At 71.8% G+C, this 111496-nt stretch carries 111 protein-coding genes (1 of these 111 cut by a window edge); 29 read left to right on the top strand and 82 right to left on the bottom strand.

Annotated features, from left to right (window positions below):
- Positions 1-10 precede the first annotated feature (10 nt).
- Positions 11-1600 carry a glutamine-hydrolyzing GMP synthase gene (gene guaA, locus ACFYMU_RS17840; protein WP_388373787.1) on the bottom strand — a complete coding sequence of 530 codons (1590 nt, stop codon included), beginning with the start codon at positions 1598-1600 and terminating at the stop codon, positions 11-13.
- A 374-nt stretch (positions 1601-1974) separates the two neighbouring features.
- Here guaA and ACFYMU_RS17835 point away from each other — a divergent pair, with 374 nt between their 5' ends.
- Both ACFYMU_RS17835 and ACFYMU_RS17830 read left to right on the top strand, forming a co-directional pair.
- Positions 1975-2292, top strand: a complete 318-nt coding sequence (locus ACFYMU_RS17835) for a chorismate mutase (protein WP_388373785.1) — start codon at positions 1975-1977, stop codon at positions 2290-2292.
- Positions 2293-3084: 792 nt separating this feature from the next.
- Entirely contained in the window at positions 3085-4077 is a 993-nt protein-coding gene (locus ACFYMU_RS17830; RefSeq protein WP_388373783.1) for an LAETG motif-containing sortase-dependent surface protein, read from the top strand.
- Positions 4078-4291: 214 nt separating this feature from the next.
- Here the strand turns inward: ACFYMU_RS17830 and ACFYMU_RS17825 are convergent, their stop codons facing one another.
- Positions 4292-4876 carry an ATP-binding protein gene (locus ACFYMU_RS17825; protein WP_388373781.1) on the bottom strand — a complete coding sequence of 195 codons (585 nt, stop codon included), beginning with the start codon at positions 4874-4876 and terminating at the stop codon, positions 4292-4294.
- Positions 4877-5120: 244 nt separating this feature from the next.
- Between ACFYMU_RS17825 and ACFYMU_RS17820 the strand changes: the two genes are divergently transcribed.
- Together ACFYMU_RS17820 and ACFYMU_RS17815 are read left to right on the top strand one after the other, a co-directional pair.
- The gene (locus ACFYMU_RS17820; RefSeq protein ID WP_388373779.1) at positions 5121-5993 is read left to right on the top strand and encodes a helix-turn-helix domain-containing protein; all 873 of its coding nucleotides are present in this window, start codon (positions 5121-5123) and stop codon (positions 5991-5993) included.
- Positions 5990-6193, top strand: coding sequence for a DUF397 domain-containing protein (locus ACFYMU_RS17815; RefSeq protein WP_388373777.1), 204 nt, complete (start codon positions 5990-5992; stop codon positions 6191-6193). The genes ACFYMU_RS17820 and ACFYMU_RS17815 overlap by 4 nt, the downstream gene beginning before the upstream one ends.
- 40 nt (positions 6194-6233) lie before the next feature.
- Here ACFYMU_RS17815 and ACFYMU_RS17810 read toward each other — a convergent pair whose 3' ends face one another.
- From ACFYMU_RS17810 to ACFYMU_RS17795, 4 genes are all read right to left on the bottom strand, one after another.
- Positions 6234-8096: a GMC family oxidoreductase N-terminal domain-containing protein gene (locus ACFYMU_RS17810; protein WP_388373775.1), complete on the bottom strand. Its 1863-nt coding sequence runs from the start codon at positions 8094-8096 to the stop codon at positions 6234-6236.
- 37 nt (positions 8097-8133) lie between these two features.
- Entirely contained in the window at positions 8134-9774 is a 1641-nt protein-coding gene (locus tag ACFYMU_RS17805) for a succinic semialdehyde dehydrogenase (protein ID WP_388373773.1), read from the bottom strand.
- A 137-nt stretch (positions 9775-9911) separates the two neighbouring features.
- Entirely contained in the window at positions 9912-11705 is a 1794-nt protein-coding gene (locus ACFYMU_RS17800; RefSeq protein WP_388373771.1) for a protein kinase, read from the bottom strand.
- On the bottom strand, positions 11702-12652 hold the full coding sequence (locus tag ACFYMU_RS17795) for an MBL fold metallo-hydrolase (protein ID WP_388373769.1): 951 nt from the start codon (positions 12650-12652) through the stop codon (positions 11702-11704). Before ACFYMU_RS17795 ends, ACFYMU_RS17800 begins: the two co-directional genes overlap by 4 nt.
- Before the next feature lie 95 nt (positions 12653-12747).
- Between ACFYMU_RS17795 and ACFYMU_RS17790 the strand changes: the two genes are divergently transcribed.
- Entirely contained in the window at positions 12748-13680 is a 933-nt protein-coding gene (locus ACFYMU_RS17790; RefSeq protein ID WP_388373767.1) for an AraC family transcriptional regulator, read from the top strand.
- A gap of 44 nt (positions 13681-13724) precedes the next feature.
- Here the strand turns inward: ACFYMU_RS17790 and ACFYMU_RS17785 are convergent, their stop codons facing one another.
- The 5 genes from ACFYMU_RS17785 to ACFYMU_RS17765 form a co-directional block, all read right to left on the bottom strand.
- Positions 13725-15467 carry a serine/threonine-protein kinase gene (locus tag ACFYMU_RS17785; protein WP_388373765.1) on the bottom strand — a complete coding sequence of 581 codons (1743 nt, stop codon included), beginning with the start codon at positions 15465-15467 and terminating at the stop codon, positions 13725-13727.
- Positions 15468-15581: 114 nt separating this feature from the next.
- Positions 15582-17177 carry a serine/threonine-protein kinase gene (locus ACFYMU_RS17780; protein WP_388373764.1) on the bottom strand — a complete coding sequence of 532 codons (1596 nt, stop codon included), beginning with the start codon at positions 17175-17177 and terminating at the stop codon, positions 15582-15584.
- A 151-nt stretch (positions 17178-17328) separates the two neighbouring features.
- Entirely contained in the window at positions 17329-18954 is a 1626-nt protein-coding gene (locus ACFYMU_RS17775; RefSeq protein ID WP_388374046.1) for a serine/threonine-protein kinase, read from the bottom strand.
- A gap of 173 nt (positions 18955-19127) precedes the next feature.
- Positions 19128-21713 carry a protein kinase gene (locus ACFYMU_RS17770; protein ID WP_388373762.1) on the bottom strand — a complete coding sequence of 862 codons (2586 nt, stop codon included), beginning with the start codon at positions 21711-21713 and terminating at the stop codon, positions 19128-19130.
- 171 nt (positions 21714-21884) lie between these two features.
- Positions 21885-23951 (bottom strand): protein kinase, encoded by a 2067-nt coding sequence (locus ACFYMU_RS17765; RefSeq protein ID WP_388373760.1) that lies wholly within the window; start codon positions 23949-23951, stop codon positions 21885-21887.
- A gap of 275 nt (positions 23952-24226) precedes the next feature.
- Between ACFYMU_RS17765 and ACFYMU_RS17760 the strand changes: the two genes are divergently transcribed.
- Complete coding sequence (locus tag ACFYMU_RS17760) at positions 24227-25279, top strand: serine hydrolase domain-containing protein (protein WP_388373758.1); 1053 nt, start codon at positions 24227-24229, stop codon at positions 25277-25279.
- A gap of 118 nt (positions 25280-25397) precedes the next feature.
- On the opposite strand, the gene ACFYMU_RS17755 is transcribed toward ACFYMU_RS17760, so the two are convergent.
- Positions 25398-27104 (bottom strand): glycerol-3-phosphate dehydrogenase/oxidase, encoded by a 1707-nt coding sequence (locus ACFYMU_RS17755; RefSeq protein ID WP_388373756.1) that lies wholly within the window; start codon positions 27102-27104, stop codon positions 25398-25400.
- Between the two features lie 258 nt (positions 27105-27362).
- On the opposite strand from ACFYMU_RS17755, the gene ACFYMU_RS17750 reads away from it, so the two are divergent.
- Entirely contained in the window at positions 27363-28571 is a 1209-nt protein-coding gene (locus tag ACFYMU_RS17750; protein ID WP_388373755.1) for a nucleotide sugar dehydrogenase, read from the top strand.
- Positions 28572-29299: 728 nt separating this feature from the next.
- Here the strand turns inward: ACFYMU_RS17750 and ACFYMU_RS17745 are convergent.
- The 4 genes from ACFYMU_RS17745 to ACFYMU_RS17730 form a co-directional block, all read right to left on the bottom strand.
- Entirely contained in the window at positions 29300-30424 is a 1125-nt protein-coding gene (locus ACFYMU_RS17745; protein ID WP_388373754.1) for a GuaB3 family IMP dehydrogenase-related protein, read from the bottom strand.
- A gap of 136 nt (positions 30425-30560) precedes the next feature.
- Complete coding sequence (guaB, locus tag ACFYMU_RS17740; protein ID WP_388373752.1) at positions 30561-32066, bottom strand: IMP dehydrogenase; 1506 nt, start codon at positions 32064-32066, stop codon at positions 30561-30563.
- 203 nt (positions 32067-32269) lie between these two features.
- Positions 32270-32845, bottom strand: a complete 576-nt coding sequence (locus ACFYMU_RS17735) for a sigma-70 family RNA polymerase sigma factor (protein WP_388373750.1) — start codon at positions 32843-32845, stop codon at positions 32270-32272.
- A gap of 256 nt (positions 32846-33101) precedes the next feature.
- Entirely contained in the window at positions 33102-33713 is a 612-nt protein-coding gene (locus tag ACFYMU_RS17730) for a response regulator transcription factor (RefSeq protein WP_003948568.1), read from the bottom strand.
- 379 nt (positions 33714-34092) lie between these two features.
- Between ACFYMU_RS17730 and ACFYMU_RS17725 the strand changes: the two genes are divergently transcribed.
- Entirely contained in the window at positions 34093-34425 is a 333-nt protein-coding gene (locus tag ACFYMU_RS17725) for a WhiB family transcriptional regulator (protein WP_388373748.1), read from the top strand.
- Between the two features lie 95 nt (positions 34426-34520).
- On the opposite strand, the gene ACFYMU_RS17720 is transcribed toward ACFYMU_RS17725, so the two are convergent.
- Entirely contained in the window at positions 34521-35417 is an 897-nt protein-coding gene (locus ACFYMU_RS17720) for a LysR family transcriptional regulator (protein WP_388373746.1), read from the bottom strand.
- 80 nt (positions 35418-35497) lie between these two features.
- On the opposite strand from ACFYMU_RS17720, the gene ACFYMU_RS17715 reads away from it, so the two are divergent.
- The 3 genes from ACFYMU_RS17715 to ACFYMU_RS17705 all read left to right on the top strand — a co-directional run bounded on the left by ACFYMU_RS17715 (position 35498) and on the right by ACFYMU_RS17705 (position 37944).
- Complete coding sequence (locus ACFYMU_RS17715; protein WP_388373745.1) at positions 35498-36172, top strand: MOSC domain-containing protein; 675 nt, start codon at positions 35498-35500, stop codon at positions 36170-36172.
- Between the two features lie 174 nt (positions 36173-36346).
- Positions 36347-37120 carry an SDR family NAD(P)-dependent oxidoreductase gene (locus ACFYMU_RS17710; protein WP_388373743.1) on the top strand — a complete coding sequence of 258 codons (774 nt, stop codon included), beginning with the start codon at positions 36347-36349 and terminating at the stop codon, positions 37118-37120.
- A 116-nt stretch (positions 37121-37236) separates the two neighbouring features.
- Positions 37237-37944 carry an ester cyclase gene (locus ACFYMU_RS17705; protein WP_388373741.1) on the top strand — a complete coding sequence of 236 codons (708 nt, stop codon included), beginning with the start codon at positions 37237-37239 and terminating at the stop codon, positions 37942-37944.
- Positions 37945-38082: 138 nt separating this feature from the next.
- On the opposite strand, the gene groL is transcribed toward ACFYMU_RS17705, so the two are convergent.
- The 3 genes from groL to ACFYMU_RS17690 form a co-directional block, all read right to left on the bottom strand.
- Positions 38083-39708 (bottom strand): chaperonin GroEL, encoded by a 1626-nt coding sequence (groL, locus tag ACFYMU_RS17700; protein ID WP_388373739.1) that lies wholly within the window; start codon positions 39706-39708, stop codon positions 38083-38085.
- Positions 39709-39860: 152 nt separating this feature from the next.
- The gene (groES, locus tag ACFYMU_RS17695) at positions 39861-40169 is read right to left on the bottom strand and encodes a co-chaperone GroES (protein ID WP_014178834.1); all 309 of its coding nucleotides are present in this window, start codon (positions 40167-40169) and stop codon (positions 39861-39863) included.
- A gap of 408 nt (positions 40170-40577) precedes the next feature.
- On the bottom strand, positions 40578-41567 hold the full coding sequence (locus ACFYMU_RS17690; protein WP_388373737.1) for a polysaccharide deacetylase family protein: 990 nt from the start codon (positions 41565-41567) through the stop codon (positions 40578-40580).
- Positions 41568-41657: 90 nt separating this feature from the next.
- On the opposite strand from ACFYMU_RS17690, the gene ACFYMU_RS17685 reads away from it, so the two are divergent.
- Positions 41658-42830 carry a methyltransferase domain-containing protein gene (locus tag ACFYMU_RS17685; protein ID WP_388373735.1) on the top strand — a complete coding sequence of 391 codons (1173 nt, stop codon included), beginning with the start codon at positions 41658-41660 and terminating at the stop codon, positions 42828-42830.
- Positions 42831-42845: 15 nt separating this feature from the next.
- Here ACFYMU_RS17685 and ACFYMU_RS17680 read toward each other — a convergent pair whose 3' ends face one another.
- Positions 42846-44147 (bottom strand): RNA polymerase sigma factor, encoded by a 1302-nt coding sequence (locus ACFYMU_RS17680; RefSeq protein ID WP_388373734.1) that lies wholly within the window; start codon positions 44145-44147, stop codon positions 42846-42848.
- A gap of 533 nt (positions 44148-44680) precedes the next feature.
- Here ACFYMU_RS17680 and ACFYMU_RS17675 point away from each other — a divergent pair.
- Together ACFYMU_RS17675 and ACFYMU_RS17670 are read left to right on the top strand one after the other, a co-directional pair.
- Positions 44681-46036, top strand: coding sequence for a PP2C family protein-serine/threonine phosphatase (locus ACFYMU_RS17675; RefSeq protein ID WP_388373732.1), 1356 nt, complete (start codon positions 44681-44683; stop codon positions 46034-46036).
- Positions 46037-46119: 83 nt separating this feature from the next.
- Positions 46120-47139 (top strand): MASE1 domain-containing protein, encoded by a 1020-nt coding sequence (locus tag ACFYMU_RS17670; RefSeq protein ID WP_388373730.1) that lies wholly within the window; start codon positions 46120-46122, stop codon positions 47137-47139.
- On the opposite strand, the gene ACFYMU_RS17665 is transcribed toward ACFYMU_RS17670, so the two are convergent.
- The 5 genes from ACFYMU_RS17665 to tsaB form a co-directional block, all read right to left on the bottom strand.
- Entirely contained in the window at positions 47140-47496 is a 357-nt protein-coding gene (locus ACFYMU_RS17665) for a YciI family protein (RefSeq protein ID WP_388373728.1), read from the bottom strand. It lies immediately after the preceding gene.
- A gap of 232 nt (positions 47497-47728) precedes the next feature.
- Entirely contained in the window at positions 47729-47971 is a 243-nt protein-coding gene (locus ACFYMU_RS17660; RefSeq protein ID WP_388374045.1) for a hypothetical protein, read from the bottom strand.
- 11 nt (positions 47972-47982) lie between these two features.
- The gene (tsaD, locus tag ACFYMU_RS17655) at positions 47983-49080 is read right to left on the bottom strand and encodes a tRNA (adenosine(37)-N6)-threonylcarbamoyltransferase complex transferase subunit TsaD (protein ID WP_388373726.1); all 1098 of its coding nucleotides are present in this window, start codon (positions 49078-49080) and stop codon (positions 47983-47985) included.
- Positions 49073-49570 (bottom strand): ribosomal protein S18-alanine N-acetyltransferase, encoded by a 498-nt coding sequence (rimI, locus tag ACFYMU_RS17650; RefSeq protein WP_388374043.1) that lies wholly within the window; start codon positions 49568-49570, stop codon positions 49073-49075. Before rimI ends, tsaD begins: the two co-directional genes overlap by 8 nt.
- Positions 49571-49617: 47 nt before the next feature.
- Positions 49618-50271, bottom strand: a complete 654-nt coding sequence (tsaB, locus tag ACFYMU_RS17645; protein WP_388373725.1) for a tRNA (adenosine(37)-N6)-threonylcarbamoyltransferase complex dimerization subunit type 1 TsaB — start codon at positions 50269-50271, stop codon at positions 49618-49620.
- 178 nt (positions 50272-50449) lie between these two features.
- Here tsaB and ACFYMU_RS17640 point away from each other — a divergent pair, with 178 nt between their 5' ends.
- The gene (locus ACFYMU_RS17640; RefSeq protein ID WP_388373723.1) at positions 50450-51001 is read left to right on the top strand and encodes a hypothetical protein; all 552 of its coding nucleotides are present in this window, start codon (positions 50450-50452) and stop codon (positions 50999-51001) included.
- Between the two features lie 66 nt (positions 51002-51067).
- Here ACFYMU_RS17640 and ACFYMU_RS17635 read toward each other — a convergent pair whose 3' ends face one another.
- The 6 genes from ACFYMU_RS17635 to ACFYMU_RS17610 all read right to left on the bottom strand — a co-directional run bounded on the left by ACFYMU_RS17635 (position 51068) and on the right by ACFYMU_RS17610 (position 56608).
- On the bottom strand, positions 51068-51259 hold the full coding sequence (locus tag ACFYMU_RS17635) for a hypothetical protein (RefSeq protein WP_388373721.1): 192 nt from the start codon (positions 51257-51259) through the stop codon (positions 51068-51070).
- Positions 51260-51636: 377 nt separating this feature from the next.
- Complete coding sequence (tsaE, locus tag ACFYMU_RS17630; RefSeq protein ID WP_388373719.1) at positions 51637-52167, bottom strand: tRNA (adenosine(37)-N6)-threonylcarbamoyltransferase complex ATPase subunit type 1 TsaE; 531 nt, start codon at positions 52165-52167, stop codon at positions 51637-51639.
- Positions 52136-53365 (bottom strand): alpha/beta fold hydrolase, encoded by a 1230-nt coding sequence (locus tag ACFYMU_RS17625; protein WP_388373717.1) that lies wholly within the window; start codon positions 53363-53365, stop codon positions 52136-52138. Before ACFYMU_RS17625 ends, tsaE begins: the two co-directional genes overlap by 32 nt.
- 70 nt (positions 53366-53435) lie before the next feature.
- Entirely contained in the window at positions 53436-54599 is a 1164-nt protein-coding gene (alr, locus tag ACFYMU_RS17620) for an alanine racemase (RefSeq protein WP_388373715.1), read from the bottom strand.
- A gap of 109 nt (positions 54600-54708) precedes the next feature.
- Entirely contained in the window at positions 54709-56196 is a 1488-nt protein-coding gene (locus ACFYMU_RS17615) for an NAD(P)H-hydrate dehydratase (protein ID WP_388373713.1), read from the bottom strand.
- 40 nt (positions 56197-56236) lie between these two features.
- Positions 56237-56608, bottom strand: coding sequence for a holo-ACP synthase (locus ACFYMU_RS17610; protein ID WP_388373711.1), 372 nt, complete (start codon positions 56606-56608; stop codon positions 56237-56239).
- A 126-nt stretch (positions 56609-56734) separates the two neighbouring features.
- Between ACFYMU_RS17610 and ACFYMU_RS17605 the strand changes: the two genes are divergently transcribed.
- Positions 56735-58432 (top strand): serine/threonine-protein kinase, encoded by a 1698-nt coding sequence (locus tag ACFYMU_RS17605; RefSeq protein ID WP_388373710.1) that lies wholly within the window; start codon positions 56735-56737, stop codon positions 58430-58432.
- A 169-nt stretch (positions 58433-58601) separates the two neighbouring features.
- Here the strand turns inward: ACFYMU_RS17605 and ACFYMU_RS17600 are convergent, their stop codons facing one another.
- The 3 genes from ACFYMU_RS17600 to ACFYMU_RS17590 form a co-directional block, all read right to left on the bottom strand.
- Positions 58602-59162, bottom strand: a complete 561-nt coding sequence (locus tag ACFYMU_RS17600) for a hypothetical protein (RefSeq protein ID WP_388373708.1) — start codon at positions 59160-59162, stop codon at positions 58602-58604.
- 132 nt (positions 59163-59294) lie between these two features.
- Positions 59295-60233, bottom strand: a complete 939-nt coding sequence (locus tag ACFYMU_RS17595; RefSeq protein WP_388373707.1) for a hypothetical protein — start codon at positions 60231-60233, stop codon at positions 59295-59297.
- A gap of 79 nt (positions 60234-60312) precedes the next feature.
- Positions 60313-60729, bottom strand: a complete 417-nt coding sequence (locus ACFYMU_RS17590) for an ATP-binding protein (RefSeq protein ID WP_388373705.1) — start codon at positions 60727-60729, stop codon at positions 60313-60315.
- Positions 60730-60926: 197 nt separating this feature from the next.
- Between ACFYMU_RS17590 and ACFYMU_RS17585 the strand changes: the two genes are divergently transcribed.
- Positions 60927-61778: a helix-turn-helix domain-containing protein gene (locus tag ACFYMU_RS17585; RefSeq protein WP_388373703.1), complete on the top strand. Its 852-nt coding sequence runs from the start codon at positions 60927-60929 to the stop codon at positions 61776-61778.
- A gap of 8 nt (positions 61779-61786) precedes the next feature.
- On the top strand, positions 61787-62011 hold the full coding sequence (locus ACFYMU_RS17580; RefSeq protein WP_388373701.1) for a DUF397 domain-containing protein: 225 nt from the start codon (positions 61787-61789) through the stop codon (positions 62009-62011).
- A gap of 101 nt (positions 62012-62112) precedes the next feature.
- On the opposite strand, the gene glmS is transcribed toward ACFYMU_RS17580, so the two are convergent.
- Positions 62113-63960 (bottom strand): glutamine--fructose-6-phosphate transaminase (isomerizing), encoded by a 1848-nt coding sequence (gene glmS, locus ACFYMU_RS17575; protein WP_388373699.1) that lies wholly within the window; start codon positions 63958-63960, stop codon positions 62113-62115.
- Positions 63961-64522: 562 nt separating this feature from the next.
- The gene (locus ACFYMU_RS17570) at positions 64523-65317 is read right to left on the bottom strand and encodes a hypothetical protein (RefSeq protein ID WP_388373697.1); all 795 of its coding nucleotides are present in this window, start codon (positions 65315-65317) and stop codon (positions 64523-64525) included.
- Positions 65318-65540: 223 nt separating this feature from the next.
- Between ACFYMU_RS17570 and coaA the strand changes: the two genes are divergently transcribed.
- Both coaA and ACFYMU_RS17560 read left to right on the top strand, forming a co-directional pair.
- On the top strand, positions 65541-66509 hold the full coding sequence (gene coaA, locus ACFYMU_RS17565) for a type I pantothenate kinase (RefSeq protein ID WP_388373695.1): 969 nt from the start codon (positions 65541-65543) through the stop codon (positions 66507-66509).
- A 44-nt stretch (positions 66510-66553) separates the two neighbouring features.
- Positions 66554-67534: a DUF389 domain-containing protein gene (locus tag ACFYMU_RS17560; RefSeq protein ID WP_388373693.1), complete on the top strand. Its 981-nt coding sequence runs from the start codon at positions 66554-66556 to the stop codon at positions 67532-67534.
- Positions 67535-67719: 185 nt separating this feature from the next.
- Here the strand turns inward: ACFYMU_RS17560 and glmM are convergent, their stop codons facing one another.
- From glmM to rplM, 3 genes are all read right to left on the bottom strand, one after another.
- Complete coding sequence (gene glmM / locus ACFYMU_RS17555) at positions 67720-69078, bottom strand: phosphoglucosamine mutase (RefSeq protein WP_388373691.1); 1359 nt, start codon at positions 69076-69078, stop codon at positions 67720-67722.
- Positions 69079-69337: 259 nt separating this feature from the next.
- Complete coding sequence (gene rpsI, locus ACFYMU_RS17550; protein WP_234513423.1) at positions 69338-69850, bottom strand: 30S ribosomal protein S9; 513 nt, start codon at positions 69848-69850, stop codon at positions 69338-69340.
- 42 nt (positions 69851-69892) lie between these two features.
- Positions 69893-70336 carry a 50S ribosomal protein L13 gene (rplM, locus tag ACFYMU_RS17545; RefSeq protein ID WP_388373688.1) on the bottom strand — a complete coding sequence of 148 codons (444 nt, stop codon included), beginning with the start codon at positions 70334-70336 and terminating at the stop codon, positions 69893-69895.
- A gap of 425 nt (positions 70337-70761) precedes the next feature.
- Between rplM and ACFYMU_RS17540 the strand changes: the two genes are divergently transcribed.
- On the top strand, positions 70762-71637 hold the full coding sequence (locus ACFYMU_RS17540; RefSeq protein ID WP_388373686.1) for a hypothetical protein: 876 nt from the start codon (positions 70762-70764) through the stop codon (positions 71635-71637).
- Between the two features lie 150 nt (positions 71638-71787).
- On the opposite strand, the gene ACFYMU_RS17535 is transcribed toward ACFYMU_RS17540, so the two are convergent.
- From ACFYMU_RS17535 to ACFYMU_RS17515, 5 genes are all read right to left on the bottom strand, one after another.
- The gene (locus tag ACFYMU_RS17535; protein ID WP_388373684.1) at positions 71788-72864 is read right to left on the bottom strand and encodes a C40 family peptidase; all 1077 of its coding nucleotides are present in this window, start codon (positions 72862-72864) and stop codon (positions 71788-71790) included.
- Positions 72865-72881: 17 nt separating this feature from the next.
- The gene (locus ACFYMU_RS17530; protein WP_388373682.1) at positions 72882-73364 is read right to left on the bottom strand and encodes a poly-gamma-glutamate biosynthesis protein PgsC/CapC; all 483 of its coding nucleotides are present in this window, start codon (positions 73362-73364) and stop codon (positions 72882-72884) included.
- A gap of 74 nt (positions 73365-73438) precedes the next feature.
- Positions 73439-74884 (bottom strand): poly-gamma-glutamate synthase PgsB, encoded by a 1446-nt coding sequence (gene pgsB / locus ACFYMU_RS17525; protein WP_388373680.1) that lies wholly within the window; start codon positions 74882-74884, stop codon positions 73439-73441.
- 6 nt (positions 74885-74890) lie between these two features.
- Positions 74891-77140: a HAMP domain-containing protein gene (locus tag ACFYMU_RS17520; RefSeq protein WP_388373678.1), complete on the bottom strand. Its 2250-nt coding sequence runs from the start codon at positions 77138-77140 to the stop codon at positions 74891-74893.
- A 209-nt stretch (positions 77141-77349) separates the two neighbouring features.
- Positions 77350-78528, bottom strand: a complete 1179-nt coding sequence (locus ACFYMU_RS17515; protein WP_388373676.1) for a CapA family protein — start codon at positions 78526-78528, stop codon at positions 77350-77352.
- Positions 78529-78545: 17 nt separating this feature from the next.
- Between ACFYMU_RS17515 and ACFYMU_RS17510 the strand changes: the two genes are divergently transcribed.
- The gene (locus ACFYMU_RS17510; RefSeq protein WP_388373674.1) at positions 78546-79529 is read left to right on the top strand and encodes a hypothetical protein; all 984 of its coding nucleotides are present in this window, start codon (positions 78546-78548) and stop codon (positions 79527-79529) included.
- Between the two features lie 107 nt (positions 79530-79636).
- Here the strand turns inward: ACFYMU_RS17510 and truA are convergent, their stop codons facing one another.
- From truA to rpsJ, 31 genes are all read right to left on the bottom strand, one after another.
- Positions 79637-80500: a tRNA pseudouridine(38-40) synthase TruA gene (gene truA, locus ACFYMU_RS17505; RefSeq protein WP_388373672.1), complete on the bottom strand. Its 864-nt coding sequence runs from the start codon at positions 80498-80500 to the stop codon at positions 79637-79639.
- An 88-nt stretch (positions 80501-80588) separates the two neighbouring features.
- Entirely contained in the window at positions 80589-81080 is a 492-nt protein-coding gene (gene rplQ / locus ACFYMU_RS17500; protein WP_388373670.1) for a 50S ribosomal protein L17, read from the bottom strand.
- A gap of 140 nt (positions 81081-81220) precedes the next feature.
- Positions 81221-82243 (bottom strand): DNA-directed RNA polymerase subunit alpha, encoded by a 1023-nt coding sequence (locus ACFYMU_RS17495; RefSeq protein WP_062640332.1) that lies wholly within the window; start codon positions 82241-82243, stop codon positions 81221-81223.
- Between the two features lie 144 nt (positions 82244-82387).
- A complete protein-coding gene (gene rpsK / locus ACFYMU_RS17490; protein WP_003956432.1) occupies positions 82388-82792 on the bottom strand; it encodes a 30S ribosomal protein S11 in 405 nt (134 codons plus the stop codon).
- 64 nt (positions 82793-82856) lie between these two features.
- Positions 82857-83237: a 30S ribosomal protein S13 gene (rpsM, locus tag ACFYMU_RS17485; RefSeq protein ID WP_388373668.1), complete on the bottom strand. Its 381-nt coding sequence runs from the start codon at positions 83235-83237 to the stop codon at positions 82857-82859.
- Between the two features lie 190 nt (positions 83238-83427).
- A complete protein-coding gene (rpmJ, locus tag ACFYMU_RS17480) occupies positions 83428-83541 on the bottom strand; it encodes a 50S ribosomal protein L36 (protein ID WP_003998809.1) in 114 nt (37 codons plus the stop codon).
- 59 nt (positions 83542-83600) lie between these two features.
- Entirely contained in the window at positions 83601-83822 is a 222-nt protein-coding gene (infA, locus tag ACFYMU_RS17475) for a translation initiation factor IF-1 (RefSeq protein ID WP_003948620.1), read from the bottom strand.
- A 140-nt stretch (positions 83823-83962) separates the two neighbouring features.
- Positions 83963-84799, bottom strand: a complete 837-nt coding sequence (gene map / locus ACFYMU_RS17470; RefSeq protein ID WP_388373666.1) for a type I methionyl aminopeptidase — start codon at positions 84797-84799, stop codon at positions 83963-83965.
- Positions 84800-84942: 143 nt separating this feature from the next.
- The gene (locus ACFYMU_RS17465) at positions 84943-85605 is read right to left on the bottom strand and encodes an adenylate kinase (protein WP_388373664.1); all 663 of its coding nucleotides are present in this window, start codon (positions 85603-85605) and stop codon (positions 84943-84945) included.
- Complete coding sequence (secY, locus tag ACFYMU_RS17460) at positions 85605-86918, bottom strand: preprotein translocase subunit SecY (RefSeq protein ID WP_388373663.1); 1314 nt, start codon at positions 86916-86918, stop codon at positions 85605-85607. Before secY ends, ACFYMU_RS17465 begins: the two co-directional genes overlap by 1 nt.
- A gap of 242 nt (positions 86919-87160) precedes the next feature.
- Complete coding sequence (rplO, locus tag ACFYMU_RS17455) at positions 87161-87616, bottom strand: 50S ribosomal protein L15 (RefSeq protein WP_388373661.1); 456 nt, start codon at positions 87614-87616, stop codon at positions 87161-87163.
- Between the two features lie 2 nt (positions 87617-87618).
- On the bottom strand, positions 87619-87801 hold the full coding sequence (gene rpmD / locus ACFYMU_RS17450; RefSeq protein WP_381081514.1) for a 50S ribosomal protein L30: 183 nt from the start codon (positions 87799-87801) through the stop codon (positions 87619-87621).
- Positions 87801-88406, bottom strand: coding sequence for a 30S ribosomal protein S5 (gene rpsE, locus ACFYMU_RS17445; RefSeq protein ID WP_003992370.1), 606 nt, complete (start codon positions 88404-88406; stop codon positions 87801-87803). Before rpsE ends, rpmD begins: the two co-directional genes overlap by 1 nt.
- 37 nt (positions 88407-88443) lie before the next feature.
- Positions 88444-88827 carry a 50S ribosomal protein L18 gene (gene rplR, locus ACFYMU_RS17440; RefSeq protein WP_388373658.1) on the bottom strand — a complete coding sequence of 128 codons (384 nt, stop codon included), beginning with the start codon at positions 88825-88827 and terminating at the stop codon, positions 88444-88446.
- A gap of 3 nt (positions 88828-88830) precedes the next feature.
- Positions 88831-89370 (bottom strand): 50S ribosomal protein L6, encoded by a 540-nt coding sequence (gene rplF / locus ACFYMU_RS17435; protein ID WP_388373656.1) that lies wholly within the window; start codon positions 89368-89370, stop codon positions 88831-88833.
- Positions 89371-89394: 24 nt separating this feature from the next.
- Positions 89395-89793, bottom strand: coding sequence for a 30S ribosomal protein S8 (gene rpsH / locus ACFYMU_RS17430; RefSeq protein WP_388373654.1), 399 nt, complete (start codon positions 89791-89793; stop codon positions 89395-89397).
- A gap of 208 nt (positions 89794-90001) precedes the next feature.
- Complete coding sequence (locus tag ACFYMU_RS17425) at positions 90002-90187, bottom strand: type Z 30S ribosomal protein S14 (RefSeq protein WP_003948630.1); 186 nt, start codon at positions 90185-90187, stop codon at positions 90002-90004.
- A gap of 5 nt (positions 90188-90192) precedes the next feature.
- Complete coding sequence (gene rplE, locus ACFYMU_RS17420) at positions 90193-90750, bottom strand: 50S ribosomal protein L5 (protein WP_388373652.1); 558 nt, start codon at positions 90748-90750, stop codon at positions 90193-90195.
- Positions 90750-91073 (bottom strand): 50S ribosomal protein L24, encoded by a 324-nt coding sequence (gene rplX / locus ACFYMU_RS17415; RefSeq protein ID WP_388373650.1) that lies wholly within the window; start codon positions 91071-91073, stop codon positions 90750-90752. Before rplX ends, rplE begins: the two co-directional genes overlap by 1 nt.
- Before the next feature lie 2 nt (positions 91074-91075).
- Positions 91076-91444, bottom strand: a complete 369-nt coding sequence (rplN, locus tag ACFYMU_RS17410; protein ID WP_003998823.1) for a 50S ribosomal protein L14 — start codon at positions 91442-91444, stop codon at positions 91076-91078.
- 369 nt (positions 91445-91813) lie between these two features.
- Complete coding sequence (gene rpsQ / locus ACFYMU_RS17405; RefSeq protein ID WP_388373648.1) at positions 91814-92095, bottom strand: 30S ribosomal protein S17; 282 nt, start codon at positions 92093-92095, stop codon at positions 91814-91816.
- Positions 92095-92319, bottom strand: coding sequence for a 50S ribosomal protein L29 (gene rpmC / locus ACFYMU_RS17400; RefSeq protein WP_003974259.1), 225 nt, complete (start codon positions 92317-92319; stop codon positions 92095-92097). Before rpmC ends, rpsQ begins: the two co-directional genes overlap by 1 nt.
- Positions 92319-92738 carry a 50S ribosomal protein L16 gene (gene rplP / locus ACFYMU_RS17395; RefSeq protein WP_046732372.1) on the bottom strand — a complete coding sequence of 140 codons (420 nt, stop codon included), beginning with the start codon at positions 92736-92738 and terminating at the stop codon, positions 92319-92321. The genes rpmC and rplP overlap by 1 nt, the downstream gene beginning before the upstream one ends.
- A 5-nt stretch (positions 92739-92743) precedes the next feature.
- Positions 92744-93565, bottom strand: coding sequence for a 30S ribosomal protein S3 (gene rpsC / locus ACFYMU_RS17390; RefSeq protein ID WP_388373645.1), 822 nt, complete (start codon positions 93563-93565; stop codon positions 92744-92746).
- Positions 93565-93912, bottom strand: coding sequence for a 50S ribosomal protein L22 (rplV, locus tag ACFYMU_RS17385; protein WP_388373643.1), 348 nt, complete (start codon positions 93910-93912; stop codon positions 93565-93567). Before rplV ends, rpsC begins: the two co-directional genes overlap by 1 nt.
- 42 nt (positions 93913-93954) lie before the next feature.
- Entirely contained in the window at positions 93955-94236 is a 282-nt protein-coding gene (gene rpsS, locus ACFYMU_RS17380; RefSeq protein ID WP_086726223.1) for a 30S ribosomal protein S19, read from the bottom strand.
- 12 nt (positions 94237-94248) lie between these two features.
- Positions 94249-95085 (bottom strand): 50S ribosomal protein L2, encoded by an 837-nt coding sequence (rplB, locus tag ACFYMU_RS17375; RefSeq protein ID WP_388373641.1) that lies wholly within the window; start codon positions 95083-95085, stop codon positions 94249-94251.
- A gap of 40 nt (positions 95086-95125) precedes the next feature.
- Positions 95126-95545 carry a 50S ribosomal protein L23 gene (gene rplW, locus ACFYMU_RS17370; RefSeq protein WP_388373640.1) on the bottom strand — a complete coding sequence of 140 codons (420 nt, stop codon included), beginning with the start codon at positions 95543-95545 and terminating at the stop codon, positions 95126-95128.
- Positions 95545-96198: a 50S ribosomal protein L4 gene (rplD, locus tag ACFYMU_RS17365; protein ID WP_388373638.1), complete on the bottom strand. Its 654-nt coding sequence runs from the start codon at positions 96196-96198 to the stop codon at positions 95545-95547. The genes rplW and rplD overlap by 1 nt, the downstream gene beginning before the upstream one ends.
- A gap of 8 nt (positions 96199-96206) precedes the next feature.
- Positions 96207-96851: a 50S ribosomal protein L3 gene (gene rplC / locus ACFYMU_RS17360; RefSeq protein WP_388373636.1), complete on the bottom strand. Its 645-nt coding sequence runs from the start codon at positions 96849-96851 to the stop codon at positions 96207-96209.
- Positions 96852-96869: 18 nt separating this feature from the next.
- Positions 96870-97178 (bottom strand): 30S ribosomal protein S10, encoded by a 309-nt coding sequence (gene rpsJ, locus ACFYMU_RS17355; protein ID WP_003948644.1) that lies wholly within the window; start codon positions 97176-97178, stop codon positions 96870-96872.
- Between the two features lie 497 nt (positions 97179-97675).
- On the opposite strand from rpsJ, the gene ACFYMU_RS17350 reads away from it, so the two are divergent.
- The gene (locus ACFYMU_RS17350) at positions 97676-99082 is read left to right on the top strand and encodes a hypothetical protein (protein ID WP_388373634.1); all 1407 of its coding nucleotides are present in this window, start codon (positions 97676-97678) and stop codon (positions 99080-99082) included.
- 81 nt (positions 99083-99163) lie between these two features.
- Here the strand turns inward: ACFYMU_RS17350 and gdhA are convergent, their stop codons facing one another.
- From gdhA to ACFYMU_RS17335, 3 genes are all read right to left on the bottom strand, one after another.
- A complete protein-coding gene (gdhA, locus tag ACFYMU_RS17345; RefSeq protein WP_388374041.1) occupies positions 99164-100513 on the bottom strand; it encodes an NADP-specific glutamate dehydrogenase in 1350 nt (449 codons plus the stop codon).
- A 466-nt stretch (positions 100514-100979) separates the two neighbouring features.
- On the bottom strand, positions 100980-101189 hold the full coding sequence (locus ACFYMU_RS17340; protein ID WP_388373632.1) for a DUF397 domain-containing protein: 210 nt from the start codon (positions 101187-101189) through the stop codon (positions 100980-100982).
- Positions 101186-102064 (bottom strand): helix-turn-helix domain-containing protein, encoded by an 879-nt coding sequence (locus ACFYMU_RS17335; RefSeq protein ID WP_388373630.1) that lies wholly within the window; start codon positions 102062-102064, stop codon positions 101186-101188. The genes ACFYMU_RS17340 and ACFYMU_RS17335 overlap by 4 nt, the downstream gene beginning before the upstream one ends.
- Positions 102065-102218: 154 nt before the next feature.
- Between ACFYMU_RS17335 and ACFYMU_RS17330 the strand changes: the two genes are divergently transcribed.
- From ACFYMU_RS17330 to ACFYMU_RS17305, 6 genes are all read left to right on the top strand, one after another.
- Positions 102219-102704: an ATP-binding protein gene (locus ACFYMU_RS17330; RefSeq protein ID WP_388373628.1), complete on the top strand. Its 486-nt coding sequence runs from the start codon at positions 102219-102221 to the stop codon at positions 102702-102704.
- A gap of 202 nt (positions 102705-102906) precedes the next feature.
- The gene (locus ACFYMU_RS17325) at positions 102907-103935 is read left to right on the top strand and encodes a helix-turn-helix domain-containing protein (protein WP_388373627.1); all 1029 of its coding nucleotides are present in this window, start codon (positions 102907-102909) and stop codon (positions 103933-103935) included.
- A 23-nt stretch (positions 103936-103958) separates the two neighbouring features.
- Positions 103959-104207 (top strand): type II toxin-antitoxin system VapB family antitoxin, encoded by a 249-nt coding sequence (locus ACFYMU_RS17320; protein ID WP_381081470.1) that lies wholly within the window; start codon positions 103959-103961, stop codon positions 104205-104207.
- A 2-nt stretch (positions 104208-104209) separates the two neighbouring features.
- On the top strand, positions 104210-104626 hold the full coding sequence (locus tag ACFYMU_RS17315; protein ID WP_388373624.1) for a PIN domain-containing protein: 417 nt from the start codon (positions 104210-104212) through the stop codon (positions 104624-104626).
- A gap of 169 nt (positions 104627-104795) precedes the next feature.
- Positions 104796-106457: an RNA ligase family protein gene (locus tag ACFYMU_RS17310; RefSeq protein ID WP_388373622.1), complete on the top strand. Its 1662-nt coding sequence runs from the start codon at positions 104796-104798 to the stop codon at positions 106455-106457.
- Between the two features lie 3 nt (positions 106458-106460).
- Positions 106461-109397 (top strand): RNA repair domain-containing protein, encoded by a 2937-nt coding sequence (locus ACFYMU_RS17305; RefSeq protein WP_388373620.1) that lies wholly within the window; start codon positions 106461-106463, stop codon positions 109395-109397.
- A 37-nt stretch (positions 109398-109434) separates the two neighbouring features.
- Here ACFYMU_RS17305 and ACFYMU_RS17300 read toward each other — a convergent pair whose 3' ends face one another.
- The 3 genes in view from ACFYMU_RS17300 to ACFYMU_RS17290 are tightly spaced (at most 31 nt apart) and all read right to left on the bottom strand, a layout consistent with a single transcriptional unit that may run on beyond the window.
- On the bottom strand, positions 109435-110220 hold the full coding sequence (locus ACFYMU_RS17300) for an ABC transporter permease (RefSeq protein WP_388373618.1): 786 nt from the start codon (positions 110218-110220) through the stop codon (positions 109435-109437).
- The gene (locus ACFYMU_RS17295) at positions 110217-111197 is read right to left on the bottom strand and encodes an ATP-binding cassette domain-containing protein (protein ID WP_388373616.1); all 981 of its coding nucleotides are present in this window, start codon (positions 111195-111197) and stop codon (positions 110217-110219) included. The genes ACFYMU_RS17300 and ACFYMU_RS17295 overlap by 4 nt, the downstream gene beginning before the upstream one ends.
- A 31-nt stretch (positions 111198-111228) precedes the next feature.
- Positions 111229-111496: the 3' portion of a DUF4097 family beta strand repeat-containing protein gene (locus tag ACFYMU_RS17290; RefSeq protein WP_388374040.1), read on the bottom strand. The gene runs 401 nt beyond the window's last position; 268 of the gene's 669 nt are visible here — the last part of the coding sequence; its start codon lies beyond the right edge, outside the window — the gene reads right to left on this strand; it ends in the stop codon at positions 111229-111231.

The following is a 111496-nucleotide window of genomic DNA, read 5'->3' as shown; positions in this document are numbered from 1 at the left end:
GCCCCCGGGGTCACTCCCACTCGATGGTGCCCGGCGGCTTCGAGGTCACGTCGAGGACGACGCGGTTGACGTCACGGACCTCGTTGGTGATCCGGGTCGAGATCTTCGCGAGCACGTCGTACGGCAGCCGGGACCAGTCGGCGGTCATGGCGTCCTCGGACGAGACGGGACGCAGCACGATCGGGTGGCCGTACGTCCGGCCGTCGCCCTGGACGCCGACGCTGCGCACGTCGGCGAGCAGGACCACGGGGCACTGCCAGATCTCGCGGTCGAGGCCGGCCGCCGTCAGCTCCTCGCGGGCGATGGCGTCGGCCTCGCGCAGCAGGTCGAGCCGCTCCCTGGTGACCTCGCCGACGATGCGGATGCCGAGGCCCGGGCCCGGGAAGGGCTGGCGCTGGACGATCTCCTCCGGCAGGCCGAGCTCGTGGCCGACCATGCGGACCTCGTCCTTGAAGAGCTTGCGCAGCGGCTCGACGAGCTGGAACTCGAGGTCCTCGGGCAGGCCACCCACGTTGTGGTGGGACTTGATGTTGGCCGTGCCGGTGCCGCCGCCGGACTCGACCACGTCCGGGTAGAGGGTGCCCTGGACGAGGAACTCCACCGGCTCGCCGCTCTCGCCGGCCTCGGCGACGATCTCCGCCTGGGCCTGCTCGAAGACGCGGATGAACTCGCGGCCGATGATCTTCCGCTTCTGCTCGGGGTCGGAGACCCCCGCCAGCGCGGTGAGGAACCGCTCCTGGGCGTCGACGACCTTCAGCTGGACGCCGGTGGCGGCCACGAAGTCCTTCTCGACCTGCTCGGTCTCACCCTTGCGCATCAGACCGTGGTCGACGTAGACGCAGGTCAGCTGGGAACCGATGGCCTTCTGCACGAGGGCGGCGGCGACCGCGGAGTCCACGCCGCCGGACAGCCCGCAGATGGCGCGCCTGGAGCCGACCTGCCGGCGGATCGTCTCGACCTGCTCCTCGATCACATTGCCGGTGGTCCAGGTCGGAGCCAGCCCCGCGCCGCGGTACAGGAAGTGCTCCAGCACCTGCTGGCCGTGCGTGGAGTGCATGACCTCGGGGTGGTACTGGACGCCGTACAGCTTCTTCTCGTCGTCCTCGAAGGCGGCGACCGGGACGACGTCCGTGGACGCCGTGACGGTGAAGCCCTCGGGGGCGGCGGAGCAGGCGTCGCCGTGGGACATCCACACGGACTGCTCGGCGGGGGTGCCCTCGAAGAGGGTGGAGGACGGCCGGCAGACGCTCAGCGCCGTACGGCCGTACTCACGCGCCCCGGTGTTGTCCACGGTGCCGCCGAGGGCCCGGGCCATCAGCTGGAAGCCGTAGCACATGCCGAAGACGGGGACGCCGGCCTCGAAGAGGGCGCGGTCGACGGTCGGGGCGCCCTCCTCGTAGACGGACGAGGGGCCGCCGGAGAGGATGATCGCCGCCGGGTTCCTGGCGAGCATCTCCGCGACCGGCATGGTGCTCGGCACGATCTCGCTGTAGACCCGGGCCTCGCGGACGCGACGGGCGATGAGCTGGGCGTACTGCGCGCCGAAGTCGACGACCAGGACGGTGTCGGGGGCGGTGGCAGCGGGGGTCGCTGATGACACGGGTTGCCTTCCGGCGGCTTGACAGGGGGCTGTGGTACCCGATTCTAACGGGGCGGGCGGTGGGACCCTCCGTCTCACCGGGGACGGGCCCGCACGCCGGTTTCCCGGTCGGGAGGTCCACCGGCCCCCGTCTCACCATCCGAACCCGCTTGGTACGCACCCCGGGCCCTCGGCATACTGGAGACATGCTGACGCACACGACCTTCGTCTTTACCTATGGCAGCCGGCCCGCCGGATGCCATGGTCGTGCTGCTTGAGCCACTGACAAGCACCTCCCAGGCGCCCCGGGCCGACATGGTCCGGGGCGCCTGGCGTTTGCGGACCGCGCCGGTCCCGGGCACCTCGCCGCGACACCGACCCCAGAGGAGCCCCACATGACCGCCCCCACCACCGAGCAGACGACCGCCGGGAAGACGACCACCGAGAAGACCGGCGCCCGTACGTCCGAGGCCGCCGACCTGATCAGCGGCGCCCGTGAACGCATCGACGCCCTGGACGACCGTCTCATCGGCCTCATCCAGGAGCGCATGGCGGTCTCCGCCGTCATCCAGGACGCCCGTATCGCCTCCGGCGGCCGCCGGGTGAGCCTCTCCCGCGAGATGGAGATCCTGGGCCGCTACCGGGAGGCCCTCGGCAAGCCGGGCACGGCCCTCGCGATGACCCTGCTGGAGCTGTGCCGGGGCCGCGTCTGAGGCGGCCGCCGCGGAACCCCGTCCTGCGACGGGCGTCCGGCGCACCCACGTTCCCATTGTCTCTCACCCGTACGGCACGTGACCGGGAGCGCGCGGGGTTCGTTGGTCCCGGTGTCCGTGCCAGCCAGGGGCGGGCCCGAAAGAACCACGCGTGGCTCCGCTGGGGCGATGAGGCGTACGGACGGATCGTGCCGTGCGTCGTGGGACCTCGCCCCAGGGATGTGACCGGACGGCAGGGGACAGCAGCCCGGTCACCAGTAAACGGCCGGCTCCGGGGACGCCCGGAGCCGGCCGGCGGAAATCCGTTCAGGTGCGGTCGAAACGGTTGCGGAGGCCGGGGTCGTCCAGCACGATGCGAAGGACGGCGGGCTCCGCGGACAGAGGACACCTCCGGATCTCCGCCCTACAACCGCCAAAGGTCCATACCAGACGCGCTCCCCGAGTGCGCCGGGCGCACGACCGGGCGGCCACATTGGACCAGCGGCGCAATCCCCCGGCGCCGCTCCGGGCACCGGCGCCGCCCTGACGCCGGTGCTGACGCAAGAGGGGCCCCGCGACCTTCCCCCCGGCCGCGGGGCCCTTTGCGTGCACGGCGGGGCCGGGCCGGGACCGCAGCACACCCGCCGTCGAGTGGCCTACGTCACATAAGAATTCCGTGAGGCGCGGGACAACCCTTCCCGGTGGTCACGGGTCTCCTCTACGCAACCAACGGTCACACCCGCGCCCCACACGCGGAGACCTCCCCCAACCGTGTGCTGCCGCGCCGCAGCACGTCAGACTTCCGAGGTCTTCATGAAGCTTCGCCGCGCCATGGTCACCGCAGCCGCGACGGCCGCCATAGCCCCGCTGGCCCTGCTCTCGGCTCCGGTCGCGTTCGCGTCGGACTCTTCTCCGAGCGCGCCGGTGAGCAGCCCGGCGGCCGACGAGAGCAGCCCCGCAACCTCCGTCTCGCCGACCGACACCGCGTCGGTCTCGTCCTCGCCGACCGACACCGCGTCGACCTCGTCCTCGCCGACCGACACCGCGTCTGCGTCGAACACGCCGACCGACCAGCCCACCGACAGCGCGGAGCCGACCGACGAGCCGACCGAGCCGTCCGGCATCTGCGAGGACAATCCGGACTACAAGTCCAAGCTGGACGCCCAGCTCACCGGCCTGCCGGGCAAGATCGCGGTCGGCAGCGGCTGGCATCCCTTCACGCTCACCGTCAAGAACCCCACGAAGACCAGCGCGAAGGACGTCGTCTTCTACGCGGGCGTCGGCCCCAACGACGAGACCGCCCAGGACGCGTTCAAGTCCAGCCAGGTCCAGCTCCAGGTGAAGTACGAAGGCGCCTGGGAGGACGTCACGGACGGCGCGGGCCACTCCGTGGGCTATCTCGACCTCTCCGACATCGAGGGCGGCCAGACGCTCAACTACCAGCTCCGGCTGAACGTCAAGGCCAGCGCTCCGGTCGGTGAAGGTCTGACGATCGGCGGCGGAGTCTACTTCGACGAGGAGGAGAGCTGCCTCAGCGCGGGCGAGGCCCACTACGTGATCCAGATCGTCAAGGCCGGGAGCGACACGGGTGGCACCAAGCCGCAGGAAGGCGGCAAGGCCCCCGTTCCCACTGAGAAGCCGAACAAGAACAACACGCAGGAAGTCACCGGCAACCTGGCCGAGACCGGCTCCAGCTCCGCGCTGCCGACCATCGGCCTCGTCGGCGGCCTCGCCGTCGCCGTGGGTGCCGGTGCGCTGTTCGTGGTCCGTCGACGCAAGGGCGCCGGCCCGGACGCCGCCGCGTAACACGCGCGGTAGGCGTCAGGACGTGGCGCATACGGCACGGGGGCGGTGACACACCGCTACCGCCCCGCCCGAAGGGCCTGCACACGGAGGGGGGTGCAGGCCCTTCGGCACGCCGTCAGGCCGTCAGGCCGTCAGGCCGTCAGGCCGTCAGGCCGTCAGGCCGTACCCGAACGACGGTCGCGGTAGCCGCACCCACGTCCGGACAGCACCTTTCCTACTTGTCGTGCCCGCTCCCGCCCTCACCCTGTCGCACGGCCAGCGGTTCCGTCGCGCGCACGCGCAGCGCCGGGCCCTCGTCCAGCTCCAGCTCCACCGCGGGCGCGCCCGCCGGGTCCCGCTCGTCGCGAGCCCCGACGACGGTCCGCCACTCGCCCCACACCCGTACCTGCTCCCCTCGCCGGACCATGACCGCCGCCACCTCCCTCACGACCGGCTCGACAACGATGTCCGGGGCCTTCAGTTCGGCGTACACCGTCTTCCCGATCCCGGCCGCGCGCTCCTCGAAACCCCACCGATGGGCCAGCGCCGCCACCAGCAGCAGCCCGCGGCCACCCGTCTCGTGGTCGGCGGGCTCCCGCACCTCGGGCCTGCCTCCACCGGCATCGCTCACCTCCAGACGCAGCAGCCCCTCGCCGACCGAGCGGGTGATGCGGACGCCCACCTGGCGATCGCCGGGCACGGGCACACGCAGCGCGTTGGTCACCAACTCCGACAGCACCAACTCCGCCGACTCCAGGACCTCCCGGCCGACACCCCAGTCGCCCAGCACTGCGTGCAGCAGCGCACGCGCTCTGGGCACGCTGCGGCGGCTGCGGGGCAGCCGGAAGGCGATTTCGTTCGGACAGGGGTGCTCCACCATGGCGTCCTCGATGGTCGATCGCTGTGAGTCAAGTGCCCGTCTTCCCGCAGGTCTTGAACGCCGACGTGCGGGCAGGCGCAGCATACAAATATCTATGCAACGTTGCGCCACACTATGTAGCTCGATTCACCTTTTCAGGTAATGCCGCACGTTATGGAGACCTGCTTCTGGTAGGGAGTTGCGCATGCCTACTGTCAAACCGTCCACCGTGCTGGGGCGCCAACTCGGCGACGAACTAAGGAGATTCCGCGAGGCCGCAGGAGTGTCCATGGCGCAAGCCGCCCAGGCGCTCGACTGCACCAAGGGCAAGATCAGCCGCATCGAGAACGGGCACGTCCCCGTTCGCAGCCCTGACCTGATCGCCCTCATGCACGCCTACCGGGTGGTGGATCCGGCGTCGCGAGAGCGCCTCGCGTCCCTTGCCCGGACGGCCAACCGGCGGCGGCGCGAGGGCTGGTGGCACCAGTACGCATCCGTGCTCAGCGACACGTACGTCGATCAGATCGAGATGGAGGCCATCTGCGAGAGCATCCGGACCTACCAGGTGCAACTGGTTCCCGGGCTCTTGCAGACGGAGGGGTACGGGCGTGCGGTGACGGTCGCCTCGCGCGCCTGGCGGACACCCGAGGAGATCGACCGTTTCGTTCAGGTGCGCATTACCCGGCAGAAACGCCTCACCGACGAGTCGCCGATCGCGTACTGGGCCGTGCTCGCGGAAGCAGTGCTGCGGCAGCAGGTCGGTGGGCCCAGAGTGATGAGCGCACAGCTGGAACACCTGGTGGCCATGGCGGAGCAGCCCAACATCACCATCCAGGTGCTCCCTTTCTCACGCGGCGCGCACTCGGGCATGTTCGGCCCGTACCTGCTGCTCGGCTTTCCGCAGATGGCGGCGCTCGACCTCGTGCTCACCGAGGCTCCGACCGGCAACATCTGGATGGAGGGTGAGGCTGAAGTGGCCTGCTACCGCGCACTCTTCGACGACGCGCGGATGGCAGCATTGCCACCGACGGAATCACTCGGGCTGATCCAGCGCACTGCCAGGGAGTACAGATCATGAGCCATGAAGCCCCCGCCTCGGAGGGCGCCGACGCAGCGATATGGCGCAGGAGCAGTTACAGCGGCGGCCAGGGTGATTGCCTCGAAGTCGCCGACGGCTGCCCGGCCCTCGTCCCCGTCCGCGACAGCAAGCGTCCCGCCGGTCCGGTGATCCGCTTCGGCCCGGACGCCTGGCGGGCCTTCGTCGCGTACCTGGGGTGAGCCGGGCGCCCGCCGCGGCCCACCCCCGACCCGGACGCCGTCAGCCGACGGCGTCCTTCTTCGGCGGCACCGTCGGCACCCCCAGGAGCGGCAGGCGCAGGGCGCCGAACGCCTCCGCCGGCACCGCGGGGCGCTGGGGCTCGACCGGCTTGAGGCGCGCGTAGGACGCCCCCTGTTCCGGGCGCGGGTCCGCCTCCCCCTTGTTGGGCCAGTACGACATGGCGCGCTCGGCCTGCGCGGTGATCGTCAGGGAGGGGTTGACGCCCAGGTTCGCCGAGACCGCCGCGCCGTCGACCACCGAGATGCCGGGGTGGCCGTACAGCCGGTGGTACGGGTCGATGACGCCCGTCTCCCGTGAGGCACCGATCGGGCAGCCGCCGAGGAAGTGCGCGGTCAGCGGCGTGCCCATCAGTTCGCCCACGTTGCTGCCCGCGAAGCCGTTGATCTCCTCGGCGATCGCCGACGCCGCCTCGGAGGCCGCCTTGATCTGCTTGGGGTTGGGGGCGCCGTGGCCCTGCCGGGCCGTCAGCAGGCCCTTCCCGGCACCCTTCGGCTTCAGGTACGTCGTCAGGGAGTTGTCCAGCGACTGCATGACCAGACCGATGATGGTCCGCTCCGACCAGCGGCGGTTGGAGAGGGACCGGGCCGTCAGCCACGGGTGCCGCACCACGTTCCCGAGCCAGGCCAGGGCCCGGGAGGAGCCCTCCGCGTACGGGACCTGGAGGACCGACAGGCCGCCCATCGCGTTGGAGCCCTTGCCGTAGCGGACCGGTTCGATGTGCGTGCTCCCGTCCGGGTGGACCGAGGACGTGATCGCGACGCCGCGGGTGAAGTCGACCTCGGTGCCGTGCGCCTTGCGGTAGCGGCGTTGGTCGGTCTGCGCGCCCACCAGCGCCTCGGAGTTGGTGCGCGTCAGGTCGCCCAGGCGCTCCGACAGGTGCGGGAGCTGCCCGTTCGCCTTCATGCGGTGCAGCAGCGTCTGCGTACCGTACGTGCCCGCCGCCAGCACGACCCGGCGTGCCGTGAAGGTCCGCTCCTTCCCCTTGCGCTTCTTGTCCGTGGGGAGGGTCGTGACGGCGTACCCGCCTCGCGCGTCGTCCGTGACCGACACGACCGTCGTCATCGGGTGGACGGCGGCCCCCGCCTTCTCGGCGAGGTAGAGGTAGTTCTCGTTGAGGGTGTTCTTCGCGCCGTGGCGGCAGCCCGTCATGCACTCCCCGCACTCGGTGCACGCCCGGCGGGCCGGCCCGGCGCCCCCGAAGTACGGGTCGGGGACCTCGTCGCCGGGCGTGACCCGGACGTCTCCGTCGGCGTCGTCGCCGTCGCCGAAGAAGACGCCGACCGGTGCCATGTGGAACGTGTCACCGAAGCCCATCCGCTCGGCGGCGGCCTTGAGGTGGACGTCCGACGGGGTCATGGTCGGGTTGAGCCGCACGCCCAGCATGCGCCGCGCCTGGTCGTAGTACGGCTTCAACTCCTCCTGCCAGTCGGTGATGTCCCGCCACTGCGGGTCGTCGAAGAACGCCTTCGGCGGCACGTAGAGGGTGTTGGCGTAGTTGAGGGAGCCACCGCCCACCCCGGCGCCCGCCAGCACCATCACGTTGCCCAGCAGATGGATGCGCTGGATGCCGTACAGGCCGAGGGCCGGTGCCCACAGGTAGTTCCTGAGGTCCCAGGAGTTCTTCGGCAGGGAGTCGCGGGTGAAGCGGCGCCCCGCCTCCAGGACGCCCACCCGGTAGCCCTTCTCGGTCAGCCGGAGGGCGGTGACGGAGCCGCCGAAGCCGGAGCCGACGACGATGACGTCGTAGTCGTAGTCGTAGGACGGATCGTCGGACCGCTCGTCCGGTTCGGCCCGTTCGTTCCGCTGTTCGCCCTGGTTCCGGGCAGGGTTCTCCTGTGACACGTGCTCTCCTCGTTGAGAACGTTCGAGGCTGGTGCGGTCAGCGCAGCCGCAGCGCCTTCATGACTCTCAGGCTGCGGCTCATGAACGCCGCGTACTTCTCGTCGTCCATGCCGAGGGACGGTGCCATCGGCAGCAGCCGCTGGTGGGCGACGGTCTGGGCCTCGGTGTACTTGAGGATGCCCTCGGAGCCGTGGCGTCGGCCGAGCCCGGAGTCCTTCATGCCGCCCATGGGCGACCGGACGCTGCCGTAGGCGGGCGCGTAGCCCTCGTTGACGTTGACCGTGCCGGTGCGCAGCCGGGCGGCGACCGCACGGCCGCGTCGGCCGTCCTTCGTCCACACGGAGGCGTTCAGGCCGTACGGGGTGGAGTTGGCGCGCTCGATCGCCTCGTCCTCGGTCGTGAAGCGGTAGATCGACACGACCGGGCCGAAGGTCTCCTCCGTGCACACCGCCATCGGCGCCTCGACACCGTCGAGGACAGTGGGCTCGTAGAAGTACGGGCCGAGGTCCGGGCGGGCGACCCCGCCGGCCAGGAGCTTCGCCCCCTTGGCGACGGCATCGTCGACATGCCGGGTGACGGCCGCCAGCTGGCGCTCGCCGACCAGCGACCCCATGTCCGCGCCGTACGCGAGGGACGCGCCGAGCCGCATCGCCTTGGTGCGGGCGACGAACCGCTCCAGGAAGGCGTCCGCGATCGACTCGTGGACGTACAACCGCTCGATGGAGATGCACAGTTGGCCCGCAGACGAGAAGCACGCCCGCACGGCGCCCGCGGCCGCCTTGTCGACGTCGGCGTCCTGGAGGACCAACATCGCGTTCTTGCCGCCGAGTTCCAGCGAGACGCCGACCAGGCGGGCGGCGGCGCCCTGCGCGACCTGGCGGCCCGTGCGGGTGGAGCCGGTGAAGGAGACGTAGTCGGCGTGCTTGACCACCTCGGGGCCGACGACCGGTCCGTCGCCGATCACGACCTGGAAGACGTCCGCGGGCAGCCCGGCCTCGATCAGCAGGTCGCGCGCCCACAGCGCGGTCAGGCACGTCTCGGTGTCGGGCTTCATCACGACGGCGTTGCCCGCGGCGAAGGCCGGCAGCGCGTCCCCGACCGACAGTTCCAGGGGGTAGTTCCAGGGGGCGATCTGGCCCACGACGCCGCGCGGGTGGCGCAGTTCGGTGACCCGGGTGAGCGTCGGGATGGCGCCGACGTGCCGCTTGGGCCCCAGGTACGAGGGGGCCTTGCGGCCGTAGTGCCGGGCCGCGACGGCGACGGCCTGCACCTCCTCGTGTGCGTGCAGCCGGGCCTTGCCGGTCTCCAGCTGGATCAGGTCGAGGATCTCGGCCTGGCGGGCGAGCACCAGGTCGTGGAAGCGGAGCAGGACGGCGGCGCGCTGCCGCACGGGGGTGGCGGCCCACACGGGCTGGGCCGCGCGGGCCCGCTCGAACGCCTCCGCCACGTCCTCGGGCGTGGACTCGGGCAGGTCGGCCAGCTTGTCGCCGGTGAACGGCGTGTGGTTGGCGGTGCGGCCGGAGCCGACCACACCCTTGGTGAGCTGGGCGACCAACTCCGGTGTGACCACGTCGACGGCGGTGCGGACACCGGCGGGGGCGGGTGCGAGGGGGTTCGTGCCGGCCGTGCCCGTACCGGTCGCGTCTGTGGCCTTCTCCGGGGCCTGGGAGTCCGTCATGAGGCGCAGGGTATGCCCGGCCGGAGCGTTTGTGTACCCGTCGGTAATGGGGATTCACCGAGTGCTCACATGACGCCAGTGATCACTGGCAAGAAACGCGCTGATCAGGGCATTGCCCGGTGGCGGCCGGGCGCTGTTCAGTCTTTTCCGATCTCAAGACGGTCACGGGCGTCCTTGAACACCGCCGTTCCCTTCTTCTCGTCCGCCGTCCCCTTGGGCATGTCCACCCGCAGCTCGTACATGCGGCCGTCGCCGGTCAGCACGAACAGCTGCATGATGCGGGTCGGGGAGTCGGCCGGGCCGAAGGTGGTGTCGGCGAGGGCGGCCTCGTCACCGTGGAAACTGGTGCGGGTGTACTGCGTCCGCGCATCGCCCTCGTAACCGTCCCAGGTGCGGTGCGCCACGTGTGCCCGGCTCATCGGGGAGCCCGGTGCCTTGTCCCACTGGGTGAGACGCACGGTGATCCCGCCGGCTTCGTACACCACGAGCCGGGGCTGGGCTTCGGCGCCGCCCTGCCTGGCGGACTCCTGGTAGGCGCTCGGCAGGGAGAGGACGGCCCTCATGGCCTTCTCCCGGTGGGCGACCCATGTGACGCCTGTGGGGCTCGACACGGCGCCGGGAGCCGAGCTGTAGGTCGCCGTGTGCTCCGTGGCCGCCCCGCTGTCGGGGCCGCCGAGGAGGAAGGTGACGAGCCAGGTACCGCCCGCGACGAGGGCGCCGAGCAGGGCGAGGGGAGCGGCGCCTCGCGGGGTGCGGCGCCCCGGCCGCGCGACGGGGACGGTTTCCGTCACGGCGGGGACGGCCTCCGTCACGGGGCCGGAGAGCAGCGCGGGCGGCGGCTCCGCGGACGGTTCGGCCTGCGTTTCGGCGGGTGTTTCGGTGTGCGTTTCGGCTCGGGGTTCGGCTCGGGATTCGGCGTGCGACGGGGTTTGCGATGCGGGGTGCGGCTCCGCTTTCCCTTCCGCTAGCGGTTCCGATGCCGACGCCGTTCTCGGTTCCGTTCTCGGTTCCGTTCGGGGTCCCCATCGTGGTCCCGATCGCGGTCCCGTCAGGGGTACGGCGTCGGGGTCGGCGCCGTCCGGCTCAGGTGCGGGCCGACCCGCGGCGACCGCCTCCAGAACCGCGCCGGTCTCCTCCGCTCCGGGCCGTCGCTCCGGTTCCCGCACCAGCAGCCGCACGATGAGCGGCCCGAGCGGCCCGGCCTGCTTCGGCTCGGGCGGATCGTCGGCGAGGATCGCCGCGAGCGTGGACTCCGGCGCCGTACGGCGGAACGGGGACCGTCCCTCGACGGCGGCGTACAGCAGCACGCCCAGCGACCACAGGTCGGAGGCGGGCCCGGCGCTCCGCCCGGACATCCGCTCCGGCGCGATGAACTCCAGCGAGCCGACGAACTCCCCACTCATGGTGAGCGATTCCTCGCCCTGGATGTGGGCGATGCCGAAGTCGGTGAGCACGACGCGGCCGTGCGGGCCGAGCAGGACGTTGGCCGGCTTGACGTCGCGGTGCACGATGCCGACGGCGTGCGCGGCGCGCAGCGCACCGAGGACCGCGAGGCCGATGCGGGCGGATTCGGCGGGCTCCAGCGGGCCGCGCCGCAGCACCTCGTGCAGGGACTCGCCGCGGATCAACTCCATGACGATCCAAGGCATTCCGTCCTCGACGACGACGTCGTGGATGGAGACCGCCGACGGATGGTCGACGCGGGCGGCGGCACGGGCCTCGCGGTACAGGCGGTTGGCGGCCCGCCGGTGGCTCTCGGCCTCCCGGTCACCGGGCAGATGAGGCTGCTTGACGGCGACGTCCCGCTCGACCAGTTCGTCCAGCGCACGCCACACGGTGCCCATCCCGCCGGAGCCGATGCGCTCGATCAGCCGGTAACGACCGCCGATCACACGGCTCTCGGCCTCCGTGCCGCCACCGTCGTTGCTCATCCCCCATGACTATCGTGCGCGACGCCTCCTTGTCGACGCAGGGACCAGCCCGCCCACCGGCCGAGGCGGAACGCCGCGCCCGCGCGCCGCACTTCCACCGCCCCGGCACCGCCGAAGTGGGCGGGTACCACCAACTCCCTCTCGTCAGCGGCACGTTCGAGAATCCGTCGCCTGCTGGCGGCCGCCTGCCGCGGGTCGGCGCAGAAGCAGCTGTTGCAGTCGGGCCGGAGGATCTGCACGGGGTTGTGCAGCACATCTCCGACGAAGACGGCCCGTTCGCCCCCGGAGGCGAGCCGCAGCACGGACGAGCCGGGGGTGTGGCCGGGGGCCGGCTCCAGGGTGAGGTTCTCGTCGATGCGGTGGCCGCCGTCCCACAGCACCACCTGCCCGGCCCGGTGCACGGGGGCCACGCTGTCCTCGTAGAGCAGGCGGTCGTCGGGGCGCGAGCCGTTCGCGTAGCCGTTCGCGGGCCCGAAGTGGGCGTCGTCGGCGGCCGGGACGAGGTAGCGGGCGCGGGGGAAGGTCGGCACCCACTCGCCGTCGGCGTCACGGGTGTTCCAGCCGACGTGATCGCCGTGGATGTGGGTGTTGACGACGATGTCGACGTCCTCGGGGGCGACGCCCGCCCGTGCCAGCCGGCCGAGGTAGTCGTCCTGCCGCCGGTGGAAGAAGGGGTTGCCGGGCCGCTCGCGTCCGTTGCCCACCCCGGTGTCGACGAGCACGGTCCGCCCGCCGCTGCGCAGCACCCAGGTCTGGAGCGCGATCACGGCCCGGTCGGTCACGGGATCCCAGTGAGCGGGTGCGAGCTGCTCCTCGTGCTCCCTCCACAGCTCGGCGGCGGCCCCCGGGACCAGGGTCCGGGCCGGGGGGTAGGGGCCGACCCAGTCGACGACCCGAACGATCTCGACATCGCCCAGCACCATGCGTTGCACGCTCTCATCAACCATGGAGCCACCCTAAGAAGGCCTCCATGAGCCGCTCAATGCCGGATATCCTCAGCCGGATACGTGAGCGTCTCACTCTCGCGGGCTATGGTGGGCACATGGACGTGGTGAGCGACGCGATCGCGGCCGTACGCGTCGGACGGCCCTCCACCAGCCGGCTGCGGGTCGCCGGAAGCTGGTGCGCACGACTCGACCCCTATGAGGGCGCGGGCTTCCACGTCGTCCTGGCGGGCGGCTGCTGGCTGCTGCCCGATGGGGGCGGCGACCCGGTGACGCTGGGCGCGGGCGACGTGGTGCTGCTGCCCCACGGCGCGGGGCACGTGCTGGCCGAGGGACCGGCCGACGCGACGCGTGTGCGGCGGGCGCCCGTGCTCGCCGAGCTGCGCCGGACCGGGGCGGCGGCCGCACGTGCCGACGCCGCGGGCAGGGAGGTGGAGCTGCTGTGCGGCAAGTACCGGCTCGACCGCAGTCGGGTGCACCCGCTGATGGCGGAACTGCCCGAGGTGGTCCATCTGCCGAACCGGGTCGGCCGCCACCCCGAGCTCCGGTCGGCCGTGGACCTGCTGGCCCGCGAGGTCGACGAACGCCGCCCGGGCTCCTGCCTGGCGTTGCCCAGCCTGCTCGACCTGCTCCTCGTCTACATGGTCCGCGCGTGGATGACACAGGCGGCGACGGGCGCGTGGCCGGCGGTGCTGGACGATCCGGTGACCACGGCCGCGCTGCGGGCCCTGCACTCGGACCCGGCCGCGCCCTGGACCAACGATCGCCTCGCCGCCGAGGCGGGGGTGTCCCGTGCGACGCTGGCCCGCCGCTTCACCGAGCTGGTGGGCCGCCCGCCCATGTCCTACCTCACCTGGTGGCGGCTGACGCTTGCCGCCGCGCGGCTCCGCGACACCGAGGACTCCCTGGCGACGATCGCCCGCCACGCCGGGTACGGCACCCCGTACGCCCTCTCGCACGCCTTCAGCAGGGAGTTCGGGACGACGCCGGGAAGGTACCGGGCCGCGGTGCGCACAGGCTCACCGTCCTAGGCCGGGGCCCGGCGCAGTTCACCCGTCGTTCGGGTCATCCCGGTCTAGAGCTTGCGGATGTCCAGGTTCGCGATCGCGGTCTTCGCCACCTCGCGGCCCCGTTCCGTGAAGTCGCCGTTGCCCGGGTAACTGACCGTCAGCTTGTACATGTTGCCCGCGGAGTCCTTGTAGTAGAAGAGCTTCAGCTCCCGGGGGCGCGGGTTCTGGGTGTCGTTGGTCGTGTAGACGACCGTGTTCTCGGCCGCCTGCCTGCCGTGGTACGTGCTCTGCTTCGGGTCCGTCTTCGTCGTCGCGGCCGCCGGCATGGCGAGCGCGTAGGCGCCGTTCTGCTTGAAGTCCCCGTTGTCGGCGTACATCTGGGCCGCCGCCGAGTCCTTGATCTGGTGGTTGGAGTCCTCGGACTTCCTGTCCAGGTGCAGCCCGATCCAGATGCTGCCGCTCCAGTCGGTGTACGTCACCCAGTTCTTGTCCGTGTCGTCCTTGGTGGGCCTGCCCACCTGGTACTTGGCGGGAACGGCCAGCGTCGCGCCCAGCGCCTTCTCCTGGTACTGCTTCCAGCCGTCCGGCAGCGGGCCCGCGAACGGGTCGGCGACGAGCAGGTACGCCGCCAGGGCCGTCGCGACGACACCCGCGCCGATGCCCAGGAGCGCGCGACGGCCGAGGCGGATGCCCTTGGCGCCCGCGACCCCGGGGACCGCGATCTGCATGGGCTGCGTCGGCTGCGGCGGCCGCGCCGCGTCCTCCAGCAGCCGGCGGACCTCGGCCGCGTCCGGGCGGCGCGAGGGGTCCTTGTGCAGCAGGCCGTCGATGGCGTCGGCGAGCGGGCCGCGTGCCGAGGCCGGAGCCGCCGGCGTGGAGTTGAGGACCGACTGGAGGGTGGCGGGGGTGTTGGTGCGGCGGAACGGGGAGACGCCCTCCGTCGCCGCGTACAGCACCACGCCCAGCGACCACAGGTCCGACGCCGGGCCGGGGCGCTGGCCCAGCACCCGCTCCGGCGCGATGTACTCGGGCGAGCCGACGAAGCCGCCCGTGTCCGTCAGGCTGGTCTCGCCCTCGATCTGGGCGATCCCGAAGTCGGTGAGGACGACGCGGTCGTGCCGGCCGAGCAGGACGTTGTCGGGTTTCACGTCGCGGTGCAGGATGCCCGCCGCGTGCGCGGCCTCCAGGGCGCCGAGGACCTCCAGGCCGATCCTCGCCGCCTCGCGCACCCCGAGCGTGCCCTCCTGAAGGGCATCCCCGAGGGAGCGGCCCTGCACCAGCTCCATCACGATCCACGGCCGGTCGTCCACCACCGCCACGTCGTGCACGTTCACGACGGCCGGGTGGTCGAGGCGGGCGGCGGCCCGGGCCTCGCGCCGCATCCGCTCGAAGGCGGTGGCCTGTTCACGTACGGGGAGATGATCGGGGACGCGGGGTTCCTTGACGGCGACCTCGCGGCCGACCGTCTCGTCCTCGGCCCGCCAGACCGTGCCCATACCGCCGTGGCCGAGCTTCGCCAGCAGCCGGTAGCGCCCGGCGATCAGCCGTCCGGCACCCGGCTCCCGCGGCGCCTCGGGCACCACCTGGGTGGGGGCCGGACGGGGCGGAGGAGCCGCCTGCGCCGCACGGGGCTCGGACGAGGTCTGAGGCCCGGACCGCTGCGGCTGCGGCTGCGGCTGCGGCTGCGGCTGCGGCTGCGGCTGCTGGGCGTACGGGTTTCCCGGGTAGGGCGCGCCCGGCTGCGGCGGCTGCAGTCCGAAACTCGTCGGCTCGTCGGACCGGTACGGCCCTCCCCCGTAGTTGCTCATACGGTCATGCTTATCGCGCCGGGTGCGTCGTCAGCCACCCCCGCCCGATTCCGGTCACAGACCCGTGACGCACCTCGCGGCCTATCCCCCTTTTGGGCCGGTACGCGGTACGGACTACCCGGGTGCGAACGTGTCCACCGCCACGTCGAAGTACTCCTTCGCCTCCCGCACCTTCCCGACCGGCGCCGACACCCACACGTCGTACATCCGGCCGCCCTGCTCCCAGCACAGGTCGTAGGTGTGCCGTGGGCCCTCCGCGGTGGTGAAGCCGTTCCAGGTGAACTCCCACAGCGCGGCCGGGTTCCCGCCGTGCGAGGTCTCGGTGACCCGGCCGTCGCGGTACCCCGGGTTCGCGGAGGGTCCGCTCCCGTCCGCGCGCCGCATCACCGCGAGCGGGCCGCCGACCTGCGGGTCCGTCGTCTTGACGCCGATCCGGAAGGTCCGCCCCGACGACAGGTAGAAGATGCGCTCGCCCTGCGGGCTGCGGGTGAAACCGTCGGGCACCGCGAGCGAGAACCCGTTGGGGTCGCGGACCAGCCGGTATCCCGAAGGCGCCGTGCGGGGGGCGGCCGACGCGGACGCCCCGGTCGTGGCCGAGGACGCACGGTGCGGGCCGGAACTCGCCGGTGCGCCCCCGCCGTTGCCGCCGTCGTTGCCGCCGCCGTGCATCAGCAGCGCCGCCGCCGAGACACCCGCACCCACCATGGCCGCGACGAGGGCGGCGGCGGCGAGCACGTTCCGCGCCGGGTACGGCCCGGTCCGCACCGCCGCCGTCGGCGGGGTCGGGGCTCCGGATGCCTCCTGCGGCGGCGCCTGCGCCGCGCGCCGGGGCAGATCCCGCTGCGTCGGCGTGTACGCCACGGTCACCCGCGGCGTGCGTCCGGTCTCCAGGAACTCCCGCAGCAGCCGTTCGGCCTCGGCGGCGTCCAGGCGCCGGTCCGGATCGCGCTCCAGCAGCCCCCGTACGACGGGCAGGATCGGCTGCGCCTGTGCCGGCGGACGGATCTCGTCCATGACGACCGCGTGCAGGATCCCGCCCAGCGAGTCGCGGCGGAACGGCGATTCGCCGCTCAGGACCGCGCACAGCAGCGCGCCCAGCGACCACAGGTCGGACGCGGGCCCGGTCCGGTCGCCGGACATCCGCTCCGGGGCGGTGTATTCGGGCGAGCCGACGAACGAGCCGCTCTCGGTGAGCGTGGTGGCTCCGGCGACCTGCGCGATGCCGAAGTCGGTGAGGACGACACGGTCGGTGCCCGCCTCCAACAGGACGTTCGCGGGCTTGAGATCGCGGTGCAGCACGCCCGCGCCGTGCGCACAGCGCAACGCGCCCAGCAACGCGATGCCGATGCGCGCGGCCTCACGGGCGTCGACGGGGCCGTGCCGGGCGACGCGCTCCGCGAGCGAGCCGCCGTCGATCAGCTCCATGACGAGGCAGGGGCGTTCGTCGTCCTCGACGACATCGTGGACGACGACGATGTGCGGGTGGCGCAACTGAGCGACCGCGCGGGCCTCGCGCAGGGTGCGGTCGCGGTGCAGCCGGGCGTCCTCGGCGGAGAGCGAGGGATCGACGACGAGTTCCTTGACCGCCACCTGCCGGCCGAGCAGCTGGTCGGCTGCCCGCCAGACGACGCCCATGCCGCCCCGGCCGATCCGCTCCTCCAGCCGGTAGCGCCCCGCTATGACACGGACATTCTCCCCCTCGGTCCCCATGCGCCCATCATGCCGCACGGGGGGTCGGCCCTCCGGAACGCCGTCCTCAGGCTGGCCGGCATACGACGTACGCGGGCGCACGAGCGGGGCGTGCAGGGCACACGGCGAACGCCTGCGGGAGACGCCCGCGGGGGACGCGGCGCCGCGTCCGTCAGCCGGACGGCGGCCGCCATCCCCGCAGCACCGCGTCGAACCGGGCGCTCGTGGTCGGCCAGTCCGCGGCGGGGCCGGACATGTAGATGGCGTACTCGACGCCGTCACGGCCGATGTACGTCTCCTCGACGGCGTGGCGCGGCCCTGGGAACTGCGTGTCCTTGGCCAGCGCGGTCCACGTGTACTCCCATCGGGAGCCCCTGCGGTCCCGGTAGACGTCGGGCTCCAACGTGATGCGCTCGTAGTCGACCAGCCGCTGGAGCTGCTGGTCCAGGTCGAGTTGGTGTTCGTGCGGATCGTCGAAGTCCGGGGAGTCGTCGACGGCGATGCGGATGAAGTGCCTGCCGCCGTCGGGCGTGTAGTCGGTCTGGTGGGCGTCGAACACCTTCCGCTTCCAGCGCTCGCTGGGCAGGACGAGGCTGAAGCCCGCGGGGTCCTGCACGCGCACCCAGCCTGCCGGCACGGTGCTCGCGGCCTGGTCCGCGCTGGTCTCGGGTGTGGGCGTGGGCGTGGGCGTCGGGGAGGATGTGGAGGTGGACCCGCCGCCGGCGTCGCTGCGGCCGCCGAAGTGGTCCGTGGCCAGCGCGCCCGCCGCGCCGACGATCGCGGCCGCCGCGAGGACGAGCGCGATCGTGCGGCCGCGGCGGCGTCTGCGGGGCGCGGGCGGCGGCGGAGCGGGCTGGTGCAGGGTGCCGCCGGACGTCCTCGCGTCGTGCGCCTCCCGGGGACCGGGCACGTGCGTGGTGGTGTCACCGTCGCCGTCCAGGCTCATGTGCTGCGTCGCCACGTACTCCTGCGCCGCCCTCGGCCGCCGGCCCTCCGCGGCCTCGGCCAGCATGTGCTCCAGCTCCGCGGCACCGGGCCGGTGCGCCGGGTCCTTGCGCAGCAGCGCGGAGATCACCGGTTCCAGGGCGCCCGCGAACCCCGGCGGCGTGGGGTTCTCGTCGACGACGGCCTGCATCGTGGTCAGCGGCGAGGTGCGCCGGAAGGGCGACCTTCCCTCCACCGCCGTGTAGAGCGTGGCGCCGAGCGCCCACAGATCGGAGGCGGGACCCGGGTCGTGGCCGCGGACGCGCTCGGGGGCCAGGTAGTCGACGGAGCCGACGATCTCCCCGGTGCGCGTGATGGTCGTGTCGCCCTCGACCTGCGCGATCCCGAAGTCGGTGAGCAGCACGCGCCCGTCGGCCGCGAGCAGGACGTTGCCGGGCTTCACATCGCGGTGCAGCACGCCCGCGGTGTGCGCGGCCCGCAGGGCGCGCGCCACCCACAGGCCGATGCGCGCGGCCTCGGCGGGGTCGACGCGTCCGCGTTCCTTGACGGCGTCGGCCAGTGAGGCGCCCTCGACCAGCTCCATGACGATCCACGGCCGGTTGTCGTGCTCCAGGACGTCGTGGACGGTGACCACGGCCGAGTGGTTGATGCGCGCGGCGGCCCGCGCCTCGGCATGGGTACGGGCGAGGAGTACAGGCCGGTCACTCTCCGTGACGTACAGTGCGGCGGTCAGCTCCTTGATGGCGACCGCCCGGTGCAGCACCTCGTCGTGGGCGCGCCACACCCGGCCCATGCCACCGCTGCCGATCGAGTCGACGAGCCGGTAGCGGCCCGCGAGGAGCAGGCCCTGCATCTGATTCACGTTTCCCCGCAATGGTCTTGACGAGGTCAGACTAAAGAGCGGCCCCGGCACAGGGAACCGGCGGGGTCGTTCGGAGACCGCACTGTGACGGTTCTCCCTTTCAGGTACGTGACGGAACCACCGCACACTCAGCGCAATCGGGCCCGCGCCCGGATGACGCGCGGTCAGCCGACCACTCGGTACGTCTGTTCGGCCTGCTCGTACAGCCGGGTCACCTCGTCGCGTTCGGCCTCCGGACCGCGGACCTGCACCACGTGGTAGCGGCCCGAGACGATGACCGCCAGGTTGCGTACGTACAGTTGGCGTCCGTCGCCGTCCGTCCAGGTGAACTGCCCCTCGGCCATGGTCCGTCCGCCCACGTCGATGCGCCGCATCCCGCTGGAGGTGGCCCAGGTCGAGTCGCGGAAGGGCTGCAGTTCGGGCTCCGACTCCCGCTGGTAGGTCAGCGGATCGCCGCCGTACCTGCTGGTGCTGTCGCGTCCGGGCACGACGATCAGCTCGAAGTCGCCCCGGGAGTAGACGATCTGGCCGCGGCCGTTCTTCGGGGCGCGGTCCCAGCCGTTCGCGACGGCGACACTGAAGCCCTCGGGGTCCTTGCGCAGGGCGAAGCCCTGGGCGACCTCCGGGTCGCCGGTCTGCGTCTGGGGCGAACCGGCCGACGGGGAGGGGCTCTTGGCACCGCCCTCGCCGGTCTCCCGGGAGCCGCCCTGACCGGGCTCCCCGGCACCGCCCGACTCGGACTGCCGCGGGGCGGGGCCGACGTCCCCGGCCGCACCGGTGCGCTGCCCCGACGTGCCGTCGGCGCTGCCGGCCTTGGGCATGAACACCACGGCGTAGGCGATCACCGCGGCCAGCGCGAGCAGGATCAGCAGGAGCAGGGTGCGGCCCAGGCGGCGGGGCCCGGGTGCCCGGTCGTCCTTGGCGCGCCGGTGGCGGGCGCGGGTGGCCGCGGGCAGCCCCGCACGGCGCCGGCGGACCAGCTCGCCGCGGCGGCGCACGATCGGCAGCCGGCGCGGGTCGACGGGCGGCGCCGCGACGACATGGGCCCCCGCCTCGGGCTCGGGCGCCGACCGGACGAGGGAGCGCAGCCAGCCGCGCAGCTCCTCGAAGTCGAGGCGGTCGGTGGGGTCCTGACGCAGCAGCGACTCCACGACCGGGCGCAGCGGACCGCACTCCTCGGCGAAGGCGGGCGGTTCGGCGCAGACGAGCTGGACCAGCTCGGCGGTGCTCTCCTCGGGATACGGCGCATGCCCCTGCACGGCCCGGAACAGCAGCGCGCCCAGGGCCCACAGGTCGGTCGCGGGCCCGATCGGAGCGGCCAGCTGCCAGTTCTCGTGCACGGGGCCCGCCTGCTCGGGCGCCCACCGCTCGGTGACGGGCCCGACGACCGCCATCCGCGCCTGGCGCGCGCGTTCGGCGGCGAGGGCGGTGGCCGGGCCGCGGTGGCTCCAGGGGGCCGCGGGGACGCCCGCGCCCGCGGCGGGGCCGGGGGCACCGCCCTCGGCGGCGGGGGTGCCCGGGAGGGCGTTCCCGTGCGGGCCGGCGACGATGCCGTGGGAGGGCGCGGGTGTGCCGCCGGGCGGCGCCGCGCGGTCCCGGCCGCCCGGGGCGGGTGCCGCCGGGCGCGGTACCGCGCCGTGCCAGGAGGCCGTACGGCCCACTCCGTACGGGTCGGCGACCTGTCCCGAGGGCGGGGTGGCGGGCCGGTGCTCCTGCTGCCCGCCGGGGTCCCGTTCCGGCACCGCGGCGCCCGTGCCGGCCGGCGGCCGGGGAGCGGGCAGCGCCGCGCGGTCGGCGCGCTGTTCCTCCTGCACCCGTGCCGCGGCCCGCGCTCCGGCGCGGTAGGCCGCGATCGCTCCGGCCCGTGCCGCCCGCACGTCCTCCGCGGACTCGAGCGCGGGGATCGGGGCGGTGGCCCCGCCGGGCGGGGTCGCGGGCCGGGCCACGCCGCCCGCCCGCGCCTCGATCGCGGCCCGCCGCGCGGCCTCGGGGTCCACGCCCCGCGCGGCCCCGGCCACGGCCCCGAACGAGCCCGTACCGGAGACGTCGACGGTGCCGCCGGGTCCGCCGGCGCCCGGCGGCGGCCCCTCCGGGTCCCGGTCCGGCGAGTCCGTACCGCTCCCGGACTCCTCCGGCGGCACCGGGTCGTATCCGCACAGCGCCTCCTCCGCCGCGCCGGCCGCCAGTCCGGTCAGCATGACGCGGCCGTCGTCGCAGACGAGCACCGTGCGTGCGGTGATGTTGCGGTGCACCCAGCCGTGGGCGTGCAGCACGCGCAGCGCCATGAGGACGTCGGAGGCGACCTCGGCCGCGCGGTAGGGCGTCAGGGTCTGCTCCGCGAGCAGCGCCGCCAGCGGGCGCGCCGCCACCAGTTCGCTCACGATCCACAGCGAGCCGCCCTCGGCGAACACGTCGAAGACCTGGTCGAGCCGGGGGTGGTCGGGTATCCGAGCGGCGGCCTGCGCGGCCTCCATGGCACGTCGTACGGCGGGATCGGTGGGCCGGCGCGTGGCCGCCGTGCGGGCGGAGCCGCCGCGGGCCCGGCCGTCCCGTGCCACGAATCCCTCGGGCAGCCCGTCCGCGTCGAGCACCTCGGCCTCGACGACCTCGGGCAACGGCACCTGGCGCACCAGGACTTCCTGCCCGCTGTAGGTGTCGAAGGCCCGGGTCTCGGCGAGTTCGTACTCGTCGGCGGGTGGCAGCGGCAGGCGGTAGCGGTCGGCCAGTACCCGACCCGCATAGTCGTCCACGATGCCTCCCCCGGCCGCCCGGCTGGTCAATTCCGTTCGCGTTGCCGCCCGTTCCGGATTGCGTACGGTCCGCAATCCCTCACGATACGTGCCGGAGGCAACCTGCAACCTCGGGATGTCATATCTCCCCGCGACACGACCGCGCGGAACGCCGGCCGGACGCGCGGTACGTCATGACTTCGGCTGGAAGGTCTGGGTCAGCGTGTTCCAGGCGCCCTTGCGCGCGGCGCCGTCCCATCCGGCCGCCTTCGCCGTGAACATCAGTCCGTAGCCCTGGTGCGAGTCGACCACGAATCCGCGGTCGACGACCCGGTAGGTGGTGCCGCCGTCGGCGTAGGTGAACTCCCAGTCGGCCGTGTTCCAGCCGCGGTAGTCCACCTTCTCGATGCGGATCCGCTGGTACTGGGAGCGCGTCATGTAGCGCTCCTGGTTCTTCCAGTCCGCCACCGGGTCGTCCTTGGGCGAGGACGTCCAGGCGACGAGCAGCCGCTGTCCGTCGGGGCCCGTGAAGCGGTCCCCCGCGGAGTCCGACGACTGGTACTTCCAGCCGGCCGGCAGCCCGATCGAGTAGCCCTGGCCGCCCTTGTACGTCGTCACCTTGCCGTCGCCGCCCGAGGAGCCGGACGAGGAACCGGACGAGGCGGCGGTGTCCGTCCCGGTGCCCGGCGATCCGCCCGAGGTGTTCGTCCCGCCCGACCCCGTCGTGGCGCTGTCGCCGGTGCTGCCGCTGGTGCTGCCGCTGTCCGTGTGCGAGCCTCCGGTGCCCTTCCCGCCGTTCGCGGCGGTGGGCGTCGCGCCGGTGGACACGGTGGCTTTGGTGGTGCCCTTCTTGTTGTCCTGCGCGTCCTTGCCGTCGTCGCCGAGGTTGAGCGCGAGCACCGTGCCGACCACGGCGAGCACCGCGACGAGGGCGATGATCAGCAGCGTGCGCTTCGACACCACATCGGTCAGGGGCGCCCGGGGTGGTGGCACCGGGCGCGGCGGGCGGTCCGGGTCCGGCACGACGGGCCACCCCGAACGCGGCTTTGTCGCACCGGAGTTCGACGTGACGGCGGCCGGAGTGTCCGCCGCGGACGCCGAGGCACCGTCGGTGCGGGCCGTGCCGGACGTCGCGGCGGCGGGCGCGTCCGTGGACAGGGGCGCCGCGCTCTCGGGCGCCGTCGGGGTGGTGCCGGAGGGCTTGGCCCGGGTGGCCGCCGCGGCCGTGGCCGCGCCCGCGGAGACCGCGGCCTTGCGCACGGACCGCAGCGCGCCGCGCAGCCGCTCGCCGGCCTCCTCGCCCCGCTTGGCCCCGGCGGCGGGGACGCCCTCGTCCCGGCTCTCCTCCGGCGCCGGCGGCAGCGCGACCACCCGGGTGGCGTCCGCCGGCACCCGCTGAGCGGGATCGGGTGCGTGGAGGACCTCGTCGAGCATGGCCCGCGCGCCCTTGTCGTCGAGCCGCTGCTGCGGGTCCTTGGCGAGCAGACCGAAGATGACGTTCTTCAGCGGGCCCGCGTTCTTGGGCTCCTCGACCGGCTCGGTCATCACCGCGGTCAACGTGGCGATCGCCGACCCCTTGTCGTAGGGGGGCACGCCCTCCACCGCCGCGTACAGCAGTCCGCCCAGCGACCACAGGTCCGCCGCCGGGCCGGGCTTGTGGCCGCGCGCCCGCTCCGGGGAGATGTAGGAGGGGGCGCCGACGAGCATGCCGGTGGAGGTGATGGACGGGTCGCCCTCGACCTGCGCGATGCCGAAGTCCGTGAGCACGACCCGGCCGTCCTCGGCGATCAGCACGTTCGACGGCTTCACGTCGCGGTGCAGGATGCCCTCGCGGTGCGCGGCGCGCAGCACGTCGAGGATCGCGAGTCCCACCTCGGCGGCGCGCCTGGGTTCGAGCACGCCGTCCTCGCGGATGACCTCGGCGAGCGACCTGCCCTCGATCAGCTCCATCACGATCCAGGGCCGGTCGTCCTCGTGGACCACGTCGAAGACGGTCACGGCCGCGTTGTTGCGGATCCGGGCGATCGCCTTGGCCTCCCGCAGGGTGCGCGTGATGAGCCGGCGCTTCTCCTCCTCGTCGATGCTCGACGGGAACCGCAGTTCCTTGACGGCGACCGTACGGCCGAGGGTTTCGTCCTCGGCCCGCCACACCGTGCCCATGCCGCCGCGGCCGAGTACACCTCCCAGCCGGTACCGCCCGGCGAGGAGACGTTCGCTCTGGTCCTGACGGGGTGTCCCCGCGCGCTCCGCCTCCGACATGCGTCCCCTCATGCAACCCGCCCTGACAGAGCCTTCATTGTCCCTCACCCACGGACCGCCCGGCGCCCAGGGTGCCCGTGTTGCGGCGGCTCCCCCGCGTCGGAGGACGCCGCGGCGCGGCGGACGCCGCGATCCCGAGGCCCGGCGTGTGCCGCGGCCACCCGGTGCGGCCACCGCCGAGGCGCCCGCTCCGCCACCGGGCGGAACGGCGGGCCCCGGCCTGCCCTCCCGTCGCACCGTCCAGCATGATGGGCCGACCGACGGGAAGGAAGCCGATGCCGCAGCGCCGGACACGCCGAAGCCTACTGGCCGTACCGGTGTCCGTGGCCCTTCTCGGCCTGGCCCCGGGCGGTTCCCAGGCGCCCGGGACCCCGGCGACGGACTCCGTGCTCCCGCTGCTCGTGACCCGGGGCGGGGCTCCCGCCGCCGCGCTGCTGGCCCGTGAGGAGACGGGCTCGCACATCGCGGCCGCCGGTCACGGCATCGCCCCCGCCGACCACTTCCGCGCCGGCAGCATCACCAAGACCTTCCTCGCCACGGTCGTGCTGCAACTGGCCGCCGAGCACCGGCTGTCCCTGTCGGACCCGGTGGAGAAGCATCTGCCGGGGCTGCTGCGCGGCAGGGGCAACGACGGCCGCGCGCTGACCCTGCGCGCCCTGCTCACCCACACCAGCGGTCTGGCCGACTTCACCGCGGTCACCGGGGGCGCCGTGCCCCTGACCCCGCTCCAGGCCGTGCGCGTCGCACTCACCCGCCCTCCGGCCGCCCGGGGCCGCTTCTCGTACTCCAACACCAACTACGTGCTGCTCGGCATGGTCGTCCGGCAGGTCACCGGCCGCTCGTACGCCGTCGAGGCCGAGCGCCGCATCATCACCCCTCTCCGTCTGACGGGCACGTCCTTCCCCGGCGCCCGCACCACGCTTCCCTCGCCGCACGGCCGCGCCTACGCCGCCGACGGCTCCGACGTCACCGAGCTCGACCCGCGCGTGGCCGGCGCGGCGGGCGAGCTGGTGACCACGCTCGCCGATCTGGACCGCTTCTACGCGGCACTCCTGGGCGGCGAGCTGCTGCCCCCGTCCGCGCTGCGGGAGATGCTCGACACCCGTGCCGCACACGGCTCGTACGGCATGGGGCTGTATCCGGCGAGGCTTCCGTGCGGCACGACGGTGTGGGGACACAACGGCCGGATCTCCGGCAGCTACGTGCGCACCGCGGCCACCGCCGACGGCCGTCGTGTCCTCACCTTCCGCGTCAACACGGACGGGTTCGCAGACTCCGGGCTGGAACGGGACCTGCTCACGGCCGAGTTCTGCCCCCGCACCTCGTAGAACGAGCCGGCCTCGCACACAACTCCCGCAATCCGCCACTCGTTCGAGTGATGGCGGCGGGGCTCGCGGATTGCGCCGGGTCCCTCGGCGCAGCCGGGGTCCTCCGACGGCCGGCGGGTCACAGCGGCACGATGTCCGGCGCCCCCAACCGCGCGGCGTCCGCCGTCAGGTCGTCGGGCTGCCGCTGCGACTCCCGCTCCGCCTCCACCCGCTTCCGGTAGTGCTCCACCTCGCGCTCGATCTGGTCCTGGTCCCACCCGAGCACCGGCGCCATCAGCTCGGCTGCCTCCCGGGCGCTGAGTGTGCCGCGGTCGAACGTCTCGATCGAGATCCGGGTGCGCCGGGTCAGCACGTCGTCCAGGTGCCGCGCGCCCTCGTGCGAAGCCGCGTACACGACCTCGGCCCGCAGATAGTCGTCCGCCGCCCGGAGCGGCGCGCCCAGCGAGGGATCGCCCGCTATCAGGTCGAGGACCTCCTCCGCCATCGTCCCGTAGCGGTTGAGCAGGTGCTCCACCCGCACCACGTGCAGCCCGGTGCGTGCCGCGATGCGCGCCCGCGCGTTCCACATCGCCCGGTAGCCCTCGGCGCCCAGGAGCGGGACGTCCTCGGTGACGCAGTCGGCGACCCGCTGGTCGAGGCCGTGCACCGCCTCGTCGACCGCGTCCTTGGCCATCACCCGGTACGTCGTGTACTTGCCGCCGGCCACGACGACCAGGCCGGGCACCGGATGGGCCACCGTGTGCTCCCGGGACAGCTTGCTGGTGGCGTCCGACTCCCCGGCGAGCAGCGGCCTGAGGCCCGCGTACACACCCTCGACGTCGTCGCGCGTGAGCGGCACGGCCAGCACCGAGTTCACATGCTCCAGCAGGTAGTCGATGTCCGCGCTGGAGGCGGCCGGGTGCGCCTTGTCGAGGTCCCAGCCGGTGTCGGTGGTGCCCACGATCCAGTGGCGGCCCCACGGGATCACGAACAGCACCGACTTCTCGGTGCGCAGGATCAGCCCGGTCGTGGAGTTGATCCGGTCACGCGGCACCACCAGATGGATGCCCTTGGACGCCCGTACGTGGAACTGGCCCCGTGAGCCCACCATCGCCTGGGTGTCGTCGGTCCACACCCCCGTCGCGTTGACCACCTGCTGGGCGTGGATCTCGTACTCCCCGCCCCCTTCCACGTCCTGCACCGTGGCACCGACGACCCGCTCGCCCTCGCGCAGGAACCCGGTCACCCGGGCGCGGTTGGCGACCTTCGCCCCGTACCACGCGGCCGTGCGCACCAGCGTGGCCACATAGCGGGCGTCGTCCATCTGCGCGTCGTAGTACTGGAGGGCGCCGACCAGCGCGTCCTTCTTCAAGCACGGTGCGACGCGCAGCGCGTGACGGCGGCTCAGGTGCCGGTGCGCCGGCAGGCCGCGGCCATGGCCGCGGGCCATCGACATGACGTCGTAGAGCGCGACGCCCGTGCCCGCGTACAGCCGCTCCCAGCCCTGGTGCTGGAGCGGGTACAGGAACGGGACCGGCTTCACGAGATGGGGTGCCAGGCGTTCCAGCAGCAGTCCGCGTTCCTTCAGGGCCTCGCGCACCAGCGCGAAGTCGAGCATCTCCAGATAGCGCAGTCCGCCGTGTATCAGCTTGCTGGACCTGCTGGAGGTGCCCGACGCCCAGTCACGCGCCTCGACCAGGCCCGTGGCCAGCCCACGCGTGACGGCGTCCAGCGCGGTGCCCGCCCCGACCACCCCTCCGCCCACCACCAGCACGTCCAGCTCGCGCTCGGCCATCCCCGCCAGCGCCTCGGCGCGCTGCGCCGGCCCCAGTGTCCCTGTCCTCACCGCTGCCTCCCGCTCCGTCGCGCCGGCCGCACCCGTCGGGCGGAACCCGACTCACACCTCCTGCCCAAAGTCTGACCGGGATGCACGGCTTCGGCCACCACGCACTCACGGCCTGTGGACAACACACAAGGAAACACACTCCGTCAATCCCGCAAATCGGTCATATTTACTCCTAGTCTGACATTGCGTCTCGCTCATTGAGTCCACAGCGCTTGCGCACCAGCCCCCCTTCGGTTACTGGGAAGGACCGCCCACGTCATGCCCGCAGATCTCGCCGTCATCGGACTCGGTCCTCTCGGCCTGCCCCTGGCCCAGGCCGCCGTCGCCGCCGGCATCCCCACCCTCGGGTACAGGACGGGGCCCGAGACGGGTTCCCTCACCGCCGCCGAACTGCGCCGGATGCTCGCGCGGGGTTTCCGGCCGACCGGCAACCCCGCCGAACTCGGACGGGTCCGCACCGCCGTCATCTGCGCCCCCACCCCGCAGGGCGCCGACGGCACGCTCGACCTCACCCAGGTGGAGTCGGCCGCCCGGACGCTCGCCCAGCGGCTGCGCCCGCACACCACCGTGATCCTGGAGTCGCCGGTGTCCCCCGGCACCACGGACGGGTTCCTGCGTCCGCTGCTCGAAGAGGGCTCCGGTCTGCGCGCGGGACGCGACTTCCACCTCGCCTACTCACCCAGCCGTGTCGATCCGGGCAACCGCCGCTTCGGGGCCGCCAACACCCCGAAGGTCATCGGCGGCCTCACCCCCGCCTGCACCGAGTCCGCCGCCGCCTTCTACGGGCGCCTCACCGACAAGGTGGTACGCGCGCGTGGAGTGCGGGAGGCGGAGACCGTACAGGTCCTTGAGACGAACTACCGGCAGGTCAACATCGCCCTGGTCAACGAAATGGCGGTCCTCTGCCACGACTTGGGCGTCGACCTGTGGGACGTGATCCGCTGCGCCGAGACCAAGCCGTTCGGCTTCCAGGCGTTCCGCCCCGGACCGGGCGTCGGCGGGCACGCGGTGCCCCAGGACCTGACGGGCCCCGCCGGCCGCACCCTGCGGATGGTGGAACTGGCGCAGCAGGTCAACAGCCGCATGCCCCGGTACGTCGTCCAGCGCGCCGCCGCCCTCCTGAACGAGCACGGCAAGTCGGCCCGCGGCGCCCGCGTCCTGCTGCTCGGCGTCACCTACAAGCCGGACCTCGCCGACCAGCAGGGAGCCCCGGCGCGCGAGGTCGCGCTGCGCCTGATGGAACTGGGCGCGTCGGTCAGCTACCACGACCCGCACGTCCCCGCGTGGAACGTCCTCGACCGGCCGGTCCCGCGTGCGGACTCGCTCTACGAGGCGGCCGCCGACGCCGACCTGACGATCCTGCTCCAGCAGCACCGCACCTACGACCTCCAGGGCCTGTCGGTGAAGGCGCAGCTGCTGCTGGACACACGGGGGGCGACGCCGGCGGGGACGGCGCACCGGTTGTGAAAGGGGGCGCGTGGGTGGCCGGGCCGCGGAGGACGGTGGTCCGGGGGGCGGCGGCGCCGCTACCGTACGGAGAGGTGGAGCTCACCGCAGGGGCTAGCTGCGGCAGGCTCCCGGCGGGTCACGGGTGTCCGCCCCTATTGTCTTTAGGGGCGGCCGCTCACCGTCCGGGAATCCGCAAGGACCACCCGTCCGGCACCCCACCGCCCTACGGCGGATCCGGTACCGTACGAAGAGGTGGAGCCCACCGCAGGGGCTTTCTGCGGCAGGCTCCTGACGGATCACGGGTGTCCGCCCCTATTGTCTTTAGGGGCGGCCGCTCACCGTCCGAAAATCCGCAAGATCCACCTCCTCCGGCACTTCACCATCCACAGACGGCTACGGTCCCAGCGGGTGGGCTTGCGGTGACGGCCCATGGGCGCGCCCCCTTCCACGACGCCGCCCAGTAGCCCGGTGGACGGTCCGTTGGAACTCGGGCCGGGCCCCGAGGGGCCGGGGTCCGGAACCATGTCCTTGGAAGGGGGCGGCCCCAGACAACCGGGTCGCCGGACACGGACGCTACCGCTCCGGCACGCCTCTCCCCCGCGTATTCGCCCCGAAGGCAACCGTGCGCCCCCGCCGCCGCCGATGCGCCCCCCACCTGGGCACGTGTCCGCGCGAACGTCACGCAAAGGGGCCCGGTCCCACCCCGACGGGTGGACCGGGCCCCTGCGCTCAGGGCGAGCGGGGCGTCACCGCCTGTGCTGGGAGTCCGCCACCGTCACCTCGACGCGCTGGAACTCCTTCAGCTCGCTGTAGCCGGTGGTGGCCATGGCGCGGCGCAGGGCGCCGAAGAAGTTCATCGAGCCGTCCGGGGTGTGCGAGGGGCCGGTGAGGACCTCCTCGATCGTGCCGACCGTGCCGAGGCCGACCTTCATGCCGCGCGGCAGCTCCTCGTTGACGGCCTCCATGCCCCAGTGGTGGCCCCTGCCGGGCGCGTCGGTGGCGCGGGCCAGCGGGGAGCCCATCATCACGGCGTCGGCGCCGCAGGCGATCGCCTTGGGGAGGTCGCCGGACCAGCCGACGCCGCCGTCCGCGATCACGTGCACGTACCGGCCACCGGACTCGTCCATGTAGTCGCGGCGGGCCGCCGCGACGTCCGCGACCGCCGTGGCCATGGGAACCTGGATGCCGAGGACGTTGCGCGTGGTGTGGGCGGCGCCGCCGCCGAAACCGACCAGCACCCCGGCCGCGCCCGAGCGCATCAGGTGCAGGGCCGCGGTGTACGTGGCGCAGCCGCCGACGATCACCGGGACGTCCAGTTCGTAGATGAACTGCTTCAGGTTCAGCGGCTCGTGCGAGTGGGAGACGTGCTCCGCCGACACCGTCGTGCCGCGGATGACGAAGATGTCCACGCCGGCGTCGACGACCGCCTTGGAGAACTGGGCCGTGCGCTGCGGGGACAGCGCGGCCGCGGTGACCACGCCCGCGTCGCGCACCTCCTTGATGCGCCGGCCGATCAGCTCCTCCTTGATGGGAGCCGCGTAGACCTCCTGGAGGCGGCGGGTCGCGGACTCGGAGGGCAGCCCGGCGATCTCGTCGAGGAGCGGCTGCGGGTCCTCGTACCGCGTCCACAAACCCTCGAGGTTCAGCACGCCGAGGCCGCCCAGCTCGCCGATGCGGATCGCGGTGGCCGGGGAGACGACGGAATCCATGGGGGCGGCCAGGAACGGCAGCTCGAAGCGGTAGGCGTCGATCTGCCAGGCGATCGAGACCTCCTTCGGGTCCCGCGTACGGCGGCTGGGGACGACGGCGATGTCGTCGAAGGCGTACGCCCGGCGGCCGCGCTTGCCGCGCCCGATCTCGATCTCAGTCACCTCTGTGGCCTTTCCCTCTGCGTTTCAGCGCCTCCAGTATCCCCGACGGGTGCGGCGGGGGCCGTTCCAGAGGTACGGCGAGGGCGGCCCCGGAGCCTCCGGGGCCGCCCTCGGACGTGCGCCACGCCCGCGTGGATCACATCTTGCTGTAGTTCGGCGCCTCGACCGTCATCTGGATGTCGTGCGGGTGGCTCTCCTTGAGGCCCGCGGACGTGATCCGCACGAACCGGCCCCTCGCCTGGAGCTCCGGGACCGTCCTGCCGCCGACGTAGAACATCGACTGGCGCAGGCCGCCGACCAGCTGGCGGACGACCGAGGAGAGCGGGCCGCGGTAGGGCACCTGGCCCTCGATGCCCTCGGGGATCAGCTCCTCGTCGGAGGCGACGCCCTCCTGGAAGTAGCGGTCCTTGGAGAAGGAGCGGCGCTCGCCGCGGGACTGCATGGCGCCCAGGGAGCCCATGCCGCGGTACGACTTGAACTGCTTGCCGTTGATGAACAGCAGTTCACCGGGCGACTCCTCGCAGCCCGCGAGGAGCGAGCCCAGCATCACCGTGTCGGCGCCGGCGACCAGGGCCTTGGCGATGTCGCCGGAGTACTGCAGGCCGCCGTCGCCGATGACCGGGACGCCGGCGTCCTTGGCGGCGAGCGACGCCTCGTAGATGGCGGTCACCTGGGGGACGCCGATGCCGGCGACGACACGGGTCGTGCAGATGGAGCCGGGGCCCACACCGACCTTGATGCCGTCCACGCCGGAGTCGATGAGGGCCTGGGCGCCCTCGCGCGTGGCGACGTTGCCGCCGATGACGTCGATGCCCGACGAGTTCGACTTGATCTTGGCGACCATGTCGCCGACCAGCCGGGAGTGGCCGTGCGCGGTGTCGACGACGATGAAGTCGGCACCCGCCTCGATCAGGGCCTGGGCGCGCTCGAAGGCGTCACCCGCGACGCCCACCGCGGCGCCGACCAGGAGGCGGCCCTCCGCGTCCTTCGCGGCGTTCGGGTACTGCTCCGCCTTCACGAAGTCCTTGACCGTGATCAGGCCCTTGAGAATGCCCTGGTCGTCGACCAGCGGAAGCTTCTCGATCTTGTGGCGGCGCAGCAGCTCCATGGCGTCGCTGCCGGAGATGCCGACCGTGCCGGTGACCAGGGGCATCGGGGTCATGACCTCGCGCACCCGGCGGGAGCGGTCGTTCTCGAAGGCCATGTCGCGGTTGGTGACGATGCCGAGCAGCTTGCCCGCGGGGTCGGTGACCGGGACGCCGCTGATGCGGAACCTGGCGCACAGGGCGTCCGCCTCGGCGAGCGTGGCGTCCGGGTGGATGGTGATCGGGTTGGCCACCATGCCGGACTCGGAGCGCTTCACCAGGTCGACCTGGTTGGCCTGGTCCTCGATGCTGAGGTTGCGGTGGAGCACGCCGACGCCGCCCTGGCGGGCCATCGCGATCGCCATGCGCGACTCGGTGACCTTGTCCATGGCGGCGGACAGGAGCGGAATGTTGACTCGTACGTTCTTGGACACGTGCGAGGCGGTGTCGATGTGGTCGGGCGCCATGTCCGACGCGCCCGGCAGCAGCAGCACGTCGTCGTAGGTCAGCCCGAGTGTCGCGAATTTCTCGGGCACTCCGTCGACGTTGGCAGTCATGACACCTTCCCCAAATGGCCTTGATCGGTGCGGATGTCCATGCTAACGGGAAGCACGGCTTGGTCATTCCACGGCTGGGAGCGACTCCGGGCTTCGTGTGTTCGTACGGAAACGGCGGACGGCCTGCTCATCCGGAGCGTGCCGCATGCCGGGGAGAGGGCCCCGCGGGGCCCTGCCGGGGGGGAAGGGGCCCGGGCGGGGGCCTACTGTTCGGCGAGCGCCCGCAGCCGGCTCAGCGCCCGGTGCTGCGCCACCCGCACCGCCCCCGGTGACATTCCCAACATCTGTCCCGTCTCCTCCGCGGTCAAGCCGACCGCGATGCGCAACAGGAGCAGCTCTCGCTGGTTCTCGGGGAGGTTGGCCAGAAGTTTCTTGGCCCACTCGGCGTCGCTGCTCAGCAACGCCCGCTCCTCCGGGCCGAGCGAATCGTCCGGGCGCTCCGGCATCTCGTCCGAGGGGACCGCCGTCGAGCCCGGGTGGCGCATCGCCGCGCGCTGCAGATCGGCGACCTTGTGCGCGGCGATCGCAAAGACGAACGCCTCGAACGGCCGCCCGGTGTCCTTGTAGCGCGGCAGCGCGAGGAGTACCGCGACGCAGACCTCCTGGGCCAGGTCCTCGACGAAGTGCCGCGCGTCGCCGGGCAGTCGCGACAGGCGTGTACGGCAGTAGCGGAGGGCCAAGGGGTGGACGCGGGCGAGCAGATCATGAGTTGCCTGCTGGTCGCCGTCGACGGCGCGGTGGACGAGCGCACCGATCACCGTCGTCTCGTCGTCGCGCATCGGTCCATGGTGCCTCGGCGTCGTTCGATCCGTGGCACCGCGTCCGTAGTTGTGCACCGAAGCGTTATGAGCAGGTGCGCCGGAACTCATCTCCTGCGCCCTCCCCTCACGCTCGACCGACTCGTCCCCGAGGAACTCCACACCTCAAGGATGCGGCATCCCCGGCGAAACGAGCAGCGGGCACCCGGCGGGCCGCTTTGCCAGCCCCGCCCACCGTGCGGTAGGCGGGGATCCGCACACCCCCGCGGTGACTCACTTAGCGGACCAGGCCCCACCGGAAGCCGAGCGCCACCGCGTGCGCGCGGTCCGAGGCGCCGAGCTTCTTGAACAGCCGCCTGGCGTGCGTCTTCACGGTGTCCTCGGAGAGGAACAGCTCCCGGCCGATCTCCGCGTTGGAGCGGCCGTGGCTCATGCCCTCGAGCACCTGGATCTCGCGCGCCGTGAGCGTCGGCGCGGCCCCCATCTCGGCCGAGCGCAGCCGCCGCGGGGCGAGCCGCCAGGTCGGGTCGGCGAGGGCCTGCGTGACGGTGGCCCGCAGTTCCGCGCGCGAGGCGTCCTTGTGCAGATAGCCGCGCGCACCGGCGGCCACCGCGAGCGCCACCCCGTCCAGGTCCTCGGCGACGGTGAGCATGATGATGCGCGCCCCGGGGTCGGCCGACAGCAGCCGGCGCACGGTCTCGACGCCGCCCAGACCGGGCATGCGTACGTCCATCAGAATCAGGTCCGAGCGGTCGGCACCCCAGCGGCGGAGGACTTCCTCGCCGTTGGCCGCCGTCGTCACACGCTCGACGCCGGGCACGGTCGCCACCGCGCGGCGGAGCGCCTCTCGGGCAAGCGGGGAGTCGTCGCAGACGAGGACGGATGTCATGACCGCCCTCCGCAGCTGATGCGCGTCACCTTGAGCCTCCAGGCTGGTACGAATCGTCACCTGAGCGGTCGACGCCCTCGGACGCCTGCCCGAGCGCTTCTTGTTTCAACCGCCTCCGCACTCTCAACGATGGTCACTCGAAAGAGTTACGGTGCAGCAAGCCATCTTCGGCACTGTACGTGAGGGTGCGGACACGGTGCAGACATGCGCGGCTGACCCTCGAACTTTCATCACAACCTATGCCCCATTTAGACGCTTTTCTTCCCGTTTGCTGGTGTCTGGAGCTAGATTCGCAATGAGTCATATTTTCATCTCCTAAGATCGTCTATGCACGGTCGGGGGCACGTATCCGCACAGAACGGCAAAGAGGGGACATGCAATGGCAGACTTCTCCCGCCTTCCCGGTCCGAACGCGGATCTGTGGGACTGGCAGCTCCATGCGGCCTGCCGCGGGGTCGACAGTTCGCTCTTCTTCCATCCGGAGGGTGAGCGCGGAGCGGCCCGGAGCGCTCGCGAGAACTCGGCCAAGGAGGTCTGCATGAGGTGCCCCGTGCGCGCGGAGTGCGCTGCCCACGCACTGGCAGTGCGCGAGCCGTACGGGGTGTGGGGCGGGCTGACCGAGGACGAGCGCGAAGAACTCATGGGCCGGGCACGGAACCGGCTGGTACCGGCGTCGACCAGCAGTGGGGGCACGACCGCCTCGAACAACTGAAGGAACGTTTCAGCGGAACGGGCGCGCGTGAGCGTGCCCATTTTCTTGCGGCGGGAGCGCCTCCTGGCGCCCGACGGCCCGACCGCCCGGCGGCCCTACCGCCCGGCCGCTCGTTCCAGTTCCCCCAGGGTCGCCGCCACGGCGGGCACCTGGGCCAGGTCCGGCAGCGTGAGAGCGACGATCTCCCGTCGCACCGCCGGTTCCAGCGTGACCGGGCGCGCGCCCCTCGGGCGTACGGACTCGATCGCGAGCTGCGGCAGCACGGCCACCCCGAGGCCGGCGCCGACCAGCCCCGCCACCGCGGGGTAGTCGTCGGTCGCGAAGTCGATGCGGGGCGTGAAGCCGGCGCTCTCGCACACCTCCACCAGCTGCCCGCGGCAGCGCGGACAGCCCGCGATCCACGGCTCCCCGGCCAGCTCGCCGATCGCGACGGACCCGGCGCGGGCGAGGCGGTGCCTCTCGGGAACCAGCCCGACCAGCCGGTCCGTGAGCAGATGGCGCACGACCAGGTCGTCCCACTCCTCGGCGCCCGCCGCCCCCTCGTACCGGAAGGCGAGCGCGATGTCGCAGTCGCCCGCGCGCAGCTTCTGGACGGACTCGGGCGGTTCGGCCTCCTCCAGGGAGACCCGGGTGCCGGGGTGCGCGGCGCGCAGCGCGGCGAGCGCCGCCGGGACGAGCGTGGAGCTGCCGCTCGGGAAGGACACCAGGCGCACCCGGCCGGCCCTGAGGCCGGCGATGGCGGCGACCTCTTCCTCGGCGGCCGTCAGCCCCGCGAGGATACCCGCCGCGTGCCGCACCAGCGCCTCGCCGGCCTGTGTCAGACGCATCTCGCGGCCGCTGCGGATCAGCAGCGGCGTGCCGACGGACGTCTCCAGAGCCTTCATCTGCTGGCTGACGGCGGGCTGGGTGCAGCCCAGCTCGCGGCCCGCCGCCGAGAAGGAGCCGGTCGCGGCCACGGCGCGCAGCACACGGAGATGGCGGGCCTCGATCACCCTGTGAGCATAAGGGAGCCTTGGACAGCGCGGCGCATAATGCGTCGACGCTTTGAGTGGGCATCACCTACCGTGCGCCCATGAAGCTTCTGTCTGTGAACGTGGGCCGGCCCGAGGCCGTCGAGTACACCGACCAGCCGGACGGCCTGACCGGCATCGACAAGCGGCCCGTGCAGGGGCCGGTGCGGGTGACCGCGCCCGGGCCCAAGGGCGTCGGGGCGAGCGGGCTGGCCGGGGACGCCGTGTGCGACCTGCGGCACCACGGCGGAGCGGACCAGGCGGTGTACGCCTTCGCCCGCGAGGACCTGGACGACTGGGAGCGAGAGCTGGGCCGGCCGCTGCCGAGCGGCTCCTTCGGCGAGAACCTCACCACCGAGGGGCTCGACGTGTCCGGCGCGCTGATCGGCGAGCGCTGGCGCATCGGGCCCGAAGTGGTGCTGGAGGTCACGTCCGGGCGGATTCCGTGCCGCACCTTCCAGGAGCACCTGGGCGAGCGCGGCTGGGTCAGGCGGTTCACGCGCAAGGGGGCGCCCGGGGCCTATCTGCGGGTGATCCAGCCGGGTGAGATACGGGCCGGCGATCCCGTCGAGATCGTGCACCGTCCCGGCCACGACATCACGGTCGCCCTCGAGTTCCGTGCGTCCACGACGGAACGGCAGCTGCTGCCCGGTCTGCTGGCGGCCGGCGACACGCTGCACCCCGAGACCGCGGCGGCGGCCCGGGAGTACACGCGCAAGCAGGCGGCGGACAACTGACGAGGCGTGGAGCGACGTCGGCGGCGCAGCCGGCGGACGTGCCCGCGCGGGCGGCGGAGTCGGCCTCGGCGGCCCGCCGCGGCACCGGGCACGTCCCTCCCCTCCCGGGCGACGCGGCGGTGCGAGCCGGAATCCACTCCTCCCCGAAGGCGGAGCAGTCAATATCGTTGGCCCATGACAACGGCTTTGATTACGGGATCCACCGCGGGCATCGGCGCCGCGTTCGCACGCCGGCTGGCCGCCGACGGCCATGACCTCGTCCTGGTGGCCCGCGACACCAAGCGACTGCGGGAACAGGCGACCGAGTTGCACGACCGGCACGGCATCGAGGCGGAGGTCCTGACGGCCGACCTGGCCGGCGACGACGGCATCGAGGCGGTCGTCCGGCGCCTGTCCGACCTCAGGAACCCGGTCGACCTGCTCGTCAACAACGCGGGCTTCGGCAACAAGGGCCGCTTTCTCGACGTGCCGATGGCCGACGAGCTGCGGATGCTCAAGGTGCACTGCGAGGCCGTGCTGCGGCTGACGAGCGCGGCGGCGCAGGCGATGCGCACGCGCGGGCGCGGCGGGATCGTGAACGTGGCCTCGGTGGCGGCCTTCGTGCCGCGCGGCACGTACGGCGCCTCCAAGGCGTGGGTCGTGCAGTTCACGCAGGGCGCGGCCCGGGATCTGGCCGGGTCGGGGGTTCGGCTGATGGCGCTGTGCCCGGGATTCGTCCGCACGGAGTTCCACGAGCGGGCCGGGATGGGCACGGACAACATCCCGAACTGGATGTGGCTGGACGCGGACAAGCTGGTGGCGTCGGCGCTCGCGGACCTGGCCCGGGGCAGGACGCTGTCCGTTCCGGACCCGCGGTACAAGGCGCTGATGGGCGTGGTGAAGCTGACGCCGCGGGCGCTGCTGGGCGGGATCAGCTCGCGGACGGGGCGCAAGTACGGGCCGCAGTAGGACACCGGTGCGGCCTTCGACGGCACGGCCGCGAGCCGCGGCAGGACAGGTGGCGCCGCCCCTCGGGTGGGAAAATGGCCTTACACACCGGACCCAGGGGGGCCGGAGGCGGCGTCATGACATTTGTGCAGCTCATCGACTGCAGGACCAGCCGGTTCGACGAGATGGACCGGCTCTTGGACACATGGGCCGAGCAGACCCGGGGCAGACGGACGGCGACCCACAGCGTGGTCGGCAAGGACCGCTCCGACGCCTCGCACATCGTCGAGATCGTGGAGTTCCCGTCGTACGAGGAGGCGATGCGGAACTCGGACCTGCCGGAGACCGGCCGGATCTTCCGTGAGATCGCTTCCCTGTGCGAGCAGCCGCCCACCTTCACCGACCTGGAGGTGGTGCGGGACGAGCAGGTGAACGCGGCCACCGTCCGGCGGTTCTTCGAGCTGCTTCCCGGTGCGGGCGAGCCGCCGCCGCTCGACGGTCTGCTCACCGAGGACCACCATCACCACGATCCCGCCGACGCGCAGGAGGTCATCGGGATGGACGCCGTGCGCCGCGAGCTCCGTCTGTGGCGGGACGGCTTCGACTTCACGTTCACCGTCGAGGACCAGATCTGCGAGGGCGACCGGGTGTGCGCACGGTGGACCTGGAACGGGCGGCACCGGGGCGAGTTCCTCGGGATCGCGGCCACGGGCCGGAAGGTCGCCATGACCGGCACGACCGTCTTCCGGTGCACCGGGGACGGGAAGCTCGCCGAGGGCTGGTGGCAGTACGACCGGCTCGGGCTGATGGCCCAGTTGGGGGCGCTGGACGCACTGGAGACCTGACGGGGACCGGGCCTGACGGGGACCGGGCCACGGGATCGGCCCGCCGGCCGGTGGGCGGTGGGCGGTGGGCGGAACACGCCGGGGCCCGGCACTCCGGGAGCGGAGTGCCGGGCCCCGGCGCGGATCGGCCGTCCCGGGTCAGTGGGCGTGACCGTGGCCGTGGCCGGCCGCGGCCGACTCCTCCTCTTCCTTCTTCTCGACGACCAGGGTCTCGGTCGTCAGCAGCAGGGAGGCGATGGAGGCGGCGTTCTCCAGGGCGGAGCGGGTGACCTTGACCGGGTCGATGACGCCGGCCTTGATCAGGTCGCCGTACTCGCCGGTGGCGGCGTTGTAGCCGTTGCCCTTCTCCAGGTCGGCGACCTTGGAGGCGATGACGTAGCCCTCCATGCCCGCGTTCTCGGCGATCCAGCGCAGCGGCTCGACGACCGCGCGGCGGACGATGGCGACACCGGTGGCCTCGTCGCCCTGCTTGCCGAGGCCGTCGGCCAGCACCTTGGAGGCGTGGACCAGAGCGGAGCCACCACCGGAGACGATGCCCTCCTCGACCGCGGCGCGGGTCGCGGAGATGGCGTCCTCCAGGCGGTGCTTCTTCTCCTTCAGCTCCACCTCGGTGGCGGCGCCGACCTTGATCACGCACACGCCGCCGGCCAGCTTGGCGAGGCGCTCCTGGAGCTTCTCGCGGTCCCAGTCGGAGTCCGTGGTCTCGATCTCGGCCTTGATCTGGGCGACGCGGCCCGCGACGTCCTCGCTCTTGCCGCCGCCGTCGACGATGGTGGTGTCGTCCTTGGTGACCGTGATGCGGCGGGCGGAGCCCAGCACGTCCAGGCCGACCTGGTCGAGCTTGAGGCCGACCTCCTCGGAGACGACGGTGGCGCCGGTGAGGACCGCCATGTCCTGCAGCATCGCCTTGCGGCGGTCGCCGAAGCCGGGGGCCTTGACGGCGACGGCGTTGAACGTGCCGCGGATCTTGTTCACGACGAGGGTGGACAGGGCCTCGCCCTCGACGTCCTCGGCGATGATCAGCAGCGGCTTGGAGGAGCCCGCCTGGATGACCTTCTCCAGCAGCGGCAGCAGGTCCGCGATGGAGGAGATCTTGCCCTGGTTGATCAGGATGTACGGGTCGTCGAGGACGGCCTCCATACGCTCCTGGTCCGTCACGAAGTACGGCGACAGGTAGCCCTTGTCGAAGGCCATGCCCTCGGTGAAGTCCAGCTCCAGACCGAAGGTGTTGGACTCCTCGACGGTGATGACACCGTCCTTGCCGACCTTGTCCATCGCCTCGGCGATCAGCTCGCCGACCTGCTGGTCCTGGGCGGACAGCGCGGCGACGGCGGCGATGTCGGACTTCTCCTCGATCGGGCGGGCGGTGGCCAGCAGGTCGTCGGAGACGGCCTTGACGGCGGCGTCGATGCCCTTCTTCAGGGAGGCCGGGGAGGCGCCCGCGGCGACGTTCCTCAGGCCCTCGCGCACCAGCGCCTGGGCGAGCACGGTGGCGGTGGTCGTACCGTCACCCGCGATGTCGTTGGTCTTGGTCGCCACCTCCTTCACCAGCTGGGCGCCGAGGTTCTCGTACGGGTCCTCGATCTCGACCTCGCGGGCGATGGTGACGCCGTCGTTGGTGATGGTCGGGGCGCCGAACTTCTTGTCGATGACGACGTTGCGGCCCTTGGGGCCGATCGTCACCTTGACCGTGTCGGCAAGCTTGTTGACGCCGCGCTCGAGGGCGCGACGGGCGTCCTCGTCGAACTTCAGGATCTTCGCCATGGAGCGTTTCAGTCCTCTCGATTGCGATTCCCGGCCACCGCCCTGCCCGAGCGGCCGCCATCGCGGTGAAAAACGAACGGCGCCCCCGGCGCCCGGCTTGTCAACGGTCGCGGGGGCCAGGGGCGCAGCTCACAGCGGTCTGCTTCGGTGAATTACTTCTCGATGATCGCGAGCACGTCGCGAGCCGAGAGGACGAGGTACTCCTCGCCGTTGTACTTCACCTCGGTGCCGCCGTACTTGCTGTAGAGCACGACGTCGCCGACCGAGACGTCGAGCGGAAGACGGTTGCCGTCCTCGAAGCGGCCCGGGCCCACGGCGAGGACGACGCCCTCCTGGGGCTTCTCCTTCGCGGTGTCCGGGATGACCAGGCCAGAGGCCGTGGTCTGCTCGGCGTCGAGCGGCTGGACCACGATGCGGTCCTCGAGCGGCTTGATGGCAACCTTGGAGCTGGCGGTCGTCACGATCCGACCTCCCCCTTCGGAGATCTCACGGGGTTAACTGTCTGAGGTGGCGACCAGGTCGATCCGTCGTCGCGGGTGCCGGACCTGCCCGTCGCTGTGTTGGCACTCTCCAGTGGTGAGTGCCAGAGCCGAGACTATGACCGCGATTAGCACTCGGTCAAGCGGAGTGCCAGTTGCCCTCGGCGCGGCGCCGGTCGCGCGGCACCGGCCCGCGCTTCTCGGGCCCGAACGGCCCGCCCCCGAAGGCCCCGAGAGGCCCCACGGACCCGGGGACCCCCGCCTGACCCCCGGGACCACGCTCCGCACGGGATCGCCCGAACGGCCGCCGCCCGGCCTCCCCCGGCACCGCCCCCGCCACAGCCGGACCACCTGCCGTCGCCGACCTCCCCGCCACCGCCGGCCTGTCCGCTACAGGTAGTCCTCCAAGCGCCCCACCGTGAAACCCCTCGCCTGGACGCGGCGCAGGAGCCGGGCCGTCTCCGCCGCGAGGGACGTGCGGGACCGGCCCGCCTCGTGCGCCAGAACGATGTCGCCGGGGCGCAGGGCCGTGCCGCTGCCGTACGGGCCGGGCCCCCCGTCCGGGTTGGGGCGCCACAGGACCAGGGCCGTGACGCCGCAGTCCGCCGCCGCCCGCAGCGTCGTGCGGTCGTAGGTGCCGTAGGGCGGGCGCAGCAGCCGCGGGTGCAGGCCCAGGCGGCGTCCGATGCGGTCCCGCTGGCCGCAGATCTCGGCGCGCTGCTCGTCGTAGGGACGGCCGCGCAGTCCGGCGTGGCCGAGGGTGCGGTTCTGGATGCCCGCTCCGGCCGCGCGCAGCCGCGCGACGTGCTCGTACCCCCGTCCGACGGCGCCGGCCGTGAGGAACACGCTGACGGGCAGCCGCAGTTCGCGCACCATGTCGACGAACCGGGGGTCCCTTTCGGCACCCTCGTCGTAGGTGAGGAAGACGACCTTGTCGCGGGTGGGAACGCGGTCGAGGACGAGCGGCAGGTCCCGGCCGCCGCGGCCCGCGGCGGAGGCCGGGGAACGGTCCGGCCGGGGTGCGGGCGCGAGCGGGGCGGGCAGTCCCCAGCGACGGTAGGTCCGGTCGCGCGGCCCGTGCGAGGCGTGCATCTCCTGCGCCGCCTTCTTGCCCAGCCGTTCGATGGGGTCCACGGACTGGGCGCAGCCGGACACCAGCGCGACGGCGAGTGCGGCGGCGAGCAGGGCCCGCGCCCACGGCGCCCTCGGGGGCCGCCGGTCGTGCACTCCGGCGTCGGCGCGGCCGGCTGCGCGGGCGGTGACGGCCGGGACGACGGGGAAGGCGCACGCCACGGGCGCGGTCCCGGCGCGCGGCGCGCGGACCACCCGCCCTTTCCGGCGCTCTGCGCACTTCTTGTCGTCTTGTCGCACCAGTCGCATGGCGCCGGATCCTTCCAGCCGCCGGCGGCCCCGCCGGGCCGACACCGCGACCGGACGCACGCCGTCCACCGACTGGCCGACAATGGCCCCGTGACCGACCACTCCTTCGCGTCCCTGCTCACTCCCGAGGGCCGCGCCCTCCTCGACGAGGTGCGCGGCACCGCTCCGGCGCAGGAGCTGGCCGTCGCCACCCGGCTGCGCCGCGAGCACCCCGCCGAACTGGTCTCGGCGGCCCTCGCCCAGGCGCGGCTGCGGGCGCGGGCGGCGGCGAAGTTCGGCGCCGTGGACGCGGAGCGGATGTTCTTCACACCGAACGGCGTCGAACAGTCCACGAGGACCGCGGTCGCCGCCCACCGCGCGCGGCGGCTGCGGGAGCTGGGCGTGTCCTCCGTCGCCGACCTGTGCTGCGGCATCGGCGGCGACGCGATCGCGCTCGCCCGGGCCGGCATCCGGGTCCTGGCCGTGGACCGGGACCCGTGGACGGCGGCGGTGGCCCGCGCCAACGCCGAGGAGCTGGGCCTGTCCGCGCTGATCGAGGTGCGCGAGGCGGACGTCGCGGAAGTGGACACGTCGCCGTACGACGCGGTGTTCGTGGACCCCGCGCGGCGGGGTGGCAGAGGCAGGGTCTTCGACCCGGAGGCGTACTCGCCCCCGCTGTCCTGGGCCGTGGCCACGGCGCTGAAGGCCCCGCGAGCCGCCCTGAAGGTCGCGCCGGGCATCCCCCACGAGGCGGTGCCCGCCGAGGCGGAGGCCGAGTGGATCTCGGACGGCGGCGACGTGAAGGAGGCGGTGCTGTGGTTCGGCACGGAACCCGGGCTCGTACGGGCCACGCTGCTGCCGGGCCCGCGCACGCTGCTCGGCCGGGGCCTGCCCGACCCGCCGGTGCGCCCGCCGGGCCGCTACCTCTACGAGCCCGACGGCGCCGCGATCCGCGCGCACCTGGTGGCCGAGGTGGCCGACGACCTGGGCGGGGGGCTGATCGACGAGACGATCGCGTATGTCACGGCGGACGAGCTCCGCGCCTCGCCGTACGCCACCGCGTACGAGATCACCGACCGGCTCCCCTTCAACGCGAAGCGGCTGAAGGCGCTGCTGCGGGAGCGGGAGGTCGGGGTCCTGACCGTCAAGAAGCGCGGCTCGGCGGTCGAGCCGGAAGAGCTGCGGCGCAAGGTCCTGCCCAGGCCGCAGGGGCCGAACGCGGTGACCGTGTTCCTGACGCGGGTGGCGGGGGCGCCGACGATGCTGCTGGGCCGGCCCGCCTGACGGCAGCCGGCCGCCCTACCGGCACTCCTCCGCACGCGCCCGCAGCAGCTCCCGCTCCCGGTCGTTGCGGGCGAGGGAGGCGGCCCGCAGGAACTCGGCACGGGCCTCGGCGCCGCGCCCCAGCCGGGCCAGCAGGTCGCCGCGGACGCTGGGCAGCAGGTGGTAGTCGCGCAGGGCGGGCTCGGCGGCGAGCCGGTCGACGATCTCCAGGGCCGGGCCCGGGCCCTGCGCCATGGAGACGGCGACCGCGCGGTTCAGCTCGACCACGGGCGACGGCGACCGGGCGGCCAGCAGGCCGTACAGGGTCGCGATGGTCGCCCAGTCCGTGTCCTCGTACGTGTGGGCGTGCGCGTGGCAGGCGGCGATCGCGGCCTGGAGGGCGTACGGCCCCGGGGCCCCGGACGGGGGTCCGCCCTGTTCGAGCAGGGCGGAGGGCCTGGGGGACACCGCGTCGGCGCGGCCGAGGGCGGCGATGCCGCGTGCGACGAGCATCCTGTTCCACCGGGCCCGGTTCTGGTCCTTGAGCAGGACGGGCTCGCCGGAGGGTCCGGTGCGGGCGGCCGAGCGGGACGCCTGGAACTCCAGCAGCGCGGCCAGCCCGTGCACCTCGGGCTCCTTGGGCATCAGCTCGGCCAGCACGCGGGCCAGCCGGAGCGCGTCCTCGCACAGGGCGGGGCGCAGCAGGTCGTCGCCCGCGGTGGCCGCGTACCCCTCGTTGAAGATCAGGTAGATGACCTCCAGCACGGAGTCGAGCCGGGCCTCGCGGTCCGGCCCGTACGGCACCTCGAAGGCGACTCCCTTCGCGGCGAGCGTCCGCTTGGCCCGCACGATGCGCTGGGCGACGGTGGCCTCCGGCACCAGGAACGCGCGGGCGATCTCGGCCGTGGTCAGCCCGCCGAGCAGCCGCAGGGTGAGCGCGATGCGGGACTCGGCGGACAGCACGGGATGGCAGGCGGTGAAGACCAGCCGCAGCAGGTCGTCGTCGATGTCGTCGGGGTGGGACGGCTCGTCGACGTGGTACGGCGCCGCCTCCAGGTCCCGCCCGACCTCCGCCAGCTTGCGCGCGTACCGCTCCCGGCGGCGGACGAGGTCGATCGCGCGCCGCCTGGCGGTGGTCATGAGCCAGGCGCCGGGGTTGTCGGGCACCCCGTCGCGCGGCCACTGCTCCAGGGCGGCGACCAGCGCGTCCTGCGCCAGTTCCTCGGCGATGCCGACGTCCCGGACGATCCGGGCGACGCCGGCGATGACGCGCGGCGACTCCATCCGGAACACGGTCTCGATGGCACCGGCCGCCGCGGCAGTGGGCTTCGGTGTCATGGCTGCCTCCTGGTGCATGCGGCTCTGCGGGCCCGGCACGTCCGGCCCGCGCGTCCCTGCGGCCCGGCACGTCCGGTCCGTGCAGCCCTGCGGGCCGACTCGTCCGGTCCGTGCAGCTCTGCGGGCCCAGCAGGTCCGGTACGTGCGGCCCTCCGGGGCCGGGCCCCGTCCGTACGGCCCCGCGGGCCCGGGAGCCCAGTCTGTCGCGGAACGAGCCGGGGGAGCCACGCCCCGCCCGCCTCCGGGGCGGGCGGCCGGTGCCGGGCGGTGGCGGCCTCGTGCCGCGGCCGGGTCCGTCGGCGCTCGGTGGGGCATGCCGCTTTCGGAGCAATGGCCGGGACGGGCCGTCCGGTCGTGCCACGCTGTGGGCCTGTTTGATCACGGTCGGGTCGGGAGGCCGGGGTGTACCGCTCGGGTGAGTGGCTGGTGGAGCGGATCCGCGGTGACCTCCGGACGGATCCTGCCCTCTTCCCGCCCACGGGGACGGCCGGGCACGGTGCCGGGTCCGTGCATCAGGCCGCCGGGCGTCCGTGATGGCGGGGAGCGGCGAGGGGCGGGACCAGGAGCAGCCGCCGAGCCTTCCCGACCTGCGGCTGCGGCTGCGCGAGGAACTGGGACGGATCGACGAGCAGTTGCGCGCCCTGCTCACGGCCACGGAGCGGCTGCAGGGGCTGCTGGACGCGGTGGTGGCCATCAGCCGGGAGGTGGAGCTGCCCGGGGTGCTGCACCGCATCGTGACCACCGCCATGGACCTGGCGGGCGCCCGCTACGGGGCGCTGGGGGTCCTCAACGAGTCCGGGGACTGTCTGGACGAGTTCATCACCGCCGGGCTGTCGGAGCAGCAGCGTGCCGCCCTGGCCGGGGTCGACCTGCCGCGCGGCCGAGGCGTCCTCGGGTATCTGATCCACCACCCCGGCCCCCTGCGGATCGAGGACATCTCCGGCCACCCGGCCTCCATCGGGTTCCCCCACGGCCATCCGCACATGGGCAGCCTGCTCGGGGTCGCCATCCGGGTCCGCGGCGCGGTCTACGGCGACCTCTACCTCTGCGAGCGACGCGACGGCCGGCCCTTCGACGTCCACGACGAGGACATCGTCGTCGCCCTGGCCAGTGCCGCCGGCATCGCGATCGAGAACGTCCGCCTGTTCGAGCGGGTGCGTGCGGGGTCCGAGCAGTTCCAGCGGCTCCTGCTGCCGACCCTGCCCGATCTGCGGCCGTTCACCGCCGCGGCCATCTACCGGCCCGCCGCCCAGCCCAGCCGGGTGGGCGGGGACTGGTACGACGCCATCCTGCTGCCCGACGGAGTGGTGGCGGTCGTCATCGGCGACGTGGTCGGCCACGATCTGCACGCCGCGGCCGCCATGGCCTCCACCCGCAACATGCTGCGTGCCCTGCTGTTCGACCGCGGCAGTCCGCCCAGTGCGGTCCTCACCCGGCTCGACCGCACCCTCCAGGCCATCACCGACAACCCCGTCACCACCACCAACCTGGCCCGCATCGAACCCGACGGCCCCGCCTGGCGGCTGCACTGGAGCACCGCGGGCCATGTCCCCCCGCTGCTGCTCACCCCCGGCCGGACGGCGGAGTACCTGTTCGCCGAGCCCGGGCCACCGCTCGGGGTGGACCCCGACCTGCCCCGCCCCGACCACACCCGCCCGCTGCCCCCGGACAGCACCGTCGTCTTCTTCACCGACGGGCTCGTCGAACACCCCGGCCACCCCATCGACGAGAGCCTGGACGAGCTCGCCGCTCTCGCCACGGCCCGTGCCGGGCTGCCGCTGCAGGACTTCGTCCGGGCGCTGGCCGACCACCACCCCAGCGACGGTCACGACGACATGGCGATCCTCGCCCTGCGCACCCCGCCGACCGGCCGGGCGGCCGCCTCGTAGCCGGGCATTCGCCGGTGACATGGTGGAACACGCGCGATCGACGGACGATGGACTACGGGACGAAGCCGACAGAGAGACTCCCGATGACTGTCGCGCGGCATGAGAGGCTGCGGCGCGGTGGCGTGGCCGCGCTGAAGATCTGCGCGGTCACCGCGCTGTACTACGGCTCGGCCCGGCTGGGGCTGCTGCAGCAGCTGGTGCGCGGCCAGGTCACCCCGCTGTGGCCGCCGACCGGGATCGCCCTGGCCGGGCTGCTCCTGATCGGCCCCTGGATCTGGCCGGGGATCGCGATCGGCGCGTTCCTGGTCAACATCGCGCTCGGGCCGTCCGTCCCCGCCGTCCTCGCGATCACGCTGGGGAACACACTCGCCCTCCTCTGCTCGTACGCACTGCTGCGCCGCGTCCGGTTCCGTCCGGAGATGGACCGGCTGCGGGACGCGCTCGCGCTCATCCTCCTCGGCGCGTTCACCGGCATGCTGGTCAGCGCCACGGTCGGCAGCACCACCCTGCTCCTCGCCGATGCGCTGCCCCCCGCCGGGTTCTGGCCGACGTGGTCGGTCTGGTGGACCGGTGACGCGATGGGCGTCCTGGTGGTCGCGCCGGTGCTGCTCGTCCTGCGCTCGGCGCACCGGCCGGGGAAGGTCCGGGCGTCACGATGGTGCGAGGGAGCACTGCTGGTGGCGGCCACCCTCGGCGCCGGCGTCCTGGAGACCTCCGAGGTGCCGCTCATGTTCCTCGCCTTCCCGCTGCTGATCTGGGCGGCCTTCCGCTTCCAGCTGGCGGGTGCCGCTCCCTGCGCGCTCGCCGTGTCGGTCTTCGCGGTCGTCGCCGCCGCTCAGCGCTCGGGCCCGTTCGAGGGTCACGACCTGCTCACCACCATGATCACCCTGCAGGCGTTCAACGCCTCCGCCGCCCTCACCGCGCTGGTGCTGGCGGCGTCCGTCACCGAGCGCAACCAGACCCATGCGGAGATCGAGCTGGCCTGCGGCCAGCTGGCCGAGATGGTGACGAGGAGCGCGCCCGACGGCGTCCGCCGCCCCGCGCTCCCCGACGACAGGGGCGGCGCGGAAGAGGGCGGCGGACGGAGCCGGGAACCGCCGTGATCAGCCCTCGGCGATCTCGCGCACCTCGCAGGTGACCGTCCAGTGCTCCTCATGCACCTTCAGGAACCGCTTGGCCCACTCGATCGCCTCGGCACGGTCCTTGCACTGCATGATCGCGTAGCCGCCGATGACCTCCTTGGACTCGGTGAACGGCCCGTCCGTGACGGAGATCCTCCCGCCCTCCCAGCGCACCCGCGTGCCCTGCGCGGTCGGCGTCAGGCCGGCGGTGTCGAGCATCACCCCCGCCTTGGTGATCTCCTCGATGAGCTCCCCCATGCGCTCCATCATCTCGGGGCTGGGGCCCTCCGGGGGCGCGGTGGTCTCGTCGATGCGCACGAGGGACATGTAACGCGGCATGGTGACTCCCGTGGTACGGGACCGGGCTTCTCCCGGTCTCCCACCCCTGCGTCGAACGGTGGCGGTGCGGATCGACACGAGCCGCGGAAGACCTTCAAGGAATTTTCCCGGTCGTCGGCCGCCTCACCTCAGCGACGCCCACAAGTGCGTGCCGGCAGGGCGGTGAGCCGGACCCGGGGGGAGGGCGACCGTGCCGGCCCTCCCTCACCCGGAGAGGCTCCCGGCCGAGGGCTCAGGTGCAGTCCACCGACTCGAACCGCCACCGGTGCACCGGCCGCGCCGCCAACTCCCCGTCCGGGTCGGGCAGGTCGGGAAGGTCGGCGGCGAGGTCCGCGTCCCACCAGGTGATGACGAGAACGCGGTCCTGCGGGGCGCGGAAGGTCTCCCGGCGCAGCGGCGCGGGCGTCAGCTCCTGCTCCCTCGCCCAGGCCAGCAGGTCTTCGGCCCGTCCGGCCGCGGCCCGCGCCTCCCACATCAGCGCGACTCTCACGAGTACAGGTTCCCCTTGCTCACCTCGTGGACGTGGTCGTGCCCGTGCCCGTGCCCCGGGACATGCGGGTCCGTCACCGGCAGCGACGAGTCCGCGGACAGGTCCCAGGCCGACGCCGGGCGGCCCCGGGCGACCATCTCGGCGCCCAGCGCCGCCACCATCGCGCCGTTGTCCGTGCACAGCTTGGGGCGGGGCACCCTCAGCCGGATCCCGGCCGCGGCGCACCGCTCCTGCGCCAGCGCCCGCAGGCGTGAGTTCGCGGCCACGCCACCGCCGATCATCAGATGGTCGACGCCCTCGTCCCTGCAGGCCCGCACGGCCTTCCTGGTCAGCACGTCCACGACCGCCTCCTGGAAGGAGGCCGCCACGTCCCGCACCGGCACCTCCTCCCCCGCCGCCCGCTTCGCCTCGATCCAGCGGGCCACGGCCGTCTTCAGACCGGAGAAGGAGAAGTCGTAGGCCGCGTCGCGCGGCCCCGTCAGACCGCGCGGGAACGCGATGGCCTCCGGGTCGCCCTCCCGTGCGTAGCGGTCGATGACCGGACCGCCGGGGAAGCCGAGGTTCAGCACCCGCGCGATCTTGTCGAACGCCTCCCCCGCCGCGTCGTCGATGGTCGCGCCGAGCGGCCGCACGTCCGACGTGATGTCCGTGGACAGCAGCAGCGAGGAGTGTCCGCCGCTCACCAGCAGCGCCATGGTCGGCTCCGGCAGCGCACCGTGCTCCAGCTGGTCCACACAGACGTGCGAGGCGAGGTGGTTGACCCCGTACAGCGGCTTGCCCAGCGCGTAGGCGTACGCCTTCGCCGCCGAGACGCCGACCAGCAGCGCGCCGGCGAGACCGGGCCCCGCGGTGACCGCGACGCCGTCGAGGTCCCTCGCCGACACGCCCGCGTCCTTCAGCGCGCGCTCGATGGTGGGCACCATCGCCTCGAGGTGTGCCCGGCTCGCGACCTCCGGGACGACGCCGCCGAAGCGCGCGTGCTCGTCGACGCTGGACGCGACCGCGTCCGCGAGGAGGGTGGTGCCGCGGACGATGCCGACTCCGGTCTCGTCGCAGGAGGTCTCGATCCCCAGGACCAGGGGTTCGTCAGCCATTGCTCTCGGTTCCTTGTGCTGAGGGGGAGCCCGCGGCGGTGCCGCCGCCGGGCGCGGTGGTCAGGCGCATCACCAGGGCGTCCACGTTCCCCGGCTGGTAGTAGCCGCGTCTGAACCCGATGGGCTCGAAGCCGAAGCGCTCGTAGAGCTTCTGCGCGCGGACGTTGTCGACCCGGCACTCGAGCATCACCTCGGCGCACTCGAAGGCGGTCGCGGCCCGCAGCAGCTCGGTCAGCAGCCGCCCGCCGAGCCCCGTGCCCCAGTGGCCGCGGGCGACGGCGATGGTCTGGATGTCGCCCAGTTCGCCCTGGGCGGCCAGCCCCGCGTACCCGACGATCCGCTCGTCCGCGACGGCCACGACGTAGCGCCGGGTCGCCTCCGGGCCCCGGGAGTGGGCCAGTTCGGACCAGAACATGCCCCGCGACCAGGCGTCCTCGGGGAAGAGGTCCTTCTCCAGCTCCAGCACGGGATCGATGTCCCACCAGCGCATCTCGCGCAGTACGGGCGTCACCGGTGTCACGGGTGTCACGGGCTTGGTCACTTGGGGGTGACCACCTTGTAGTTCTTGGGTACCTGCGCGTCGGGGCGGCGCAGGTACAGCGGGCGGGGGGCGGCCAGTTCCTCGCCCGCCGCCAGCTTCTCCACCGCCAGGGAGGCGAGCGCGGCCGCCGAGACGTGCTCGGGCTCGCGCGTCTGCGGGAACGTGCCGGGATACAGCAGCGCGCCGCCGCCGACGGCGGGCAGGCCGGCGACACTCTCCGCGATGTCCGCGGGCCGGTCCACGGCGGGCTCGGTGACCCGGGTGCGGGCGTTGTCGTACCGCGCCCAGTAGACCTCCTTGCGGCGGGCGTCCGTGGCCACCACGAAGGGCACGTCGAGGTCGGAGGCGTAGGCCAGGCCGTCGAGCGTGCACACGCCGTGCACGGGGACGCCGAGGGCGAGCCCGAAGGTGTCGGCGGTCATCAGTCCCACGCGCAGACCGGTGTAGGGGCCGGGGCCCACGCCCACGACGACGCCGGTGACGGCGTCCAGCCGCGCGCCCGCCTCGGCGAGGACGCGGTCGACGGTGGGCAGCAGGAGTTCCCCGTGCCGGCGCGCGTCCACCTGCATCGAGGAAGCGACGACGGAGGTGCCGTCGTGGAGGGCGACGGTGACGGCCGGGGTGGCGGTATCCAGAGCGAGCAAGAGCACGCAAACAGCCTACGGCGCCCGGGCCCTGCGCACGGCCGACCCGGTCCGGCCGGTGCCTGCTGCTACCGTCACAGCAACGGCGTACGAAGGATTCGATCAAGGTATCGGTACGTCGTGCGGGTCGGACACGGGTGACGAGTACCTCCGCGCGTCGCGCGGGGTCGAGAGGTGGGCACAGGTGGCTAGGAGCAGCTCGGGATTCGTGGCCGGGCTCACCGTGGCAGCCGTCGTCGCGGTCGGTGTCCTCGCCTATCAGGCGTCGGCGCACGTGCCCGACACGCTGGGCAGGCCGCAGCCGAAGAAGTCGCCGTCCACCACCGCGCCGAAGTCGCCCGCCAAGAGGAATCCCCAGGCGCTGCCCGGGAGTTCCGGCTCCGGCGAACGGGTCGTGTACGCGCTCGGCACCGACCGGGTGTGGCTCGTGGGAGCGGACGGCAAGGTCCAGCGGACGTTCAAGGTCACGCCGGGGACGGTGGATCCCCTGCCGGGCAGGTACGCGGTGACCTCCCGCTCCGCCGTCTCCGTCGGGTCGGACGGCAGGCCGGTCGAGCACATCGTGCGGTTCGCGACCCACCAGGGCGCGGTGATCGGCTTCAGTGCGGCGGTCGACGGTTCGACGCCCAAGCCCGACACCTCGAAGAAGCTGGGCGGCATCCGCGAGTCCCGTGTGGACGGCACCGCCATGTGGGAGTTCGCGACGCTCCGCACCACGGTCGTCGTCACCGAGTAGCGGGCCGCCGGGCACGGGACCGGCGCACCTGGCACCGGCCGCGCCCGACGCGCGGCTCCGCTCCGGCTACGCCGCCCTGCGCCGCTCGTCGGTCGCGGGCGTCGTCCGTGGCGTCCCGGCCGCCGGGGGCCGCGGCGGTGTGGAGACCGCCTTCGCCGCGGCGCACGCCGCCAGCAGGTCCCGCATCGGCACTCCGGCCGCCCCGGCCGCTCCTGTCGCCGCGCGCGGCGGCGCCTCGTCTCGTTCGGAAGCCGGCATGGACGCCTCCTGGTGTCACGGGGGCGGGTGGGGTTAGGCAGACCTAACCACGGGCTGACTCCCATGTGACCACGCCGCGCACCTGCGACGCAACATCTTGCCGACGGCTTGTCGGTATGCGGGGCCGGGGATCGTCGGTGGGCCGGGCCGGGGATGGTCGTATGCCTGGCCGGGTGGTCGTATGCCTGGCCGGGGATCGTCGGTATGCCGGGCCGGGTGGTCGTATGCCTGGCCGGGGATCGTCGGTATGCCGGGCCGGGTGGTCGTACGCCTGGCCGAAGGTGGTCGGTAGGCCGGCTGGGGAGGGCCGGCGTGGACGTGTCGTACGGACACGCGTGGGGAACCGGAGCGGCGACCGCTCCGCGCGGTGACGGCTCTCAGGCGGACAGTACGCCCAGGTCGACGGTCGCCCAGCGCGCGCCGATGCCGGTGAGGCAGACGTGCCGCACCTCGTCGGCCGTGTCCCCGACGGCCCGGTGGACGGCGACGTGCAGCCGGTCCTCCGTCAGCTCCTCGACCTTGCCCTCGCCCCACTCCACGACGACCACGGACTCCGGCAGCGAGACGTCGAGGTCGAGGTCCTCCATCTCCTCCAGGCCCCCGCCCAGGCGGTACGCGTCCACGTGGACCAGCGGCGGACCGCCGCCGAGGGACGGGTGCACGCGCGCGATGACGAAGGTCGGCGAGGTGACCGCGCCCCGCACCCCGAGCCCCTCACCCAGCCCGCGGGTCAGCGTGGTCTTGCCCGCTCCCAACTCGCCGTTCAGCAGCACGAGGTCGCCGGCGCGCAGCAGCTTGGACAGGCGGCGCCCCAGCTCCTTCATCTGTTCGGGGGAGCTGACGGTGAACTCGGTGGTGACGCCCGGATCGGACCCCTCAGCCGGGCCGTGCGGTGCTGGTGCTTCCATAACCAACCACGGTAGCCCCTGCCGGGACCGCGCCCGCGCGCATCAGCAGGTCGGCGAGGCGGTCCGTGACGACCTCGGGGTGCTCCAGCATCACCAGGTGCCCGGCGTCCGGCACGAGCACCAGCTCCGCGTCCGGCAGCAGATCCGCGATCGCCTCGCTGTGCTCGCTCGGGGTGACCAGGTCCTGCAGACCGGCCAGCACGAGCACCGGGAGGTCGGCGAAGCGGGCCAGCGCCGACGTCTTGTCGTGGTCGCTGAACGCCGGGTAGAACTCGGCGACCACGTCGATCGGCGTGCCCTCGATCATCCGCTCGGCGAACCGGGCGATGGCCGGGTCCACGTCCCGGGAGGCGAACGAGTACCGCTTGATGATCCCCGCGAACAGGTCGGCGGTGGCCCTGCGGCCCTTCTCCACCAGCGCGGCCTGCTGGCCGAGCGCCCTCAGCACGCCGGGCAGGACGCGCCGCACGGCGTTGACGCCCGCGACGGGCAGTCCGAAGTTGACCTCGCCGAGCCGCCCGGACGACGTGCCGACGAGGGCGACGCCGACGACCCGGTCACGTATCAGCTCGGGGTACTGGTCGGCGAGTGCCATGACGGTCATGCCGCCCATGGAGTGGCCGACGAGCACGATCGGCCCTTCGGGAACGGCCGCGTCGATCACGGCCCTGAGGTCGCGTCCGAGCTGGTCGATGGTGACGGGGGTGCCGTCGGCCTGGGCCATGCCGCGCCCGGAGCGGCCGTGGCTGCGCTGGTCCCAGTGCACGGTGCGCACGACGCCGCGCAGCGCGGCCCGCTGGAAGTGCCAGGAGTCCTGGTTGAGGCAGTAGCCGTGGCTGAAGACGACGGTGACGGGGGCGGGGGCCTTGCGCCCGAAGAGCCGCCGGCGGCGCGGGGCGGGGCCGCCCTCCGGCTCGACGTCGTCGATCTCGAAGTACAGCTCGGTGCCGTCGTCCGCGTACGCCTTGCCCGGTGTGCCGCGCAGGGTGCCGTACGGGCCCGTCGAGTCGAGGGCGAGCCGGGCCTTCTTGCGCATGCCGCGGCCGACCGTCATCCGCTCTATCGCCACACCGGCGGCGGCGCCCGCCGCCACCACGCCCAGCGCGGCGCCGGCGATGCCGGCGATGCGCCAGTTGCCCGCTGTGGACGCGGCCGTCCCCGCGGCGGCCTCCGCGGCCTCGGCGCCGCTCTCGCTCACGTCCCGTCCCTCCTCGCCCGGGGCTCCGCTCCTGCTGTGCGGTGGGTCTCCCCAGGTTCACCCGTGTGGGTTACCCATTCTGTTCCGGGTTCACATTCACATAGACGCGCGGGACGCGGGTTCCGATCCGGGTCACGATTTCGTACGCGATGGTTCCGGCCGCCTGCGCCCAGTCCTCGGCGGTCGGCTCGCCGCGGTCTCCGGGGCCGAAGAGGATCGCCTCCGTGCCGGGCGGAGGCTCGTCGCCACCGAGGTCGACCACGAACTGGTCCATGGCGATCCGGCCCGCGACCGTGCGGAGCTTGCCGTCCACCAGGACCGGGCCGGTACCGGAGGCGTGGCGCGGGATGCCGTCCGCGTAGCCGACGGGGACCAGGCCCAGGGTGGTGGCGCCGGCCGTGGTGTACAGGTGCCCGTAGCTGACGCCGTGACCGCCGGGGACCTGCTTCACCAGGGCGAGCGACGCCTTCAGCGTCATCACGGGGCGCAGTCCGAAGTCGGCCGCGGTGCCCATCTCCGGACTGGGCGAGATGCCGTAGACCGCGATCCCCGACCGGACGAGGTCGAAACGGGCCTCCGGCAGGGTCAGCGTGGCGGGCGAGTTGGCGATGTGGCGCACCTCGGGCCGTACGCCCTGCCCCTCGGCGTAGGCCACCATCTCGCGGAAGCGGACGAGCTGGGCCCGGACGGAGGGGTGGCCCGGCTCGTCGGCACAGGCGAAGTGCGACCAGAGGCCGACCACGGTGATCAGACCGTCGGCCTGGGCGCGCAGGGCCTCGGCGACCAGTTCGGCCCAGTCCCCGGGCTGGCAGCCGTTGCGCCCGAGACCGGTGTCGGCCTTGAGGTGGACACGGGCGGGCGTGCCCGCGGCGGCCGCCGCCTCACGCAGCTCCTCGACGGCCCACAGGCCGCTCACGGACACGTCGACGTCGGCCTCGATCGCCTGGCGCCAGGGGCCGCCGGGGGTCCACAGCCAGCACATGACCCGTCCGGGAAGCCCGGCCGCGCGCAGCGCGAGCGCCTCCTCCGGGGTGGCCGTGCCGAGCCACTCGGCACCGGCCTCGACGGCGGCGCGGGCGCACGGCACCGCGCCGTGGCCGTACGCGTCCGACTTCACCACGGCCATCAGCGCGGCGCCGGACGCGCGGGCGCGCAGTGCGCGGACGTTCGCCCGCAGGGCGGCAAGGTCGATCTCGGCGCGGGCGCGAAGGGGAGCTGTCTCGAAGGAAGTCATCGCACCCCAGTCTCTCAGAGCGCCGCGAGGCCCCTGTGACTGCGCCCGCGACGTCCTGCCCCACAACCGCCCGCCCCGCAACTGCCCGCTCAACCCCGCAACCGCCCGCTCAGCCCTGGAACGTCCTGCCCCGCCCCGCGACCGCCCGCTCAGCCCGCACGTCCCGCCACGCCTCCGGAAGCGCGTTCGCCACGTCGTGCGCCCCCGCGGGTGCGCCGTCCGCCGCGTAGCGGCCCGCGAGGCCGTGCAGATACGCCGCCGCGCTCCCGGCGTCCCGCGCCGACAGCCCGGCCGCGAGCAGTGAGCCCGCCAGCCCGGACAGCACGTCCCCGCTACCCGCCGTCGCCAGCCACGGCGTACCCGTGGGGTTCACCCGCACCGGGCCGCCCCCCGGATCCGCCACCAGCGTGGTGGAGCCCTTGAGCAGCACGGTCGCCCCGAACCGCGCCGCCAGCTCCCGCACGGCCGCGAGCCGGGCGCCCTCCACCTCGTCGCGCGACACCCCCAGCAGCGCGGCGGCCTCCCCCGCGTGCGGGGTCATCAGCGTGGGCGCCCCACGTCCCCGTACGGCGTCCCGGTCGGCCAGCCGCAGTCCGTCCGCGTCGACGAGCACGGGAACGTCCGCCTCCAGCACCTCCGCAACGGCCGACGCGTCGTCCCCGGCGCCCGGCCCCACGACCCATGCCTGCACCCGCCCGGCCTTCGCGGGCCCCCGGTCGGAGACAAGGGTCTCCGGGAAGCGGGCGATCACCGCGCTCCCGGCGGGGCCCACGTACCGCACGGCCCCGGCCCCGCCCCGCAGCGCCCCCGCCACCGCGAGCACGGCCGCACCGGGGTAGCGCGCGGACCCGGCGGCGATGCCGACCACCCCACGCCGGTACTTGTCGCTCTCGGCCGCCGGCGTCGGCAGCAGGGCCGCCACGTCCGCGTGCTGCAGCGCCTCCAGGTCGGCCTCCTCGGGCAGGTCGAGCCCGATGTCGACGAGGCGCACGGACCCGGCGTGGTCCCGGGCCGGGTCGACGAGCAGCGCCGGCTTGTGCGTGCCGAAGGTGACGGTCGCGTCGGCCCGTACCGCCGCGCCCCGCACCTCGCCGCTGTCGGCCTCGACACCGCTCGGCAGGTCGACGGCGACGACGGCCGCGCGCGACCGCTCGGCGAGCGCGGCGAGCCGTGCGGCATCCGGCCGGAGCCCGCCCCTGCCGCCGATCCCCACGATGCCGTCGATGACGAGGTCGGCGCTCCGGATCCGTTCCTCGGCGGCCGTCGCCGGTCCTGTCCCGTCCGCCGGGACCACGGTGCCGCCCGCCCTGCACAGGGCCGCGAGCCCTTCCGGGTGGGTCCGTGCGGGCGAGAGCAGCACCGCCGTGACCCCCGCGCCGCGCCGCGCCAGCCGCGCCCCGGCGTACAGGGCGTCACCGCCGTTGTCCCCGCTCCCGACCAGCAGCACGATCCGGCTGCCGTACACCCGTCCCAGCACCTGGGCGCAGGCCGCGGCCAGTCCGGCGGCGGCGCGCTGCATCAGCGCGCCCTCCGGAAGCCGCGCCATGAGCGAACGCTCGGCCGCCCTCACCGTCTCCACGCTGTACGCAGTACGCATACCGTCGAGTCTCCCGCACCGGCGCGTGCCGCGGACGGACCTACCCCTCCGCCACGACCACCGCGGAGGCCACGCCCGCGTCATGACTGAGCGACACGTGCCAGGACCGGACGCCGAGTTCGGCGGCGCGCACCGCGACCGTGCCCGTCACGCGCAGCCGCGGCTGCCCGCTGTCCTCGACGTACACCTCGGCGTCGGTCCAGCGCAGCCCCACGGGCGCGCCGAGGGCCTTGGCCACCGCCTCCTTGGCCGCGAACCGCGCGGCCAACGAGGCGACACCGCGCCGTTCGCCACTGGGCAGCGACAACTCGCTCGGCAGGAACAGACGGTCGGCCAGCCCGGGCGTGCGCCGCAACGACGCCGCGAACCGGTCGATCTCGGCCACGTCGATGCCGACCCCGATGATGCTCATACGAAGCACCCTATGGTCTGGCCGGCGCCCGCCGGGCGGTCGGCCGGGCCGGGCCGGGGGAGCCTCCGGACCTCATCGGACGGAGCGGCGCCGCCCTTGTCGGCGCGGGCAATTATGCTGCCGCGCATGAGCGAGGTGGGCAGCGGCGGCAGACGGGTCGTCGACGGGCGGTTCGAACTGGAAGCACGGCTCGGCAGCGGGGGGATGGGGACGGTCTGGCGTGCCAGGGACCTGATGCTCCATCGGACCGTCGCCGTCAAGGAGGTCCGCCCGCCCGATCGGGACCTGGCCGAATACGACCCGGACGGCGCGCGGATGCTGCGGGAGCGGGTGCTGCGCGAGGCCAGGGCGCTGGCCAGGATCAACCACCCGAACGTGGTCACGATCCATCACATATTCGACGGTGGTGAGGGTTCCTACCCGTGGATCGTGATGGAGTACGTCAGCGGCGGCTCGCTGGCCGACGTCCTGGCCCGCGGGCCCATGGCACCGGCGGAGGCGGCGCGGATCGGCCTCGGGGTGCTGGCCGCACTGCGGGCCGCGCACGACGTCGGCATCCAGCACCGGGACGTCAAGCCCGCCAACGTGCTGATGCACCCCGACGGCCGCCCCGTGCTCACGGACTTCGGCATCGCGGCGATCCGTGACGCGACCGCGCTCACCGCCACCGGTTCGGTGATCGGAACGCCCGACTACATGGCGCCGGAGCGCGTCGCCGGCCGCGACGACGGCCCGGCCTCGGACCTGTGGTCGCTGGCGATGATGCTGTACACGGCCGTCGAGGGCCAGCACCCGCTGCGTCGCGGTACGACGCTCGCCACCCTCGCGGCGGTCCTCAACGACGAGGTGCCGCCGCCGGTCAACGCCGGACCGCTGCGGGAGACGTTGATGCGGGTCCTCGTACGGGACCCGGCGGCGCGGCCGGACGCGGAGATGCTGGGCCGGATGCTGGCCGCCGTGGCGGAGGGGCGTCAGGAACCCACCACCTCCTACGCGTTGCACCCACCGCCCGTGCGCCACGGCACCACCGCCACGTCTTCCCCGATGACCACCCCGACCTCCCTTGGGACCACCCCGGCCTCCCTTGCGACTCCCTCGATCGGTTTCGGACCGCCGCCGATGTTCCCGCCGCCGCAGGAGGCCGTGCCGGCGCCGACGAAGCTGCCCGTGGCCCCCGTCCGCCGGAGGCGTTGGGCGACGGTCGCGCTGCCCGTCACCGTGCTCGTGCTGGGCGGTGTCCTGGTGCCGAAGCTGCTGCCGGACAACTTCTTCGCGCAGTCCCCGGGCTCCCACAGTTCCTCGCCGACGCGACCGACGGCGAACGCGCCGGCCGGCGGCGACCCGGCCGGCGACGAGTCGGGGCAGTCGAAGACCACCGACCTGCTCACCCCGGACGGCATCCGCACCGCGATCAAGGCGTTCAAGAAGGAGACCGGCCGGGACCGCTTCGGCGACTTCACGGTGTATCCCGAGTACGTCTCCGCCTCGTTGATGGTCAAGGGCAGCGCGACCGAGTACGACACGTACACCTACCGCCCCGGCACGGGCGTGGAGAAGGGCATCATCAGCAGCAAGCTGATAGGCGGGGACCAGCCGGTGAGCCTGGACGACTTCGACTGGGACAAGGTCCCCGCGTTGCTCGCCGAGGCGGAGAAGAAGCTCAAGGTCGACAAGATCGAATCCCGCTACCTGCTGGTGAACCAGCCGAACTCCATCTTCAACACCCCCGCCAGCATGGCCGTGTACCTGACCAACGCGCACGACTCCGGCGGTTACCTCGAGGCCGACAAGCACGGCAGGGTGACCAAGACGGTGCCCTTCTAGCGCTCCGGCGGGACGTCCAGCCGGCACATGGACCGACTCTCCGGTCGAGGCAGCGAGAAGGCGGGGCTTCGAGGCTGAGCGGTGCATGAGCCGGTGACCGCGCCGACCGCAGTCGTCACGTCGGTCGACGATGGACCGACCACCCCACTTCGAAGTCCTGGAAAAGCCCTCAGCGAGCCACAACGCTCGAGCGGGGCTTCACGATCACCGGGCAGGAGTCCCACAGCTCCACCCCGGCCGTGATCAGGTCCAGTACCGCGCGTTGCTCGTCGGGAGTCCATGCGGCGCACTCGCCTCCGAACAGTTTCTCGTAGGCGCCGCTGAGCACCGCTCCCTGCCGGGGCAACCGGTCGACCTCGCCGAGCCCCCGGGCCAGATCCTCGAAGAAGTTCCACGCCTCCAGCACCGCACCCGGGGGGACGCGCCGGTGCACCGGGTCCTCCAGCCAATGCTGAACACGGGCGAGCTCCAGCGTGCCGGCCTCAGCAGTGGCCGGCCTCCGCCCCCGCCGGCTCGCATAGGCCCGCGCCTGTCGAACGGTCATGAACACCGGCACCGTCCAGTGCTCGCCTTCCGGCGACGTCAGCACCTGATCGGGTTCGTCATCCCCGCCACCGATCCACAGAACCACCGCACTGCGGCCGACCCCACGCACCCGGTACGCGTAGAGACTCCCGCCCCCACCGCGGCGTCCGGCCGCGAACACATCTGCCGTCTCGATCTGTGCCACGCCCTCACACTGGCACGGCCCGCGGCAACCGTCGCGGGATTTCCGCACAGCGTCCGGCAGCGCCGGAAGGCCCGGAACACTCCTTGCCGTCCGGGCCCGTGCCTGTCCTGTGCCGGCGACCGGGCGAACTCTCTAGGAGCCGCCCGCCTCCGGGTCCTCGGCGAACAGGTCCTCCGCGCATGCCACGGTGCCGGCCCGGTCGAGCCAGTCGTTGAGGCGGTCGAGGTCCATGCAGGCGGTGATGCGTTCGCGGACGTCGCCGGAGATCGGAAGGCCGCGCACCTCCAGCACGCGCAGGACTCCCTTGGCCTCGCCTTCGGCCTTGCCTTCGGCCTTGCCTTCGGTCTTGCCTTCGGTCTTGCCTTCGAGGTAGGCCCTCTCGCGGACCGTCCCCCGGCCAGGGAAGTAGCTGACGAACGACATGATTTCCTTCAGTTTCTGTCCGGCTGGGGTGTTACCCAGGCTGATTTCCAGGAAGTCGAGGAAGTAGTCGGCGGTCTCCGGGTCCGTTTCCCGCACCTTCTCGATGGCGGCTGTGATTGTCTCCATTATGGCGTCACAGTCGGCGCTGCGGGCGTGCGCCAGGACGGAGAGCACCGCCAGTGCGAGGTTCTTCACCGCGGTTCTGACGTCGGCGATCTTCGGCACGTTGTCCGGCCCGGCGACCAGCGGATACGTCCGCTGAGCCGTCCAGCCCCGCGCGCCGCAGTCGAAGGGGCCGGCCGCCCACTTGGCCGTGGCCCCGTCCTGGCAGACCACGAGAAGCAGCACGGGCAGGCGGAACTTCGCCTGGAGGAAGGCGACGTAGTAGGCCCAACTCGACGCCTTGGCCTCGTCCTTGCCCGACTGCGACTCGATGGCGAGCAGGAAGTCCTCGCCGTCGGAGGGGCCGACACGCAGCACGGTGTCCACGCGCCGCTCCAGCGGCCGGGCCTCCGTCACGTCGGTGGTGACGGCGTCCACGGTCGCCTTTTCGACTAACGGGACGCCCAGCAATCCGAAAACGGGGGCCAGGACTTCGGGCCGCTCCTGGAAAATGCGGTGCATGCCCTCGTGAGCTGATGTGACCATGTGCGCAACCTATGCGGATCAAGGAATGGGCTGTCCGGGTGAACGGGTGCGTTCACCCTTTCGAGGGGCGAAAAAACGATCAAGCCGCGGCAGTCAATTCACACCACACGATCTTGCCTCGACTGCCCTCCCTGGCCAGCGGCTGCCAGCCCCACAGATCGGCGCACGCCCGGACCAGCGCCAGCCCGCGTCCCTCCTCGAGTTCGGCCGCCCGCTCCAGCGGGACGGGCGGCTCCGGCGGCTCGGGGTCGGCGTCCCACGCCCCGATCCGCAGCACGCCCGCCGCCCAGCGCACACGGAGCGCCGCCGGGCCCTTGGTGTGACGTACGGCGTTGGAGACCAGCTCGGCCGCGAGGAGTTCGGCGGTGTCCACCAGGCGGATCAGGCCGTGCATGGTGAGGATCAGGCGGAGGGTGCGGCGGCTTACGGTGACGGCACGCAGGTCGTTGGGGATGTACAGGCAGTACTCCCAGGGTTCGGACTCGTTTTCGGGCATGGGTGAGCTCCACTTGGTGGGGGTGGGTTTCCGGGGCAGGCGGTGGCATTGCCGCAGCCGTCACGGGAGGACGGAACGGTGCGCTTCCGGTGCGTCACCGACGGTAGGGCATAAATTTCTTCCAGAGCAAGCGGATCGCGTACCCTGACCCCCGAACGAGTCGCTGCGCCAAGGCGGTTGCAGTCGAGGAGGAAGCGATGCCGCCCAGACGGCAGCCCACGGCACGCCAGGTACGCCTGGGCGCTGAGCTACGGAAACTTCGCGAGGCAGCAGGCCTCTCGGCACGCGAAGCCGCCGCGCTGCTCGGAACCAATTCCGTTCAGATGAGCCAGGTCGAGGCCGGGATCGCGGGCGTCAGTGAGGACCGCGTACGACGCTTCGCCGCTCATTACGCCTGCACCGACGAGACGCTGGTCTCGGCCCTGGTGGCGATGGCGACCGACCGGACACGCGGCTGGTGGGAGGAGTATCGGGGCTCACTGCCGACACCGTTCCTGGACATCGCCGAGTTGGAGTACCACTCCACATACCGGCGGGACGTGGAGTTCTTGCACATCCCCGGTCTTCTCCAGACGGAGGACTACGCCCGGGCCGTCTTCTCGTACGGAGTCCCGGAACTCCCGGCCGGTGAACTGGAGTTGCGAGTGAACCACCGCATGGCGCGGAAGGTCGTCATCGAGGGGGTCCACCCCGTCCGGTACGAAGCCCTGGTTCACGAGGCTGCGCTGCGTATCCGGGTAGGCGACCGCGCCTCTTCACGCGCTCAACTGCTCCGCATGCTGGAGATCTCCGAAGCGGCCCACGTCACCGTGCGCGTCGTCCCCTTTGATCTGGACGGCTTCGGCGGAGCCTGGAGCGCCATGATGCTGGCGGGCGGGGCTGTACCCAAGCTGGACACGGCGGTGCGTGACGCGCCGCATGGGACCACCTTCATCGACGCTGAAGCACAACTGGACGTGTTTCGAACGCTCTTCCGTAAAGTAGAGGTCGTATCGCTCGACCCGGAACGGTCGCGTGATTTCATCCACCGGCTGGCCAAGGAGCTGTGAGGCACCCCGTGAGCACCCCTGACAACTGGCGGAAGTCGTCCTACTCCGGCGGAGGCGACGGGAACAACTGCGTCGAGATCGCGCACCGCCGCACCCGCATAGCCGTCCGCGACTCCAAGGCCCCGGCCAGGGCCACCCTCTCCTTCCCGGCCGACACCTTCACCGCTTTCGTCGACGCTCTGAAAGGCGGGACCCACTCGACCGTCACCGACTTCACCGGGTGCCACGGCTGATCCATGTCCCGTCACCCGGTCGGTCGCGGCCGCCTCGCGGGCCGGTAACCGGCGGGTTCGGGTCGGCCCCGACGTCGTGACGAGGCGCACATCAGCGGCCCCTACTCCACCGTCACCGACTTCGCCAGGTTCCGCGGCTGGTCCACCTCGTTGCCGCGCGCCGTGGCCAGTTCGCAGGCGAAGACCTGGAGCGGCACGGTCGCGACGAGCGGCTGGAGGAGGGTCGGCGTCGCCGGGATGCGGATCAGATGGTCGGCGTACGGCACCACCGCCTCGTCGCCCTCCTCCGCGATCACGATCGTGCGCGCGCCCCTCGCCCGGATCTCCTGGATGTTGGACACGATCTTGTCGTGTAGGACCGAGCGCCCGCGGGGCGACGGCGCCACCACGACGACCGGAAGGTCCTGTTCGATCAGGGCGATCGGGCCGTGCTTCAGTTCGCCCGCCGCGAAGCCCTCGGCGTGCATGTACGCCAGTTCCTTGAGCTTGAGGGCGCCTTCGAGCGCCACCGGGTAGCCCACGTGCCGGCCCAGGAACAGCACCGTGTTCTTCGTGGCGAGCGAGCGCGCCAGTTCCCGTACCGGCTCCATCGTCTCCAGGACGCGCTCGACCTCGCAGGAGATCTTCGACAGGTCGCGGATGACCGCCTGGATCTCGTCGCCCCACTTGGTGCCGCGCACCTGGCCCAGGTACAGGGCCACCAGGTAGCAGGCGACGAGCTGGGTCAGGAACGCCTTGGTCGAGGCGACCGCGACCTCGGGGCCGGCGTGCGTGTACAGCACGGCGTCCGACTCGCGCGGGATCGTCGATCCGTTGGTGTTGCAGATCGCCAGCACCTTCGAGCCCTGCTCGCGGGCGTGCCGCAGCGCCATCAGGGTGTCCATGGTCTCGCCGGACTGCGAGATGGCGATGACGAGCGTGCGCGGGTCGAGGATCGGGTCCCGGTAGCGGAACTCGCTGGCCAGCTCCACCTCGCAGGGGATCCGCGTCCAGTGCTCGATCGCGTACTTGGCGATCAGTCCGGCGTGGAAGGCCGTCCCGCACGCCACGATCACGACCTTGTCGACCTCGCGCAGTTCGGCGGTCGAGATCCGCACCTCGTCGAGCGTGAGCGAACCCGCCGCGTCGATCCGGCCCAGGAGGGTGTCGGCGACCGCCTTGGGCTGCTCGGCGATCTCCTTGAGCATGAAGTAGTCGTAGCCGCCCTTCTCGGCGGCCGAGGCGTCCCAGTCGACGTGGTACGAGCGGACGTCGGCGGGGCGGCCGTCGAAGTTCGTGACGGTCACCCCGTCCCGGCGCAGCTCCACCACCTGGTCCTGGCCCAGCTCGATCGCCGAGCGGGTGTGGGCGATGAACGCCGCCACGTCCGAGGCGAGGAACGCCTCGCCCTCACCGACGCCCACCACGAGGGGCGAGTTGCGCCGTGCGCCCACCACCACGTCCGGGTCGTCGGCGTGGACCGCGACCAGCGTGAACGCGCCGTCCAGGCGCCGGCACACCAGCCGCATCGCCTCCGCGAGGTCCGCGGTCGCGGAGAACTCCTCGGCGAGCAGATGCGCGACCACCTCGGTGTCCGTCTCGGAGGTGAGGGTGTGGCCGCGCTCCTCCAGTTCGGCCCGCAGCACGGCGAAGTTCTCGATGATCCCGTTGTGGACCACGGCGACGCGCCCCGCGTTGTCGAGGTGCGGATGGGCGTTCGCGTCGTTCGGGGCGCCGTGGGTGGCCCACCGGGTGTGCCCGATACCGGTGGTGCCGGCCGGCAGCGGCCGGTCGACCAGCTCCTTCTCCAGGTTGACCAGCTTGCCGGCCTTCTTGGCCGCGGCCAGGCCGCCGTCGGCGAGCACGGCGACGCCTGCCGAGTCGTAGCCCCGGTACTCCAGCCGCTTCAGTCCCGCCACGACCACGTCGAGTGCCGACTGCGGTCCCACGTATCCCACGATTCCGCACATGCGGGGCAGCCTACGTGCCGGACGGCGCCCGAATCCGCCGCCGCGTGCCCGAAATCGGAAATTCCCACCGGGGTACGAAGGGGTACGTGCCGGACGGGCTCCGGCCCGGCCCCGGTCCCGGCCCCGGCCTCCGGTCCCGGCCTTGCCGCGGAAGCCGGTTCGGCTCCGCCGTGGGAGCCGCTTCAACCGCCGGCCCGGTCCGGCCTGGTTCGGCCGCCGGCCCGCTTCGGCCTGGTTCGGCCGCCGGCCCGGTCCGGCCTGGTTCAGGCGCCGGCCTGGTCCGGCCTGGTTCCGCCGCCGGTCCGACCCTGCCGCGGACGCGCATCCGGCTCCGCCGCGGAAGCCTGTCCCACTCCGCCGCGGAAGCCGGTCCGGCCGCCGGTCCGGCCCCGGCCCTGCCGCCGAAGCGCATCCGGCTCCGCCCCGGGAGCCGGTCCGGCCCTGCCGCGTGCGGCATGGCAGGGCCCGCCCCGGGAGTCCGCCCCGCCCCGGGGTCCGTCACACCGCGGACCCCGCGGCCGAACCGATCGGCCGGGGTCCGGGGCCGGACGGCTTCGGAGGGTCAGGCCAGCTTCGCGAGCTGCGCCTGGAGGATCTCCGTGGGGAAGGCGAAGTCCTTGCCGGAGACGGCCGAGGCCAGGTTGATGGCGGGGAGCAGGACGAGGGTGGAGCCCTTGCGGGCGACCACGGCCTTGACCGGCACCTTCACGCCCTCCTCGGCGTCCACGATCAGCGTCAGCGCGAGCGCCTCGTCCGCCCCTTCGGGCGCCGTGGTCGTCGTCACCTTCACGTCCTTGGTCTTCTCGCCGGCCGCCGTGTACGAGAAGCCTCCGGCGCACTTCCCCGCGGCCGCGGTCAGGTCCTTCATCGCCTGCTCCGCCCCGCCGTTCTCGTAGGACGCCAGGGTCAGCTGGACCTTCGGGGTGTTGAGGGCCGCCAGCATGGCGTCCTCGGGGTTCGCGTTCGCGGCGGGCTTCTTCGCGGTGCCGGTCCAGGCGCGCTTGACCGTGGCCGCGGGCTTGCCCACGTAGGTGCCGGACTGGAGGAACGCGAGCGGCGCACAGGCCCCGTCGTCCGCCTTCACCTGGTCCTGCGCGATGTCGTCCTTCGCGGGCACCTTCGTGGCGACGGTGCCGCTCTTGACGTCCTGCTGGGTGAGCGCGGCCTTCTCCAGTTCGGCGGCGGTCAGGGCCTTCGCGGCCGCCGGGGTGGCGGCGGCGGTCTTGCCGGCCTGGGCACCCTTGCCCTCGTCGGCCTTGTCGCCGCCGTCGGAGGAGCCGCCGCAGGCGGTGGCGAGGAGGGCGAGGGCGGCGGCGGAGGCGGCGAGGGCCGCGCGGCGGACGGCGATGGGTCTCACGGGTGGAAGCTCTCTTCTCTCGGGTGTGCCGCGGTGATCCCCCGGCTTTGCCCGGACTTTACGGGATCATGCCACTGGTGTTGATCATGAGTGGGGCGGCCGGTACCCAACCGTGACGGCTCCGTGATCCACGGGCCCCGGGGCCCGTACGGCGTGACGGACTCCACCCGCCGCACAGGGCGAACTCCGTTCACAATGAACTGTGATCTCTCCGGTCTCCTCGATGCCCCGGAGCGCCCACCGGTCCAGGCCGGAGGCGACTCCCTACGTAGACCTCACCCGTGCCGAGTGGAGCGCGCTGCGCGACAAGACGCCGCTGCCGCTGACCGCCGAGGAGGTCGAGAAGCTGCGTGGCCTGGGCGATGTCATCGACCTCGACGAGGTACGGGACATCTATCTGCCGCTGTCCCGGCTCCTGAATCTGTACGTGGAGGCCACGAACGGGCTCAGAGGCGCCCTGAACACCTTCCTGGGCGAGCGGCGCTCCCAGTCCGGCACCCCGTTCGTGATAGGCGTCGCGGGGTCCGTGGCGGTGGGCAAGTCCACCGCCGCCCGCCTCCTGCAGGCCCTCCTCTCCCGCTGGCCGGAACACCCGCGCGTGGAACGCGTCACCACGGACGGCTTCCTGCTGCCCACCAAGGAGTTGCAGGCCCGCGGGCTGATGTCGCGGAAAGGTTTCCCCGAGTCGTACGACCGCCGTGCGCTCACCCGTTTCGTCGCCGACATCAAGGCCGGCAAGGACGAGGTGACGGCGCCCGTCTACTCGCACCTGATCTACGACATCCTCCCGGACCGCAAGCTCACGGTCCGGCGCCCGGACATCCTGATCGTCGAGGGCCTGAACGTGCTCCAGCCCGCCCTCCCCGGCAAGGACGGCCGCACCCGCGTGGGTCTGGCGGACTACTTCGACTTCAGCGTGTACGTCGACGCCCGCGCCGAGGACATCGAGCGCTGGTACCTGAGCCGGTTCAGGAAGCTCCGGCGGACCGCCTTCCAGGACCCGTCGTCGTACTTCCGCAAGTACACCCAGGTCTCCGAGGAGGAGGCGCTGGACTACGCCCGCACGATGTGGCGGACCGTCAACAAGCCCAATCTGCTGGAGAACGTGGCACCGACCCGGGGCCGTGCCACCCTGGTCCTGCGCAAGGGCCCGGACCACAAGGTGCAGCGGCTCAGCCTGCGCAAGCTGTAGGACCGCGGGTCCGCCGGCCGGGGCGGCCTGTTAGAAAGGGCGTCATGCTGCATCTGCGCCTGATCGCCCCGGCCGAGCACACCGACGACGTGGTGCGTCTGATCGAGCGGACGGTCGGAACCGCCCACCTCGTCGTGCTGCCGGGCGCCGCCCGCAATCCCGCCGGGGACGTCGTGATGTGCGACGTCGCGCGCGAGTCGGGCGACGAACTGATCGGCCGGCTCAGGGAGCTGGGCCTGGACGAGACCGGTTCGATAGCGGTCGAGAACATCGACCTGTCCCTGTCCCGGCGGGCCGAGAAGGCCGAGCAGGAGGCACCGGGCGAGGGTGCGGACGCGGTGCTGTGGGAGCACCTGGCGGACGCGACGCACGAGGAGTCCACGCTGTCGGTCACGTACGTCGCCTTCCTCACGCTCGCCACGATGATCGCGGCCTGCGGTGTCGTCCTCGACAACGCGATCCTGATCGTGGGCGCGATGGCGGTGGGGCCGGAGTTCGGCCCGCTGGCGGGGCTCAGCACCGCACTCGTGCGGCGGGTGCCCCGGCTGGCCGTCCGCTCGCTGGTGGCCCTGCTGGTGGGCTTCGCGGCGGCCATGCTGGTGACGGTCGGCTTCACCTACTTCATGGACGCGCTGGAACTGTTCAGCCGGGTCAAGCTGGACGCCGAACGCCCCAGTACCAACTTCATCTACCGTCCGGACGCCTTCTCGTTCGTCGTCGCGGTGCTCGCGGGCATCGCCGGCACGCTCTCACTGACGTCGGCGAAGTCGGGCGCGCTGATCGGTGTCGCCATCTCGGTCACCACGGTCCCGGCGGCGGCGAACGCGGCCGTGGCCTTCGCCTACGAGGACTACCGCCAGGCGTGGGGCTCGACCGAACAGCTCCTGCTGAACCTGCTGGGCATCGTCCTGGCGGGCGCGCTCACCCTGCTGGCCCAGAAGTGGCTCTGGGCCAGGCAGCGCGAACGGGCCCGCAGGGCCGGGGGCTTCCAACCGAAAGCGTCCCGACCCGGCGACAGGGCCTAGCAGGCCCTGTCGTTTGGATCATCCCGGCGTCGCGGGGTCCGGCACGCACATCTGCGGCGTTGTCGTCGGTTGCCGACGCTCCGCGTCGGCGCCCTCCTCCGCCTTGCAGCTGCACGCACCGGACCCCGCTCGGGTCGGCCGGAAGGCGCCGGGACCCACAGCCGGCCTGATCCAAACGACAGGGCCTAGCCGAGGGCCGACTTCACCGCGTCCGCCAGCCGCCCCGCGACCGACCTGGCCTGGTCGATGTCGGCGGCCTCGACCATCACCCGCACCAGCGGCTCGGTGCCCGAGGGACGCAGCAGGACCCGCCCGGTGGAGCCGAGCTCCCGCTCGGCCTCGGCGACGGCGGCGGACAGGTCCGCGGACGACGCGACCCGGGACTTGTCGACGTCCGGAACGTTCACGAGGACCTGCGGCAGCCGCTCCATCACGGACGCGAGGTCCTTGAGCGTACGGCCGGTCTCGGCGACCCGCGCCGCCAGCAGCAGGCCGGTCAGCGTGCCGTCACCGGTGGTGGCGTGGTCGAGGACGATGACATGGCCGGACTGCTCGCCGCCGAGCGTGTAGCCCTTGTCCTTCATCTCCTCCAGGACGTACCGGTCGCCGACCGCGGTCTGCACGAGGGTGAGCCCCTCGCGCTCCAGGGCGAGCTTGAAGCCGAGGTTGGACATGACGGTCGCGACGACGGTGTCGGAACGCAGCGCGGAACGCTCCCGCATCGCCAGCGCCAGCACGGCCAGGATCTGGTCGCCGTCCACCTCCTCGCCCGTGTGGTCCACGGCGAGACAGCGGTCGGCGTCGCCGTCGTGCGCGATGCCGAGGTCCGCGCCGTGCTCGACGACGGCCGCGCGCAGCCGGTCCAGATGGGTGGAGCCGCAGCCGTCGTTGATGTTGAGCCCGTCCGGCTCCGCGCCGATCGTGACGACCTGCGCGCCCGCGCGGGTGAACGCCTCGGGCGAGACCCGGGCGGCGGCGCCGTGCGCCTCGTCGAGGACGACGCTGACCCCGTCGAGCCGGTTCGGGAGGGCGTCCAGGAGGTGGGCCACGTACTGGTCGAAGCCCGCGTCGTACTCCGTCACCCGGCCGACCCCGGACCCCGTGGGCCGGTCCCAGGGGGCGCCGGTGCGGTGCTCCTCGTACACGGCCTCGATGCGGTTCTCCAGTTCGTCGGCGAGCTTGTGCCCGCCGCGGGCGAAGAACTTGATGCCGTTGTCGGGCATGGCGTTGTGGCTGGCGGAGAGCATCACGCCGAGGTCGGCGCCGAGCGCGCCGGTCAGATGGGCGACGGCCGGGGTGGGCAGCACGCCGACGCGCAGCACGTCCACTCCGGCGCTGGCGAGACCGGCGACCACGGCGGCCTCCAGGAACTCCCCGGACGCGCGGGGATCCCGCCCGACGACCGCCGTCGGCCGGTGGCCCTCGAAGGTGCCCGCCTCGGCGAGCACGTGGGCCGCCGCCACGGAGAGGCCGAGTGCCATCTCGGCCGTCAGGTCCGCGTTGGCGACACCGCGCACGCCGTCCGTGCCGAAGAGTCGTCCCACTGTCTGTCCTCCGAACTTGCTGCGAATGTGCGGCTCATGCCGAGTGTCCGGACAGCGACCGGTTACGTACATGGGTCACCCGGACCTTGCCTTCAGGACCTATCCCCTGCCGCCGGTTCCGGGACCGCCGGAATTGCTCCATAAGCCCGTGTTAAGCAACCATCCCCCGTAAACGAACCGCCCCGGCGGCACAAAGCGTGCTGCCGGGGCGATGCGTGCTTGCGGCAGGCGCGGACACCTGCGCGACCAGCGGGACGCGTCAGCGCTTGCTGTACTGCGGCGCCTTGCGGGCCTTCTTCAGACCGGCCTTCTTCCGCTCGACCGCGCGGTCGTCGCGGCGCAGGAAGCCGGCCTTCTTCAGCGGGCCGCGGTTGTTGTCGACGTCCGCCTCGTTCAGCGCGCGGGCGACACCGAGACGGAGCGCACCGGCCTGGCCGGAGACACCGCCACCGGCGATGCGGGCGATGACGTCGTAGCGGCCCTCGAGCTCGAGCACCTTGAAGGGCTCGTTGACTTCCTGCTGGTGCACCTTGTTCGGGAAGTAGTCCTCGAGGGTGCGACCGTTGATCTTCCACTTTCCGGAGCCCGGAACGATCCGGACGCGGGCGATGGCGTTCTTGCGGCGGCCCAGGCCGGCGGCGGGCTGGGGCTCACCGAAGCGGGAGGCGAGGGACTCGGAGGTGTACTCACCCTCCAGCGGGACCTCGGTCTCGGTGGTGTAGCTGTCGATGTCAAGCTCTTCGAGCGGCTGCTCGGCAGTGGTCTCGGCCACGATTCTCCTCAGATTCTCTTCAGTCTTAGGGGGTGGCCGGACTTACTGCGCGACCTGGCTGATCTCGTACGGCACCGGCTGCTGGGCTGCGTGCGGGTGCTGGTCGCCCGAGTAGACCTTCAGCTTCGAGAGCATCTGACGACCCAGGGTGTTCTTGGGGAGCATGCCCTTGACGGCCTTCTCCACGGCCTTCTCCGGGTTCTTCGCCAGCAGGTCGTCGTAGCGGACCGCGCGCAGACCGCCCGGGTAGCCGGAGTGGCGGTAGGCCATCTTCTGGGTCCGCTTGTTGCCGGACAGGTGGACCTTGTCGGCGTTGATGATGATGACGAAATCGCCGGTGTCCACGTGGGGCGCGTAGATCGGCTTGTGCTTGCCGCGCAGCAGGGTGGCGGCGGTGGTCGCCAGACGGCCCAGGACGACGTCCTGAGCGTCGATGACGTGCCACTGACGCGTCACATCGCCGGGCTTGGGGCTGTACGTACGCACGGTTCGTAGCCTTCGCTTCTTCAGTGAGGTTCCTGACAAGGTCACCGAAGACGATCACGACAGCCCTGACCGCACTGCGGTGACGCAAGCCGCGTGCTGGTCGCTGGTCATCGGCCCGGTGGACCGGTGTAAGGGCCCCTCACGTGAGAATGAGCAAGCCAATACACATAACGAACAGCCAGAATAACGGGAGCGCCCGTACGGGTCAAAACGACGGTGCCGCCGCCCCGTGAGCACCACGGGTGTCACCCCCCGTGCCCGGCCGCGGACGGGAGGTGCCGGCGAACGGGACGACACCGCCCCGGACGACCGCACAGGGGCGGAGGGGGAGATTCCCGTACAGGCCCGTCAAAGCCTCGGCGCCCTTGGTTTTCCGGCCCTGGGGGCCGCACCGGGCGGCCCGTGCCCCGTCTAAGATGCGCCGCATGAGTTATGGGCAGGGGGAGCCCCAGTGGGATCCCTGGAAACCGAGTTCCCAGCAGCACCAGTGGGGGAGCCAGGGCGCCACCCCGGACTGGGCCGCGCTCGCCGAGGCCTCGGAGGCGCGCAACAGGCGCCGCCGCCTGCTGCTGATCCTGGGCGGCGCCCTGGCCACCGTCGCGGTGGGCACCGCCGTCGCCATGGCGGTCGTGTCGGCGAACGGCGACACCGGCGCGTCGGGCAAGCCCACCCGTGAGCTGCCGGGCACGGCGGGCATCCCCAGTCAGAGCGCCGACGCCGATCCCTCGTTCGCGCCGACCTCGGCCCCTCCCCCGCTGGACCCGATGGACTTCATCTCCAGCGCGGCGAAGGACACCGCCCCCATCAGCGCGAACACGCTCTTCCCCGGCACCCAGCTGACCATGGGCACGAACGTCTACAAGAAGGGCCCCACCGCCTCCACGGCGAAGTGCGCGTCGGCCGTGCGGGGGACGCTGCCCGCGGTGCTCACCAAGAACGGCTGCACCCGCCTCATGCGCGCCAGCTACACCAAGGACGGCGTCGCGGTGACGGTCGGCGTGGCCCTCTTCGACACCGCGGCCCAGGCGACGAAGGCCAAGCAGCAGGCGGACGGCAGGAGCATCCTCACCTCGCTGACCGGTCAGGGCGTGCCCACGTTCTGCCGTACGACGGTCTGCCGCTCCACCACCAACTCCTACGGCCGCTACGCGTACTTCACGCTCGCCGGCTTCACCGGCGGCAAGGACGTGACGGCCAAGGACGCGAAGGTCTTCGCGGCCGGCGACGACCTGGCGGAGTTCGCGTTCCGCCAGATACGCCGCCGCGGCGAGGCGCAGGCGTCGGCGGCGGCCAACCGGTGACCGCCGGGGGCCCGGGGCTCCCGGCGGCGCGCGCACGCGGTACGGCCGCCCGCAGCGGGCCCGCCCGCATCAGGGCCATCCGCATCAGGGCCATCCGCACCGGCGCCCCCGCACCGGGCCCGCCCGCCCTGTCGCGGCCCCGGCCGCAGGTCACAGCCGCTTGGCGCTGCGCAGCGTCTTCGCGTAGTAGCCGTTGCCGTCCAGCCGGGACACACCGCCCAGGTCGCCGATGGTCGGGCCGTTGACCTCCTCACGGCTCGAGACGAAGATCAGGTGGCCTTCCGTGTCGTAGCCGAGCACCATGCCCACGTGGTCCAGCCGCTGCCCGGTCCGGGTGTCGAGCTTGAAGAAGACGAGGTCCCCGGGCTGCAGCTGATCGATGGCCGTCGGCCGGTCCTGCGCCGATATCCCGTGCAGCGGCAGTATGTCGACGCCCTCGTTCGAGCGGGCCATCCCGTTGGCGGTGCGCGGCAGGCCGTCGCCCGCGTCGTCCGTGGCCATCAGGGGGTAGCGGGCGCGGTATCCGATCACCAGACGGATGAACCCCGAGCAGTCCACCGACCGGGCGCGTACGGCCTCCGGCTCCCCGACCGTCCCGTCCCGGAAGGGATACCGGAGGCCGAGGTAGTCGTAGAAGTCGGACTGCTCCAGGCGCAGGTCGCCGCCCTCGGCACCCGTCGTGTTCAGCGGACCGAAGTTCGCGTCGCCCGCGTAGGCGACGCCCTGCGCGTCCTTCTTCACCGGCGCGTCCTGCACGTACTGGAAGGCGGTGGCGAAGAGGTCGTCCTCCTTGCTGTCCGCGTACTCGGTGTACCACTCCTTGAACCAGCGCTTGTCCTCCGACCCCTTCGACCAGGGCTCGGGCATGAGCCGGACCCAGTCCGTCGTGGACACCTTGGACCTGGTCGACGTCGGCTCCCCGAACGTGCGCGCCGGCCCGGTCAGCGTCGCGGTGCGCGCCCCGTCGGTGAGCACGGCCTTGATCCGGCCGTCGGCCCCGCGCAGCACCGAGCGTGCGGGGTTGTCCAGCCGGGTCCAGTGCTCCTCGCCCTTCTCGGACGCCCCGCCGGAGCGCCCGGAGCCGTCCAGCACGCCGACGTTCGTGATCTGCGGTATCCCCTGATCATCCCGTTTCCGCAGCTCCAGGGTGAGGTATCCGGACGCGGCGACCAGCGTCAGCACCACGGCCGCCGAGACGACCGGCCGCGACTTCTTCTTTGCTGCCATCGTTGTGTCCTCGGCTTTCAGACGGTGGGCATGACGCCGAGCAGCAGGCCCCCGGCGACGACGATGTAGGCCATGAGGGAGACGGTGCCCGTGGCCAGCAGAGTGGCCCCCTTGGGCTGGCGCACCATCTGGTAGGCGATCAGACCGGGCACGATGAAGCCGAGCGTCTGGTTGCCGTACATGAGCGGGAACTCCAGGGAGAGCACGATCATCACCGTGGCCTGGAGCAGCACGCCCAGCAGCACCACCGCGGCGAACAGCCGCTTGCCGTAGAGGATCACCAGCCGCTGCATGACCTTGGTGCCCGCGTAGGTCAGTGCCGTGACGCCCACGACCATCGCTGCCCGCTGCAGGTCCTCGATGAGCGTCAGGGCGAGCCAGCCCGGCGTGATCATGCCGCCGGGCGACAGGTTGGTGGTGAGATAGCAGAGCAGCGAGAAGAACAGTCCTATGGCGATGCCCAGGGCGGCCATCTCGGGGGTCAGGGTGGCGGTGGTCAACGGGGTCTCCGGCAGGCGTGCGAGGTCTGGGACGAGGCGGTCGGGCCCGGGGGCCACCGCCGCGCTCACGGGGGTCAGGAACGCGGCGGCCAGCCGCTGTCGGCCGAGGGGGGCGGGGTGCCGCCGTAGCCGTCGTGGCGGCCGGCCTCCTGGACGGGAGCCGTGTACGCCCCCTCCTGCCCGGCGTGGCCCGGATACCCGACGATCGGTATCTCCTGGGTCCGGGAGGCCTGGTACCGCTCCTCCCAGGCGGCGGGATACGAGGCGAACGGGTCCAGGAGCAGCGACTGGGACGGCGGAACGACGGCACCGGTGCGCTCACTCGCCGCGGCGGGCGTCTCGTCCGCCGGGAGCTCGGCCAGGTACTCGAGGAGTTCCTCGCCCTGTCCGTGGATGTTGCCGATGGCCACGAGGGAGGAGTCCGCGGGCAGGCGGTCGAACAGGGCGGGCATGAACTCCTCGGCCGACCGCCGCTCCCCGCCCAGGTCGACGGCCCGGTCGCGCCACTCGGCGGGGATGGCGTCGATGGCGCTCCTGGCGGGGTGCCCGATCACGAAGACGTTGTCCGGCCGCAGCTCGGGGACGATCTGGCCCATCTGCCCGTTGCGCTCGACCCGGTCGGGGCGGCAGTTGATCACGACGTTCAGCGGCCGGCTGATCGCTCCGAGGTCGAGCAGCTGGTTGATGTTCATCAGGGTGGACTCCGGGTCGTTCGCCGCGAAGACGTTGGCGAACGCGAGCCGCTTGCCGTCGGGTGTGAGACAGCGCTCCACGGAGAGCACGCCCGGGTCCGGCGGGGCGTCGTACATGCCCTGCAGGGCGACCTGCCGCTCCACCCCGAGGAGCTCCGCCACGACCAGTGCGATCGCCACGTTCTCCTTGAAGGTGAACCAGCTGAATCCCCGCAACTCGCTGTCGGAGACCGATTCCGGGTCCGCGTAGACGAGTTGGCAGTTCCGGGCGTCCGCCTCCTCCTGGAGGATGTGGAAGCGTTCCCGTTCCGCGGTGACGCAGATGCCGTTCTCCGGCATGGAGCGGCACAACGACCGTGCCACGTCGTCCAGGGTGGGGCCCATCTCGGCGAGGTGGTCCTCCCGGACGTTGCACAGCACGCCGATCGTCGAGCGGATCAGCTTGCTCTGGTTCACCTCCTGCAGGGCCGGCATGACGGCCATGCACTCGATGACCAGCGCGTCGGGCCGGTACGCGGCGGCCCTGCGGACGATGCCGATCTGCTCCACCACGTTGGCGATCCCGAACTTGCGGTAGACCGGCTCCTCGGTCGCGTCGGGGTGGACGAACCGTGCGGCCGTCCCCGTCGTCTTCGCGACGGTGACGAGGCCGCCGCCGCGCAGGGCGCCCGCGCACAGCCGGGTGATGGAGGACTTGCCGCGGATCCCGTTGACGAGCACCCGCGAGGGGATGCTGTGCAGGCTGGCGTAGTGCCTGCGCTGCTCGACGATGCCCGCGACGAGCAGGGACACACCGCCGGCCAGCAGGACGAAGTACAGATAGAGCACAGCGGGTCACCTTTCCTGGGCGGCGGGCCGGGGCTCGGCGTACGGGCGCGCCTGGTTCTGCCTGCGGGCCTGCAACTGCTGGCGGAGCAGTTCGAGGCTGCGCACGACGGCGCCCACCTCGTCGTGGTAGCGGGGGTAGAGCACGGTCTTGAGATCACCGTCAGCGAGCTTCTCCGCGCCGGACGCGAGGCTCCGCATGGGCCGGGCCACGACCAGGTGCACCCAGCCCAGGCAGACGACGATCGCGGCCAGGCCGAGCATCCCGGCGAGCACGCTGCGGTCCTCCCGCACGTAGGGGGTGATCTGGAAGTGCTTGGCGCCCTGCCAGCTGACGACGCTCCAGCCGATGTCGGCGGCCTCGCCGCCCCCGGAGAAGGGGGCCGCGGCGGCGACGGTCACGGCCCGTCCCTCGCGTATCAGCAGCCCGTTCTCCACGGGGCCCGCGCCGACCTGTACGTTTCCGGCCCTGACCAGCTCGGGCAGGGTGTCGCCCGGCAGCCTCTCGAAGGCCAGGAAGCCCTCGCTGCCGGCGATGGTCAGCGTCTGGGAGTCCACCACGCGGACCTCGCCGAGCCCGGGCCGGTCCAGCAGCGAGTTGAGGAACTCCACCCGCACCTCGCCGACCAGGGTCAGTCCCTTCCTTCCCGGGACGGGAGCCCCGGCCTGGACCACCGGTTTCTTGCCGCCCCTGCCCGCCACCCTGATCAACGGAAGATCCTTCCCGCGGCTCCAGGCGGCGTGCGGTTCCTGCCCGGCGTGCAGGGAGACGGTGCCGTCCTCGGCCACGAGGTACAGGGTCGCGTAGCGGGGGTGGTCGCGCAGCGTGGTCTCCAGCAGGGCGCGGACCGTCTCGTCGTCGGCGTTCCCGCCGATCAGGCGGGACGTCGAGACGACGTCCGCGTGCGCCTCGTTGAGCGCCCTGCGCACCCGGTCGGCGATCAGGTCGGTGCGGTCGCGCTGGTCGTTGACCATGGAGGCGGGGACGCTGACCGAGGCGTCCGTGCGGTTGAGCAGCAGGCCGACCGGTACGCACCACAGCAGCAGCAGTACGGCCGTCAGGGCGAGCGGCAGGCGCACCCCGAACCGTGACTTCCGTCGCTGTCCGGGATCGGCGGGGCCGCCCTCACCCCGCAACTGCCCGCGCAGTTGTTCGAGGGCGGAGCCGATGCGTGCGGCCTCACCCCACCGGGGCACTGCCACCGGCCGGGTCAGATCGCCTCTGGCCAGCCTGCGGGCCTCCAGGAACAGGCGCAGCAGCGGCCGCTGCACGGTCGTCCACAGCACGGCCACCGCCAGCAGTCCGAGCGCCACCAGGGCCCCGGCGGCCAGCAGCCCGTACAGCTCGCGGCCCTGCTCGACGGCCTGCTGCCGGACCACGGGGAGCAGGGCCACCACGGTGAGGCCGAGTCCGGCGCCGGCGCTCTGCTTCGTCTCGGGGTCGGCGGAGGCGAGGGAGGCGTAACCCGCCGTGGCCACGCGGCCGTTGTACTCCTTGCCGAGCAGGGTGCCGCTGACGCCGGGGTAGCCCCGGGAGCCCGGCTCCTTGGTGCTGACCGGGTTCCGCTCGGACAGGTCGGCCGCCCGGGCGGACAGGTCGGTCATCTGCTTCTGCAGGAAGGCCAGTTCCTCGCGTTCCTGGTCGGAGTTGAGCGCCTCGGCCTGCTCGAAGCCGGCCACGGCGAGGACCTCACCGTTTCGGGCCACCACCGCCATGGAGCGGAACGGCCCCAGGTTGATGGAGGGCACGGCCAGGCTGTTGGACGCGATCAGCAGCTGCTGCGGCTGTCCCTTCCAGGACAGGACCGCCATGGTCATCAGGCGTACTTCACCGGTCTCCAGCCGCACCATGCGGGGCACCAGGGCCTTGTCCCCGGTGAGCACGTCCTTGGTCAGCCAGGCCAGCGGAATCGTTTCTCCTCGGGCGGCGAGAACCTTGCCGCTCTCCAGGTCGAGGACGCTGGTGCCGGTCCACTTCTGGTAGGTCTTCCCCAGGTCGGACAGCACGTGTTCCGGTTGGACCGGCGAGCCGGCGTTCAGCGCGGTCGCGGTGCGGTCCAGGTCGGCGACCCGCTCGTCGACCGAGGCCCGCAGGGCGATGGCGCCGTCCTCCGCGAAGTGCTGCTGCGACGCCAGCACCGCCTTCGGCACGACCTGGTCACCGATGGGTCCCAGCACCTTGGCGGTCAGCCCGGCGAGGGCCAGCGTGAGCACGAACAGCAGGGCGATCGGGGGACGTATGCCGCCAAGGAGCGGCATGTCCGCTCGTCTGCGGCTGCGCCGCCGGCCCTTCCCACGGGGGCGCTCGGCAAGGGTGGATGTCACCGGTGGTCTACCTCTCCGACCTGTACGGGTGCGCAGCGCCCATCAGGGGAGGACCGCTGGCAAACGGGGGTGATCGAGTCTTTTCCTGACAGACTCGTCACGGGCGCCGAGGTTGTACGCGGGGCCCGAACTACGCAGTGGCGCTAATCACGCTCCAGCGTGAGTTCCTTCAGCCCGTCGCCGCCGGGAGCTCCCCGGTTGTAGAGGAAGCCGCGGGTGCGGTCGGCCGCGAGCTGGTAGCGGGCGATGCGGTCCGGGGGCAGATCTCCCGGCTCGTCGAGCATGTGCCGCACATCCACCACCCGGTGGTCGGTGACCGCGCCGTCGGGCGCCTTGTCGCCGTCCTCCACCTCGGGCGGAATGTCCACCAACGTCGTGCGGTAGCGGGCGGAGACGTCCCAGCCGTCCGCGGTCTCCCGGAATGTGAACCAGCCGATCACGCCCTCCTCGGTGAGTCCCGTCGGCGAGGAGTGGCGGGCGACCTCGTTGCCCAGGCTGAAGGCGACCCAGGTGCCGTTCACCTTCTGGATCGGCTGCACCACATGGGGGTGGTGGCCGATCACCAGGTCGACCCCGGTCTCCTTGGTGACGCGCTCCACCAGTTGCAGCTGCGGGACGCTCGGCTCGTTGTAGTGCTCAAGACCCCAGTGGAGCGTGAGGATCACCACCTCGGCCCCCAGCCTGCGGGCGCGGGTCTCCGCCTTCTTGATCTCCTCGGTGCCGATCCGGTTGAACGCCCACCGCTCCTTGCCGGGCGTCGGGTTGAGGAAGGACTCCCAGGAGAAGGCCAGGTGGGCGACCTTGACGCCGTTGACCTCGCGGATGTTGATCCGCTTCGCCTCGGCAGGGGTGCGCGCGGAGCCGGTGTGGCCGAGTCCGACCTCGTCCATCGCGTCCAAGGTCTGCTTCACGGCCTTGAGACCGTGGTCGAACGTGTGGTTGGAGGCGGTCGAGCACGTGTCGTACCCCACATCCTTCAACGTCCCCAGGATCTGCGGCGGGACGAGGAACTCCGGATAGCCCTCGAAGGGGCCCCGGGGGTTTCCGACCGGCGTCTCCAGATGGCAGATCGCCAGGTCGGCCTTGCTGATGATCGGCTTAACCCCGGCGAGCAGCGGCCCGAAGTCCAGTCCGGCCTCTCCCTCGCCGGTCGCCTTGGCGTCCTTCGCGGCCTGCTCGACCAGTTCGGGGTGGATGAGGATGTCCCCGGCGGCGGCGACGGTGAACGAGCGTCCGCCCGGCTTCACCGACGACGCGGCAGCACCCGAGGTGCACCCGGCGGTCAGTGCGGCGAGCGCGATCAGGGCTACCGTACGCCCCATGCGGAGAGGTTCACGAAATGTCACCGCGTAATGTTCACATGCACCACACAACTATCAGGAACTCTGCCATCACGAAGCGATCACATTTCCTTACCGTATTCACACTCTTCGGGCTCGTGCTCGCCCTGTTCGGCTGCCGGACGTCGACGCACGGCGCCACGGACGGTTCCGTTCCGCCTTCCCGGGAACTGGTCGACCTGCGGAGCCGGATCCTCGCGTACACGGCGCGGTTCACGCCCGGCGGGAACTACACACCGCCGGACCGCGGCGAGCGCGAGCGGATCGCCCAGGGCGTGGGGCGCCTCCTGGACGGGCACGCAAAGGACGCGGAACGGCTGCTCGCCGACGTCGGTCTGGGCATCACCCGCCTCACCGACACCGCCTCGGGCCGCAGATACGACGAGATCGCCGCCGTCCGGTCCGGCGTGGCCGAGCACTGGGGCCGGCTGTATCTGAACGCGGACTCGGCCCTCCGCTGGAGCGTCCAGGTGCCGCACCCCGTGGCCGACCGGGACACGGAACTGCTGGGCGTACGGCTGCTGGAGGACACCCCCGGCGGAGCGCTGGTCATGGCCGGCGCCCACCGGAAAGCGGGCCGGAACGGTGCCGCGGACGTCTCCCACCGCGAGGACAGCGCCTTCCACACCGTGATCGTGGAACTCCAGAGGCGCGGCGTACCCGGCCTCCAACTGCACGGCTTCGCCAGGACGTCGCAGCGCCCCTACGAGGCCGTGGTGTCCACCGGCGCGGCGCGGAGCGTGCTCGACGAGACCTCCGCCTTGGCCGACCGCATGGAGGCCCACGGGCTACGGGTGTGCCGGGCGTGGTCGGCGCGGTGCCCGGTGGAGGGCACCACGAACGTCCAGGGCCGTAGCGCGCAGCGGCAGCACGCGGAGTTCGTGCACGTGGAGCTCGCCCCCGGCGCACGCGGACACGGCAAGGACGCCGACGCCGCCGCGGCGGCCCTGTCGGGGCTCACCGCGGACTGGAGGGACCGCTGAGCACGCCGGCCGCCGCTCGATGGCAGAGCACCGGACGCGCCGGGCCACCGCTCGGCGACAGAGCACCGGACCGGACCCGCCGGCCCGCCGGCCCGCCGGCCCACCGCTCAGCAGCAGCCCGTGGCCGCTCCCGGCAGCGACCGCTTGTTCCGCGCCTCCCTGCTGCGGGCGGCCAGCAGCTCGTCGGCGGGGTAGCCGACCTCCTCCAGGGTCAGCCCGTGCGGCCGTACGACATGCACCGCCGAGTCCCGTACGCCGGCCGCCAGCACCTTCCCCGGCCAGTCGGGCGCCCGGTGCCCGTCCCCCACGAACAGCAGCGCCCCGATCAGCGACCGCACCATGTTGTGGCAGAAGGCGTCCGCCCGGACGGTGGCGGTGATGATCCCGTCGTCGCCGCGCGCCAGGCTCAGCTCCTGGAGCGTACGGATCGTGGTGGCGCCCTCGCGCCGCTTGCAGTAGGCGGCGAAGTCGTGCTCGCCGATCAGCGGCCGCGCCGCCTCGTTCATGGCGTCGACGTCGAGCGGCCAGTCGTGCCACAGCACATGGCCCCGCAGCAGCGGGTCGACTCCGCCCGGGTTGTCGGTGACCCGGTACGCGTACCGCCGCCAGACCGCCGAGAAACGGGCGTTGAAGCCGCTGGGCGCCTCTCTGAGGGCCCACACCCGCACGTCCTTGGGCAGGCGCCCGGCGAGCCGCTTCAGCAGCTTCCCGCGGTGTTCGGCCCACACCTCCCGCGGCAGATCGACATGGGCGACCTGTCCCCGCGCGTGCACCCCGGCGTCGGTGCGCCCGGCCACGGTGAGCTCGCAGGCCGCGTCCCGGACCCGGGTGACGGTGCGCAGGGCGTCCTCGATCTCCGCCTGGACGGTCCGCCTGCCACCGGCCTGCTTGGCCCAGCCGTGGAAGCCGCTGCCGTCGTAGGAGAGGTCGAGGCGGATGCGGACGTCACCGGGCTGTACTTCGTCACTCACAAGGCGATCCTCTCAGTACGGCATCCTCTCGGAGACGCGAAAGCGGGCCCGCCCCGAAGGGCGGACCCGCTCAGCGTGCGGCGGTGCCTCAGGCGTCCTCGGACCCCTCGGCGGCCTCCACGGCCGGAGCCTCGGTGGCCTCCTCCGCCTTCGCGGTCTCGGTCTCCTTGACGGCGCGCTTGGTCGCCGCCTCGGCCTCGCCGACCGCCTTCTGCTGCACCGTCAGCGCCTCGACCAGCTCGATGACCGCCATGGGCGCGTTGTCGCCACGGCGGTTGCCGATCTTGGTGATGCGGGTGTAGCCACCGGGCCGGTTCTCGTAGCGCGGGCCGATCTCGGTGAAGAGCGTGTGGACGATGCTCTTGTCCGTGATGACCTGGAGCACCTGGCGGCGGTTGTGAAGGTCGCCCTTCTTCGCCTTGGTGACCAGACGCTCCGCGTACGGGCGCAGGCGGCGGGCCTTCGCCTCGGTGGTGGTGATACGGCCGTGCTCGAACAGCGCCTTCGCGAGGTTCGCGAGGATCAGCTTCTCGTGCGCGGCACTGCCGCCCATGCGGGCACCCTTGGTGGGCTTCGGCATCGTGTTTCTCCTAGGTGTCTGCCCCGGCCGTGTCAGGTACCGGGGTCAGTATCCGAGCGGGCGGTCGCCCGTCGGAGATCCGGGCGAACCCGGAGGTCTGGCCGGCGGGGCCGGGAGACCCCGCGCCCCGCCGGTGACGATCAGTACTGCTCGGTCTCGACGAACCCGGCGTCCGCGTCGTCGTCGGCGCCGAAGGCGTCCGCGGCGGCGGTCGGGTCGAATCCGGGCGGGCTGTCCTTCAGGGCCAGGCCCATGCCGGCCAGCTTCGCCTTGACCTCGTCGATGGACTTCGCGCCGAAGTTGCGGATGTCCAGCAGGTCCGCCTCGGAACGGGCCACGAGCTCGCCCACCGAGTGGATGCCCTCGCGCTTGAGGCAGTTGTAGGAGCGGACGGTGAGCTCCAGCTCCTCGATCGGCAGTGCCAGATCGGCGGCGAGGGCGGCATCCGTCGGGGACGGACCCATGTCGATGCCCTCGGCGTCGATGTTCAGCTCGCGCGCCAGGCCGAACAGCTCGACCAGGGTCTTGCCCGCCGACGCCATGGCGTCGCGCGGACGCATGGCCTGCTTGGTCTCGACGTCGACGATCAGCTTGTCGAAGTCGGTGCGCTGCTCGACACGGGTCGCCTCGACCTTGTAGGTGACCTTGAGAACCGGCGAGTAGATCGAGTCGACCGGGACACGGCCGATCTCCTGGCCCACCTGCTTGTTCTGCACGGCGGAGACGTAACCGCGACCGCGCTCGACGGTCAGCTCCATCTCCAGCTTGCCCTTGCCGTTGAGCGTGGCGAGGACGAGGTCGGGGTTGTGCACCTCGACACCGGCCGGGGGCGCGATGTCGGCGGCGGTGACGAGACCCGGGCCCTGCTTGCGCAGGTACATCACGACCGGCTCGTCGTGCTCGGAGGAGACGACCAGCTGCTTGATGTTCAGGATCAGGTCGGTGACGTCCTCCTTGACGCCCGGCACGGTGGTGAACTCGTGCAGAACGCCGTCGATGCGGATGGACGTGACCGCCGCACCCGGGATCGAGGAGAGGAGCGTACGACGCAGGGAGTTGCCGAGGGTGTAGCCGAAGCCCGGCTCCAGCGGCTCGATCACGAACCGGGAGCGGAACTCGTCGACGACCTCTTCGGTCAACGAGGGACGCTGAGCGATCAGCATGTGTGGATCAGATCCTTCAGTCGTGGGCGCCCGCTATATGACGCCCTACGGAGCCGCACCGAAAGGGTGCGGTACTGCAAGGGTACGGGCGGTACGAACCGAACACGGAGCGTACCGCCCGATTCCTGCCAGGCAGGCCGTGCGTCAGACGCGGCGGCGCTTCGGCGGACGGCAGCCGTTGTGCGGGGTCGGGGTGACGTCCTGGATGGAGCCGACCTCGAGGCCCGTGGCCTGGAGGGAGCGGATCGCGGTCTCACGACCGGAACCCGGGCCCTTCACGAAGACGTCGACCTTGCGCATGCCGTGCTCCTGGGCACGACGCGCGGCCGACTCGGCGGCCATCTGCGCGGCGAACGGCGTGGACTTCCGGGAGCCCTTGAAGCCGACGTGGCCGGCGGAGGCCCAGGAGATCACGTTGCCGGACGGGTCCGTGATCGAGACGATCGTGTTGTTGAACGTGCTCTTGATGTGCGCGTGGCCGTGAGCGACGTTCTTCTTTTCCTTGCGGCGCACCTTCTTGGCAGCGCCCTGACGTCCCTTGGGGGGCATCCTCTATCTCCTAGGGAGGTGGTCGGTCCTACAGCGAAGACCGTGGACAGGTGTCCGCTGCGGACTACTTCTTGCCCGGCTTCTTCTTGCCGGCGATGGCGCGACGCGGACCCTTGCGGGTACGGGCGTTGGTGCTGGTGCGCTGGCCGCGGACGGGAAGACCGCGACGGTGCCGCAGGCCCTGGTAGCAGCCGATCTCGACCTTGCGGCGGATGTCGGCCTGGATCTCGCGACGGAGGTCACCCTCGGTCTTGACGTTGTTGTCGACGTACTCGCGGATCGCGACCAGCTGCTCCTCGGAGAGGTCACGAACACGGGTGTTCGGGTCCACTCCGGTGGCGGCCAGCGTCTGCTGGGACAGCGTCCGGCCGATGCCGAACACGTAGGTGAGGGCGACCTCCACGCGCTTGTCGCGCGGGATGTCAACACCGGAAACGCGTGCCATTCAATGGCTCCAGTTGATCTTCGGAGGTCTTCCGCAGAACCGGTTCCCAGCCGCCGTACGAGGTACGAACTGGGTCCCCGGCCTCCGAACCGGGGGTGTCAGACCTGAGGGATCAGGCCCGGGCCCTGCGTATGAACATGTTGCTCGCGTCGCGCGAATCCCTGCGAGTCGCAGAGGGTGCGGTCGTGCGTCAGCCCTGGCGCTGCTTGTGGCGCGGGTTCTCGCAGATGACCATGACCCGGCCGTGACGGCGGATCACCCTGCACTTGTCGCAGATCTTCTTGACGCTCGGCTTGACCTTCATGGGATGTGAGGTTCTCCGGGTCAGTGCCACCACCCCGTCGGACGGGGCAAGGGCAAGATCTACTTGTAGCGGTAGACGATCCGGCCACGCGTCAGGTCGTACGGAGACAGCTCCACCACGACCCGGTCGTCAGGGAGGATGCGGATGTAGTGCATGCGCATCTTGCCGCTGATGTGTGCCAGGACCTGGTGGCCGTTCTGGAGCTCGACCTTGAACATGGCGTTCGGCAGAGACTCGACGACAGTGCCCTCGATCTCGATGGCACCTTGCTTCTTGGCCACGCTTCGCCCTTCGAATCGACTACCTTGATCGGCCGCGCGCCCCGCATGCGGACATGCGAATGCACGAGAGCCGACGAGTCAGTCTACGTCAGGGCCCCTGGAAAGACGAATCGGGGAAGTCTGCCCCACACCCGAGATCACTATGCAAGGGGGTCGGGGGCGGCCGTGACGCCGTATTCGGCGAGCTTGGCCCTGCCCCCGTCGGGCGCGGTGAGGACCAGCGGGCCCTGCTCGGTCAGCGCGACCGAGTGCTCCCAGTGCGAGGACCAGGTGCCGTCGGTGGTGATGACGGTCCAGTCGTCCTCCAGGACGCGCGTCCTCGGCGTCCCGAGCGACACCATCGGCTCGATGGCGAGACAGAACCCGGGCACCAGCTTCGGCCCCTTGCCGCGCCGCCGGTCCACGTAGTTCAGCAGGTGGGGGTCCATGTGCATCTCGGTGCCGATGCCGTGCCCGCCGTAGTCCTCGACGATCCCGTAGCGCCCGCCGCCCGGCTTCGGCTGCCGGCGGATGTACGTCTCCACAGCCCGGGAGATGTCGACCAGCCGGTTGCCCTGCCTCATCGCCGCGATGCCGGCCCACATGGACTCCTCGGTCACCCGGGAGAGCTCGACCAGCTCCGGAGCGTGACCGGAGCCCACGAAGGCCGTGAAGGCGGCGTCGCCGTGCCAGCCGTCCACGATCGCGCCCGCGTCGATGGAGATGATGTCGCCGTCCTTGAGGACGACCTCGTCGGACGGGATGCCGTGGACCACGACCTCGTTCACCGAGGTGCAGATGGTCGCGGGGAAGCCGCCGTACCCCAGGAAGTTCGGCTTCGCGCCGTGCTCGTCGAGCACCTTGCGCGCGACCTCGTCCAGATCCTTCGTCGTGGCACCCGGCACGGCCGCCTCGCGCGTGGCCGCGTGCACCGCCGCGACCACCAGCCCGGCCTCACGCATCTTGGCGATCTGCTCGGGAGTCTTGATCTGCACCATGAGGGCTGCGGCCTTTCTGGACCGGAGAGGGAGCGGACTACATCAACGATACGGGCGGCCGGACGCTCGCTGTCCGCCCACGGCTCGGCCGCGGTCCCCTCGGGGAACCGCGGCCGGAGAGCGGCAGTGATGCCGACGTGCGACTACTTGTCGTCCGCCTTCGGGCCGAGCGCCTCCATCGCACGCTCGGTGATCTCGTCGACCTTGCCGAGCGCCGAGATGGTGACCACCAGGCCCTGCGCCTTGTAGTAGTCGATGATCGGCTCGGTCTGCGTGTGGTAGACCTCCAGCCGCTTGCGCACGGTGTCCTCGGAGTCGTCGTCCCGCTGGTACAGCTCGCCGCCGCAGAGGTCGCAGACGCCCTCCTGCTTCGGCGCCTTGTAGGCGACGTGGAAGACGTGCGCCGACTCGTTGCGGCAGACACGGCGGCCCGCGATGCGCTTGACCACCTCGTCCTCGGGGACCTCCAGGTCGAGCACCGCGTCGAGCTTCATGCCCTCGGTGCCGAGCGTCTCGTCCAGCGCCTGGGCCTGCGACACGTTGCGCGGGAAGCCGTCGAGCAGGAAGCCGTGCTCGGCGTCCGGCTGCTCCATGCGGTCCTTGGCCATCGCGATCGTGACCTCGTCGGGAACCAGGTTGCCCGCGTCCATATAGGACTTGGCCAGTTTGCCCAGCTCCGTCTGCTGGCTGATGTTGGCGCGGAACAGGTCGCCCGTGGAGATGTGCGGGATCGACAGGTTCTTGGCGAGGAACGCGGCCTGCGTTCCCTTGCCGGCGCCGGGCGGCCCGACGAGGACGATTCGCATCAGCGGAGGAACCCTTCGTAATTGCGCTGCTGAAGCTGGCTCTCGATCTGCTTCACCGTCTCGAGACCGACACCCACGATGATCAGGATGCTGGTCCCGCCGAAGGGGAAGTTCTGGTTTGCCCCGAAACCAACCAACGCCATTGTCGGTACGAGAGCGATCAGGCCCAGATACAGCGAACCCGGCCAGGTGATCCGGTTGAGCACGTACGAGAGGTACTCAGCGGTGGGCCTACCGGCCCGGATGCCCGGGATGAAGCCACCATACTTCTTCATGTTGTCGGCGACTTCCTCGGGGTTGAACGAGATCGCCACATAGAAGAACGCGAAGAACACGATGAGCAAGAAGTACATAGTGATGTAAATCGGGTGATCGCCCCTCACCAGGTTCTGCTGGACCCAGGTCTTCCAGGCCGAGTTACCGCTCGAGAACTGAGCGACCAGTGCCGGGATGTAGAGCAGCGACGACGCGAAGATGACGGGAATCACACCCGCCTGGTTCACCTTCAGCGGGATGTACGTGGACGTGCCGCCGTAGGAGCGGCGGCCGATCATGCGCTTCGCGTACTGGACGGGGACGCGGCGCTGCGCCTGCTCGACGAAGACCACCAGGCCGACCATGACCAGTCCGACCGCGATGACGGTGCCGAACTCGATCCAGCCGCCGGCCAGGGTGCCCGTCTTCTTGATGGCCCACAGCGAGGACGGGAAGGTCGCGGCGATCGAGATGAACATCAGGATGGACATGCCGTTGCCGATGCCGCGGTCGGTGATCAGCTCACCGAGCCACATGACGACGGCCGTACCGGCGGTCATGCAGATGACCATCGTGATGGTGGTGAAGATCGACTGGTCCGGGACGATCGAGGTCGCCACCGGGCAGCCCTGGAACAGGGCGCCGCTGCGGGCGGTGGCCACCAGACCGGTGCCCTGGAGGATCGCCAGCGCCACCGTCAGGTACCGGGTGTACTGCGTGATCTTCGCCGTGCCCGACTGGCCCTCCTTCTTCAGGGCCTCCAGGCGCGGGATGACCACGGTCAGCAGCTGGAGAATGATGCTCGCCGTGATGTACGGCATGATGCCCAGCGCGAAGACCGTGATCTGCAGCAGCGCGCCGCCGCTGAACATGTTGACCAGGCCGAACAGGCCCTGGTTGCCCTTGGCCACGTCGATGCAGGTCTGGACGTTCTTGTAGTCGACGCCCGGGATCGGGATGTGTGTACCGGCCCGGTACACCGCGATGATGGCGAGCGTGAAGAGCAGCTTCTTGCGCAGGTCGGGCGTCCTGAACGCCCGGGCGAACGCGGTGAGCACGGTGCCTCCTGCGACCCCCGCGCAACTGCGTCAAGGGTGACGGTCTTGAGTTCCGACTGAACAACGACTTGGGTAACGGTCGACTGCCGTCCCGAGTGCCCGTACCGCGGCACTCCGTGAAGTTGGCAGTCCAAGCCACCTTACCGGCGGCACCGCTCCCCTTGGAACGACCAACCGGGGATACCCCATATGTGGGGTATCCCCGGTCGGGATCGTTCAGATCATCGAGGCGCCTGAAGGTTTCAGACGAGCTCGGTGACGGTACCGCCGGCGGCGGTGATCTTCTCCTTGGCGGAGCCGGAGACGGCGTCGACCGTCACCTGCAGCGCCACGGAGACCTCGCCCTGGCCGAGCACCTTGACGAGGCTGTTCTTGCGAACGGCACCCTTGGCGACCAGGTCCGCGACCGTGACCTCGCCACCCTCGGGGTAGAGGGAGGCGAGCTTGTCCAGGTTCACGACCTGGTACTCGGTCTTGAACGGGTTCTTGAAGCCCTTCAGCTTCGGGAGGCGCATGTGCAGCGGCATCTGGCCGCCCTCGAAGCGCTCCGGAACCTGGTAGCGGGCCTTCGTGCCCTTGGTACCACGACCGGCCGTCTTACCCTTCGACGCCTCACCACGACCGACACGGGTCTTGGCGGTCTTGGCGCCCGGGGCGGGACGGAGGTTGTGGACCTTGAGCGGGTTCTGCTCCGCCATGATCAGTCGACCTCCTCGACCGTCACGAGGTGGCGGACGGTGTGCACCATGCCGCGGAACTCGGGGCGATCCTCCTTGACGACCACGTCGCCGAGCCGCTTCAGGCCGAGCGAGCGCAGGGTCTCACGGTGATTCTGCTTGCTGCCGATGTACGACTTCACCTGGGTGATCTTGAGCTGCGCCATCACGCACCCGCCCCGGCACGAGCACGCAGCAGGGCCGCGGGGGCTACGTCCTCGAGCGGCAGACCGCGGCGGGCCGCGATCTCCTCGGGACGCTGCAGGCCCTTGAGGGCCGCCACGGTCGCGTGCACGATGTTGATCGCGTTGTCGGAGCCGAGCGACTTCGACAGCACGTCGTGGATACCGGCGCACTCGAGCACGGCGCGCACCGGACCACCGGCGATCACACCGGTACCGGGAGACGCGGGCTTGAGCAGCACGACGCCGGCAGCCTTCTCACCCTGGATGGGGTGCGGGATGGTGCCCTGGATCCGGGGGACCTTGAAGAAGTGCTTCTTGGCCTCCTCGACACCCTTGGCGATGGCGGCCGGCACCTCCTTGGCCTTGCCGTAACCGACACCCACGGTGCCGTCACCGTCGCCCACCACGACCAGCGCGGTGAAGCTGAAGCGACGACCACCCTTCACAACCTTGGCGACGCGGTTGATCGCGACGACGCGCTCAACGTACGCGGTCTTCTCGGCGGCAGCAGCGCCGCCGTCACGGCCCTTCCGGTCCCGCCGCTCGCCGCCACCGGCACCGCCACCGCGGCGCTGGGGTCCAGCCATTGGATTTACCTCTCTCTATTCCGCTAGCTACGGCGACTCAGAACCTGAGCCCGGCTTCGCGGGCGGCGTCCGCCAGGGCGGCGATGCGCCCGGCGTACTGGTTGCCACCACGGTCGAACACGACGGCCTCGACACCGGCGGCCTTGGCACGCTCCGCGACCAGGGCGCCGACCTGCTTGGCCTGCGCGGACTTGTCGCCCTCGGCACCGCGGATCGACGCGTCCAGCGTGGACGCCGACGCCAGGGTGTGGCCCTTCAGGTCGTCGATCACCTGCGCCACGATGTGGCGGTTGGAGCGGGTCACGACCAGACGGGGGCGCTCCGCCGTACCGGAGATCCGCTTGCGGATCCGGATGTGGCGGCGCTTGATCGCGGCGCGCTTGTAGGCGTCGCCCTTGAGGATCTTCTGCCCGTATGCCATGGCTTACTTACCCGCCTTTCCGACCTTGCGGCGGATGACTTCGCCCTCGTACTTGACGCCCTTGGCCTTGTACGGGTCGGGCTTGCGCAGCTTGCGGATGTTGGCCGCAACCTCGCCGACCTTCTGCTTGTCGATGCCCTCGACCTGGAAACGGGTCGGGGTCTCCACCTTGAAGGTGATGCCCGCGGGCGCCTCGACGGTGATCGGGTGGCTGTAGCCGAGCGCGAACTCCAGGTTCGAGCCCTTGGCGGTCACGCGGTAACCGACACCGCTGATCTCGAGCTTCTTCACGTAACCCTGGGTCACGCCGGTGATCATGTTCGCCACCAGCGTGCGGGACAGGCCGTGCAGGGCCTTGTTCTGACGCTCGTCGTTGGGGCGCGTCACCTGGAGGGTGCCGTCGTCGCCCTTGACGACCTCGATCGGCGCGGCGACGGTGTGGGTCAGCTCGCCCTTGGGGCCCTTGACCGCGACCGTACGGCCGTCGATGGTGACGTCCACGCCGGCGGGAACCGCGATGGGGAGCTTGCCGATGCGCGACATAGCTGTTTCCTCCGTTCCCTTCCGTTACCAGACGTAGGCGAGGACTTCTCCGCCTACGCCCTTCTTGCCGGCCTGCTTGTCGGTGAGGAGCCCGTGGGACGTGGAGATGATCGCCACGCCGAGGCCGCCGAGCACCTTCGGCAGGTTGGTGGACTTCGCGTAAACCCGCAGACCGGGCTTGGAGATCCGCTTGATGCCCGCGATGGAGCGCTCACGGTTGGGGCCGAACTTCAGGTCCAGGACGAGGTTCTTGCCGACCTCGGCGTCCTCGACGCGCCAGCCCGTGATGAAGCCCTCCTGCTGGAGGATCTCCGCGATGTGCGACTTGATCTTCGAGTGCGGCATCCCCACGGTGTCGTGGTACGCCGAGTTCGCGTTCCGCAGACGCGTGAGCATGTCTGCGATCGGATCAGTCATGGTCATGAATTGGCCTTCGGCCTCTCTCGCCGGGGTTTCCTGGTGCGCCATCCCTCTCCCCGATCCGAGACGGGACGGGTGCGGCGCGGTGGACCTACGGCGTAGTAAGTCGTACGGGCGGCAGACGCCCAACCCCCCAAGCCTACGGCATGTGGGGCGGGCCGCCTGCCGGCCCATTGCTTACCGAGAGCCCTGGATCAACCCAAGTGGGTTGTTACCAGGAGCTCTTGGTCACGCCCGGCAGCTCTCCGCGGTGAGCCATCTCACGAAGGCACACGCGGCACAGGCCGAACTTGCGGTACACGGAGTGCGGACGGCCGCAGCGCTGGCAGCGGGTGTAGCCGCGCACACCGAACTTGGGCTTACGGGCAGCCTTCGCGATGAGAGCCTTCTTCGCCATCTCGCTCACGCCTCCTTGAAGGGGAAGCCGAGGTGACGGAGGAGCGCGCGGCCCTCAGCGTCGTTGGTCGCCGTGGTGACCACGGTGATGTCCATACCCCGGACGCGGTCGATCTTGTCCTGGTCGATCTCGTGGAACATGACCTGCTCGGTGAGACCGAAGGTGTAGTTGCCCCGGCCGTCGAACTGCTTGGGGGACAGACCGCGGAAGTCGCGGATGCGCGGGAGCGCGAGCGACAGGGTGCGGTCCAGGAACTCCCACATGCGGTCGCCACGGAGCGTGACGTGGGCACCGATCGGCTGGCCCTCACGCAGCTTGAACTGCGCGATGGACTTGCGGGCCTTGGTGACGGCCGGCTTCTGACCGGTGATCGTGGTGAGGTCGCGGATGGCGCCCTCGATCAGCTTGGAGTCGCGGGCGGCGTCGCCCACACCCATGTTGACCACGATCTTGACGAGGCCCGGGATCTGCATGACGTTCTCGTACTTGAACTCGTCACGCAGCTTCGCGGTGATCTCGTCGCGGTACTTCTGCTTCAGACGCGGAGTGGTGGTGGTCGCCATCAGATGTCCTCACCCGTCCGCTTGGCAACGCGGATCTTGTTGCCGTCCTCGTCGAAGCGGTAGCCGACACGCGTGACGACCTTCTGGCCGTCCTTCTCCACGATGAGCTGGACGTTGCTCACGTGGATCGGGGCCTCGGTGGTCACGATGCCGCCGGCCTGGGAACCGCGAGCGGTCGGGCCGGCCTTGGTGTGCTTCTTGACCCGGTTGACACCCTCGACCAGGACGCGCTCGTCGCGCGGGTAAGCGGCAATGACCTTGCCCTGCTTGCCCTTGTCCTTGCCGGTGATGACCTGGACCAGGTCGCCCTTCTTGATCTTCATGCTTACAGCACCTCCGGCGCGAGCGAGATGATCTTCATGAACTTCTTCTCGCGCAGCTCACGGCCGACCGGGCCGAAGATACGGGTGCCGCGAGGGTCGCCGTCGTTCTTCAGAATGACGGCGGCGTTCTCGTCGAAGCGGATGTACGAGCCGTCCGGACGGCGGCGCTCCTTGACGGTGCGAACGATGACCGCCTTGACGACGTCACCCTTCTTCACGTTGCCACCGGGGATCGCGTCCTTGACGGTGGCGACGATGACGTCACCGATGCCCGCGTAGCGGCGACCGGAGCCACCGAGCACACGGATGCAAAGGATTTCCTTCGCCCCCGTGTTGTCGGCGACGCGCAGTCGCGACTCCTGCTGGATCACGTCTATCTCCTGATCGTCTGCCGGTTCCCTCCGGGTTGGGCCGGAGAGCCTGGCGGAACTGTCCTGCGGGTTGCTCCCGCAGGAATTGCTTCTCCCACCGGGATCCGCAGGTCGATCTGCGGGCCCCGCAGGGGCGGCGGTCCGCCCCGCGGGTCTTCCCTTGGGACGAGGTGGTCCGCCCCGGCCGGCCGGTGGGCCGACGGGGGTTCCGCGAGTCGACTCACGGAGCCCCTGCCGGGGCGGCGGTATGGCCCCACGGGCAGGCCGCGGGGATGTCCGGTCGGGCGAAACCCTGCCGGGCGCCCGCCCCGGCCCGAGGGCTGGGACGGTGCCCCCGGCGGGGCAGCGGGGGGCCGGGCCCCCGCTTGGTTACTTCGCCTTCTCCAGGATCTCGACGATGCGCCAGTGCTTGGAGGCGGACAGCTTCCGGGTCTCCATGAGGAGGACGCGGTCGCCGACGCCGGCAGCGTTCTGCTCGTCGTGTGCCTTGAGCTTGCTGGTACGGCGGATGACCTTGCCGTACAGCGCGTGCTTCACACGGTCCTCGACGGCGACGACGACGGTCTTGTCCATCTTGTCGCTGACGACGTAACCCTCGCGGGTCTTGCGTGCATGGCGCTCAGTCTGCTCAGTCACGTTCTTCTCGCTCATCAGGCGCTCTCCACCGTTTCGATGCCCAGCTCACGCTCGCGCATCAGGGTGTAGATCCGCGCGATGTCCTTGCGGACCGCCTTCAGACGGCCATGGTTCTCGAGCTGTCCGGTCGCCGCCTGGAAGCGGAGGTTGAACAGCTCTTCCTTGGCCTCGCGGAGCTTCGCCAGAAGCTCCTCGTTGCCCAGCTCGCGCAGCTCGGACGCCTTGGTACCGGCCGACATCACGCTTCACCTGCCTCGCGCTTGACGATCCGGCACTTCATCGGCAGCTTGTGGGCCGCGCGAGTCAGCGCCTCACGGGCGATCTTCTCGTTCGGGTAGGACAGCTCGAACATCACCCGACCGGGCTTGACGTTCGCGATCCACCACTCCGGCGAACCCTTGCCGGAACCCATGCGGGTCTCGGCGGGCTTCTTGGTCAGCGGGCGGTCCGGGTAGATGTTGATCCAGACCTTGCCGCCACGCTTGATGTGGCGGGTCATGGCGATACGAGCCGCCTCGATCTGGCGGTTCGTCACGTACGCCGGGGTCAGCGCCTGGATGCCGTACTCGCCGAACGCAACCTGCGTGCCGCCCTTGGCCGCACCGTCCCGCTTCGGGTGGTGCTGCTTGCGGTGCTTGACCCTACGGGGGATCAGCATGTCGGTCAGGCCTCCGTTCCGGTGCTCTCAGCCGGAGCGGCGGGCGCGGCCTCGGCCTTGGGGGCCTCGGCAGCGGGAGCCTGCTGCGGCTTGCGACCGCGCCGCTCGCCACCGCGGCCACCACGGGCCGGGCGGTCGGCACCACCGCGGGCCGGGCGGTTGCCCGCACGGGCGGCGGCGTTCTCGGCGCGGACCTCGGCGATGTTCTTCACGTCGCCCTTGTAGATCCAGACCTTCACACCGATGCGGCCGAAGGTCGTCTTGGCCTCGAAGAAGCCGTAGTCCACGTTCGCGCGGAGCGTGTGCAGGGGCACACGGCCCTCGCGGTAGAACTCCGAGCGGGACATCTCGGCGCCGCCGAGGCGGCCACCGCACTGGATCTTGATGCCCTTGGCGCCCGCCTTCATCGCCGACTGCATGCTCTTGCGCATGGCGCGGCGGAAGGAGACGCGGGAGGACAGCTGCTCGGCGACGGCCTGGGCGACCAGCTGGGCATCGGTCTCGGGGTTCTTGACCTCGAGGATGTTCAGCTGGACCTGCTTGCCCGTCAGCTTCTCCAGCTGACCGCGGATCTTGTCGGCCTCCGCACCGCGGCGGCCGATGACGATGCCCGGACGCGCCGTGTGGATGTCCACGCGGACACGGTCACGGGTGCGCTCGATCTCGACCTTGGAGATGCCGGCGCGCTCCATGCCGGACGTCAGCATCCGACGGATGGCGACGTCTTCCTTGACGTAGTCCTTGTACAGCTTGTCGGCGTACCAACGCGACTTGAAGTCGGTGGTGACACCGAGCCGGAACCCGTGCGGGTTTACCTTCTGGCCCATTACCGGGTTCCTTCCTTGCTGGCGACGACCACGGTGATGTGGCTGGTCCGCTTGCGGATCCGGTAGGCACGACCCTGGGCACGCGGACGGAACCGCTTCAGGGTCGGGCCCTCGTCGACGTACGCCTCGGAGACGAAGAGGCTGTCGACATCGGTGTGGTCGTAGTTGTGCGCGGCATTGGCGATGGCGCTGTCCAGCACCTTGCCGACCGGCACGCTCGCGGCCTGCGGGGCGAAACGCAGGACCGCCTGAGCCTCCGTGGCGGCCATGCCACGGATAAGGTCCACCACGCGGCGGGCCTTCATGGGCGTGACGCGGATGTACCGCGCCTGGGCCCTGGCTTCCATGCTTGTCCCTTCAGTGTCTGTCATGGTCATTCACCCCGCTGACTAGCGGCGCTTCGACTTCCGGTCTTCCTTGACGTGACCCCGGAAGGTGCGCGTCGGCGAGAACTCGCCGAGCTTGTGGCCGACCATCGACTCGGTGACAAACACCGGGATGTGGGTCTTGCCGTTGTGCACCGCGATCGTGTGGCCGAGCATGGCCGGGACGATCATCGAGCGGCGGGACCAGGTCTTGATGACGTTCTTGGTACCGGCTTCGTTCTGTACGTCCACCTTCTTCATCAGGTGGTCGTCGACGAAGGGTCCCTTCTTCAAGCTACGAGGCATCTCAACCCGTCCTTAGCGCTTCTTGTTCGTCTTGCGGCGGCGGACGATGTACTTGTTGCTCGCCTTCTTGGGAGAACGAGTACGGCCTTCCTTCTGACCCCACGGGGACACCGGGTGGCGGCCACCGGAGGTACGGCCCTCACCACCACCGTGCGGGTGGTCGACAGGGTTCATGACCACACCACGCACGGTGGGGCGGACGCCCAGCCAGCGCTTGCGGCCGGCCTTGCCCCAGTTGATGTTGCTCTGCTCGGCGTTGCCGACCTCGCCGACGGTGGCGCGGCAGCGCACGTCGACCAGACGGATCTCACCGGACGGCATGCGCAGGTGGGCCATCGAGCCCTCCTTCGCGAGCAGCTGCACCGACGCGCCGGCGGAGCGGGCGAACTTGGCACCGCCGCCCGGACGCAGCTCGATGGCGTGCAGCGTGGTACCGACCGGGATGTTGCGCAGGGCCAGGTTGTTGCCCGGCTTGATGTCGGCCCCGGGACCGTTCTCCACGCGGGCGCCCTGGCTGAGGCCACGCGGCGCGAGGATGTAGCGCTTCTCGCCGTCCGCGTAGTGCAGCAGCGCGATGCGCGCGGTGCGGTTGGGGTCGTACTCGATGTGCGCGACCTTCGCCGGCACGCCGTCCTTGTCGTGACGACGGAAGTCGATCACGCGGTAGGCGCGCTTGTGGCCACCACCCTGGTGGCGGACGGTCACTCGGCCCGAGTTGTTACGGCCACCCTTGCTGTGCAGGGGGCGGACCAGCGACTTCTCCGGCGTGGACCGCGTGACCTCGACGAAGTCGGCGACGCTGGCGCCACGACGGCCAGGAGTCGTCGGCTTGTACTTGCGGATACCCATTTCTCAGTCCTCGTCCGATATCGGACGATCCGGACCTCCGTCAGGAGGTCGGACCGCCGAAGATGTCGATACGGTCGCCCTCGGCGAGGGTCACGATCGCGCGCTTGGTGGCGGCGCGCTGGCCGAAGCCCGTGCGGGTCCGCTTGCGCTTGCCCTGGCGGTTGATCGTGTTGACCCCGGTGACCTTGACCGAGAAGACCGACTGCACGGCCTCCTTGATCTGGGTCTTGTTGGCACGCGGGTCGACGATGAACGTGTACTTGTTCTCGTCGATGAGCGCGTAGCTCTTCTCGGACACCACCGGCTTCAGCAGGACGTCACGGGGGTCCGTGTACGCCTTGCTCGGCGGGGTGACGACGGTGTTCTTGCCCTCGGCGGCGTGGCGCCTCGCCTTGGCGACGCGCGCGGCCTTGGCGGCCTTGGCGGCCTTCGAGGCGATGCTCGGGTGACGCGTGGCCATCAGGCGTCACTCCCTTCGGTGTCGTTGGCCTTCGGGCCGGCGACGAAGGACTCGAGAGCGGCCTGGGTGAAGACCACGTCGTCCGAGACGATCACGTCGTACGTGTTCAGCTGGCCCGGCTCCAGGATGTGGACCTGGGGCAGGTTGCGAGCGGACAGCAGGGCCTTCTCGTTCTCGCGCTCGACGACCAGCAGCACGTTCTTGCGCTCGCTGATCTTGCCGAGGAGAGCCTTGGCGGCCTTGGTGGAGATGTCCGACTCGACCACGTCGGAGACGACGTGGATGCGGTTGTTGCGGGCCCGGTCGGTGAGGGCGTGGCGCAGGGCCGCGGCCTTCATCTTCTTCGGGGTCCGCTGCGAGTAGTCGCGCGGCACGGGACCGTGCACGACGCCACCACCGGCGAACTGCGGCGCGCGGGTCGAGCCCTGGCGGGCGCGACCGGTGCCCTTCTGGCGGTACGGCTTCTTGCCGCCACCACGGACCTCGCCCCGCGTCTTCGTCTTGTGCGTGCCCTGGCGGGCAGCGGCCAGCTGCGCGACGACGACCTGGTGGATCAGCGGGATGCTGACCTTCTCAACGTCGAAGATCTCCGCGGGGAGCTCGACGGTACCGGCCTTCTCGCCCGCCGGCGAAAGGATGTCAACAGTGCTCATCGGTTACCTCAGGCCCCCTTGGCCGCGGTGCGGACCAGGACGAGGCCGCCGTTCGGACCGGGAACCGCGCCCTTGATGAGCAGCAGACCCTTCTCCGCGTCAACGGCGTGGACGGTCAGGTTCTGGGTGGTGACCCGCTCGTTGCCCATGCGACCCGCCATGCGGACGCCCTTGAACACGCGGCCCGGGGTGGCGCAGCCACCGATGGAGCCGGGGGAGCGGTGCTTGCGCTGGGTGCCGTGACCGGCGCCGAGGCCCTTGAAGTTGTGACGCTTCATGACACCGGCGAAGCCCTTGCCCTTGCTCTTGCCGGTGACGTCGACCTTCTGCCCGGCCTCGAACACCTCGGCGGTGATCTCCTGGCCGAGGGTGTACTCGGAGGCGTCCGACGTGCGGATCTCGACGAGGTGACGGCGCGGGGTGACGTCGGCCTTGGCGAAGTGGCCCTTGAGGGGCTTGTTCACCTTGCGCGGGTCGATCTCGCCGAAGGCGATCTGGACCGACTCGTAGCCGTCGGCGTCGTTCGTACGAACCTGGGTCACGACGTTCGCGCTGGCCTTGACGACGGTCACGGGGACGACACGGTTGTTCTCGTCCCAGACCTGCGTCATGCCGAGCTTCTCGCCCAGGATGCCCTTGATCTGCTTAGCCATCTCTTCAGATCACCGGCCTCAGAGCTTGATCTCGATGTCGACACCGGCCGGCAGGTCGAGTCGCATCAGAGAGTCGACGGTCTTGGGGGTCGGGTCGAGGATGTCGATCAGGCGCTTGTGCGTGCGCATCTCGAAGTGCTCGCGCGAGTCCTTGTACTTGTGCGGCGACTTGATGACGCAGTACACGTTCTTCTCAGTGGGCAGCGGCACCGGGCCCGCGACCGACGCACCGGTACGGGTCACCGTCTCGACGATCTTCTTCGCCGAGGAGTCGATGACCTCGTGGTCGTAGGCCTTGAGCCGGATGCGGATCTTCTGTCCCGCCATGGCTACTTCGTAGTCCTGTCTCTGCTCACGCTCTGGAACCCGGTGTTCCCGTCCGCCTTCTCCGACCCACGCGGTCGGGCGTGTCGCGCTCCCGCTGACACAGATGTCCCTTGATCGAACATCCCTGCCGGGGGAACACGGGCCCTTCCGGAACCGTGAGACCGAGGGCGAGAGCCCACCGGGTGCCTGGCCGGCGCCGCGCCCACACTTCCCGGAAGATTCCCGTACGTCCGCCCCAGCGCTGCCGTGAGGCAGTTAGGGCGACGAGTACTGTGGGACTCGCTTCCGGTCCTCCCGGCGGGAGGCGCGCAGCATCAACGCTCGACCGAGCAACCCTGCTAGTCTGCCACAGCGGACGGGGGGCTGGCCAATCGGGCCGGAGAGGATACCCGCGGCGGGGCACGCGTCAAACCGGGAGTCGGGGCACGGCGCGGGGGCCGTCGAGGTGAGGCCCCGGGGCCCTGTTCACGCCGTCGTCCAAGCGCTTGTATCGCCCCATGCGAAGATCCACTGTCTGGACCCGCCGCTGGGGCGCCGCAGCCCTGGTCTCCGCGGCGCTGGCCGCCCTGCTGCCCCTCCTCCGCTACGGCGCCCCCACGCCTCGCCGTGACCTGCTCGCCGCCCTCGCGTTCGCCCTGGTCTGCGGCCTGGGCTGGGTGGCGGCGACCTTCAGGGCACCCGTGATCGGCCCGCCTCTGGCGAAGCCCGACGGGGACGCCTTCCCCGTCCCGGGCGTGCTCCCCCGCACGCCCCTGGCCCCGCTGGGCGGCCGGCTGGCGCTGGCCCTGGCCGTCTGCGCGCTGGTCGCCGCCCAGATCCTGGCCTGGCAGCCGGACGGCCCGCAGGCCAGGACGATCGCGGCGCTCCGGGAGGCGGGCGCACGGGTGGCGACGGCCGAGGTCACCGGCATCACGGCGGAGGAGAAAACCGACGTGGGCGTCTCGGGCGGACGGTTCAACGGCGCCTACTGGTACGCGTCCTTCACCGCGGAGCTGCCCGACGGCACCGCCCTGTCCGTGGACCGCGGCATCGTCGCCAGGCCGCCGTTCGAAGGTCGCGAGGTGTCGGTCCTGTACGCCCCCGGACACGCGGAGCTGGGCGGCTGGGTGGACGAGAGCACCGACGTCACGGCGTACGTCCACACCCCGCGGCCCCCGTCCTTCCTGGGGCCGTACCTCCTGGCCGTGCCCGTGACCGGCATGGCCCTGGCAGCCGCGGTGGGCTTCCAGCTCACCGGGCGCGGTCCCCGGCGGCTGCTGGCCGAGGACGCGGCGGAGGGCCGCGTGTACGTGGTGGAGGTGACCGCCCTGACGGCGATGCGCAAGGAGCACACGACCGTCGGCTCCCGCGCGGGCACCACCAAGGTCGAGGTCACGTGCTCCCTGCGGGCCAAGACGGGGCGGCGGCGCCATCTGGATCTGCGGGTGCCGAAGTCCGACATCCCGGCCCTTGCGGCGGAGTTCGGCAGGGCTGGCGGACGGCTGCTGTTCGCCCGCCGCTGGCGGATGACCGACGGCGACAAGGCCGTACCGGGCGTCTTCGTGGCCCCCGACGGCCGGATCTTCCACTTCACGGCCTCACGCCAGGAGGTCGGCCTCCTCACCCCGCGCCATGACAGCGGCCTGTCCGCCACGGACCGGTCGACGGCGGCCCGCGACTGGTCCGGCGTCTGCCGTACGACCCCGGCCGGCCGCCTCCTGATCGTCGCCCTCTACACGGCCGCCGCCGCGACGGCGCTCCCCGTCCTGACGGGCACGGCATCCCACCTCACCGGCTACCTCCCGCTCCCGGCACTGGCCCTGGCGGGCGCACTGGGCCTCGCCCTGGCCCACCGCTGGGCTTCGTCGGCGGGCCATCCGGTCTGGCAGCGCCTCACGAGCACGGACCCACGGGTGACCGCATAGCCCGACGACGGCCCGCCGCTCGGCGCGTAGCGGCGCAGGAGGCGTACGACACGAAGTGCGCCCAGGCGCAGGGTGTGAACGTCAGATGACGCCCTGGGCCAGCATCGCGTCGGCGACCCGTTCGAAGCCGGCGATGTTCGCGCCGGTCACGTAGTCGCCGGGGGCGCCGTAGCGGTCGGCGGTCTCGTGGCAGGTGCGGTGGATGTCGGTCATGATCCCCGCCAGCTCCTCCTCGACCCGGGCCGGCGCCCACCTCATCCGAGCGGCGTTCTGCGCCATCTCCAGGGCGCTGACCGCGACCCCGCCCGCGTTCGCCGCCTTGCCGGGCCCGAACGCCACCCCGGCCTCCTGGAAGAGCCGCACGGCCTTGGGCGTCGTCGGCATGTTGGCGCCCTCGGACACGGCCTTCACCCCGTTGCGGATCAGGACGGCCGCGTCCTTGTCGTCCAGCTCGTTCTGTGTGGCCGAGGGCAGCGCGATGTCGGCCGGGACCTCCCAGACCCGCCCGCCGGGCACGAACCGCGCGGAGGCACCCCGGCGCTCGGCGTAGGTGCTGACCCGGCCGCGCTCGACCTCCTTGACCTGCTTGAGCAGGTCGAGGTCGATGCCCTTGGTGTCGACGACGTAGCCGCTGGAGTCCGAGCAGGTCAGCGGGTTCGCACCGAGGCTGTGCAGCTTCTCGATGGTGTAGATGGCGACGTTCCCGGCCCCGGACACGACGGCCGCCTGCCCCGCCAGCTCCTCACCGCGCACGCGCAGCATCGCCTCCGTGAACAGCACGTTCCCGTACCCGGTCGCCTCCGGCCTGATCGCCGAGCCGCCCCGCCCGGCCCCCTTGCCGGTCAGGACGCCGGCCTCCCAGCGGTTGGTGATCCGCCGGTACTGCCCGAACAGGTAACCGATCTCCCGGCCCCCGACCCCGATGTCACCGGCCGGAACGTCCGTGTGCTCGCCGAGGTGCCGCTGCAGCTCCGTCATGAACGACTGGCAGAACCGCATGACCTCCGCGTCGGAACGCCCATGGGGGTCGAAGTCGCTGCCGCCCTTGCCGCCGCCGATGCCGAGCCCGGTCAGCGCGTTCTTGAACACCTGCTCGAAGCCGAGGAACTTGATGACGCCCAGGTTCACCGAGGGGTGAAAGCGCAGACCGCCCTTGTACGGCCCCAGCGCGCTGTTGAACTCGACCCGGAAGCCACGGCTGACGTGCACCTGCCCCTGGTCGTCCTGCCACGGCACCCGGAAGATGATCTGCCGCTCCGGCTCGCACAGCCGCTCCAGCAGCCCCGGCTCCGCGTACTCCGGCCGGGACGCGAACACGGGCGCGAGCGTCTCCAGCACCTCCCGCACGGCCTGGTGGAACTCCGGCTGGGCCGGATTGCGGTGCTCGATCTCGGTCCGCAGGATGTCGAGCGAAGCCGACGAGGACAGCAGCGTCGGTGAGATGCGGGCATCGGGCCGGTTCGTCACGGGAGCCCTTCCGGCACGGCCGCGACCGGCACGGGAACCGGCAACGGCGGGCGAGCGCTCGGCGCCGTCGCCGCGCGCGGAACCAGGCCGCCCTCGGAGCGTCCCCCGGAGCGACCGGCACCCAATTGTCATCCATTGGTAAAAACCCGAGACCAGCGGGGTCGGGGTGTCCAGCATCCGAGACCCGCCCTCCTCGCGGGCAGTCGGCATCACCCGCCCCGGAGCGTGACCCGTCTCACCGACACGTCTGCCGTCCGGCGGCTGCCGCACGGCGGGTCGACGCGCCCTGGTCGCCGCACACCACCGCCTGCCCCTGGTCCAGGTGGACGACGACTTCGGCGCCGTCGCGAAGGTCCGGCCCCGACTTGTCCATGGTCCGAGCGCGGCCGAAGACCGGCTGAACCCGGGCGCGACGGGAGCGGCCGAAAGGTCAGCTCCGCGACGCGTACGTCACGAAGTGCGCCCAGGCGCCGGGCGTGAGGGCGAGTCGGGGGCCTTCGGCGTTCTTGGAGTCGCGGACGTGGACGGTGCCGGAGGTGACGGCGAGTTCGACGCAGGACTCGCCGTCGGTGCCGTCGCTGTGGCTGCTCTTGAACCACGCCAGTTCGGAGGTGTCCCCGGCGGATGCCTTGCGCATCATGTCTCTCCCAGCAGTAGTTGCTCGACGAAGGCCAGCGACTCCCGGGGCGTGAGAGCCTGCGCCCGGATGGTGCCATACCGCAGCTCAAGGATGCGCAGTTGCTTCGGGTCGGAGGTCGGTCGGCCGTTGTGGGCACCATCGGAGCGACCCACGGCCGTCCCATCCGCGAATTTCAGCATCTCGATCCTGCCGTCCACCCCGGGGTGAGCGTCGGTCTTCGTCGGCATCACCTGAAGTGTGACGTAGTGCAACCGCCCCACCTCCAGCAGACGTTCGAGCTGCTGTCGCCACACCATTGTGCCTCCGACCTCCCGCCGCAGCGTCGCCTCTTCGAGCACGAAGCTGATGGAGGGGACCGGGTCCCGTTCGAAGATCGACCGCCGGGCCATGCGAGCGGCCACCATGCGCTCAACATCGTCCTGCGAGTAGGGCGGCTGCGCGGCTTGAAAGAGCGCACGGGCGTGGTCCGGCGTCTGCAACAACCCGCTGATGCTGTTGCACACGTACACCCCGAGCTCGACCGCCTGTGCCTCCAGCCTCGCGAGGTCCCGAACCCTCTTCGGATACCGGACCCTCTTCACGTCCTCCCAGGTGGCCGCGATGAGCCCGCCCGCCCCCAACACCTTGTCGGCCCTGTCCAGGTACTCCTGCCGAGGAATCCGCTTACCGCCCTCGACCTTGTAGACCAGGTCCTCCCCATACCCGACCGCCGCACCGAACTCGGCGGCCCGCATCCCCACCGCCTCCCGCCGCAGCTTCAACTGCCGCCCCACAGTGGCGATGACCGCCACGCCCCACTCGTCGTCGGGATCCACCTCCCACCCCGGCTCGTCCGCCTCGTCCCGGACCCGTACCGCCTCACCGTCCACCGACATGCGCGCCCCTCCGTCGTCCCGCGCCGTACCGCTGCGCCCTGCCCGTACCAACCGCCCCGACAGCCCGGACAGCACCGGACAAACGCCGGACAGTCACCGTACGCATCCACTCGGTCACCCTTCACGGTAGGCAGGAACGGCCACGCTGAGTGACGTGAATCAGGAAATCGCCGAGCCCAGGACCGCCGAACCGGCGTCCCACTTCCCCCACTTCAGCGTGCTGCTGTCGTCCACACCCCGCGGTGCCCGCCTCGCCCGCCTCCTCGCGGACGCACAGTTCCGCAGCTGGGGAATCCCGCCGGACGCCGCGCGCCACATCGTGGCCGAACTGGCGGCCAACGCCGTCACCCACGGCCGTGTCCCGGGCCGGGACTTCCGCCTCACCCTCTACATGGTCGACGGCACGCTCCGTATCGAGGTCACCGACACCCGGCGCGAACGTCTCCCCCGGCTCCAACAGCCCGCCCCCGGCGCCGAGTCCGGCCGCGGCCTGCTCCTCGTGGACGCGCTGGCGGACCGCTGGGGCGTGCGGGAGGACCGCTTCCCGCGCAAGACGGTGTGGGCGGAACTGCGCTGCGCACCGCCGGAACCCGCCCCCACGGGCCCCGGTCCCGACGGCTCCTTCTCCCAAGGAACGTGAGGGAGAAAGAACCCGCCAAGCCCACCCCTCCCGCCCGAGGCCCACGCTCACTCGGGCGGGTGAACATCCACGGCTCGGCTGGATTTCGCGGCCCTCAAGTCCCCTACTCTCAGCGCAAACAACCGCAAAAATGCATCGGCCCCCGGCCGGGACTAGCGATCCCGATCGAGGGCCTGGCCACCGAGGAAGAAAGAGCTTCCCGATGGGTACCGAGAACCCTAGCGTGCCCCCGCACGCCCAGTCAGCCGTTGCCGTGCAAGAACCCCACTCCCGGGCGAATCCACGCACGCGTGCCCGCCGGGGCACCTACGGCGTCACCCACGACAACACCCGCCACACCTCCCGCTTCACGGTGATCGGCAACCACCTGGCCCAGCACCCGGAGCTGTCACTGGTCGCCATCGCGCTGGCCGTGCACATCCAGTCCCTGCCGAGCAACGCGCCCGTGGACATCAGGACGCTCGCCGAGCGCTTCCCGGAGGGACGCAGCCGGATCGCCACCGGGCTGCGCGAACTGGAGGCCCACGGCTACCTGCGCCGCGTACGCGAACGCACCTCCACCGGCCGGATCGTCACCCGCACGATCAGCTGCAACCAGCCGAAGCCGACACGCCACCACGCCCCCGCCTCCGCCCCCGCCCCCGCCCCCGCCGAGGCGAAGACGGCCCAGGAGGAGCACCCGCCGAGCAGGAAGCCCCGCGCGCCCTGCAAGAAGCACCCGCTCCCCCCGGTCCCCCGGCCGGCGCTCCTCTCCCCCACCCTCCTCCGGACGGCCACGGACCTCCTCGCCACCCTGCACCGCCAGGACCCCCACCTGCTGCTCAGCGCCTGCGACACGGCCCACCTGGCCCCAGGCGTCGTCGCCTGGCTCGAACGCGACGTGCCACCCGCCGCCGTACGCGGTGTCCTCACCACCGGCCTGCCTCCCGAAGGCCCGCGCCGTCCCGCCGCCCTCCTCGCCCATCGGCTCACCACCCAGCTGCCGCCTCCGCCCCCGTTCCGCACACCGGCCGAACCGCCGCCCGCCCGGCACCCCCGCCAGACCTGCGACGGCTGCGACCGCGCCTTCCGCTCACCCGAGCCCGGCCACTGCCGCGACTGCCTCCCGGAGGCAGCCGATCAGGGCCCGCGCACCCCGGGAGCTGGGCCGCGTCGACAGTGGCGGGGTCCTGGGGCACGGGGTCCTCGGACAGGATCGCCGATGTATGGAAGATTGGATAGCTTTGTATGAAGCACATCTCGTGGAGGTACACCATGTCCGCCACTCAGATCGACATCGACGACGAGGCTCTTGCCGACGCAATGAGGCTGTCCGGCGCGAAGACCAAGAAGGAGATGGTCAACCTGGCGTTGCGTGAGTACGCCGAGCGTCGGCGGCGCACAGAGGCACGGTTGCGCCATCTGGAGCGCGCCCAGCATTGGGACGAAGACGGATTCTGGCGCCGCCACGCGGCGGAGAAGGGATCCGCTGACGGGGACCGGGCAGAGAAGGGCGTCGCCTGACCGTGATCCGCTATCTCGCCGACTCGACCGCCGTCTGGCGGCTCCAGCGCGACCGTAAGCTCAATGATCTCTGGGCCCACGAGATCGACGAAGGGGCCATCGGGTCGTGTGCCGCGCAGCGGACCGAGTTCCTCCAGTCGGCGCGGAACCTCGACGAGTACGACCACATGACCGGCATGTTCGCCGATCTGTACCCGGATGTTCCGGTCCCCAAGGGGACCTGGCGCTGGATCGAGGGAGCCCAGTACCGGCTGGCCCAGCGGGGGCAGCATCAGAGCCTCTCCACGGTCGACTGGCTGGTCTGTGCCACGGCCGCTCATCACGGGCTCGTCGTCCTGCACGACGACCACGACTTCCGAGCCGCCGCCCGCGTTCTCACCGACGTGGTGGAGCGCAACGTCTTCGCAACCGCGGACTGACCGCGAGGCCGACCGGCAGGACGCAGGACGCGGCTGCGAACTCTCCCGCTCCGCCGAGCGTCCGGTCGCGGCCCGCCGCCACCCGCACCGCACGTAATCCGCTCGCCCCCCGCCGCCGCCCGCTCCTACGCTGATCGGGTACGTCGGCTGTCACGGGGGAACGTTCATCATGCGTACGCACTATCCACGGACCCGGCATCTGCCCTGGTCCCCCGGCGCGACCGCCGATGACCTGAGGGTCACCGACCTGTCGGGGCTGCGTGGCCGCGAGGTCGTCGTCACCGAGAAGCTCGACGGCGAGAACACCACGCTGTACGCGGACGGCCTGCACGCCCGGTCGCTCGACTCCGCCCACCACCCCTCACGGACCTGGGTGAAGGCGCTCCAGGCGCGCATCGGCCATGCCATACCCGAGGGCTGGCGGGTGTGCGGGGAGAACATGTACGCCCGCCACTCGATCGCGTACGACGCCCTGGAGAGCTGGTTCTACGGGTTCTCGGTGTGGGACGAGGGCGGCCGCTGCCTGGCCTGGGATCCGACGGTGGCCTTCCTGCGGGGGCTCGGCGTTCCCGTACCGCGGGTGCTGTGGCGGGGTCTGTTCGACGAGCGGGTGCTGCGCGCCCTGCGGCAGGATCCCGCGCGGCAGGAGGGCTACGTCGTCCGGGTCGTGGACGGGTTCGGCGGGGAGGAGTTCGGGCAGCGCGTGGCCAAGTGGGTGCGGGCCGGGCATGTACGCACGGACACGCACTGGATGCACGCGGCCGTCGTCGAGAACGGGCTCGGACCGGGGGCCGCCCTGTGGGCGGTGCGTTCCGGGGCGGCCGTCGAGGCGGCGGCGCTGGAGGAGGCCGTGGGGCTGCCCGGCGAGGGGGACCCGCGGGCCGCCCTCCGGTTCGATCCGGTGGAGCGGACGGGGGACGACCGGCTCGCCGGCGTACTGGCCGCGCTGCTGCACCGGGTCGGGCGGGCGCGGCTCGCGGCGCGCCTCGCCGGGGTGGCGGGCATGCCGCTCGCGCGCCGGGTCGCCGATCTCGTGGGGCTGCACCCGGCACTGCACCGGCCGTATCCGGACGAGGAGCGGCGGCCCGGTCTGGTGCGGATGTCCTGCGCCGCCGACCTGGGGCTGTTGCACGCTGTCGCCCGGGCCACCGCGGAGACGGACGAGGCACATGAGCAGGTGGAGTGGTCGGCGCTGCACGCCGAGGACGTCACGGCCATGGACGAGGGCGCGCTGCGGGAGGCGTTCGCCGATCTGCCGGCCGACGTCGCCGTCCGGTGCCGGGCCGAGGCGCGCGGGGCGTACGCCGAGGGGCGGATCGCCGGCGTGGCGGAGGCCGTCGCCGCGACCTGGCGCCGGCGGTCGGGCGCCTTCCCGAAGCTGGTCCAGACAGTCGGTCCGGCCGGCAGCGGCAAGAGCACCTTCGCGCGGGCGCTCCCCGGCGTGGACGCGTACGTCTCCCTGGACGAGCTGCGCGCGGCGCGCGGTGAGCGCGCCGACCAGCGGGCCAACCAGGAGGTCCTGCGCGAGGGGCTCGACCGGCTGGGCAGGGCGCTGGCCCTCGGGGGGAGCGTGGTGTGGGACGCCACGTCCCTCACCCGGCAGCAGCGCTCCCTCGTGCATGCGGTGGCCCACCGCCACGACGCCCTGATCACACACGCCGTGGTCCTGGTCGACGAGGAAGAATTGATACGGCGCAACGCCCGCCGCGAGCACCCGGTGCCGCCCGAGGTGCTCACCGCCCAGCTGCGCCGCTTCCGCCCGCCGTATCCCGGCGACGCTCATCGCACCTGGTACATCGGGGCGGGCGGAACCGTCGAGGAAGAGGTCTGACCGGTGCGTACGAGCGAGGAGATCTACCACCGGGTGCGCTGGGACGCGCGCTTCGACCCGGCCCGCTTCGTGCTGGGCATCCTCCAGCGCGGGGCCGCGCCCAAACGCGTTCCGCTGCCCGCGTTCGTGCCCGGAGGCGAGATCCCGTGGCACCGGGTGCTGTTCTTCGAGGCCGACGGCGAGACGGTGTGGGACAGGACCACGGGTGTCGACCGGATCGACGCGACGGAGGCGGGGCGGGTACGGGAGGCCCGGCTGCTGCGGGCACCGTTCTTCACGGCCCGTACGCCGTACGCGTGGGACGGCGGGGAATGGGCGCCCACCCGCTCGCCGAACGGGGGCGCGTCCGGCCCGGCGGGGGGCTTCGGGGGTGTGCGGGTGCTGACCTGGAACACCCTCTGGGACCGCTACGACGCCGACCGCATCGACAGCGCCCGGCGCAGACCCGCGCTGCTGCGGGCCCTGCGCGACGCCGATGCGGACGTGATCGCCTTGCAGGAGGTCGAGGCGGACCTCGCCGACCTGCTGCTGCGCGAGCCGTGGGTGCGGGAGAGCTGGACGCTGGGGACGGACCCGCAGGGGCCGGACACGGAGGAATGCGGACTGCTGCTCCTGAGCCGGTTGCCCGTCCGCGAGGCCGCGTTCCACGAACTGGGCCCGCACAAGGCGGTGAGCGCCCTCGTCGTGGAGGCGGGCACGCGTCCCCTCGTCGTCATGGCGACGCATCTGAGCAGCGACCACACCGACGACGGTGCGGGCCGACGCGATGCCGAACTGACCCGGATCGCCGAGGGGTTGGCGGGCCTGGATGCCGACCTGGTCCTGATGGGCGACTTCAACGACGGCGGTGACACACCGCAGACGGCACTGGGGATGCGGGACGCGTGGAGCGAGGCGCACGGCGACGACACGACCCCGACCTTCGACCCCGGCACCAACCCGTTGGCCGCGGTCTCGTCCCTGACCGGCCGGGCGTCCCGGCTGGACCGGGTGCTGCTGCGCGGGGCGGGACTGCGGGTGCGCCGGGCCGAGCTGTACGGCGACGTGCCCACGGCGGAGGGGCTGTACATCTCCGATCACTACGCCGTGCGGGTCGAGATGACATCGGACGCGCCGGAGGCGGATGCCCTCGGCCGTCTCGACGCACGGCCTACGCCCCGCACGGCGCTGGCGTGGATCCCGCCCCGGGAGCTGTGGCCGCCGCTGCAGGACATCCGCCGGGAGCACGACCCGCAGATCCACCGCTGGCCTCCGCATGTGAACCTGCTCTTCGGATTCGTACCGGAACACGCCTTCGAGCAGGCGGCGGCGGTGCTCGCGACCACCCCCACGGCTCCCTTCGACGCCCGGCTGGAGGGCGTGCACTGGTTCGGCCACCGCGACGACGCCACCGTGTGGCTCGACCCCGCGGCCGGGGGCGAGGAGCCGTGGGCCGAACTGCACCAGGCACTCGTGCGCCGCTTCCCCACCTGCCGGGGCCGCCGAGCGGGCTTCACCCCCCACCTGAGCCTGGGCCGCACCACCGACCCGAACGCCCTGGCCGCCGCCTGCGCGGACCGGCTCGCACCGATGCCGGTCAGGGTCGGCGAGCTGGCGCTGCTGTCGCGGCGCGGGGACGAGCCGATGCGGGTACGGGGGACGGTGGCGCTGGGAACGGGAGAGGTCCGCTGGACGGAGGAGCCCGCATCGGACGGGGCCCGGCCCGGACCCGAGGCCACATCGGACGGGGCCCGGCCCGGACCCGAGGCCACATCGGACGGGGCCCGGCCCGGACCCGAGGCCGCCACGGCCGCCGGCACCGTCGCCCCCGCGGACACCGCCACGGCCGCCGGCACCTCCATGGCCGCGGACACCGCCGTGGCCGAGCGGGTCACCCGCCGTATCGAGGACACGCTCGGCGAGGGTGTCGTGCACGTCGTCGGCTCCCGGCGCATGGGCTGCGCGCTGCCCGGCGCCGATCTGGACCTGGTGGCGGTACTGCCCGGCACGGTCGGACCCGCCACCGTACGAGCCCGGTTGAGCACCGCGCTGCGGGAGGCCACGGACGTGCGCGAGGTGGTCGGGGCACGCGTACCCGGCCTGCGGTTGCGGCTCGACGGGCTGGACGTGGACCTGGTCGTCGTCGCCACCGGCTCGATGGACCCCGCCGAGGCGGTGCACCTCCGCACCGAGCTGGGCGAGGCGGCGGCGATCGGGCTCAGCGCCGTGAGCGACGCCGACGCGGTGCTCGCCTCGGCGGGCGCACACGGGTCGGCCTTCGCCCGGCTGGCCAGGCAGGTCAAGGGCTGGGCGAAGGCCCGGGGTCTGGACTCGGCGCCGTTCGGGGGCCTGCCGGACCTGGCCTGGTGCGTCCTGGCGGGCCGCACCGCGCACGAGGCCGGCGATCTGCCCCCGGACGATCTGCTGCGGCACTTCTTCGCGACGTGGGCGGCCTGGGACTGGCGCCACCCGGTGGCTCCCGCGGGCGAAGCGGCGCCCCGGCCCCTCCCCCTCACCGTCATGACCCCGTCCGCCCCGGTGCGGCCCTGCACGGACCAGGTCACGGCGGGCATGCGCGACCTGATCACCCAGGAGCTGTTCCGCGCCTGGGAGGTACTGGACGCGACCGCGGACCCGTACCCGTGGGCCGAGCTGCTCGTCCCTCCCCCGCTGCACCGCCGCCACGCGGCCTGGGCGGTCGTGACCGTGGCCCCGGGTGCGGACGAGGGACGGGCGCGGGGCAGGATGCGGGCCCTCGTCACCGATCTCTCGGAGGCGGCCCCGGACTGCCACGCCTGGCCCCGCCCCTTCTCCACCGCCCCCACCCGCTACGCCATCGGCCTGGGCCCCACCCCACCGCCCGCCGACCACCTCGCGGCGGTCGCGGCACGCCGACTGCACGGCCTGACCGGGGTCACGCTCACGAGGGCCGAGGGGGGCGAGGTGCCGACCCTGCGGTGAGCGCCGGGCTCCGAGACGGCCCACGCCGTCATGGCGGTCACTTGGAGTCGCGGTCGAACTGCGCCTTCGACCAGCTGTGGCCGAGGACGGCGAGACCGAGGCACCAGACGATGGTGATCCACCAGTTGGCGCCGATCTCGGTGCCGAGGAGCAGGCCGCGCAACGTCTCGATGGCGGGGGTGAACGGCTGGTACTCGGCGATCGGCTGGAACCAGCCCGGCATCGCGTCGACCGGGACGAAGGCGCTGGAGACGAGGGGCAGGAGGATCAGCGGCATCGCGTTGTTGCTGGCGGCTTCGGCGTTGGGGCTGCTCATGCCCATCCCGACCGCGATCCATGTGAACGCCAGGGCGACCAGCGCGAGAAGTCCGACGGCCGCGAGCCATTCCAGGGGGGTGGCGTCGGTGGTGCGGAAGCCGATGGCCACGCCGACGGCGCCGACGAGGACCACGCTGGTGATCGCCTGCAGCACGCTGCCGACGACGTGTCCGAAGAGCACCGAACCACGGTGGATCGCCATCGTGCGGAAGCGGGCGATGATGCCCTCGGTCATGTCGTTCGAGACGGACACCGCGGTGCCGATCGTCGTGGAACCGATGGTCATCAGCAGCAGGCCCGGAACGATGTAGGCGATGTAGGCGGAGCGGTTGCCGCCGCCGATGCCCGCGCTCATGGTGCCGCCGAAGATGTAGACGAAGAGCAGCAACAGCATGATCGGGGTGAGCAGCAGGTTCAGGGTGAGGGACGGGTAGCGCCGGGCGTGCAGGAGGTTGCGGCGCAGCATGGTGGCCGAGTCGCGTACGGCGAGGCTCAGGGAGCTCATCGGGCAGCCTCCTTCGGCTGGTTCGGCTGGTTCGGCTGGCGGGGGACGTCGGCGCCGCCGGTCAGGGCGAAGAAGACGTCGTCGAGGTCGGGGGTGTGCACGGTCAGCTCGTCGGCCTCGACGCCGGCCGCGTCGAGCCGGTCGAGGACGGCGCGCAGGTCGCGCTGGCTGCCGTCGCTGGGGATCCGCAGCGCGAGCGCCTCGTCGTCCCGGGTCACTTCGCGCAGTGCGGAGACGGCGCCCCGGTACGCGGACGGGTCGGCGAAGCGGAGGCGGACGTGTCCGCCGGGGACGATCCGCTTCAGCTCCTCGGCGGTGCCCTCGGCGGCGATCCTGCCGTCGTCGAGCACGGCGATGCGGTCGGCGAGTTCGTCGGCCTCTTCCAGGTACTGGGTGGTGAGGAAGACGGTGACGCCGTCGGTGACGAGTTCACGGATGATCTGCCACATGGTGTGGCGGGAGCGCGGGTCGAGGCCGGTGGTCGGCTCGTCCAGGAAGATGATCCGTGGGTTGCCGACCAGGGTCATGGCGATGTCGAGGCGGCGCCTCATTCCGCCGGAGTAGGTGGAGGCGGGCTTCTTCGCAGCCTCGGTGAGGTCGAAGCGCTCGAGCAGTTCGGCGGTGGTCTGCCTGCCCTCGCGCTTGGGGAGGTGGTGCAGGTCCGCCATGAGAAGCATGTTCTCCTCCCCGGTGATCAGGCCGTCGACGGCGGAGAACTGACCGGTGACACCGATCACGGCGCGGGCCGCCTGCGGGTCGGTGGCGAGGTCGTGGCCGCCGACGAGGATCCGGCCGGAGGCGGGGTCGGGGGAGACGAGGGTGGAGAAGATGTTGACGGCGGTGGTCTTGCCGGCGCCGTTCGGGCCGAGCAGGGAGAAGATCGTTCCCTCCGCAACGGCCACGTCGATGCCGTCGAGGACGGTCTTGTCGCCGAAGGACTTGCGCAGCCCGTTCGCCGCGATGGCCCAGTTGGTCATGAGAGGTGCTCCCTTGGAGAGGCCGCGGGGGTCAGAGACTGCGGGCGGTGATGTCGCCGTGGACCGTGGTCGCGTGGACGGTGAGGCCGTGCGCCGCGTCGGCGTTCTTGAGGGCGTTGTGGATCCGGCCGTAGGAGGTACCGGCGTCGAGGGCGGCGGAGGTCCCCCGGGCGACACCGACGGTGATGTCACCCTGTTCGGTGCGCAGCGTGAGGGTGCCGCGCGCGGCCTCGTCGACGGTGAGGTCGCCCCGCATGGTGCTGATCTCGGCGGCCCCGGTGAGGCGGCCGACCGTGACA

Source organism: Streptomyces sp. NPDC007264, from assembly GCF_042869095.1.
In the GTDB taxonomy this organism is placed as follows: domain Bacteria; phylum Actinomycetota; class Actinomycetes; order Streptomycetales; family Streptomycetaceae; genus Streptomyces.
This window is presented reverse-complemented; position numbering and strand designations above follow the sequence as displayed.

Bases quoted from the DNA above. Each gene is read 5' to 3' on its own strand.
- ACFYMU_RS17835 (WP_388373785.1), top strand. From the start codon at position 1,975: ATGACCGCCCCCACCACCGAGCAGACGACCGCCGGGAAGACGACCACC.
- ACFYMU_RS17830 (WP_388373783.1), top strand. From the start codon at position 3,085: ATGAAGCTTCGCCGCGCCATGGTCACCGCAGCCGCGACGGCCGCCATA.
- ACFYMU_RS17820 (WP_388373779.1), top strand. From the start codon at position 5,121: ATGCCTACTGTCAAACCGTCCACCGTGCTGGGGCGCCAACTCGGCGAC.
- ACFYMU_RS17815 (WP_388373777.1), top strand. From the start codon at position 5,990: ATGAGCCATGAAGCCCCCGCCTCGGAGGGCGCCGACGCAGCGATATGG.
- ACFYMU_RS17805 (WP_388373773.1), bottom strand. From the start codon at position 9,774: ATGACGGACTCCCAGGCCCCGGAGAAGGCCACAGACGCGACCGGTACG.
- ACFYMU_RS17800 (WP_388373771.1), bottom strand. From the start codon at position 11,705: ATGAGCAACGACGGTGGCGGCACGGAGGCCGAGAGCCGTGTGATCGGC.
- ACFYMU_RS17795 (WP_388373769.1), bottom strand. From the start codon at position 12,652: ATGGTTGATGAGAGCGTGCAACGCATGGTGCTGGGCGATGTCGAGATC.
- ACFYMU_RS17790 (WP_388373767.1), top strand. From the start codon at position 12,748: ATGGACGTGGTGAGCGACGCGATCGCGGCCGTACGCGTCGGACGGCCC.
- ACFYMU_RS17785 (WP_388373765.1), bottom strand. From the start codon at position 15,467: ATGAGCAACTACGGGGGAGGGCCGTACCGGTCCGACGAGCCGACGAGT.
- ACFYMU_RS17780 (WP_388373764.1), bottom strand. From the start codon at position 17,177: ATGGGGACCGAGGGGGAGAATGTCCGTGTCATAGCGGGGCGCTACCGG.
- ACFYMU_RS17775 (WP_388374046.1), bottom strand. From the start codon at position 18,954: ATGCAGGGCCTGCTCCTCGCGGGCCGCTACCGGCTCGTCGACTCGATC.
- ACFYMU_RS17765 (WP_388373760.1), bottom strand. From the start codon at position 23,951: ATGTCGGAGGCGGAGCGCGCGGGGACACCCCGTCAGGACCAGAGCGAA.
- ACFYMU_RS17760 (WP_388373758.1), top strand. From the start codon at position 24,227: ATGCCGCAGCGCCGGACACGCCGAAGCCTACTGGCCGTACCGGTGTCC.
- ACFYMU_RS17750 (WP_388373755.1), top strand. From the start codon at position 27,363: ATGCCCGCAGATCTCGCCGTCATCGGACTCGGTCCTCTCGGCCTGCCC.
- guaB (WP_388373752.1), bottom strand. From the start codon at position 32,066: ATGACTGCCAACGTCGACGGAGTGCCCGAGAAATTCGCGACACTCGGG.
- ACFYMU_RS17735 (WP_388373750.1), bottom strand. From the start codon at position 32,845: ATGCGCGACGACGAGACGACGGTGATCGGTGCGCTCGTCCACCGCGCC.
- ACFYMU_RS17730 (WP_003948568.1), bottom strand. From the start codon at position 33,713: ATGACATCCGTCCTCGTCTGCGACGACTCCCCGCTTGCCCGAGAGGCG.
- ACFYMU_RS17725 (WP_388373748.1), top strand. From the start codon at position 34,093: ATGGCAGACTTCTCCCGCCTTCCCGGTCCGAACGCGGATCTGTGGGAC.
- ACFYMU_RS17715 (WP_388373745.1), top strand. From the start codon at position 35,498: ATGAAGCTTCTGTCTGTGAACGTGGGCCGGCCCGAGGCCGTCGAGTAC.
- ACFYMU_RS17710 (WP_388373743.1), top strand. From the start codon at position 36,347: ATGACAACGGCTTTGATTACGGGATCCACCGCGGGCATCGGCGCCGCG.
- ACFYMU_RS17705 (WP_388373741.1), top strand. From the start codon at position 37,237: ATGACATTTGTGCAGCTCATCGACTGCAGGACCAGCCGGTTCGACGAG.
- groL (WP_388373739.1), bottom strand. From the start codon at position 39,708: ATGGCGAAGATCCTGAAGTTCGACGAGGACGCCCGTCGCGCCCTCGAG.
- ACFYMU_RS17690 (WP_388373737.1), bottom strand. From the start codon at position 41,567: ATGCGACTGGTGCGACAAGACGACAAGAAGTGCGCAGAGCGCCGGAAA.
- ACFYMU_RS17680 (WP_388373734.1), bottom strand. From the start codon at position 44,147: ATGACACCGAAGCCCACTGCCGCGGCGGCCGGTGCCATCGAGACCGTG.
- ACFYMU_RS17675 (WP_388373732.1), top strand. From the start codon at position 44,681: ATGGCGGGGAGCGGCGAGGGGCGGGACCAGGAGCAGCCGCCGAGCCTT.
- ACFYMU_RS17670 (WP_388373730.1), top strand. From the start codon at position 46,120: ATGACTGTCGCGCGGCATGAGAGGCTGCGGCGCGGTGGCGTGGCCGCG.
- ACFYMU_RS17665 (WP_388373728.1), bottom strand. From the start codon at position 47,496: ATGCCGCGTTACATGTCCCTCGTGCGCATCGACGAGACCACCGCGCCC.
- ACFYMU_RS17660 (WP_388374045.1), bottom strand. From the start codon at position 47,971: ATGTGGGAGGCGCGGGCCGCGGCCGGACGGGCCGAAGACCTGCTGGCC.
- tsaD (WP_388373726.1), bottom strand. From the start codon at position 49,080: ATGGCTGACGAACCCCTGGTCCTGGGGATCGAGACCTCCTGCGACGAG.
- rimI (WP_388374043.1), bottom strand. From the start codon at position 49,570: ATGCGCTGGTGGGACATCGATCCCGTGCTGGAGCTGGAGAAGGACCTC.
- ACFYMU_RS17635 (WP_388373721.1), bottom strand. From the start codon at position 51,259: ATGCCGGCTTCCGAACGAGACGAGGCGCCGCCGCGCGCGGCGACAGGA.
- tsaE (WP_388373719.1), bottom strand. From the start codon at position 52,167: ATGGAAGCACCAGCACCGCACGGCCCGGCTGAGGGGTCCGATCCGGGC.
- alr (WP_388373715.1), bottom strand. From the start codon at position 54,599: ATGACTTCCTTCGAGACAGCTCCCCTTCGCGCCCGCGCCGAGATCGAC.
- ACFYMU_RS17615 (WP_388373713.1), bottom strand. From the start codon at position 56,196: ATGCGTACTGCGTACAGCGTGGAGACGGTGAGGGCGGCCGAGCGTTCG.
- ACFYMU_RS17610 (WP_388373711.1), bottom strand. From the start codon at position 56,608: ATGAGCATCATCGGGGTCGGCATCGACGTGGCCGAGATCGACCGGTTC.
- ACFYMU_RS17605 (WP_388373710.1), top strand. From the start codon at position 56,735: ATGAGCGAGGTGGGCAGCGGCGGCAGACGGGTCGTCGACGGGCGGTTC.
- ACFYMU_RS17595 (WP_388373707.1), bottom strand. From the start codon at position 60,233: ATGGTCACATCAGCTCACGAGGGCATGCACCGCATTTTCCAGGAGCGG.
- ACFYMU_RS17590 (WP_388373705.1), bottom strand. From the start codon at position 60,729: ATGCCCGAAAACGAGTCCGAACCCTGGGAGTACTGCCTGTACATCCCC.
- ACFYMU_RS17585 (WP_388373703.1), top strand. From the start codon at position 60,927: ATGCCGCCCAGACGGCAGCCCACGGCACGCCAGGTACGCCTGGGCGCT.
- glmS (WP_388373699.1), bottom strand. From the start codon at position 63,960: ATGTGCGGAATCGTGGGATACGTGGGACCGCAGTCGGCACTCGACGTG.
- coaA (WP_388373695.1), top strand. From the start codon at position 65,541: ATGCCCCGGAGCGCCCACCGGTCCAGGCCGGAGGCGACTCCCTACGTA.
- ACFYMU_RS17560 (WP_388373693.1), top strand. From the start codon at position 66,554: ATGCTGCATCTGCGCCTGATCGCCCCGGCCGAGCACACCGACGACGTG.
- ACFYMU_RS17540 (WP_388373686.1), top strand. From the start codon at position 70,762: ATGAGTTATGGGCAGGGGGAGCCCCAGTGGGATCCCTGGAAACCGAGT.
- ACFYMU_RS17535 (WP_388373684.1), bottom strand. From the start codon at position 72,864: ATGGCAGCAAAGAAGAAGTCGCGGCCGGTCGTCTCGGCGGCCGTGGTG.
- ACFYMU_RS17520 (WP_388373678.1), bottom strand. From the start codon at position 77,140: ATGCCGCTCCTTGGCGGCATACGTCCCCCGATCGCCCTGCTGTTCGTG.
- ACFYMU_RS17515 (WP_388373676.1), bottom strand. From the start codon at position 78,528: ATGGGGCGTACGGTAGCCCTGATCGCGCTCGCCGCACTGACCGCCGGG.
- ACFYMU_RS17510 (WP_388373674.1), top strand. From the start codon at position 78,546: ATGTCACCGCGTAATGTTCACATGCACCACACAACTATCAGGAACTCT.
- rplQ (WP_388373670.1), bottom strand. From the start codon at position 81,080: ATGCCGAAGCCCACCAAGGGTGCCCGCATGGGCGGCAGTGCCGCGCAC.
- ACFYMU_RS17495 (WP_062640332.1), bottom strand. From the start codon at position 82,243: ATGCTGATCGCTCAGCGTCCCTCGTTGACCGAAGAGGTCGTCGACGAG.
- rpsK (WP_003956432.1), bottom strand. From the start codon at position 82,792: ATGCCCCCCAAGGGACGTCAGGGCGCTGCCAAGAAGGTGCGCCGCAAG.
- rpsM (WP_388373668.1), bottom strand. From the start codon at position 83,237: ATGGCACGCGTTTCCGGTGTTGACATCCCGCGCGACAAGCGCGTGGAG.
- rpmJ (WP_003998809.1), bottom strand. From the start codon at position 83,541: ATGAAGGTCAAGCCGAGCGTCAAGAAGATCTGCGACAAGTGCAGGGTG.
- map (WP_388373666.1), bottom strand. From the start codon at position 84,799: ATGGTGCAGATCAAGACTCCCGAGCAGATCGCCAAGATGCGTGAGGCC.
- ACFYMU_RS17465 (WP_388373664.1), bottom strand. From the start codon at position 85,605: ATGCGAATCGTCCTCGTCGGGCCGCCCGGCGCCGGCAAGGGAACGCAG.
- rplO (WP_388373661.1), bottom strand. From the start codon at position 87,616: ATGGCGGAGCAGAACCCGCTCAAGGTCCACAACCTCCGTCCCGCCCCG.
- rpmD (WP_381081514.1), bottom strand. From the start codon at position 87,801: ATGGCGCAGCTCAAGATCACCCAGGTGAAGTCGTACATCGGCAGCAAG.
- rpsE (WP_003992370.1), bottom strand. From the start codon at position 88,406: ATGGCTGGACCCCAGCGCCGCGGTGGCGGTGCCGGTGGCGGCGAGCGG.
- rplR (WP_388373658.1), bottom strand. From the start codon at position 88,827: ATGGCATACGGGCAGAAGATCCTCAAGGGCGACGCCTACAAGCGCGCC.
- rplF (WP_388373656.1), bottom strand. From the start codon at position 89,370: ATGTCGCGCATCGGCAAGCTCCCCATCGCGGTTCCCGCCGGCGTGGAC.
- rpsH (WP_388373654.1), bottom strand. From the start codon at position 89,793: ATGACCATGACTGATCCGATCGCAGACATGCTCACGCGTCTGCGGAAC.
- ACFYMU_RS17425 (WP_003948630.1), bottom strand. From the start codon at position 90,187: ATGGCGAAGAAGGCTCTCATCGCGAAGGCTGCCCGTAAGCCCAAGTTC.
- rplE (WP_388373652.1), bottom strand. From the start codon at position 90,750: ATGGCGACCACCACCACTCCGCGTCTGAAGCAGAAGTACCGCGACGAG.
- rplX (WP_388373650.1), bottom strand. From the start codon at position 91,073: ATGAAGATCAAGAAGGGCGACCTGGTCCAGGTCATCACCGGCAAGGAC.
- rpsQ (WP_388373648.1), bottom strand. From the start codon at position 92,095: ATGAGCGAGAAGAACGTGACTGAGCAGACTGAGCGCCATGCACGCAAG.
- rpmC (WP_003974259.1), bottom strand. From the start codon at position 92,319: ATGTCGGCCGGTACCAAGGCGTCCGAGCTGCGCGAGCTGGGCAACGAG.
- rplP (WP_046732372.1), bottom strand. From the start codon at position 92,738: ATGCTGATCCCCCGTAGGGTCAAGCACCGCAAGCAGCACCACCCGAAG.
- rpsC (WP_388373645.1), bottom strand. From the start codon at position 93,565: ATGGGCCAGAAGGTAAACCCGCACGGGTTCCGGCTCGGTGTCACCACC.
- rplV (WP_388373643.1), bottom strand. From the start codon at position 93,912: ATGGAAGCCAGGGCCCAGGCGCGGTACATCCGCGTCACGCCCATGAAG.
- rpsS (WP_086726223.1), bottom strand. From the start codon at position 94,236: ATGCCTCGTAGCTTGAAGAAGGGACCCTTCGTCGACGACCACCTGATG.
- rplB (WP_388373641.1), bottom strand. From the start codon at position 95,085: ATGGGTATCCGCAAGTACAAGCCGACGACTCCTGGCCGTCGTGGCGCC.
- rplW (WP_388373640.1), bottom strand. From the start codon at position 95,545: ATGGCCACGCGTCACCCGAGCATCGCCTCGAAGGCCGCCAAGGCCGCC.
- rplD (WP_388373638.1), bottom strand. From the start codon at position 96,198: ATGAGCACTGTTGACATCCTTTCGCCGGCGGGCGAGAAGGCCGGTACC.
- rplC (WP_388373636.1), bottom strand. From the start codon at position 96,851: ATGGCTAAGCAGATCAAGGGCATCCTGGGCGAGAAGCTCGGCATGACG.
- rpsJ (WP_003948644.1), bottom strand. From the start codon at position 97,178: ATGGCGGGACAGAAGATCCGCATCCGGCTCAAGGCCTACGACCACGAG.
- ACFYMU_RS17350 (WP_388373634.1), top strand. From the start codon at position 97,676: ATGCGAAGATCCACTGTCTGGACCCGCCGCTGGGGCGCCGCAGCCCTG.
- ACFYMU_RS17340 (WP_388373632.1), bottom strand. From the start codon at position 101,189: ATGATGCGCAAGGCATCCGCCGGGGACACCTCCGAACTGGCGTGGTTC.
- ACFYMU_RS17335 (WP_388373630.1), bottom strand. From the start codon at position 102,064: ATGTCGGTGGACGGTGAGGCGGTACGGGTCCGGGACGAGGCGGACGAG.
- ACFYMU_RS17325 (WP_388373627.1), top strand. From the start codon at position 102,907: ATGGGTACCGAGAACCCTAGCGTGCCCCCGCACGCCCAGTCAGCCGTT.
- ACFYMU_RS17320 (WP_381081470.1), top strand. From the start codon at position 103,959: ATGTCCGCCACTCAGATCGACATCGACGACGAGGCTCTTGCCGACGCA.
- ACFYMU_RS17310 (WP_388373622.1), top strand. From the start codon at position 104,796: ATGCGTACGCACTATCCACGGACCCGGCATCTGCCCTGGTCCCCCGGC.
- ACFYMU_RS17300 (WP_388373618.1), bottom strand. From the start codon at position 110,220: ATGAGCTCCCTGAGCCTCGCCGTACGCGACTCGGCCACCATGCTGCGC.
- ACFYMU_RS17295 (WP_388373616.1), bottom strand. From the start codon at position 111,197: ATGACCAACTGGGCCATCGCGGCGAACGGGCTGCGCAAGTCCTTCGGC.